This is a genomic window from Mycobacterium sp. ST-F2, assembly GCF_001905655.1.
In the GTDB taxonomy this organism is placed as follows: Bacteria; Actinomycetota; Actinomycetes; order Mycobacteriales; family Mycobacteriaceae; genus Mycobacterium.
Genome location: NZ_JMHT01000003.1, coordinates 55,526 through 149,467, shown reverse-complemented (window position 1 = coordinate 149,467; position 93,942 = coordinate 55,526). Strand labels below are relative to the sequence as shown.

The 93,942-nt window shown below is 68.7% G+C and carries 84 protein-coding genes and 2 pseudogenes (1 of these 86 running past the window's edge); 22 read left to right on the top strand and 64 right to left on the bottom strand.

Going from position 1 to position 93,942, the window contains the following annotated elements; genetic code table 11:
• The 10 genes and pseudogenes from EB75_RS29665 to EB75_RS01580 all read right to left on the bottom strand — a co-directional run.
• Nucleotides 1-187, bottom strand: a pseudogene (locus EB75_RS29665) (hypothetical protein); the annotation flags it as partial.
• A gap of 14 nt (nucleotides 188-201) precedes the next feature.
• Entirely contained in the window at nucleotides 202-1,032 is an 831-nt protein-coding gene (locus tag EB75_RS01615) for a phage major capsid protein (RefSeq protein ID WP_073693728.1), read from the bottom strand.
• 145 nt (nucleotides 1,033-1,177) lie between these two features.
• Nucleotides 1,178-1,687: a hypothetical protein gene (locus tag EB75_RS01610; protein ID WP_073693727.1), complete on the bottom strand. Its 510-nt coding sequence runs from the start codon at nucleotides 1,685-1,687 to the stop codon at nucleotides 1,178-1,180.
• 6 nt (nucleotides 1,688-1,693) lie between these two features.
• Nucleotides 1,694-2,038 (bottom strand): hypothetical protein, encoded by a 345-nt coding sequence (locus tag EB75_RS01605; protein WP_073693726.1) that lies wholly within the window; start codon nucleotides 2,036-2,038, stop codon nucleotides 1,694-1,696.
• Nucleotides 2,039-2,241: 203 nt separating this feature from the next.
• A complete protein-coding gene (locus tag EB75_RS01600) occupies nucleotides 2,242-2,517 on the bottom strand; it encodes a hypothetical protein (RefSeq protein ID WP_073693725.1) in 276 nt (91 codons plus the stop codon).
• Between the two features lie 281 nt (nucleotides 2,518-2,798).
• Nucleotides 2,799-4,313 (bottom strand): AAA family ATPase, encoded by a 1,515-nt coding sequence (locus EB75_RS01595; protein WP_142239360.1) that lies wholly within the window; start codon nucleotides 4,311-4,313, stop codon nucleotides 2,799-2,801.
• A 57-nt stretch (nucleotides 4,314-4,370) separates the two neighbouring features.
• Complete coding sequence (locus EB75_RS29800) at nucleotides 4,371-4,496, bottom strand: hypothetical protein (RefSeq protein ID WP_286150041.1); 126 nt, start codon at nucleotides 4,494-4,496, stop codon at nucleotides 4,371-4,373.
• On the bottom strand, nucleotides 4,496-4,810 hold the full coding sequence (locus tag EB75_RS01590) for a hypothetical protein (RefSeq protein ID WP_073693723.1): 315 nt from the start codon (nucleotides 4,808-4,810) through the stop codon (nucleotides 4,496-4,498). Before EB75_RS01590 ends, EB75_RS29800 begins: the two co-directional genes overlap by 1 nt.
• A 237-nt stretch (nucleotides 4,811-5,047) precedes the next feature.
• Nucleotides 5,048-5,956, bottom strand: coding sequence for a tyrosine-type recombinase/integrase (locus EB75_RS01585; RefSeq protein ID WP_073693722.1), 909 nt, complete (start codon nucleotides 5,954-5,956; stop codon nucleotides 5,048-5,050).
• Between the two features lie 60 nt (nucleotides 5,957-6,016).
• Complete coding sequence (locus EB75_RS01580) at nucleotides 6,017-6,637, bottom strand: riboflavin synthase (RefSeq protein WP_073693721.1); 621 nt, start codon at nucleotides 6,635-6,637, stop codon at nucleotides 6,017-6,019.
• 80 nt (nucleotides 6,638-6,717) lie between these two features.
• Between EB75_RS01580 and EB75_RS01575 the strand changes: the two genes are divergently transcribed.
• Nucleotides 6,718-7,434 carry an LppX_LprAFG lipoprotein gene (locus EB75_RS01575; RefSeq protein ID WP_073693752.1) on the top strand — a complete coding sequence of 239 codons (717 nt, stop codon included), beginning with the start codon at nucleotides 6,718-6,720 and terminating at the stop codon, nucleotides 7,432-7,434.
• Nucleotides 7,434-9,011 carry an MFS transporter gene (locus EB75_RS01570; protein ID WP_073693720.1) on the top strand — a complete coding sequence of 526 codons (1,578 nt, stop codon included), beginning with the start codon at nucleotides 7,434-7,436 and terminating at the stop codon, nucleotides 9,009-9,011. The genes EB75_RS01575 and EB75_RS01570 overlap by 1 nt, the downstream gene beginning before the upstream one ends.
• A gap of 75 nt (nucleotides 9,012-9,086) precedes the next feature.
• On the opposite strand, the gene EB75_RS01565 is transcribed toward EB75_RS01570, so the two are convergent.
• The 7 genes from EB75_RS01565 to EB75_RS01535 form a co-directional block, all read right to left on the bottom strand.
• Nucleotides 9,087-9,332 carry a hypothetical protein gene (locus tag EB75_RS01565; RefSeq protein WP_073693719.1) on the bottom strand — a complete coding sequence of 82 codons (246 nt, stop codon included), beginning with the start codon at nucleotides 9,330-9,332 and terminating at the stop codon, nucleotides 9,087-9,089.
• A 328-nt stretch (nucleotides 9,333-9,660) separates the two neighbouring features.
• Nucleotides 9,661-10,671, bottom strand: coding sequence for a bifunctional diaminohydroxyphosphoribosylaminopyrimidine deaminase/5-amino-6-(5-phosphoribosylamino)uracil reductase RibD (gene ribD / locus EB75_RS01560; protein WP_353651639.1), 1,011 nt, complete (start codon nucleotides 10,669-10,671; stop codon nucleotides 9,661-9,663).
• The gene (rpe, locus tag EB75_RS01555; protein WP_073693718.1) at nucleotides 10,668-11,345 is read right to left on the bottom strand and encodes a ribulose-phosphate 3-epimerase; all 678 of its coding nucleotides are present in this window, start codon (nucleotides 11,343-11,345) and stop codon (nucleotides 10,668-10,670) included. Before rpe ends, ribD begins: the two co-directional genes overlap by 4 nt.
• Nucleotides 11,346-11,350: 5 nt before the next feature.
• Entirely contained in the window at nucleotides 11,351-12,685 is a 1,335-nt protein-coding gene (locus EB75_RS01550; protein WP_073693750.1) for an RsmB/NOP family class I SAM-dependent RNA methyltransferase, read from the bottom strand.
• A gap of 122 nt (nucleotides 12,686-12,807) precedes the next feature.
• A complete protein-coding gene (gene fmt / locus EB75_RS01545) occupies nucleotides 12,808-13,734 on the bottom strand; it encodes a methionyl-tRNA formyltransferase (RefSeq protein WP_073693717.1) in 927 nt (308 codons plus the stop codon).
• A gap of 36 nt (nucleotides 13,735-13,770) precedes the next feature.
• Nucleotides 13,771-15,717, bottom strand: a complete 1,947-nt coding sequence (locus EB75_RS01540) for a primosomal protein N' (protein ID WP_502689326.1) — start codon at nucleotides 15,715-15,717, stop codon at nucleotides 13,771-13,773.
• Nucleotides 15,718-15,767: 50 nt separating this feature from the next.
• A complete protein-coding gene (locus EB75_RS01535) occupies nucleotides 15,768-16,487 on the bottom strand; it encodes a lysoplasmalogenase (RefSeq protein WP_174557609.1) in 720 nt (239 codons plus the stop codon).
• On the opposite strand from EB75_RS01535, the gene EB75_RS01530 reads away from it, so the two are divergent.
• The 6 genes and pseudogenes from EB75_RS01530 to EB75_RS01505 all read left to right on the top strand — a co-directional run bounded on the left by EB75_RS01530 (nucleotide 16,486) and on the right by EB75_RS01505 (nucleotide 22,825).
• On the top strand, nucleotides 16,486-17,409 hold the full coding sequence (locus EB75_RS01530; RefSeq protein WP_073693714.1) for an alpha/beta hydrolase: 924 nt from the start codon (nucleotides 16,486-16,488) through the stop codon (nucleotides 17,407-17,409). The genes EB75_RS01535 and EB75_RS01530 overlap by 2 nt on opposite strands.
• 15 nt (nucleotides 17,410-17,424) lie before the next feature.
• On the top strand, nucleotides 17,425-18,387 hold the full coding sequence (locus EB75_RS01525; RefSeq protein WP_502689325.1) for an alpha/beta hydrolase: 963 nt from the start codon (nucleotides 17,425-17,427) through the stop codon (nucleotides 18,385-18,387).
• A 20-nt stretch (nucleotides 18,388-18,407) separates the two neighbouring features.
• The gene (locus EB75_RS01520) at nucleotides 18,408-19,886 is read left to right on the top strand and encodes a flavin-containing monooxygenase (protein WP_073693712.1); all 1,479 of its coding nucleotides are present in this window, start codon (nucleotides 18,408-18,410) and stop codon (nucleotides 19,884-19,886) included.
• A gap of 97 nt (nucleotides 19,887-19,983) precedes the next feature.
• Complete coding sequence (lpqS, locus tag EB75_RS01515) at nucleotides 19,984-20,385, top strand: putative copper homeostasis (lipo)protein LpqS (protein WP_142239358.1); 402 nt, start codon at nucleotides 19,984-19,986, stop codon at nucleotides 20,383-20,385.
• Between the two features lie 154 nt (nucleotides 20,386-20,539).
• A pseudogene (locus tag EB75_RS01510) lies at nucleotides 20,540-21,593 on the top strand (PLP-dependent cysteine synthase family protein).
• On the top strand, nucleotides 21,593-22,825 hold the full coding sequence (locus EB75_RS01505; protein ID WP_073693749.1) for an MFS transporter: 1,233 nt from the start codon (nucleotides 21,593-21,595) through the stop codon (nucleotides 22,823-22,825). The pseudogene EB75_RS01510 and the gene EB75_RS01505 overlap by 1 nt, the downstream one beginning before the upstream one ends.
• 7 nt (nucleotides 22,826-22,832) lie before the next feature.
• Here EB75_RS01505 and metK read toward each other — a convergent pair whose 3' ends face one another.
• The 5 genes from metK to mihF form a co-directional block, all read right to left on the bottom strand.
• Nucleotides 22,833-24,041, bottom strand: coding sequence for a methionine adenosyltransferase (gene metK, locus EB75_RS01500; RefSeq protein WP_073693710.1), 1,209 nt, complete (start codon nucleotides 24,039-24,041; stop codon nucleotides 22,833-22,835).
• Nucleotides 24,042-24,152: 111 nt separating this feature from the next.
• Nucleotides 24,153-25,412 (bottom strand): bifunctional phosphopantothenoylcysteine decarboxylase/phosphopantothenate--cysteine ligase CoaBC, encoded by a 1,260-nt coding sequence (coaBC, locus tag EB75_RS01495; protein ID WP_073693709.1) that lies wholly within the window; start codon nucleotides 25,410-25,412, stop codon nucleotides 24,153-24,155.
• Between the two features lie 19 nt (nucleotides 25,413-25,431).
• The gene (rpoZ, locus tag EB75_RS01490; RefSeq protein WP_020101623.1) at nucleotides 25,432-25,725 is read right to left on the bottom strand and encodes a DNA-directed RNA polymerase subunit omega; all 294 of its coding nucleotides are present in this window, start codon (nucleotides 25,723-25,725) and stop codon (nucleotides 25,432-25,434) included.
• Nucleotides 25,726-25,801: 76 nt separating this feature from the next.
• Entirely contained in the window at nucleotides 25,802-26,356 is a 555-nt protein-coding gene (gmk, locus tag EB75_RS01485; protein WP_142239357.1) for a guanylate kinase, read from the bottom strand.
• 39 nt (nucleotides 26,357-26,395) lie between these two features.
• Entirely contained in the window at nucleotides 26,396-26,713 is a 318-nt protein-coding gene (gene mihF, locus EB75_RS01480; protein ID WP_011894593.1) for an integration host factor, actinobacterial type, read from the bottom strand.
• A 704-nt stretch (nucleotides 26,714-27,417) separates the two neighbouring features.
• Here mihF and EB75_RS01475 point away from each other — a divergent pair.
• The 3 genes from EB75_RS01475 (at nucleotide 27,418) to EB75_RS01465 (ending at nucleotide 29,367) form a co-directional block, all read left to right on the top strand.
• Entirely contained in the window at nucleotides 27,418-27,774 is a 357-nt protein-coding gene (locus EB75_RS01475; RefSeq protein WP_073693707.1) for a hypothetical protein, read from the top strand.
• 177 nt (nucleotides 27,775-27,951) lie between these two features.
• The gene (locus EB75_RS01470; protein WP_073693706.1) at nucleotides 27,952-28,299 is read left to right on the top strand and encodes a hypothetical protein; all 348 of its coding nucleotides are present in this window, start codon (nucleotides 27,952-27,954) and stop codon (nucleotides 28,297-28,299) included.
• A 30-nt stretch (nucleotides 28,300-28,329) separates the two neighbouring features.
• On the top strand, nucleotides 28,330-29,367 hold the full coding sequence (locus EB75_RS01465; protein WP_073693705.1) for a DUF2330 domain-containing protein: 1,038 nt from the start codon (nucleotides 28,330-28,332) through the stop codon (nucleotides 29,365-29,367).
• Here EB75_RS01465 and pyrF read toward each other — a convergent pair.
• The 8 genes from pyrF to EB75_RS01425 all read right to left on the bottom strand — a co-directional run bounded on the left by pyrF (nucleotide 29,355) and on the right by EB75_RS01425 (nucleotide 39,351).
• Nucleotides 29,355-30,161, bottom strand: a complete 807-nt coding sequence (gene pyrF, locus EB75_RS01460) for an orotidine-5'-phosphate decarboxylase (protein WP_073693704.1) — start codon at nucleotides 30,159-30,161, stop codon at nucleotides 29,355-29,357. The two genes, EB75_RS01465 and pyrF, sit on opposite strands and share 13 nt — an antisense overlap.
• On the bottom strand, nucleotides 30,158-33,499 hold the full coding sequence (gene carB / locus EB75_RS01455; RefSeq protein WP_073693703.1) for a carbamoyl-phosphate synthase large subunit: 3,342 nt from the start codon (nucleotides 33,497-33,499) through the stop codon (nucleotides 30,158-30,160). The genes pyrF and carB overlap by 4 nt, the downstream gene beginning before the upstream one ends.
• Nucleotides 33,499-34,653, bottom strand: coding sequence for a glutamine-hydrolyzing carbamoyl-phosphate synthase small subunit (carA, locus tag EB75_RS01450; protein WP_073693702.1), 1,155 nt, complete (start codon nucleotides 34,651-34,653; stop codon nucleotides 33,499-33,501). Before carA ends, carB begins: the two co-directional genes overlap by 1 nt.
• On the bottom strand, nucleotides 34,650-35,153 hold the full coding sequence (locus EB75_RS01445; RefSeq protein WP_073693701.1) for a PH-like domain-containing protein: 504 nt from the start codon (nucleotides 35,151-35,153) through the stop codon (nucleotides 34,650-34,652). Before EB75_RS01445 ends, carA begins: the two co-directional genes overlap by 4 nt.
• On the bottom strand, nucleotides 35,150-36,433 hold the full coding sequence (locus EB75_RS01440; protein ID WP_073693700.1) for a dihydroorotase: 1,284 nt from the start codon (nucleotides 36,431-36,433) through the stop codon (nucleotides 35,150-35,152). The genes EB75_RS01445 and EB75_RS01440 overlap by 4 nt, the downstream gene beginning before the upstream one ends.
• On the bottom strand, nucleotides 36,430-37,374 hold the full coding sequence (locus EB75_RS01435) for an aspartate carbamoyltransferase catalytic subunit (protein ID WP_073693699.1): 945 nt from the start codon (nucleotides 37,372-37,374) through the stop codon (nucleotides 36,430-36,432). Before EB75_RS01435 ends, EB75_RS01440 begins: the two co-directional genes overlap by 4 nt.
• Before the next feature lie 31 nt (nucleotides 37,375-37,405).
• Nucleotides 37,406-37,978, bottom strand: coding sequence for a bifunctional pyr operon transcriptional regulator/uracil phosphoribosyltransferase PyrR (pyrR, locus tag EB75_RS01430; RefSeq protein ID WP_073693698.1), 573 nt, complete (start codon nucleotides 37,976-37,978; stop codon nucleotides 37,406-37,408).
• Between the two features lie 68 nt (nucleotides 37,979-38,046).
• Complete coding sequence (locus EB75_RS01425; protein ID WP_073693697.1) at nucleotides 38,047-39,351, bottom strand: MFS transporter; 1,305 nt, start codon at nucleotides 39,349-39,351, stop codon at nucleotides 38,047-38,049.
• Nucleotides 39,352-39,510: 159 nt separating this feature from the next.
• On the opposite strand from EB75_RS01425, the gene EB75_RS28330 reads away from it, so the two are divergent.
• On the top strand, nucleotides 39,511-41,784 hold the full coding sequence (locus EB75_RS28330) for a beta-propeller fold lactonase family protein (protein WP_083611862.1): 2,274 nt from the start codon (nucleotides 39,511-39,513) through the stop codon (nucleotides 41,782-41,784).
• A gap of 10 nt (nucleotides 41,785-41,794) precedes the next feature.
• Nucleotides 41,795-43,009, top strand: coding sequence for a serine hydrolase domain-containing protein (locus EB75_RS01405; protein WP_073693747.1), 1,215 nt, complete (start codon nucleotides 41,795-41,797; stop codon nucleotides 43,007-43,009).
• Here EB75_RS01405 and EB75_RS01400 read toward each other — a convergent pair whose 3' ends face one another.
• Nucleotides 43,010-44,680, bottom strand: a complete 1,671-nt coding sequence (locus EB75_RS01400; RefSeq protein WP_073693696.1) for a sulfatase-like hydrolase/transferase — start codon at nucleotides 44,678-44,680, stop codon at nucleotides 43,010-43,012.
• 9 nt (nucleotides 44,681-44,689) lie between these two features.
• The gene (locus EB75_RS01395; RefSeq protein WP_286150040.1) at nucleotides 44,690-45,709 is read right to left on the bottom strand and encodes an AraC family transcriptional regulator; all 1,020 of its coding nucleotides are present in this window, start codon (nucleotides 45,707-45,709) and stop codon (nucleotides 44,690-44,692) included.
• Nucleotides 45,710-45,811: 102 nt separating this feature from the next.
• Between EB75_RS01395 and EB75_RS01390 the strand changes: the two genes are divergently transcribed.
• The 3 genes from EB75_RS01390 to EB75_RS01380 are packed head-to-tail and all read left to right on the top strand — an operon-like array spanning nucleotide 45,812 to nucleotide 49,784.
• Nucleotides 45,812-47,068, top strand: coding sequence for an amino acid deaminase/aldolase (locus EB75_RS01390; RefSeq protein WP_073693695.1), 1,257 nt, complete (start codon nucleotides 45,812-45,814; stop codon nucleotides 47,066-47,068).
• The gene (locus tag EB75_RS01385) at nucleotides 47,065-48,363 is read left to right on the top strand and encodes a D-arabinono-1,4-lactone oxidase (RefSeq protein WP_073693694.1); all 1,299 of its coding nucleotides are present in this window, start codon (nucleotides 47,065-47,067) and stop codon (nucleotides 48,361-48,363) included. Before EB75_RS01390 ends, EB75_RS01385 begins: the two co-directional genes overlap by 4 nt.
• 8 nt (nucleotides 48,364-48,371) lie before the next feature.
• Nucleotides 48,372-49,784 carry an amidase gene (locus EB75_RS01380; protein ID WP_073693693.1) on the top strand — a complete coding sequence of 471 codons (1,413 nt, stop codon included), beginning with the start codon at nucleotides 48,372-48,374 and terminating at the stop codon, nucleotides 49,782-49,784.
• Here the strand turns inward: EB75_RS01380 and EB75_RS01375 are convergent.
• The 11 genes from EB75_RS01375 to EB75_RS01325 all read right to left on the bottom strand — a co-directional run bounded on the left by EB75_RS01375 (nucleotide 49,754) and on the right by EB75_RS01325 (nucleotide 61,689).
• Nucleotides 49,754-52,441: a fumarate reductase/succinate dehydrogenase flavoprotein subunit gene (locus tag EB75_RS01375; protein WP_174557608.1), complete on the bottom strand. Its 2,688-nt coding sequence runs from the start codon at nucleotides 52,439-52,441 to the stop codon at nucleotides 49,754-49,756. The two genes, EB75_RS01380 and EB75_RS01375, sit on opposite strands and share 31 nt — an antisense overlap.
• On the bottom strand, nucleotides 52,438-53,166 hold the full coding sequence (locus EB75_RS01370; protein WP_073693692.1) for an ABC transporter ATP-binding protein: 729 nt from the start codon (nucleotides 53,164-53,166) through the stop codon (nucleotides 52,438-52,440). The genes EB75_RS01375 and EB75_RS01370 overlap by 4 nt, the downstream gene beginning before the upstream one ends.
• A complete protein-coding gene (locus tag EB75_RS01365) occupies nucleotides 53,163-54,017 on the bottom strand; it encodes an ABC transporter permease (RefSeq protein WP_073693691.1) in 855 nt (284 codons plus the stop codon). The genes EB75_RS01370 and EB75_RS01365 overlap by 4 nt, the downstream gene beginning before the upstream one ends.
• The gene (locus tag EB75_RS01360; protein ID WP_073693690.1) at nucleotides 54,014-55,429 is read right to left on the bottom strand and encodes an ABC transporter substrate-binding protein; all 1,416 of its coding nucleotides are present in this window, start codon (nucleotides 55,427-55,429) and stop codon (nucleotides 54,014-54,016) included. The genes EB75_RS01365 and EB75_RS01360 overlap by 4 nt, the downstream gene beginning before the upstream one ends.
• 8 nt (nucleotides 55,430-55,437) lie before the next feature.
• Nucleotides 55,438-55,668 carry a 4Fe-4S dicluster domain-containing protein gene (locus tag EB75_RS01355; RefSeq protein ID WP_073693689.1) on the bottom strand — a complete coding sequence of 77 codons (231 nt, stop codon included), beginning with the start codon at nucleotides 55,666-55,668 and terminating at the stop codon, nucleotides 55,438-55,440.
• On the bottom strand, nucleotides 55,665-56,405 hold the full coding sequence (locus tag EB75_RS01350) for a GntR family transcriptional regulator (protein WP_073693688.1): 741 nt from the start codon (nucleotides 56,403-56,405) through the stop codon (nucleotides 55,665-55,667). Before EB75_RS01350 ends, EB75_RS01355 begins: the two co-directional genes overlap by 4 nt.
• 254 nt (nucleotides 56,406-56,659) lie before the next feature.
• Nucleotides 56,660-58,909, bottom strand: a complete 2,250-nt coding sequence (locus EB75_RS01345; protein WP_073693687.1) for a molybdopterin-dependent oxidoreductase — start codon at nucleotides 58,907-58,909, stop codon at nucleotides 56,660-56,662.
• A 64-nt stretch (nucleotides 58,910-58,973) separates the two neighbouring features.
• Entirely contained in the window at nucleotides 58,974-59,513 is a 540-nt protein-coding gene (locus EB75_RS01340; protein WP_073693686.1) for a hypothetical protein, read from the bottom strand.
• 2 nt (nucleotides 59,514-59,515) lie between these two features.
• Nucleotides 59,516-59,983, bottom strand: coding sequence for a transcription antitermination factor NusB (nusB, locus tag EB75_RS01335; RefSeq protein ID WP_073693685.1), 468 nt, complete (start codon nucleotides 59,981-59,983; stop codon nucleotides 59,516-59,518).
• Nucleotides 59,976-60,539, bottom strand: a complete 564-nt coding sequence (gene efp / locus EB75_RS01330; protein ID WP_073693684.1) for an elongation factor P — start codon at nucleotides 60,537-60,539, stop codon at nucleotides 59,976-59,978. Before efp ends, nusB begins: the two co-directional genes overlap by 8 nt.
• Before the next feature lie 28 nt (nucleotides 60,540-60,567).
• The gene (locus EB75_RS01325) at nucleotides 60,568-61,689 is read right to left on the bottom strand and encodes a M24 family metallopeptidase (RefSeq protein WP_073693683.1); all 1,122 of its coding nucleotides are present in this window, start codon (nucleotides 61,687-61,689) and stop codon (nucleotides 60,568-60,570) included.
• A gap of 33 nt (nucleotides 61,690-61,722) precedes the next feature.
• Between EB75_RS01325 and EB75_RS01320 the strand changes: the two genes are divergently transcribed.
• Nucleotides 61,723-62,292: a B-4DMT family transporter gene (locus tag EB75_RS01320; RefSeq protein ID WP_073693682.1), complete on the top strand. Its 570-nt coding sequence runs from the start codon at nucleotides 61,723-61,725 to the stop codon at nucleotides 62,290-62,292.
• A 143-nt stretch (nucleotides 62,293-62,435) separates the two neighbouring features.
• Complete coding sequence (locus EB75_RS01315; RefSeq protein ID WP_073693681.1) at nucleotides 62,436-62,783, top strand: hypothetical protein; 348 nt, start codon at nucleotides 62,436-62,438, stop codon at nucleotides 62,781-62,783.
• A gap of 7 nt (nucleotides 62,784-62,790) precedes the next feature.
• Here EB75_RS01315 and aroB read toward each other — a convergent pair whose 3' ends face one another.
• The 9 genes from aroB to alaS all read right to left on the bottom strand — a co-directional run bounded on the left by aroB (nucleotide 62,791) and on the right by alaS (nucleotide 72,150).
• Complete coding sequence (gene aroB / locus EB75_RS01310) at nucleotides 62,791-63,882, bottom strand: 3-dehydroquinate synthase (protein ID WP_073693680.1); 1,092 nt, start codon at nucleotides 63,880-63,882, stop codon at nucleotides 62,791-62,793.
• The gene (locus tag EB75_RS01305; protein ID WP_073693679.1) at nucleotides 63,875-64,516 is read right to left on the bottom strand and encodes a shikimate kinase; all 642 of its coding nucleotides are present in this window, start codon (nucleotides 64,514-64,516) and stop codon (nucleotides 63,875-63,877) included. The genes aroB and EB75_RS01305 overlap by 8 nt, the downstream gene beginning before the upstream one ends.
• A gap of 4 nt (nucleotides 64,517-64,520) precedes the next feature.
• Complete coding sequence (gene aroC, locus EB75_RS01300; RefSeq protein WP_073693743.1) at nucleotides 64,521-65,714, bottom strand: chorismate synthase; 1,194 nt, start codon at nucleotides 65,712-65,714, stop codon at nucleotides 64,521-64,523.
• Between the two features lie 43 nt (nucleotides 65,715-65,757).
• Entirely contained in the window at nucleotides 65,758-66,252 is a 495-nt protein-coding gene (locus EB75_RS01295; protein ID WP_073693678.1) for a GNAT family N-acetyltransferase, read from the bottom strand.
• Entirely contained in the window at nucleotides 66,249-66,692 is a 444-nt protein-coding gene (locus EB75_RS01290; protein WP_073693677.1) for a prepilin peptidase, read from the bottom strand. Before EB75_RS01290 ends, EB75_RS01295 begins: the two co-directional genes overlap by 4 nt.
• 196 nt (nucleotides 66,693-66,888) lie before the next feature.
• Nucleotides 66,889-67,665 carry a shikimate dehydrogenase gene (locus tag EB75_RS01285; RefSeq protein ID WP_073693676.1) on the bottom strand — a complete coding sequence of 259 codons (777 nt, stop codon included), beginning with the start codon at nucleotides 67,663-67,665 and terminating at the stop codon, nucleotides 66,889-66,891.
• Nucleotides 67,662-68,933: an endolytic transglycosylase MltG gene (locus tag EB75_RS01280; RefSeq protein WP_073693742.1), complete on the bottom strand. Its 1,272-nt coding sequence runs from the start codon at nucleotides 68,931-68,933 to the stop codon at nucleotides 67,662-67,664. Before EB75_RS01280 ends, EB75_RS01285 begins: the two co-directional genes overlap by 4 nt.
• Before the next feature lie 14 nt (nucleotides 68,934-68,947).
• The gene (ruvX, locus tag EB75_RS01275) at nucleotides 68,948-69,439 is read right to left on the bottom strand and encodes a Holliday junction resolvase RuvX (RefSeq protein WP_142239355.1); all 492 of its coding nucleotides are present in this window, start codon (nucleotides 69,437-69,439) and stop codon (nucleotides 68,948-68,950) included.
• A 23-nt stretch (nucleotides 69,440-69,462) separates the two neighbouring features.
• A complete protein-coding gene (gene alaS, locus EB75_RS01270; RefSeq protein ID WP_073693674.1) occupies nucleotides 69,463-72,150 on the bottom strand; it encodes an alanine--tRNA ligase in 2,688 nt (895 codons plus the stop codon).
• 152 nt (nucleotides 72,151-72,302) lie between these two features.
• On the opposite strand from alaS, the gene EB75_RS01265 reads away from it, so the two are divergent.
• The gene (locus tag EB75_RS01265) at nucleotides 72,303-72,920 is read left to right on the top strand and encodes a hypothetical protein (RefSeq protein WP_073693673.1); all 618 of its coding nucleotides are present in this window, start codon (nucleotides 72,303-72,305) and stop codon (nucleotides 72,918-72,920) included.
• On the opposite strand, the gene EB75_RS01260 is transcribed toward EB75_RS01265, so the two are convergent.
• The 9 genes from EB75_RS01260 to EB75_RS01220 are packed head-to-tail and all read right to left on the bottom strand — an operon-like array spanning nucleotide 72,917 to nucleotide 84,813.
• Complete coding sequence (locus EB75_RS01260) at nucleotides 72,917-74,245, bottom strand: replication-associated recombination protein A (RefSeq protein WP_073693672.1); 1,329 nt, start codon at nucleotides 74,243-74,245, stop codon at nucleotides 72,917-72,919. The genes EB75_RS01265 and EB75_RS01260 overlap by 4 nt on opposite strands.
• A 34-nt stretch (nucleotides 74,246-74,279) precedes the next feature.
• Nucleotides 74,280-75,116, bottom strand: coding sequence for a DUF3097 domain-containing protein (locus EB75_RS01255; protein ID WP_073693671.1), 837 nt, complete (start codon nucleotides 75,114-75,116; stop codon nucleotides 74,280-74,282).
• A 59-nt stretch (nucleotides 75,117-75,175) separates the two neighbouring features.
• Nucleotides 75,176-75,484, bottom strand: a complete 309-nt coding sequence (locus tag EB75_RS01250) for a DUF4333 domain-containing protein (RefSeq protein ID WP_286150039.1) — start codon at nucleotides 75,482-75,484, stop codon at nucleotides 75,176-75,178.
• Between the two features lie 33 nt (nucleotides 75,485-75,517).
• A complete protein-coding gene (locus tag EB75_RS01245) occupies nucleotides 75,518-76,534 on the bottom strand; it encodes a zinc-binding metallopeptidase family protein (RefSeq protein WP_073693740.1) in 1,017 nt (338 codons plus the stop codon).
• Complete coding sequence (locus EB75_RS01240) at nucleotides 76,527-77,423, bottom strand: transglutaminase family protein (protein WP_073693670.1); 897 nt, start codon at nucleotides 77,421-77,423, stop codon at nucleotides 76,527-76,529. The genes EB75_RS01245 and EB75_RS01240 overlap by 8 nt, the downstream gene beginning before the upstream one ends.
• On the bottom strand, nucleotides 77,420-80,101 hold the full coding sequence (locus tag EB75_RS01235; protein WP_073693669.1) for a circularly permuted type 2 ATP-grasp protein: 2,682 nt from the start codon (nucleotides 80,099-80,101) through the stop codon (nucleotides 77,420-77,422). The genes EB75_RS01240 and EB75_RS01235 overlap by 4 nt, the downstream gene beginning before the upstream one ends.
• Nucleotides 80,101-83,367 carry a transglutaminase family protein gene (locus EB75_RS01230; protein ID WP_073693668.1) on the bottom strand — a complete coding sequence of 1,089 codons (3,267 nt, stop codon included), beginning with the start codon at nucleotides 83,365-83,367 and terminating at the stop codon, nucleotides 80,101-80,103. The genes EB75_RS01235 and EB75_RS01230 overlap by 1 nt, the downstream gene beginning before the upstream one ends.
• A gap of 48 nt (nucleotides 83,368-83,415) precedes the next feature.
• Nucleotides 83,416-84,327 (bottom strand): DUF389 domain-containing protein, encoded by a 912-nt coding sequence (locus tag EB75_RS01225; protein ID WP_073693667.1) that lies wholly within the window; start codon nucleotides 84,325-84,327, stop codon nucleotides 83,416-83,418.
• A 9-nt stretch (nucleotides 84,328-84,336) separates the two neighbouring features.
• Entirely contained in the window at nucleotides 84,337-84,813 is a 477-nt protein-coding gene (locus EB75_RS01220) for a winged helix-turn-helix transcriptional regulator (protein ID WP_073693666.1), read from the bottom strand.
• Between the two features lie 82 nt (nucleotides 84,814-84,895).
• Here EB75_RS01220 and EB75_RS01215 point away from each other — a divergent pair, with 82 nt between their 5' ends.
• Nucleotides 84,896-86,080, top strand: a complete 1,185-nt coding sequence (locus tag EB75_RS01215) for a thiolase family protein (protein ID WP_073693665.1) — start codon at nucleotides 84,896-84,898, stop codon at nucleotides 86,078-86,080.
• A 65-nt stretch (nucleotides 86,081-86,145) separates the two neighbouring features.
• Here EB75_RS01215 and EB75_RS01210 read toward each other — a convergent pair whose 3' ends face one another.
• Nucleotides 86,146-86,577, bottom strand: a complete 432-nt coding sequence (locus EB75_RS01210) for a nitroreductase family deazaflavin-dependent oxidoreductase (RefSeq protein WP_073693664.1) — start codon at nucleotides 86,575-86,577, stop codon at nucleotides 86,146-86,148.
• A 77-nt stretch (nucleotides 86,578-86,654) separates the two neighbouring features.
• On the opposite strand from EB75_RS01210, the gene EB75_RS01205 reads away from it, so the two are divergent.
• Nucleotides 86,655-89,192, top strand: coding sequence for a flavin-containing monooxygenase (locus tag EB75_RS01205; RefSeq protein ID WP_286150038.1), 2,538 nt, complete (start codon nucleotides 86,655-86,657; stop codon nucleotides 89,190-89,192).
• Here the strand turns inward: EB75_RS01205 and aspS are convergent.
• On the bottom strand, nucleotides 89,173-90,945 hold the full coding sequence (gene aspS / locus EB75_RS01200; RefSeq protein WP_168175960.1) for an aspartate--tRNA ligase: 1,773 nt from the start codon (nucleotides 90,943-90,945) through the stop codon (nucleotides 89,173-89,175). The two genes, EB75_RS01205 and aspS, sit on opposite strands and share 20 nt — an antisense overlap.
• Nucleotides 90,946-91,009: 64 nt before the next feature.
• Between aspS and EB75_RS01195 the strand changes: the two genes are divergently transcribed.
• Entirely contained in the window at nucleotides 91,010-91,891 is an 882-nt protein-coding gene (locus EB75_RS01195) for an oxidoreductase (protein WP_073693661.1), read from the top strand.
• On the opposite strand, the gene EB75_RS01190 is transcribed toward EB75_RS01195, so the two are convergent.
• On the bottom strand, nucleotides 91,888-93,942 hold the 3' portion of the coding sequence (locus tag EB75_RS01190) for a LuxR C-terminal-related transcriptional regulator (protein WP_073693660.1). The gene runs 570 nt beyond the window's last position; 2,055 of the gene's 2,625 nt are visible here — the last part of the coding sequence; its start codon lies off the right edge, out of view; it ends in the stop codon at nucleotides 91,888-91,890. The two genes, EB75_RS01195 and EB75_RS01190, sit on opposite strands and share 4 nt — an antisense overlap.

Genomic DNA, 93,942 nt, shown 5'->3' with positions numbered 1-93,942 from the left:
CTGGGGAATTACGTGACAGCAACCCCTGGGGAATTACGTGACCGACGACACTGAACTCTGATTCAGCGATGCAGGGTGCCACTACTGCAGCCATGGCCAGCGCATCGGCAATCATGGCCTGTGCCTTGGCTTCTGCGATCTCAGCGAATGGAGCCAGGTCTACCGGTGCGATGGCTACGGCGGTCATGAGGGTGCCTCTACTCAGCTACCGGATACAGGCATGCTCAAGCGCGCCAACCGGTTTGGATGCATCACGTCCCAGCCCAGACGGAAGATCACGCGGACCGCGATGCTGTCGGAGCTGAAGAAGGCCTGATCAGAGCGGTCCACGCGGACCTTGCTGACAGCGGCCACGATGTCGTTGCGGTCGATCACCAGCAGCTTGCCTGCGGTCATGTCGGGCGTGACCGTCACCGGCACGGACAACAGGCTGCGCGTGGCCGACTCGGTACCCGCACCGATCAGGCTGCGGTTACTGGTGTCCTCGTCCTTGAGCTTGGACAGGCTGGCCCAGGCGTCGGGTGCGGCGATGATGTTGGTCGCGGTGCCGCCTGCGGTCTCGATGTCCGCGATAGCGTCGATCAGAGTGTCCAGGCTGTCGCCGATCACTCCGCCGTCGGTGATGCCCGCGTAGTTGAGCAGACCCGTGGGGCCGCTGGCGTTGCCCAGGAAGGCCGCATTGGCCTTGCGGGTAACCGAGCGGGTCAGGCTGTCGATGATCAGGCGCGCCGCTTCGGGCTGGGCCAGCGTCTCGTAAGAGTGCTTGGTGAGCTTGGCGACCTTGACCGTCTGCACGATGGCCTCGTCGTAGCCCTGATCAGACTCGGCGATGTTGGCACCTTCGGCCACGATGGCGGCCGCACCGTCATCAGCGACGAACGGGACGCGGACGGCGGGCTCGTCACCCTCGATGGCCCCCGCCACGATGGCGTGGGTCAGGATCAGCGCTTCGGGGATGGCATCGCCGGGCAAGTACTCGGTGATGTCGGGCCGCCAGGCGGCGGGACTGGTTGGCGTGGTTTGTGTTGCCACGATTGAAATACCTCTCAGGAGGGAACGATTGATGACCAGGTGTGCGCCGCTGGCGCTACCTCGGGGTGCCCTCCTGGGGCGATCTGCGGCGGTGTTGTGGCCACGGGCCTACGAAACACGCACTGCGCCAACCAGTCTAGCCGATCTATTCGTGAAAGCCCATGACCGCGTTGATCATTTGGTCACGAGCGCTTCCCCTGCCAGCTTGAGGGTTCCCACCTTCCCTCGGGACATAGTTCTGCTTCCGGTTCGGCGGGTACAGGCCAAATTCATCGCGAACCTGGCTCGCACGGTGGGCGACCTTGTCGGGGTCGACGTTGCCGTCACCGTTGAGCAGGTCGGCCAGCGCGGTGTCTCCCAGCCACAGGGCCACACCCTTTGCAAGGTGTTCGCCCGCAAGGCGTTCGGCCTCGGCCCGCTGCATGGACTCCAGCCGCTGAACCAAGGTGTCACGCTCGGCCTCGGTCTCTCGGAGCTTGCGCCGGTACTTGGCGGCCTCACGGTTGCCGGTGCCGTCGTCGGGACCTTCGATGCCCGAATCGGTCTCCGGCGGCTCTGCGGCCACGCTAGGGGCCTCTACGGGCGTGCCGGGATCAGTTGTGGCGGACGGCGTCTCGGTGTCGGGCACGGCGTCGGCGCTGATATCGGTGCTCATGATTGGTTAATGCTCCTTGCTGTCGATGATGTGGATGCCCGGCAGCTCGCCGGGCGTGATGCCGAACTGGTCGGCCTGGGCGGCGGTGATGAAGGTGCCGCCGAAGGACGTGGTGACGGTGCGCGATGGACCCACGCCCAGCGGGTTGCCGTCGGGGTCGGTGATCAGCTCACCCGGAATGGTGCCTGTGCACGGCTGGCCCTGCTCGGACCTCAAGTAGGCCGCCGACTGCCGTTCGAGGTCCTCACGGGTCAGGCCAGGGCTGGCCACGATGTCGCGCGGGGCCTGGTCGGTATTGGCGAACAGCTCGCGCAGAAAGGCGCGCATCTCGTCGTCGCTCTCGGTGATCATGCGGTGTGAATCCTCCTGTTTCTCAAGTGCTTTTTGTTGCTATAGCTGTTCTGTAGGCGGACTACAGGGTCAGCCTGGCGTTCCAGTCGCTGGAGGTTGTCCCCACATCGGAGTGAAGGACCGGGACCGGGGTGCGCGGAAGGCTGCAGTCAGGCCAGCACCTGCCATCCAGCAGGCCGCAAATTCAGGCCAGGGCATGGTGATCACTCCCCCGTGGTCTCGGAGCCATCAGCCACAGGTCCTGCAGCGCTTCGCCTCTCGGCCACGGCCTCCGTGAGAGCGGCACCCAAGGCCTCGGCCAGAGCCTCGGTGTCGGGGTCGATGCGCACAGCCTGAATCGCCGAGGTGGGGCCAATCAGCCAGCGGCCAGATGGAGTGATGGCGGCATAGCCAGGCTGGCCATGGAACTGGGGCCAGTGCAGCTGTTCCAGGTCATGCCAGCCATCGGCCAGGAGCAGGGCGGTGATGGTGGTGTCCATATCGGCTGGGGTCTCTTTCTGGTGGGGGACGTTCCCAGGAACGCCAGGGAACGGGGAACAGGTGACGCCAGGGATGCGCTCCCTTGCCCCAGGAAGCCAGGGCAAGGGAGCAAGGGAGCGGTCAAAGGTCTGCATCTCTCTCCATTCGCTCTCTTGCTCTCTTTACTGGTAGAGAGCTTTTTAGAGTGCTCCCTTGGGGAGCAAGGGAGCGCCCCACTGGAGCAAGGGAGCAAGGGAGCAAGGGAGCAAGGGAGCAAGGGAGCAAGGGAGCAAGGGAGCGGTCATACGGAGACACCCCCGCTCCCTTGGGCGTCCGCAGGAGTGCCTTCCTGGCCGCGAAGCCTCCAGAACCACGCGCCGCTCTGGCCGTCCTTAACCGACTCGGCACCAGCTCGGAGCTTGTACCGCTTCAGTTGATGGCTGCTATACCCAGCAGCTGAAGCTGCCTCCACGAGGTCGGTGTGCCAACGAGGCCTGTTGGCCAGCTCACCGATCAGCCACTCCACCACCTCGTCGCGCGCGCCAGACCCATGGCCAGCGGCATGCGCCTGGGCGACCAATTGCGGTGCGGTCTGGTCGGTTTCGCCGACGTACTCCAGCAGGGGCACGGTGCCGTCGTGGTCTTCAGTCGCAGCGAAGCGCGCAACGCCGCGCACCGTGAACTTCGAGGCCATGACAGAGGCGGCGGTGTTGGCCTTGTCCGGGCCGATCACCAGATTGCCGTCGTCGTCGCGCTGAGCGAACAGCGCCATACGCGCCTTCTTGCGCAATTCTCCTGTGGCCCCGTACTTGTCGCGCGTGTTGGCGCTGGCAACGCGGTTGGTGTGCGTCAGCAGCAGGACTGCCGCATCGGTGGTCGTGGCCACGTCCTTCCACGGGTGCAGGGCCTGACGGGCCTGCTGAGGGTCCTTCACCTGAAGCTTCGATGACACGGTGTCGAGCCAGGCGTCCACGACGACCAGCGCGGGGGCCGGATCAGCGTTGGCAATCAGTCCCAGGTCGCGCGGGAACTCCGGTGCACCGCTGCCGTCTTCGTCGGCACAGATCACGCGCACCATGGAGAGGTCAGCACCGGCCACTTCGAGCCGTGGCCGCACGGTCGTAGACCAGTCGTCCTCGGTGACGGCGACGAATACCTGGGCTGGATCACGCCTCGGCACACCGAACTCGAACAGTGGTTTGCCTGTCGTGACGGCGGCAGCGAGGTACACCCAGAACAACGACTTGCCGATGCCCTCATCGCCGACAAGGAGACTCACGGCACCACGCGGCAACCGGTTCTTGGCCAGCCAGCGCGGCTGCGCGGCGGGCCTCAGATCGTCGGCAGCCCAGAGTCTCGATGCGCCATCAGCGGCGGTCCTGCCCGCCTGCTCGATGATCGCGCCCGTCGCCGCATGCAACGCGGCCACGGTGCCCTCGGGGTCTGCGTCCAGGGTCCCCGAAGCCTTAATGACGGCGTCCTGGACTCGATTGACCACCAGCCGCTGCTGCAGCGCCGAGGTCATCCATTCGGTGGACTCCTCGACCTTCTCGAACAACTTGAGCGTGGGGAACTCCAGCTCCATGATCACAGCGGTCGGCGGCACGCCTTCGGCCTGCCAGTACTCGCTCATCCACGAATACGCAGCACGGCACGTCACATCTTCAAAGACGTTGGCGGACATACCTTTTGCGGCGATCACCGCCATGTCGGCAGCGTCCATCATGCGCGAGAGGACTTTACGTTCAATTTCAGACATCGGATCGGGCTCCGTTCGCCCGCCTCGACGGGATATACCCCACAGGGGTACCATCATGAGTAGCAATCAGGGCCGCTCCGGTGACATCAGCACCGGGGCGGTTCTTCGTTTCGGTCACGAGGCCACGGCCTCCTCGACATGGAGCGCGTGCGGCCCTTGGCCGGTGCAGTCGTCTGCGGCGGTCAGGTCGTGGTCGTCCAGGTGGTCACGGTCGACCTGAGCCAGCGGGTGTGCACACATCACGCGGCACCTCCGTCGACGCGCAGCTCCTCGACGTCAGCGAGTACTGCCGGGTCCTCGCGGGCCAGCCGATCCTCGATGTCGGCCTGCTGCGCACGTAGACGCCGGGCCTTGGCGCTGGCCATCGCCAGCTTGAGCATGTGGGCCTGCCGGGCATGAGTGGCACGCCTGGCGCGTTCGGCGGGGTCCAGAACACCGTCAGGGTCGACCTGGTTCTCGAACCGCTTGTTGAACGCGGCGCGGGCCGAAGCCGTGCGGGTTGTTCGGTCATCACATCGCGCCCATTGGGCGTGCGCGCCGAGCTGGCTGCGCATGCGCCGCTCTGCTGGGGTCAATCTGCTTTCTGACATGGCTCTGCCTGAGTCCTTCGACGGGTACGACAAACCGCACGTGACCGGTTGGACACGCGCTTCCAGTGGGTGGTTTGTCGGACCATTGATCGGTGCAGGATCGGCCCAACGTCATGAACGCTACGGCAATAGGTAGCTACAGCGCAACAGTTAAATCCATTGCACCACAGTAGAATTGACAGTTCCTAGAACGTTTTACACTCAAACGCCGAGGTTACCCAGGTCGAGCCTGCGGGCCTCAGCGGCGGCCCGGTCCGAGGCGCTGGCCTTTGTGTACCTGTCGAGCATCTCCCGTGACGACCACCCGGCGACGGCCATCAGACCGTTCTCCGATCCGCCAGCGGCCAGCCAGCGCGTGGCGGCGGTGTTCCGCAGCAGGTGCAGATGGAATCCAGAGATACCGGCGGCAGTCGCCCGGCGCTTCATGGAGACGTCCAGACCGTGGTACCGGAACTGCTGTCCGCCGCCGCCGAGCCACAGGGCCGGTGTGTGTGCCAGGCGATGCGATCGGCGCATCCTGAGGTAGCGGTCGATGCTGCGGGCCACCTGCGGCGAGAACGGCACCACACGGCCCTTGCCGCCCTTGCCACGGGTCACCACGGCCAGGCCGCGCTGGACGTCGATGTCATCGACGGTCAAGCCCAGGACCTCACCGGCGCGCATGCCGGTCTCGATCAGGAGGCGCGCGATGGCCTCGTCCCGGCGGTCGATGAACTCCTTGCCCTGGCAGGCCTTGATCAGTGCCGCGCACTGCTCGTCGGTGAGACCCTCGACAACCTTGACGTCCATCTTCGGCGGCTTGAGATCGCGAATATGGTCAACGTCGATCTCGCCCTCTTCGAGCAACCAGGCACCGTACCGCTTGAGGGCCATCTGACGCGTGCGTGCAGTAGCCGGGGCCGCTCCCCCGTCAAGCAGGCCCTTGATCCACGACCGCACCGTCGGACGGTCCAGAACCGCAGCGTGGTCATGCGCGGCGCACCACTCCAGGAACAGGCGTACGCCCGTCGTGTAGGCATCGACGGTTTGCTTGCTCTTGCGGTCGGCCTGCAGGGCGAGCTTCCAGGAAGGCAGGAGGGCAGCAAGGTCCACGGCGGCAGCGATCGGCATAGCAGATATGTTAGACCTGCAGCGCTACACCTAGTCAGAATCGGGCATATACGCCCTGTTTTAGCTGGTAGAGCTGCCTTTCTTCTCAATCAGCCGTTCGACGTATTTCGCGATGACGTCGACTTCCAGGTTCACCGTGGTCCCCACCGGGGCACGGCCCAGCGTCGTCAACTGCAACGTCGTTGGGATGAGAGAGATCTCGAACCAGTCGCCCTGCTCGTCGCGGCCCAGCCCGGACACCGTCAGCGACACCCCGTCGACGGTGATCGACCCCTTCTCGACGACATAGCGGGCCAACTGCGGCGGGAGCGCGATCCGCACGACCTCCCAGTGCTCGGACGGTGTGCGCGACAACACAGTGCCGGTGCCGTCCACATGACCCTGCACGATGTGTCCGCCCAGCCGGCTGCCCAGCGCCGCAGCGCGCTCGAGATTGACCCGTCCACCAACCTCGACACCGGCCAGACTGGACCGGTTGAGGGTCTCTGCCATCACGTCGGCCGAGAAGGCGCCGTCGGGCAACACGTCGACGACCGTCAGGCAGACGCCGTTCACCGCGATCGAATCACCGTGCCCGGCATCGGTGGTGACCAACGGGCCGCGGATGACGAACCGCGCCGCGTCGGCCAGTTGGTCCTTGCTGACGATCTCGCCGAGCTCTTCGACAATGCCGGTGAACATGGACCTCAGCCTAGCTATTGGCGTTCTACGGGCCGATCGAGGCAACTGGTTGGTCGGGTGCACCTATTACGATGCAGGGCATGCAGACGCGCAAACGCTCCGCCATGCTTGTTTCCCTACTCTCCACCGTGATGGCCGGGGTGCTCCTGGTCTCCGGTTGCTCGAAGTCCGAGGCCCCGTCGGCCCCGCTGCCCGACGCCGCCGCGCTGCTCAAGCAGTCCGCCGACACCACTCGCGGCCAGCAGAGTGTGCACCTGGTGCTTCTCGTCAACGGCAAGATCGCCAAGATGACGGTCACCAAGCTGACCGGTGACATGACGCTGACCCCGGCCGTCGCCGGTCAGGGCAAGGCCAACCTGTCCGTGGGCGGCATGGGTGTCCAGGACGCGCCGTTCGTGGTCTACGACAACCACCTGTACGCCTCGCTGTCGTCCGGTGGTCCGCTGTCCGACTTCGGCCCCGCCGACGCCATCTACGACATCTCGGCCATCCTGCGCCCCGAAACCGGCCTGGCCAACATCCTGGACAACTTCACCGACGCCAAGGCCGTGGGCCGCGAGGACATCGGTGGCGTGAAGACCGTCAAGGTCACCGGCACCGTCAGCGCCGAGGCGGTCAACAAGATCGCCCCGCAGCTCAAGGTCACCACCGCGTTGCCGGGCACCGCCTGGATCGAGGAGGGTGGCAACCACCAACTGGCACAGGCGCAGCTGGAGACCAGCCCGGGCAACAACCTGCAGATGACGCTGACGGACTGGGGCAAGCCGGTCACCGTCAACAAGCCTGACGTTCAGTAATGGCCCGGGGTAACAACCGGCATGTCGCCATAGCGGCAGGCAGCCTCGCGGTCCTGCTCGGCGCGCTCGACACCTATGTCGTCGTGACGATCATGACCGACATGATGAAGGCCCCGCCGGACGGGATCGGCATCCCGATCAACAAGATTCAGCAGGTCACGCCGGTTGTCACCTGGTATCTGCTTGGCTACATCGCGGCGATGCCGCTGCTGGGCCGGGCCTCGGACCGGTTCGGCCGCAAGCTGGTGCTGCAGGCCAGCCTGGCGCTGTTCGCGGTGGGCTCGATCGTGACGGCCATGGCCGGCATGTTCGCCCCGGCCAACGAAGTCGTCGAGCCCCTGATCCAGCTGATCGTCGGCCGGACCATTCAGGGCGTCGCCAGTGGCGCGCTGTTGCCCGTGACGCTGGCGCTGGCCGCCGATCTGTGGGCCGCGCGCAACCGCGCCGGCGTCCTGGGCGGTATCGGTGCCGCCCAGGAGCTGGGCAGCGTGCTCGGCCCGCTGTACGGCGTCGGCGTGGTGTGGCTGCTGCACGACTGGCGGGACGTCTTCTGGATCAATGTGCCGCTGACCATCGCGGCCATGGTGATGATCCACTTCAGCCTGCCGTCACGCGCCGAGACCGAGGAGCCCGAGAAGATCGACGTCCTCGGCGGCGTGCTGTTGGCCGTCGCGCTCGGGTTGGCGACCTGGGGTCTGTACAACCCCAACCCGGACGGCAAGCAGGTGCTCCCGGAAAACGGCCCGCCGTTGCTGATCGCCGCCGCCGTGGTCGCCGTGGCGTTCTTCGTCTGGGAGAAGATCGCCCGCACCAAGCTGATCGACCCGGTGGGCGTGCACTTCCGGCCGTTCCTGGCGGGCCTGGCGGCGTCACTGTGCGCGGGTGCGGCCCTGATGGTCACGCTGGTGAACGTCGAGCTGTTCAGCCGCGGTGTGCTCGGTATCGACCAGGCGCACGCGATCTTCAAGCTGGCATGGTTCCTGGGCGCGCTGCCGGTCGGCGCGCTCGTCGGTGGGTGGATCGCCACCCGGGTGGGCGACCGGATCGTCGCGTTCGCCGGCCTGCTCATCGCGGGGGCCGCGTACCTGCTGGTGTCGCACTGGGACATGAACGTGCTGGAAGCCACGCACGACCTCGCGATCGTCACCCTGCCCAAGCTGCCGACCGATCTGATCATCGCCGGCTTGGGACTTGGTCTGGTCATCGGACCGCTGACCTCGGCGACGCTGCGCGTGGTGCCGACGGCTCAGCACGGCATCGCATCGGCCGCGGTCGTGGTCTCCCGCATGATCGGCATGCTGATCGGCATGGCGGCGCTGTCCGCGTGGGGTCTGTACAAGGTCCAGCAGGCGCTGGCCTCGATGCCCCCGATCAAGGGCGTCAACCTCGCGGACGCGGCGGCGCAGGTCGCGCGGAACACGAAGACCGCCTACACCATGCAGTACAGCTCGATCTTCCTGATCACCGCCATCGTCTGCGTGGTGGGCGCGCTGGCCGGGCTGCTGATCGCCGGCCGCCACGAGCAGGCCGACGAGCCCGAGACGGCCCCGGAGGTCGACCCGGCGCCGGTCGCCTAGCCCAACGACAACGGAGCCGCAGAGTTCATCGACTCTGCGGCTCCGTTGTGTTCGGGCCTGTTCAGCGGCGGCGCTTTAGCACCGCTCGATACCCGGGCGCATCAGCACCACGTTGTCCGGGATGTACGCCGGGGTCGGCGCGGGCGCCGGAGCCGGGTGGGACCCGTTCGCGTGTGCTGCGAGGCGTTCCAGCGCCACGTCCACAGCCTCGTCGAAATCCTCGACGACACTCAGCACCGCCCGCAGGGGCCGGCGGAACACCATGTCTTTGATGCCATCTTCGACCGGACGGAAGCTGAGCCAGTCCTGCAGTGCAGTCATGCTCGTAATCCTTTGCTCGTGATCACCTTCGCTCGAACGACGTCGGTGAGCGCGATATTTCGGCCGGATCCAGGCGACCCGGTCTCTGCACTCAATTTTACGGACGCGAAATCGTGGCCTCCTGCACGAATGCGGCGGCGTTGATCTCGAACTGATAACGATTAGCAAAACTAAAGATGGGTTGCGGTGAGCCCGATCACATTGCGCTCTGCGATGAATCGCACATCTCAGGGCTTTGCGGGAACGAATTCGGGCGAAGCCAAAAGTGGAATCGCCGGCCAACCCCGCGAGGGCCGGCACAAAAAGTTCGCTGAAACCGCCCGAGCAATCAGTTCGGCACCAGGCTGAGCCGCACGTCGGCTCCGACGGTCGCGACTCCGTCGAACCGCCAGCGGCCGGCCTGCGAGATGGTCGACACCCCGACATCGTCGATCGCGGTGATCGGTCCGCCCAGCAGCGTCGGCGCCAGATAGGCCAGAATCCGGTCCACCAAACCGGCCCGGACGAATGCCCCGGCCAGCGTCGGACCGCCCTCGAGGATCACATCGGTGCGGTCCGACAGCGCCCTGAGCACTTCGTGCGGGTCGTGGGTCCGGATCACCATCGTCCGGGAGTCGTCGTTCAGGATGTTGGACTCCGACGAAATCTCGCGCTCGCCGACCACCACGCGCAGGGGCTGACGAGCCGCGAGGGTTCCGTCGGTCAGTCGGGCGGTGAGCGTCGGGTCGTCGGCCAGCACGGTTCCGGTGCCGACGACGATGGCGTCGGCCACCGCGCGGTGCCGGTGCACGTCGGCCCGGGCCGCCGCTCCGGTGATCCACTGGCTGGTGCCGTCGGCGGCGGCACTGCGGCCATCGATACTGGCCCCGAATTTCCACGTGACGTGTGGCCGGCCGGTGCGCTGGCGGTGCAGCCACTCCCGCAACGGCCCGCCGGAGACCTCGTCGGCCAACACTCCGGATGTCACGGTGACCCCGGCGTCCGTCAAGCGTTGCGCGCCACCGGCAGCCACCGGGTTCGGGTCGGCCACGGCGAACACCACGGCCGCGACCCCGGCATCCAGCAGGGCATCGACGCACGGTCCGGTGCGGCCCTGGTGGTTACACGGCTCCAGCGTCACGACGGCGGTGCCACCCGCGGCCCGGGTCCCGGCCCGGCGCAGCGCCATCACCTCGGCGTGCGCCTCCCCCGGCGGTTGGGTCCCGCCGACGCCGGTCACTTCGCCGTCGCGGTCCAGGATGACCGCGCCGACGGGCGGGTTCGGGTAGGTCGTGCCTTTGACCGCGTCGGCCTGGCCGACGGCCATCCGCATGGCGGCCTCGATGGCCTCCGGCGTCACAGCACCAGATGCGGTGACGCGGCGGCGGCCTGACGACGGAGGGATTCCACCGCGGCACCCGGATCGGCCGCGTTGTACACCGCGGAGCCCGCGACGAAGCAGTCGACACCGGCCGCGGCGGCGGCTTCGATGGTGTCGTCGTTGATGCCGCCGTCGATCTCGACGACCAGGGTCAGCTCACCGGAATCGACGAGGTTACGCACCAGGGCCACTTTCGGCAGCACCTCGGCGATGAACTTCTGGCCGCCGAAGCCCGGCTCGACCGACATCACCAACAGGGTGTCGAAGTCGCGCAGGATCTCCAGGTAGGGCTCGATCGGCGTGCCGGGCTTGACGGAGAGCCCCGCCTTGGCACCGGCCGCGCGGATGTCGCGGGCCACGGAGATCGGGTCGTCGGTGGCCTCGGCGTGGAACGTCACGTTGTAGGCGCCGGCCTCGGCGTAGGCCGGGGCCCACCGCTTCGGGTCCTCGATCATCAGGTGGCAGTCCATCGGGATGTCGGTGACCTTGAGCAGGCTCTCGACGACCGGCAGACCCAGCGTCAGGTTGGGAACGAAATGGTTGTCCATGACGTCGACGTGCAGCCAGTCGGCGCCTTCGACGGCCGCCGTTTCTTCGGCGAGCCGGGCGAAGTCGGCGGAGAGGATGGAGGGGGCGATCAGTGGTCCTGCCATGGCGGTCAGACTACTTTGAGGGCGGCCGCGAACATCGCATCGGTGCCATGCCGATGTGGCCATAACTGCACGTGTGGTCCGGCGCCCAGCCGATCAGCCGGGGCGAACAGAGGACGGGTGTCGATCTGTTCGACCGGTTGACGGCGCACCGCATCAGCAATGACGCCGACCGTCTCGGCCAGGTGCGGCGAACAGGTCGCGTACAGCACCACACCGCCGGGACGGGTGAGTTTGATTGCCGCAGCGAGCAATTCGCGCTGCAGCCGGGCCAGGCCGGGCACGTCGGACGGCTGCCGGCGCCACCGCGCCTCGGGCCGGCGACGCAGTGCGCCCAGGCCCGTGCAGGGGGCGTCGACGAGGACTCGGTCGAAGGAGCCGGGCTCCAGACCGGACTCGCGGCCGTCGACGCGGAGTACCTCGACGCCCATCCCGGCGGTGTTGCGCTCGACCAGATCAGCGCGGTGCTCTGTCGGTTCGACGGCGGTCACCTCGGCGCCGCACTGCGCGGCGATGGCCGCCAGCATCGCGGTCTTGCCGCCGGGACCCGAACACAGATCCAGCCACCGGGTGTCGTTGCCCTCCAGCGGCACCTCGGTCAGGGCGCGGGCCACCAGCTGGCTGCCCTCGTCTTGCACCTGGGCCAGACCGTCCCGGATCGGGTCGAGCTGACCGGGGTCACCGCCGGGCAGGTACACCGCGTACGGCGAGTACCGGCCGACCTCGCCGCCGATCGCCGCGGCCAACTCCTCGGCGCTGATCTCCCCGGGGCGGGCCGCGAGGTGCACGACGGGGCGTTCGTCGTCGCTGGTGAGCATCGCATCGAGCTCCCCCGCGTCGGCACCCAGTGCATCGGCGAAGGACTGCGCCACCCAGCGCGGGTGCGCGTGGGTGAACGCGGTGTGGCCGATGGGATCGGCGGCGGCCGACGGCGCGAGCTCGGCAACCCACGCTGCCTCGTCCTTGCTCGCGATGGTGCGCAGCACGCCGTTGACGAAACCCGCACGCACCGAATCGAATTCGATGCCGGCCTGCTCGACCGTGGTGTCCACGGCGGCGTGGGCATCGACTCGAGTGCGGAGCAACTGGTAGGCGCCGAGGCGCAGCAGATCCAGCAGGACGGCGTCGATCCGGTCGGTGGGCCGGCCGGCGGCGCTCTCGATCACCGCGTCGAGGAGCCCGACGCAGCGGCAGGTGCCGTAGGTCAGCTCGGTGGCGAAGGCCGCGTCACGGCCGGTGATGTCGCGCTCACGCAGGATGGCCGGCAGCGCGAGGTTGGCGTACGCATCGCGCTGCGAGACGGCGCGCAGCACGTCGAACGCGGCCTGGCGGGCCGGATCCAGGGGCTTGCGGCGCGGGCCCCGTGGCGCCTGCGACCGGCCGGGCTGACGGTCCTGCCGGTCCCAGCCACCCGTGCGACCCTGGTTGCCCGGACGACCCTGCCGTCCACGCCCGTTCCGTTCGGTCACCGAGCCACCACACCTTCGTCCAGCCGGGCGCCGCGCGCCCAGTCTGCCGCATTCATCGACTTCTTCCCCGGCGGCTGCACCGTGCCCAACCGCACCGGGGCGCTCCCGGTGCCGATCAGCACCTCCGCCTTATCAACGCGAATTGCGCCGGGCGCCAACGGTTCTCCCTCGACCGGCACCACGGGGCCGAGCTTGACCCGCAGGTCGCCGATCTCGGTCCAGGCACCCGGATTCGGGGACACCGCCCGGATTCGCCGGTCGACGACGTGCGCCGGCAGATCCCAGCGCACGCGAGCGTCTTCGACGGTGACCTTGGGAGCGATGGTCACGCCGTCGGTGGGCTGTGGCACCGCGGTCAGCGCACCGTCCTCGATGCCGTCGAGCGTCGTCTCCAGCAGGCCGGCGCCGGCGTCGGCCAACCGGGCCAGCAGATCGCCCGCGGTGTCGATGGGTCGCACGGTCTCGGTCAGTACGCCGTACACCGGGCCGGAGTCCAGGGGACGTTCGATCAGAAAGGTGGTGGCGCCGGTCACCTCGTCGCCGGCGGCGATGGCGGCCTGCACCGGGGCGGCGCCACGCCAGGCCGGCAGCACGGAGAAATGCAGGTTGATCCAGCCCAGCCGCGGCACGGCCAGCAGCTCGTCGCGCAGCAGCGCGCCGTAGGCGACGACGGCGCAGCAGTCGGGTGCCAGCGCGGCCAGTTCGGCGACGAACTCGGGGTCATTGGGTTTGGCTGGGCGCAGCACCGGAATGCCTTCGGCCAGAGCAAGTTCCGCCACCGGAGACGGCGCCGGCTTGCCGCGCCGGCCGGACGCGGCGTCGGGACGGGTCAGCACCGCGACCACCTCGTGGCGGGGCGACGCGATGAGCCTGCGCAAGGAAGGCAGCGCGGGTTCCGGTGTTCCGGCGAAGACGATACGCACGGTCCACCAGGCTACTTGTGATCGGACGGAACCCCGTCATCCGATGTGCAGCGGATCGATCTGCACGCGCACCGGCTCCTGATCGTGACGGGCGCTGAGCACGCCTGTCGCCCGGCGCAGCGCCGCCGCCAGCACCAGGCCACGGTCGCGCGAGACCCGCACCAGCATCCGGTGCACCGGCGCGTCCGGGTCCAGGCCGGGCGGCCGCCGGGCCCCGAACGGCAGGTCGACCGGGCCCAGTACCTCGGCGTCGGGCGGCAGCGCGGCAGCTTCCAGCAGGGCGTCGACCGCCTCGGGGACGCCGTCGACCGCCGCGAGGTGCACCGCGGGCGGCAACCCGACCTCGGCGCGGCCGTCGAGTTCGGCCTCGGCGTGCCCGACGGGGTCCCAGCGCACCAGCGCCTGCACCGTCGGGATCGTCGATTCGGCCACCACCGCGACCGTGCCGCCGGCCGCGCGATCGAGCACCAGGGCCGATGCCGACATCCACCGGCGCAGGGTGTCCTCGGCGGCCCGCAGGTCCTGGCGGCCCAGCAGAGCCCAGCCGTCGAGCAGTAGGGCCGCGCCGTAGCCGCCCTCGGCGCGCGGCTCGGCGCCCGGTGTGGCCACCACCACTGCGGCGCGTCCCGGAACCTCGGTCACCACGGCGTCACCGCCGGAGGTGACAACCGGAACACCGGGGAAGGCCCGGCCCAGTTCCTCGGCGGTGCGGCGGGCACCGACCACCACGGCCCGCACGGCGTCCGACCCGCAGCGGCCGCAGCGCAGCGCCATGTCCTGACGTCCGCACCAGCGGCAGACCGCGCCGACGGTGTCGCGGTCCGGCAGCGACAGCGGGCCGGTGCAGTGCCGGCACCGGGCGATGGTCCGGCATTTGCCGCAGGCCAGCGCCGGGACGTATCCGCGGCGCGGCACCTGCACCAGGACCGGTCGGTCGGCGCTCAGCGCGGCGCGGGCGGCGCCCAGCGCCATCGACGGCAGCCGGGCGGTACGGGCCGCGGCGTCGCGTTCGTGGGTGTGCGCGTCGTCGTCGAGGGCGACGACGCGCGGCGCCTTGGCGCGCACCACGCTGCGGCCGGCCACCAGATCGTGCGCCCACTTGCTGCGCACCAGTGCCTGTGCCTCGGCAGTGCGCGCGAAGCCGCCGATGACTGCGCCACAACGCAATTGATGTGCCCGCAACATCGCGACCTCGCGGGCGTGCGGATACGGCGCACGCGGCTCGGCGAGGGAGTCGTCGCCGTCGTCCCACACCACGATCAACCCGAGGTCGGCGACCGGCGCGAACACCGCGCTGCGGGTACCGATCACCAGCCGGGCCTGGCCGCGCAGCACCGACAGCCACCGCCGGTAGCGCTGCGACGGGCCGAGGCCCGCGGACAGCGCCACCACGCGGGACTCTTCGACCAGCGTCAGGGCCGCGGCGTGCACGGCGTCGACGTCGCGCTGGTCGGGCACGATCAGCAGCGCCCCGCGGCCGGCCTTGACGACGACGGCCGCGGCCTCGCACAACCGCCGGGCCCAGTCCTCCCCCGGCAACGCCTGCCACACCGCGCGCGCGGCCCGGCCCTCACCGAGTGCCTCGAGGAACTGTTCGCCGCGCCCGTACTGCGCCCAGCCGCCGGTGTCGACGTCCTGCGGGGTCAGTGGCCGCAGCTCGGGTGGCGGTTGCTTCTCCACGGTGGCGTGCCGCGGCGGAATGGCCAGCCGCAGCACGTCCGGCCGGCTGCCCGCGTACCGGGCGGCCACCGCCTCGGCGAGACGCTGCACATCAGGGGTCAGCACCCGCTCGGCCGACACCACCCGATCCAGCCAGCCGAGCTTGCCGGAATGGTCGGTGTCCGAACGTCTTTCGAGAATGAAGGCATCGACCAGCCGGCCGTTGAACCGCACCTTTGCCCGCACGCCCGGCTGGGCGTCGTCGGACAGGTCGGCGGGCACCAGGTAGTCGAACTCGCGGTCCAGGTGCGGCACCGACAGCATCGGCAGCACCCGGGCCACGGGCTCGTGTTCGGCCTGCGTCCTGGTGAGGGTCACGCAGTCGGTGTAGCAGACGTGACCGACACCGTCCTGCCCGCGAAGAACCCGGCGGTGATCAGCAGCAGCGACGCGGCGTAGGCCCACCAGATCGGGACCGCCAGCGCCTCATTCCCCAGGACGAACTTGCTGATGCCGATCATGCCGTCGCTCACCGCGAAACACAGTGCGCCGAGCGCGGTCCAGCGGGTCGGCAGGTCGGCGAAGAGGGCCGTGCACACCATGGCCACCAGGACCGCCATGTAGACGGTGACGGGAATGGTCATCTGCTGCGCGACCAGGCTGGGCCAGAACCAGACGATGAGCCCGATGCAGATGACGACCAGGACCGCGGCGCCCGCGGTGGCCGCCGGTGTCCGCCGGGCCAGCGGCAGCAGCGCGGCCAGGAAGCACAGGTGCGCGACGAGGAACGAGCCGAGCCCGAACACGAACCCCAGCGGCCAATTCGGGACCGCGAGCAGGAAGTCACCGCCTGCCGAGAACACCAGGGCGGCCACCAGCCAGCGGCGTTCGCGCACGATGGGGTGGCCGGCCGCGGCCGCCGCCAGCAGCAGCGCGGGCAGTGCCTTGATCTCGGGCTGCAGGGCGAACTGCCCGGTCAGGTCGGCGCCCGACGGCAACCGCAGCGCGGTCACGATGAGGAAGATGCCGTAGCCGGCGGCCACCACCGCGGCCGCCACCCACAGCCGCCGGCGCGGTGCGTACGGTGAACTCATGTCGGACACTGTGCGTCCCCCGCTCGATCCCATTCTGGAAAAGGTACTGGAAGCGGTTCCGTTCCAATTGACCATGGACGGCGGCGTCGAAGCCGCGCGAGCCCGGTTCCGTGAGCTGCCCCGCAAGGCCGTGTTCCCGGAGGTCCGCGCCGAGGACCGCGTCATCGACGGCGTGCCGGTTCGTGTCTATTGGCCCGCGGACGTCGAACCCTCGGCACCGGTCGTGCTCTTCTTCCACGGCGGCGGCTGGGTGGTCGGTGATCTGGACACCTACGACGGCACCGCCCGGCTGCATGCCGCCGGGACCGGCGCCGTGGTGGTGTCGGTGGATTACCGCCTGGCGCCCGAGCACCCCTTCCCCGCGGCCGTCGACGACGTCTGGGCCGTCACGCAGTGGGTGGCCGCCCACGCCGAGGAGATCGGCGGCGACCCGAATCGTCTTGCCGTGGCCGGTGATTCGGCCGGCGGCAACCTCGCCGCCGTGGTCGCCCAGCTGGCCCGCGACGCCGGCATCACGCTGCGCGCCCAACTGCTGTGGTACCCGGCGACGACGTGGGACACGTCGCTGCCCTCGTTCACCGAGAACGCCGACGCGCCGGTCCTGGGCCGCGACGCGGTGGGCGGCTTCTCGTTGCTGTACGCCACCGGCGTGGACCTGCGGAATCCGCCGGCTTTGCTGGTGCCGGCACGCGCCGCGTCGCTGGCCGGGCTGGCGCCGGCGTACATCGCCGTCGCCGGGCACGACCCGTTGCGCGACGACGGCATCCGGTACGGCGAAATGCTCACCGCAGCAGGGGTTTCCACCGAGGTGCACAATGCCGAAACCCTGGTGCACGGCTACCTCGGCTATCACGGCGTGGTGCCGGCGACGACCGAAGCGGCCGACCGGGGAATCGCCGCGCTGAAGGCAGCGTTAGCCTGAGGCATGACTTCAGATGTGACGCCGGACACCCGCCCTGGTATCGATCCGATCCTCAAAGCCCTCCTGGACGCCGTGCCGTTGGAGTTCACCATCGACGACGGTGTCGAGGTGGCGCGGGCCAAGATCGCCGCCATGCGGCCGCCCGCCACGATGCTGCCGGATATGCGGATCGAGAACCGCGTGCTCGATTGCGGTGAGGCAGGCCAGATTCCGGCCCGCATCTACTGGCCGCCCATCGACGGCGAGACGCGTCCGCTGCCCGTCGTGGTCTTCTACCACGGCGGTGGCTGGGCCATCGGCGACCTGGATACCCACGACCATGTGGCCCGCGCCCACGCCATCGGCGCCCGCGCCATCGTGGTGTCGATCGAATACCGGCTCGCGCCCGAGCATCCGTTCCCGGCCGCCATCGAGGATTCCTGGGCCGCGTTGCAGTGGGTCGCCGCGCACGCCACCGAGCTGGGCGGCGACCCGGCACGCCTCGCGGTGGCCGGAGATTCGGCCGGCGGCAACATCTCCGCGGTGATGGCGCTGCGGGCGCGTGACGCCGGCGGTCCGAAGCTGGCGTTCCAGCTGCTCTGGTACCCCGTCGCGACGGGCGACGTCACGCTGCCGTCGTTCACCGAGAACGCCGACGCGCCCATGCTCAACAGCAATGTCACGGCGGCGTTCCTCACCTGGTATCTGCCCGGCATGGACCTCAGCGACGCCTCGGCGCTGCCGACCGACCTGGCCCCGGCCAACGCCGAGTCGCTGGAAGGGGTGGCTCCCGCCTACATCGGCACCGCCGAGCACGACCCGCTGCGCGACGACGGTGCCGCGTACGCCAAACTGCTTGCCGCAGCGGGGGTTCCGGTCGAGTTGAGCAACGAACCCACCATGGTGCACGGCTTCGTCAGCCTGGCCCTGGCGTCGCCGGTGGCGACCGAGGCCACCGACCGCGGACTCGCAGCCCTGAAAGCCGCCCTCTACGCCTGAGTTTCCGCGAGTATGGAGTCATGACAACGCCTGATGTCCAAACGGTGATCGTCGGCGCCGGCTTCTCCGGGATCGGGGCCGGCATCCTGCTGGACCGGGCCGGGCTCGGTGACTACGTGATCCTCGAAGCCGGCTCCGGGCCCGGCGGCACCTGGTTCTGGAACACCTATCCCGGTGTCGCCGTGGATATTCCGTCGTTCTCCTACCAGTTCTCCTTCGAGCAGAGCGCGGACTGGACCCGCACCTACGCCAAGGGCCACGAGCTCAAGGCGTACGCCGAGCACTGCGTCGACAAGTACGGACTGCGGGACCGGATCCGGTTCGGCACCGAGGTCACCGGCGCCGAATACGACGACGCGGCCGATCTCTGGCGGGTGCACACCAGCGCCGGCACCGTCACCGCACGGTTCCTGATCAACGGCAGCGGCGTGCTGACGGTGCCCAAGCCGCCGGACATCGAGGGCGTCGCCGAGTTCGCCGGCACCACGCTGCACACCGCACGCTGGGACAGCAGCGTCGACCTGCGCGGCAAGCGGGTTGCGGTCATCGGCACGGGCGCCTCGGCAGTGCAGGTGATCCCGGAGATTGCCCCAATTGTGGAGCAGCTCACGGTGTTTCAGCGGACGCCGATCTGGTGCTTCCCCAAGCTGGACCTGCCGCTGCCGGCGGTGGCCCGGTGGGCCATGCGTATCCCGGGTGGCAAGACACTGCAGCGGCTGGCCAGCCAAGCCTACGTCGAGCTCACCTTCCCGCTGTCGGCGCAGTATTACAGCGTGTTCCCGTTGGCCGACGGTGCCGCCCGCATGGGACGGCAGTTTTTGCGCCGCGAGGTGCACGACCCGGTGGTCCGCGACAAGCTCACCCCGCGTTACGCGGTCGGCTGCAAGCGACCGGGCTTCCACAACACCTACCTCTCGACCTACAACCGCGAAAACGTCAGCCTGGTAACCGAATCCATCGAACGCATCACGCCGACCGGGGTGCGCACCGCCGACGGACAAGAGCACGAAGTCGACGTGCTGATCCTCGCCACCGGGTTCAAGGTGATGGACGTCGACAGCGTGCCGACCTTCCCCGTCACGGGAGCCGGCGGGCACACCCTCGGCGAGTTCTGGGAGACGCAGCGACTGCAGGCGTACGAGGGCGTCAGCATCCCCGGCTTCCCGAACTTCTTCACGGTCATGGGGCCGTACGGGTACGTGGGCTCGTCATACTTCGCGCTCATCGAAGCCCAGGTACACCACATCGTGCGGTGCCTGCAGCGGGCCGAGAAGGTCGGCGCCCACCGGGTGGAGGTCTCACAGGAGGCCAATGACCGCTACTTCGCGGAGATGCTGAGCAAGCGCCACCGGCAGGTGTTCTGGCAGGACAGCTGCCAGTCTGCCAACAGCTACTACTTCGACAAGAACGGCGACGTGCCACTGCGGCCGGCAACCACCGTCGAGGCCTACGTCCGCAGCCGACGGTTCGACCTCGACGACTATGAGTTCAGCGCTTGAGCGCGCTCATATGAAAGTTCTTTGAACCCGATAACTTTTCGCGCACAAAGCACCTCGGCAGGTTTAACGGGATCAATTCGTCGGTACAGTCGCGGAGGTGACTCCCCGACCGGTGCGATGGCGGGCAGCGGCCGTGCTGCTCGTCACCCTGTTCGGGCTCGGGATCGGTATTCAGTTGGGCGCCAAGCCCGTTGCCACGGTGCATGAACATGCTGCCCCCATGCTCGTCGCCGCCGGTCACACGCTGCCGTCGGTGACCGCCATCCACCCGCACGTCCGCGACGGCTCGATCCCGGCAGCCCCGGAACTGGTGACCACCGCGGGTCTCCCCCGCTCAGCCTCCACCCTCCTGGCCCTGGGCCTGGTGGTGGCACTTGGCATCCTCATGGTGTGCTGGCGGGCGTTGTCGCCGACGACCGGCCGCAGCCCGCCCCGTCGCGCCCTTCAGATTCACAGCGGGCGGGCGGTCCTGACCCGCCTCTGCATCTCCCGACGCTGACAGGTCAGCGCAGATCGGCCACCGTTCGTGGCTGGTCGGTGTCCGCTGTCCGAATCCGCCGCCGCCCCGCGGCATCAGCGAAAAGTGATGCACCCATGAACAATTCGAGCAATCTCACCCTGCCCAGAAAGCCCTCCCGCCCGGCTTCCGGGCCGTGCCGGCTGGCCCGCTACGACCGGCCCGGCACCATGGTCGGCGGCACCCCCGTGCTGCGGATCGCCGCTCCCTTCACCACCGACGACCGAGGCTTCTGGGCCAAACTCGAAGGCGTCAACCCCGGCGGCATGAAAGACCGGCCGGCCATGTACATGGTCGAACGCGGCCGGGCCCGCGGTGACCTGCTGCCCGGCGCCCGGATCGTCGAATCCACCAGCGGCACCCTCGGACTCGGCCTCGCCCTGGCCGGCACGGTGTACGGGCATCCGGTCACGCTGGTCACCGACCCCGGCATGGAACCCATGATGCTGCGGATGCTCGCCGCATACGGCGCCGACATCGACCTCGTCACCGAGCCGCATCCAACCGGCGGCTGGCAGCAGGCCCGCCGCGACCGGGTGGCGCAGATTCTGGCCCAGGACCCCACCGCCTGGTATCCCGACCAGTACAACAACCCCGACAATGTCGACGCGTACCGCGAGCTCGCCCTGGAACTGCAGTCGCAGCTCGGCACCGTCGACGTCCTGGTGTGCTCGGTAGGTACCGGCGGGCACTCGGCCGGAGTGGCAAAAGTGTTGCGCGAGTTCAACCCTGACCTGAAGTTGATCGGCGTCGACACCATCGGGTCGACCATCTTCGGGCAGCCGGCACAGAGCCGGTTGATGCGTGGGCTCGGCTCGAGCATCTACCCCGACAACGTCGACTACGGCGCCTTCTCGGAGGTGCATTGGGTGGCGCCCGCCGAGGCGGTGTGGGCGTGCCGGGCGCTGGCCGCGACCAGCTACGCCAGCAGCGGCTGGAGCGGCGGCGCCGTGGCGCTCGTCGCCGGCTGGGCAGCCCGTCATCACGATCCGGAGACCACGGTCGCCGCGATCTTTCCCGATGGGCCGCAACGCTATTTCGACACCGTCTACAACGACGACTACTGCCGCCAGCACAACCTGCTGGGAATCGAACCGCCGGCCGAGCCCGCGGTGATCGCCGATCCCGCTGAGCGCGTGGTGGATTCATGGACCCGCTGCACGACGGTGCGCAAGCCCGAGTCCCTCTGATGCAGGTACTCGCCCAGTTCCGCAGCTTCGGCTGGCCCAGCCGGGTGCTGATGCTCAACCAGTTCGGCATCAACCTCGGCTTCTACATGCTGATGCCGTATCTGGCCGGGTACCTGGCCGGTCCGCTCGGCCTGGCCGGCTGGGCTGTCGGGTTGGCACTCGGGGTGCGAAACTTCTCGCAGCAGGGCATGTTCATCGTCGGTGGCACGCTGGCCGACCGGCTCGGCTACAAGCCCCTGATCGTGGCGGGCTGTCTGCTGCGCACAGCCGGCTTCGGCCTGCTGGCCGTCGCGCAGTCCCTGCCGGCGGTGTTGATCGCCTCGGCGGCAACGGGTTTCGCGGGAGCGCTGTTCAATCCCGCGGTGCGCGCCTATCTCGCCGCGGACTCCGGCGAGCGGCGGGTGGCGGCATTCACGGTGTTCAACGTCTTCTATCAGGCGGGAATCCTGGCCGGGCCGCTGGTCGGCCTGGCACTGATCGCGCTGGACTTCCGGGTGACCGCAGGGATGGCGGCCACGGTGTTCGCGGTGCTGACCATCGCCCAGCTGTTCGCGCTACCGCAGGACCACGCCGATCATGGTGCGGCCGAACGCGTCTCGGTGCTGCACGACTGGCGCACCGTGCTGGCCAACCGGCCGTTCCTGTTGTTCGCGGTCTCGATGGTCGGTACCTACGTGGTGACGTTCCAGGTGTACCTGGCACTGCCGCTGCACGCCGGGGTCCTCGCGCCACATCACGAATCAGCCATCGTGGCAGCGGTTTTCGCGGTGTCGGGGCTGGTCGCCATCGGCGGCCAGCTGCGCATCACGGCCTGGTTCACCGCGCGCTACGGCCGGGCGCAGTCGTTGACCATCGGGGTGCTGGTGCTGGCCGCGGCGTTCGTCCCCCTGATCGTGGTGCCCGACGACCGCTGGGGCCCGCCGGCGGCAGTGGCGGCACTGCTGCTGACGGCGGCGCTGCTGGCGGTCGGGTCGGCCGCGGTGTACCCGTTCGAGATGGACACCGTGGTGTCGCTCGCGGGCGACCGGCTGGTCGCGACGTACTACGGCTTCTACAACACGATCGTCGGCGTCGGCATCCTCGTCGGAAACCTGGCGACCGGCGCGCTGATGGAGACGGCGCGCGCCGCCGGCCGGCCGGAGCTCATCTGGGTGGCGCTCACGGCGATCAGCCTGCTGGTTGCCCTGGCGCTGTACCGAAGCCGTCGACTGGAGCCGCAGCCCGTCGGCTGATCAGGTACTAAACCGAAGCCTTCAGGTCGTCGACCTTGTCGAGCTGCTCCCACGGCAGTTCGATGTCGGTGCGGCCGAAGTGGCCGTACGCGGCGGTCGGCGCGTAGATGGGGCGCAGCAGGTCCAGGTCGCGGATGATGGCGCCGGGACGCAGGTCGAAGACCGACGTGATGGCCTTCTCGATACGGGCCGGGTCGAAGTGCTCGGTGCCGAAGGTCTCCACGAACAGGCCCACCGGGGCGGCCTTGCCGATGGCGTAGGCGACCTGGACCTCGACGCGGTCGGCCAGGCCGGCAGCGACGACGTTCTTGGCCACCCAGCGCATGGCGTACGCCGCGCTACGGTCGACCTTTGACGGGTCCTTGCCCGAGAAGGCGCCGCCGCCGTGGCGGGCCCAGCCGCCGTACGTGTCGACGATGATCTTGCGGCCGGTCAGGCCGGCGTCACCCATCGGGCCACCGACGACGAAGTTGCCGGTCGGGTTGACCAGCAGCCGGAAGTCGGAGGTGTCCATGGTGTCGTGCGCCAGGTCGGCCAGCACGGTGTCGACGACGTGGCGGCGGATGTCCGGGGCCAGCGTGCCGTCCAGGTCGACGCCCTCGGCGTGCTGGGTGGACAGCACCACGGTGTCCAGGCGGACCGGGACGTTGTCGCGGTACTCGATGGTGACCTGGGTCTTGCCGTCGGGCCGCAGGTAGTCGACGGTCTCGTTCTTGCGGACCTCGGTGAGGCGCCGCGACAGCCGGTGTGCCAGCGCGATGGGCAGCGGCATCAGCTCGGGCGTGTCGTTGATGGCGTAGCCGAACATCAGGCCCTGGTCGCCGGCGCCCTGGGCGTCCAGCGGGTCACCCGCGCCCTCGACGCGCGCCTCGTGCGCGGTGTCGACACCGGCGGCGATGTCCGGGGACTGCGCACCGATGCCGATGTTCACGCCACAGGTGGCGTAGTCGAAGCCCTTGTCGGAGTGGTCGTAGCCGATCTGGCGGATCCGGTCACGCACGATCAACGGGATGTCGGCGAACGCCTCCTTGGCCGTGGTGGTCACCTCGCCCACGACATGCACCTGGCCGGTGGTCACCAGCGTCTCCACCGCGACCCGCGACTTCGGATCCTGCGCGAGCAGCGCATCCAGCACGGAGTCGCTGATGGCGTCGCAGATCTTGTCCGGATGTCCCTCGGTCACCGACTCGCTGGTAAACAGCCGACCTTCACTCACGTCGCAAATCCCTTCCAAAACTTTAGTCCGGCGCATAATATCCGCGCCCGGCTATTCCCTGTCGGATACCCCTGCGCAGCAACCCGTTCCGCGGCGCGGTTCAGGCGACGATCATTCGTCGCTGCCACGCAGGAAAGCCGCGATCGCATCGGCGATGCGACTGGCCATCAAGGTCTTGGACCCGTGCTCCAGTGCCGACTCGGCGCCGTCGGCGGCCAGCAGCCAACCGTCGTTGACGTCGACCTCGAAGGCCTTGCCGTCCCCGACCGCGTTGACGACCAGCAGGTCACAGCCTTTGCGCTGCAGCTTCGCCCGGGCGTGGAACAGCACGTCACCGTTGGCGTCGCCGGTCTCGGCCGCGAACCCGACGATGGCACGCAGGTTCGGCAGTTGACCGTCAGTCCGGGCGCGCACCGCGCCGGCGAGGATGTCGTCGGTCCGGGTCAGTTCGATGACGGGTGCCCCGTCCGATTCACCGGGGCCGTGCGTCTTTTTGATCTTGCTGGTCGCTACCTCGGTAGGACGGAAGTCAGCGACGGCGGCGGACATCACGAGCACGTGCGCATCGGGCACGTACTTGAACACCGAATCCCGCAGTTGTGCCGCCGAGCTGATGTGCACGACGTCGACGCCGGCCGGGTCGGCCAGGCCCGCGGTGTTTCCGGCGATCAGAGTGACCTCTGCGCCGCGCTGGGCCATGACGCGGGCCACGGCGTAGCCCTGCTTGCCGGAGCTGCGGTTGCCGATGAACCGAACCGGGTCGATGGCCTCGCGGGTGCCACCGGCGGTGACGACGGCCTTGACCCCGGTCAGATCGTGGGGCAACGCGTCACCACGCTCCAGAAGGAGCTGGGCGAAGGTGGTGATCTCTTCGGCCTCGGGCAGACGTCCCGGGCCGCTGTCGGCGCCGGTGAGGCGCCCGGAGGCGGGGTCCAGCACGACGACGCCGCGACGCCGCAGGGTCGCGACGTTCTCGACGGTGGCCGGGTGCAACCACATCTCGGTGTGCATCGCCGGAGCGAACAACACCGGACAGCGCGCGGTGAGCAGCGTGGCGGTCAGTAGATCGTCGCCGCGGCCCGCCACCGCACGTGCCATCAGGTCGGCGGTGGCCGGTGCGACCACGACCAGGTCGGCCTGCTGGCCGAACCGGACGTGGGGTACCTCGGAGACGTCCTCGAACACTCCCGTGTGCACGGGATTACCGGACAGTGCTTCAAAGGTGGCGGCGCCGACGAACTTCAGCGCCGACTCCGTCGGCACGACGCGAACCGAGTGGCCGGCCTCGCTCAGCTGACGAACCAGGGTGCACGCCTTGTAGGCGGCGATACCTCCGGCGACTCCGACGACGATGCGCTTGCGGTCGGCCATATCGGACGCCTACTCGGCGTTACTCGCCCTCGGTGTGCTCGAGCAGGTCGCCGTGGATCTCGCGCATCGCGATCGACAGCGGCTTCTCCTGCAGGCCCGGCTCGACCAGGGGGCCGACGTACTCGAGGATGCCGTCGCCGAGCTGGTTGTAGTAGTCGTTGATCTGGCGCGCACGCTTCGCGGCGTAGATGACCAGCGCGTACTTGCTCGACACACGATCCAGCAGCTCGTCGATGGGCGGGTTGGTGATACCCAGCGGCGTGTCGTAGGCGATGGCGGCGTCGGAGTCGATGCTCTCGACAGTGGTGCTCACGAAGGATTCTCCCGGCGTTCGGTGTAAAGAATGGCGTCGCTATCAGCGATATCTGTGCGGGTGCTGCGCAGACCGCTCAGCGGCCCACCAGCAAGGATACCAATTCTGCACAGGCGGATTCCAACTGACTGTTGACAACCGTCACATCGAAACTGTCCTGAGCGGCCATTTCGGCCCGCGCGGTCTCCAGGCGGCGGGCCTGGATCTCGGCACTCTCGGTGCCGCGACCGACGAGGCGGCTCTCCAGCGCTTCCCAACTGGGCGGCGCGAGGAAGACGGTCAGCACCTCCGGCATGGCCTGTTTGACGGCCCGGGCACCGGCCAGATCGACCTCGATGAGGACGGGATGACCAGCGGCGATGGCTTCCCGGACGGGCCGGGCGGGGGTGCCTGAGCGCTGCAGGCCACCGTGGATTTCGGCCCATTCCAGGAGCTCGCCGTCATCGATCAGGCGCTGGAACTCGTCGGCCGAGACGAATGTGTAGTCGACACCGTCGACCTCGCCAGGACGCGGCGCACGCGTCGTGGCGGAAACACTGAAATGCAGGTCGGGCACCCGCTCGCGCAGGCAGCGCACGACCGTGGATTTACCCACGGCAGAGGGGCCGGACAGCACAACAACACGGTTCATCGCCGTCCGGCCCCTACTGCTCGTCAGTCTTGCGTCAGATCAGGAAAAGTCGAACTTTTCCAGCAGGGCCTTGCGCTGACGGTCGCCCAGGCCGCGCAGACGGCGGGTCGGAGCGATCTCCAGCTCGGTCATGATCTCCTGCGCCTTGACCTTGCCGACCTTGGGCAGGGCTTCCAGCAGAGCGGAAACCTTCATCTTGCCGAGGACCTCGTCGGTCTCGGCGTCCGTCAGGACCTGCTTGAGGTTGGTGCCGCCGCGCTTGAGCCGGTCTTTCAACTCGGCACGTGCTCGACGTGCGGCAGCAGCCTTCTCCAACGCTGCCGCGCGCTGTTCGTCGGTCAACTGGGGAAGGGCCACGGGGTTCCTCCGTATCTCCGTCAAATAATTTCTGTCACGGCTGGGTGAACCAGCCAGCGACGACGACCGTACCCACGCTTGCCGACAAGCGCTAACCCCACCCCCCGGGTAACGAAGCTAAAAGCCCAGCGTGTAGTGCGAACGACGGCTCCGAATGGTCACTGAGTGCAAGCTCTGCGAGCTCGGGTTTAGCGCCGTTCGGTCACAAATCCGCCTGCGTATCAAGGGTTTTGAGCACTCAGTGGGACGACGGCCGAGCGCTCCGCGTCGACCCCGGCGCATTTTCGGGTCGTCGCCCGGGTCGATTGAGGAAAATTTTCGCAGGTCACGGCGTGTCGGGCGTGTCGATGCCGAGTCCGAGCAGGCCGGTACGCCGCCCGTGCCGCGCCGACCGCTCCGAGACGCTATTTGGCCAGTTCGGCCGCCCAAATTCACAGGTTTCCGGCCGCCCGCAGTGCGGATCCACGCCGTCGCGCAGAACCCGCAAACTCGGCCACTGCGCGATACACCGAGAGCGGCCGGCGCATCCTTGGCGAATGGACGGGATCGCTGTGATGAAACTGTCTCCCGCCCAACGTTTCCCATGTGATCACGCCTTCCACAGGCAACGGCCAGCAGCTCGTAGCCAAACCGTGGCCGGACACACAGCACACACCTAATGCCACCACAGTGCGGCCACATTAGGCAGCCCTAACTTCAGTGTCATGAACCTCAAGCACGCATTGACCGCATCCACCCTGGCCGCAGGTATCGGCGTCGCCGGATTGTTCGGCGTCGGCCTGGCCGGCGCCAATGCCGACCCGGGCCAGTGCCCGCCGAACGCGCCGTGCGGTCAGCGCGACGACCATCGCGGCGGCGACAACCGTGGCCCGGCCGCCCCCGTCGGCCGGGACGACAACTGGCACGACAACCAGGGCCGGGACTGGCAGCACCGCGGCATCGACGACGCCCGCTTCGATCACCAGCCGTTCGCATACAACGGCCAGTGGGTGAACCCAGTGTGGGACGACGGGCGTGGCGCGTGGGGCTTCTGGCTCGGCCCCATCTGGATTCCGCTGTGATCGACGCCCGCTGACCGATCCCCCAACGAGACGGCCCGCCACGCAAAGTGGTGGGCCGTCTGTGTGCGAATGAAACATACTGCCGCACAACATGTTCTCAGGTTCTTGACCGCACACACAGCACACACCTAAGCGCAGCTAAGTGCACGCCCATCGGACCGCCATAGCGTCAGCGGCATGAAGATCAAGCAGGCATTGACCGCATCGACCCTGGCCGTAGGCATCGGCGCCGCCGGAATCCTCGGCATCGGACTGGCGACCGCGAGCGCCGACTGGTGCCCGCCGGGAGCCCCGTGCGCGGGGCACGACGACCACCGCGGCGGCTGGCAGCGCGGTGTCGACTGGCATCAGGACCGGGATGGTTGGCGCGATGACCGCGGCCGCGACTGGCGTGGCCGCGGCATCGACGACGCCCGCTGGGATCACCAGCCGTTCTCCTACAACGGCCAGTGGGTGAACCCGGTATGGGACGCCGGCTTCAACGCGTGGGGCTTCTGGCTCGGCCCGATCTGGATTCAGCTGTGACATAGCCGCGCGGCCGGTACGTTCGTGCCGATGGCTGCCGCGTACCGGTCACTGTGCGTCCTGTTACTGATGTTCGCCACCCTGACGGCGAACATCGCGGCTCCCGCATGGGCCTGCGGTTGCGGCGCCTACATCCCGGACCGCGCCGGCGCCGCCGTCGTCGACGAGCGGGCCCTGATCGCCTGGGACGGCCGCACCGAGGACATCCTGATGTCGTTCGGGGTGCGCGGCACCTCGGATCGGGCCGCGTGGGTGATGCCGGTGCCGTCGGCCGCGCACGTGACGTTGGGCGATGCCGCGGTGTTCGACGAGTTGGCGCGCATCACCGCGCCCCGGGTCGAATACCGGGACAGCTGGTGGCCCACCTTCGACTGGCTCACCGAGGGTTCGCGGGGTGCGCTCGAGAGCGCGGGAGCGCGACCCGGCGGCGTCAAGGTGCTGAGCAATCAGCGGATCGGGCCGTTCGACGTCACCCGCCTGGCCGGCGATGACCCCGCGGCCCTGGCGGGTTGGCTGACGGCCAAGGGCTTCCTCCACCCCGACGGGCTGGATGCCAACCTGGCGCCCTACGTCGCGGCGGGCTGGGAGATCGTCGCGATCCAGCTCACCCCCGATGCCGCAGGTGCCACGCTGTCGGGCACGTTGCAGCCACTGCGGCTGTCATTCGCGTCCGACAAGGCCGTGTACCCGATGCGTCTGTCCCGGTCGGCGACGGCGCCGCAGAGCGTCGACCTGTACGTGCTGGCCGACCATCGGATGGATCCCAGCGCGCTACCGGTGCCCGGCAACGCGCCGACGCTGCAGTACGCCGGACCGGTCGATGCACCGGCCCTGGCCGACTACCGGGGCCGCTACCTCACCCGCTGGACCAACTACCTCGGCGAGCCGCATCGCATCGACGGCGACTATGTATTCGCCCGTGCCGCAACCGATTCCGATTACGCGCAGGTCATCTACCGGACCCGCAACCGTGGCGATGTCACCGGTCTGGCCCTGATCGCCGCCGCCCTCGGCGGCGTGGTCCTGGTCGCGGCGCTCTGGTGGCGCCGCCGGCGTCAGGCCAGATAGGCGACGGCGTCGCGGAGCTTCTCCCCCGCGGCCCGCACGGCGGCGACGTCGGGCCCGGCCCGCAGCACCTCACGCGACACCGCGGGCAGCAAGGTGCCCGGCTGCGCACCGCCGAGCCCGGCCAGCGCGTCCGGGCGTCCACCCTGAGCGCCGACGCCCGGCAGCAGCACCGGTCCACCGAGCTGCGACAGGTCGGGGACCTCGGAGAGCGTCGCGCCGACGACGACACCGACCGAGCCGTCGCCCGCGGCGTTGACCGCCGCGACGTCGTCGACGACCGACTGCGCCACGGTCCGTTCACCGGCGAGCGCGCGCTGCACCGACGCGCCCTCCGGGTTGGACGTGGCGGCCAGCACGAACACGCCCCGGCCGTGGGCGGCCGCGACATCGAGCAGCGGCTGCAGCGAGCCGAAACCGAGGTACGGCGACGCCGTCACGGCGTCGGCGGCCAGCGGCGAATCGCCCGCCCACGCCTGCGCGTAGGCGGCCATGGTGGAGCCGATGTCACCGCGCTTGGCGTCGGCCAGCACCAGCACGCCGGCCTCCTGCAGCCGGGCGATTGTCCGTTCCAGCACGGCGAAGCCCGCCGACCCGTAGGCCTCGAAGAACGCAACCTGCGGCTTGACGATCGCGAAGCCCGCGAACGCCTCGACGCAGATGTCGCTGAACGCCGCCACGCCATCTGCCGACACCGGCAGACCCCAGGCGCTCAAGAGCTCGGGGTGCGGGTCGATGCCCAGGCACAGCGGACCCCGCTGTGCCATGGCGGCCCGCAGTTTGAGCCCGAAACTCACTTCTCGGCCAACTGGCTGTGCAGCTCCTGCAGCGACCGCACGCCGATGTCTCCGCGGATACCGGCCTCGATGCCCTGCACCGCGGCCGACGCGCCCTGCACCGTCGTCACGCACGGGATGCTGGCCGACACCGCGGCCGACCGAATCTCGTAGCCGTCGATACGCGGACCGGAGTTGCCGTACGGCGTGTTGATCACCATGTCGACCTCGCCGGCCTTGATGGCGTCGACCGCCGACATCGCGGGCCGCTCCGGGCTGGGCTCTTCGAAGTTCTTCCGCACGACCTCGCACGGAATGCCGTTGCGGCGCAGCATCTCCGCGGTGCCCTCGGTGGCCAGCACCCGGAAGCCGAGATCGGCCAGGCGCTTGACCGGGAACACCAGCGAGCGCTTGTCGCGGTTGGCGACCGAGACGAACACCGTGCCGCCCGAGGGCAGGGAGCCGTATGCCGCGGTCTGGCTCTTGGCGAAGGCGGTACCGAAATCGCTGTCGATACCCATGACCTCGCCGGTCGACTTCATCTCCGGCCCGAGCAGCGAATCGACCTGCGAGCCATCGGCTTTGCGGAACCGGTGGAACGGCAGGACGGCTTCCTTCACCGCGATGGGCGCGTTGGGCGCGACGCTGGCACCGTCACCCTCGGCGGCCAGGATGCCCTCGGCCCGCAGCTCGGCGATGGTGGCGCCCAACATGATCCGGGCGCAGGCCTTGGCCAGCGGCACAGCGGTCGCCTTCGAGACGAACGGCACCGTCCGGCTGGCGCGCGGGTTGGCCTCCAGCACGTACAGCACGTCGTCCTTGAGCGCGTACTGCACGTTGAGCAGGCCGACCACGCCGATGCCGTGGGCGATGGCCTCGGTGGCCCTGCGCACGGCGGCAATGTCGGTGCGGCCCAACGTGACCGGCGGCAGCGCACAGGCCGAGTCGCCGGAGTGGATGCCGGCTTCCTCGATGTGCTCCATGACGCCGCCGATGTAGACCTCGGTGCCGTCGCACAGGGCGTCGACGTCGATCTCGATGGCGTCTTCGAGGAACCGGTCGACCAGCACGGGGTGCTCGGGCGACAGCTCGGTGGCGCGCTCGATGTAGCCCTGCAGGGTCTGTTCGTCGTAGACGATCTCCATGCCGCGGCCGCCCAGCACGTACGACGGACGCACCAGCACCGGGTAGCCGATGTCGGAGGCGATCCGGCGGGCCTGCTCGAAACTCGTTGCGGTGCCGAAGCGCGGAGCGGGCAGCCCGGCGGCGCGCAGCACCTCACCGAACTCACCACGGTCCTCGGCCAGGTCGATGGCCTTGGGGCTGGTGCCGACGACGGGCACCCCGGCCTTCTCCAGCCGCTCGGCCAGGCCCAGCGGGGTCTGGCCACCGAGCTGCACGATGACACCGACCACGCCCGGACCGCCGGCCCCTGACGCCTGCTCGGCGTGGTACACCTCGAGCACGTCCTCGAAGGTGAGCGGCTCGAAGTACAGCCGGTCGGCGGTGTCGTAGTCCGTCGAGACGGTCTCGGGGTTGCAGTTGACCATGACGGTCTCGAAACCGGCCTGGCTCAACGTGGTTGCCGCGTGCACGCAGCTGTAGTCGAACTCGATGCCCTGCCCGATGCGGTTCGGGCCGGAGCCCAGGATCAGCACCTTGGGCTTCTCGGTCTGCGGGGCCACCTCGGTCTCGGCCGCGGGGTCCAGCTCGTAGCTGCTGTAGTGGTACGGCGTCTTGGCGTCGAACTCGGCCGCGCAGGTGTCGACGGTCTTGTACACCGGCCGGATGCCGAGCCGCTCACGCAGCGCGCGCACACCGGCCTCGCCCGCCAATTCCGGTCGCAGCGCGGCGATCTGGCGGTCGGACAGGCCGCTGTGCTTGGCCCGGCGCAGCAGGCGCTCGTTGAGCACGGGAGCGTCGACGAGTTCGCCGCGCAGTGCGACGAGGGTGGCGATCTGGTCGACGAACCAGGGGTCCACACCCGAGGCCTCGGCGACGACCTCGACCGAACCACCGAGGCGCAGTGCCTGTTCGATGTCGTAGAGCCGGCCGTCGGTCGCGGTGCGCAGCCCGGTCAGCAGCTCGTCGAGGGTCTTGTCGGGATCGTCCCCCGTCCAGAAGCCGGCCCGCTTGGTCTCCAGCGACCGCATCACCTTGCCGAGGGCCTCGATGAAGTTGCGGCCCAACGACATCGCCTCGCCGACCGACTTCATGGTGGTGGTCAAGGTCTGGTCGGCGCCGGGGAACTTCTCGAAGGCGAACCGCGGCGCCTTGACGACGACGTAGTCCAGCGTCGGCTCGAAACAGGCCGGGGTTTCCTTGGTGATGTCGTTGACGATCTCGTCCAGCGTGTAGCCGATGGCCAGCTTCGCGGCGATCTTGGCGATCGGGAAACCCGTTGCCTTGGAAGCCAATGCGCTCGAGCGCGACACGCGCGGGTTCATCTCGATGACGATCAGGCGGCCGTCGGCCGGGTTGATGGCGAACTGGATGTTGCAGCCACCGGTATCGACGCCGACCTCGCGCAGGATCGCGATGCCGAGGTCACGCATCTTCTGGTACTCACGGTCGGTCAGGGTCATGGCCGGCGCGACGGTCACCGAATCGCCGGTGTGCACGCCCATCGGATCGAAGTTCTCGATCGAGCAGACGATCACGACGTTGTCGTGGTGATCGCGCATGAGCTCGAGCTCGTATTCCTTCCAGCCGTAGATCGACTCCTCGATCAGCACGTTGGCAGAAGGCGATGCGGCCAGGCCGTCGCCGGCCATGCGCTCGACGTCCTCGTTGGTGTAGGCCATGCCTGAGCCCAGGCCGCCCATGGTGAACGACGGCCGGACCACGACCGGGAGGCCGAGGTCGGCGACGGTCTCGCGGACCTCGTCCATGGTGAAACACACCCGGCTGCGGGCGGATTCGCCACCGACCTTGGCGACGATGTCCTTGAACTTCTGCCGGTCCTCACCGCGCTGGATGGCGTCGAAGTCCGCGCCGATCATCTCGACGCCGTACTTCTCCAGCACACCGTTCTCGTGCAGCGCGACCGCGGTGTTGAGCGCCGTCTGGCCGCCGAGGGTGGCCAGCACCGCGTCGATCTTGTTGCCGCGCTCGGCCTGCTGCGCAAAAATCTTCTCGACGAACGCCGGGGTGATGGGCTCGACATAGGTGTTGTCGGCGTACTCCGGGTCGGTCATGATCGTCGCCGGGTTGGAGTTGATCAGGCTGACCTGCAGCCCCTCGGCGCGCAGCACGCGGCAGGCCTGGGTGCCCGAGTAGTCGAACTCGCAGGCCTGGCCGATGACGATCGGGCCGGACCCGATCACCAGGATGTGGTTGAGGTCTGAGCGGCGCGGCATTACTTCTCCCCTGCCATGAGATCGGCGAACTTGTCGAACAGGTACTCGGCGTCGTGTGGGCCTGCTGCCGCCTCCGGGTGGTACTGCACCGAGAAGGCGCGCCCGTCGAGCAGCGAGACGCCTTCCACCACACCGTCGTTGGCGCACGTGTGGCTGACCACCGCTCGGCCGAACGGGGTGTCGAACTCTTCCCCGGCCTCACCTTCGAGCGCAAACCCGTGATTCTGCGCGGTGATCGCGATGCGGCCGGTGGCCTGCTCAACGACGGGGATATTGATGCCGCGGTGGCCGAACGTCATCTTGTAGGTGTCACGGCCGAAGGCGCGGCCCAGAATCTGGTTGCCGAAGCAGATGCCGAACAACGGGATTCCGGCCGACAGCACCTGCTTGGTGAACTCGACCATGTGATCGGCGGTGGCCGGGTCGCCCGGGCCGTTGGACAGGAAGACGCCGTCCACCTTGAGGTCGGCGAGCTCGTCGAACGTCACCGACGACGGCAGCACGTGGCTGCGGATACCGCGGGCCGCGAAGTTGCGCGGGGTGTTGGTCTTGATCCCGAGGTCGATGGCCGCGATGGAAAAGCGGCGCTCGCCAACGGGTTCGACGATGTACCGGTCGTCGGTGCTGACCTCACCGGCCAGGTCCGCGCCGAGCATCGACGGCTGGTTGCGCACACGGGTGACCAGCTCATCGACGGACGCCGGGCCCGTGCCTGATGTCGCCGCCAAAGCGGCTCCGCTGAACACGCCCGCCTTCATCGAGCCGAAGTTGCGCAGGTGCCGCACGATGGCACGGGTGTCGACACCCGCGACGCCGACGATGCCCTGACGCACCAGTTCGTCGTCGAGGGTGCCGGTGGCACGCCAGTTGGAGGCGCGCGGCGACGGGTCGCGGACGACATAGCCGGCGACCCAGATTTTGTCGTCGCGGCTCTCGTTGTCCTCGCCGTTCCAGCCGGTGTTGCCGATCTGCGGGGCGGTGGCCACCACGATCTGCCGGTGGTAGCTCGGGTCGGTCAGGGTCTCCTGGTAGCCGGACATGCCGGTGGAGAACACCGCCTCGCCCAACGTCTGGCCCACGGCACCGAACGGTGTTCCGGTGAACACCCGGCCGTCCTCCAGCACGAGTACGGCGGTCTGATCGGTCTGGGTCACTTGCTGTCCTCCTCAACCCATTTGGCCAGTTCGCGACGGTCGTCGCTACGGAATCCGGTATCGATCTCGGTGCCCGACGGCAGCTGCCACCGGATGGCGAGAATCCCGTCGTAGGTGAGCACCTTGCCGGCGATGGCGCGCTCGGTGCGGATGGCGGTGATGGATTCGTCGGGAATCCAGATCGGGCTGCCGCCGGTGAGCTGCAGCATGATGCCCTCGGGGTAGCGCGTCAGCACGGCTTTGCTGCGAAAACCGAGGGAGCCCACCGCAATTCGGTCCTGCCAGCTCGGCGCGAAGGTGCTGCCGATGTACATGCCCTTGGTGGCGGGCACGATCGCCGGTCCGACAGTGTCGGGCAGCGCCGGCAGCAGTCCGACGGCACCCGCCTGCCGCTGCACCCGGTGCATCCAGCCCTTGAGCATCTGCCGGATCGCGAACCCGAGCAGTACGACCACAACAGCGGCCAGCACCAGGTAGGTGATCAGAGTCCCCGTGTTCATGCAGGCGACTGCCCATCCCGCGCGGTCACCTTGCCGCGCAACATCGTCAGCGTGACGGTGGCGGGCAGCGCCATCGACTCGTACGGCGTGTTGTCCGACCGGCTGGCCAGGCCGGTGCCGTGCACCGTCCAGGTCGCCTCGGGGTTCACCACGGTCAGGTTGGCGGGTTCGCCGACCGCCAGCGGACGGCCCTGGTCGGGCAGGCCGACGATGGCGGCCGGGGCCTCGCTCATCACGCGGGCGACGTCACGCCAGCTGAGCAGGCCCGGCGTCACCATGGTCTCCACGACGACCGACAGCGCGGTCTGCAGGCCGAGCATGCCGGGGCGCGCGTGCGCGAACTCGCACATCTTCTCGTGTTCGGCGTGCGGGGCGTGATCGGTTGCGACGCAGTCGATCACCCCGTCGGCCAGGGCCTGGCGCAGCGCCTCGGCGTCACTGGCCTCGCGCAGCGGCGGGTTGACCCGGTTGCGGCCGTCGTAGTCCGCGAGCCGGCTGTCGTCGAGCAGCAGGTGGTGCGGGGTGACCTCGGCGGTGATCGAAATGCCCTGGGCCTTGGCCCATTTGATCAGCTCGACGGTGCCCGCCGTCGAGGCGTGGCAGATGTGCACGCGGGCGCCGGCGTCGCGGGCCAGGATCGCGTCGCGGGCCACGATGGACTCCTCCGCCGAGCGCGGCCAGCCGGCCAGTCCCAGCCGGGCGGCATTCGGGCCCTCATGGGCGACGGCACCCACCGTCAGGCGCGGTTCCTCGGCGTGCTGGGCGATCAGGACACCAAGTCCCGCAGCGTATTCCAGCGCCCGGCGCATCACCAGCGGGTCATCGACACAGATGCCGTCGTCGGAGAACATCCGGACCTGTCCGGCACCGGCCGCCATGAGGCCCATCTCGGTGAGCTGCTTGCCGTCGAGCCCGACGGTGACGGCGCCAACCGGGTGCACGTCGACCAGGCCGACCTGCTGCCCGCGGTGCCAGACGTGGTCCGTGACCACGACGGTGTCGGCGACCGGATCGGTGTTGGCCATGGCGAACACCGCGGTGTAACCGCCGAGTGCGGCTGCCGCCGAACCGGTTTCGATGTCCTCGGCGTATTCGCGGCCGGGCTCGCGCAGGTGGGTGTGCAGGTCGACGAAGCCGGGCAGCATGACTTGGCCGACGGCGTCGATGACCTCGTCACCCGTCAGGCCGCTACCGATCTCGGCGATCTGCCCATCGGCGATCAGCACATCGACCGGATCACCCTCGCCGTAGAGCCGGACCCCGCGAATCACCGTGCTCACGCGATCACCTCCCGGCCCGCACCGACCAGAAGCTGGAACAGCACTGCCATACGAACATGCACCCCATTCGAAACCTGTTGCAGTACAGCTGATTGCGACGAATCGGCGACCGACGAGGCGATCTCCATGCCGCGCAGCATCGGACCGGGGTGCAGCACCACCGTGTCCTCGCTCAACCCGGCCAGTCGCTTCTCCGACAGCCCGTAGCGCACCGAGTACTCACGCGCCGACGGGAAGAACGCGCCGTTCATCCGCTCGGCCTGCACCCGCAGCATCAGGACCGCGTCGGCGGCCGGCAGTTCGGCGTCCAGGTCATGCGAGACCGTCACCGGCCAGTCGGCGACCCCGACGGGCAGCAGCGTCGGCGGCGCCACCAGCACCACCTCGGCCCCCAGCGTCGACAACAGCGAGACATTGGAGCGCGCCACCCGGCTGTGCAGGATGTCGCCAACGATCACCACGCGCCGGCCCTCGAGGCCGCCGAGGCGCTGCCGGATGGTCAGCGCGTCGAGCAGCGCCTGCGTCGGGTGTTCGTGCGTGCCGTCGCCCGCGTTGATCACTGACGGCCCGCCGTGTTCGTCGCGCGTCCAGGCCGCAAGCTGTTGTGCCGCACCGGAAGCCGGGTGCCGGATGATCAGCGCGTCGGCACCGGCGGCACGCAGGGTCAGCGCCGTGTCGCGCAGCGACTCCCCTTTGGCGACCGACGAACCGGAGGCGCTGACGTTGATCACGTCGGCGCTCATCCACTTACCGGCCACCTCGAACGACACCCGGGTGCGGGTGGAGTTCTCGTAGAACATGGTGATGACGGTGCGGCCGCGCAACGTCGGCAGCTTCTTGACGTCGCGGCCCAGCAGCGCTTCCCGGAATTTGTCGGCGTCATCGAGGATGGCCGTCGCCTGATCGCGGCTCAGGTCCGAGGCGGCTAAAAGATGCTTCATCCTTGTCGTCTCTTCTTCGCGCAAGCGCTCATCAGCGGGTGGGTCCTCCGTAGGGGGCGATGGAGACGTGATCGTCTCCGCCATCGGTCTCTGACAGGCGCACCTTGACGTTCTCGCTGCGCGACGTCGGGACGTTCTTACCGACGTAGTCGGCGCGGATCGGAAGTTCACGGTGGCCGCGGTCGACCAGCACGGCCAGCTGAACCATCCGCGGGCGGCCGATATCGCGCAGCGCGTCCAGCGCCGAACGCACCGAGCGGCCGGAGTACAGGACGTCGTCGACGAGGATGACCGTCGCGTTGTCGATGCCACCCTCCGGAATCGAGGTCGAGGCCAGTGCCCGCGGCGGTTTGAAGTTCAGGTCGTCGCGGTACAGCGTGATGTCCAGCGCGCCGTACGGCAGCTCCACGCCGGCGAACTCCTTGACCTTCTCGGCGATCCGGGCGGCCAGGGTGACGCCGCGGGTCGGGATACCGAGCAGCACCACGCGCGGAGCGTCGGGCGCGTCGAGCGCAGTCTTCTCGATGACCTGGTGCGCGATGCGCGAGATGGTCCGGCCGACATCGGCAGCGGACAACAATTCCCGGTCGGTGGAGTCACCCACGAGACACCGGACCTCCTTCTCCGCCTCTCTGGACGGATCGTTAAAGGACGTCTAACTAGCCGGGTAGCTTAGCAGGCCGCCAGGGCGTCACCGTCACGCATGCCGTCCTGCGCATCGTCCAAGGCGGACCCCCGGGTTTCCGGCAGCACGAGCGTGCAGACGATGCTGACCAGCACGAAGGCGGCGATCATCAGCCCAACGGCCCAGCTCCCGAGGGCGGCGACCAGCGGCCCGGCGACCAGTGGCGGCAGCGCGCCGCCGACGATGCCGGCGAGGTTGAAGGCCATGCCGGCGCCGGTGTAGCGGTAGCGCGTGGCGAACGTCTCAGGCAGGAACGCCCCGATGGGCCCGTAGGCCAGCCCGAAGATGCAGAAGATGCCGGCGATCGCCACGGCGAAGCCCACCGGTGATCCGGAGTCGATCAGCGGCATCACGAGGAACGCCCACGGCAGCGCCAACCCGAACCCGACCAGGATGATGCGGCGCCGGCCGTAACGGTCGCACAGCACCGCCGAGATGGCCGAGAACACCATGAGGGACACCCCGGCCAGCACACCGACGGCGAGGATCAGGGTCCGCGGATGGTGGATGCGGGTGCTGGCGTAACTCATCAGGTAGGTGCCGCCGAGGAAGCTCATGGTGAAGATGCCGACCATGCAGCCCGCCCCGAGCAGCACCTGCTTGCCCTGGTTGCGCACCAGTTCCCCCAGCGGCGCGCGGGGCACCATCCCCCGCTTCTGCTCCGCGACGAACACCGGAGTCTCGTCGATGCTCAACCGCACGTACAGCGCCACCGCCAGCAGCACCGCGCTGAACAGGAACGGCAGCCGCCAGCCCCAGTCCAGGAACACCGGGCTCTTCTCCCCGATGGTCACGTTGGCGATCAGCACCACGAGGTTGCTGACGGCGAGCCCGGCACCGGCGCCCAACTGGGTGAACATGCCGTACATCCCGCGTTTTCCGGCCGGCGCGTATTCGGCGGACAGCAGCGCCGAGCCGGCCCATTCCCCGCCCACCGCGAAGCCCTGGAACACCCGCAGCGTGAGCAGGATGATCGGCGCCGCGATGCCGATCGACGCCGAACTGGGCACCAGACCGACCCCGACGGTGGACAGGCCCATGATGAGCAGCGTCGCGACCAGAGTCTTCTTGCGGCCCAGGCGATCTCCGTAATGCCCGAAGACCGCCGCGCCGATCGGGCGGGCCAGGAACGCGACCGCGAAGGTGGCCAGCGACGAGATGGTCGCCATGGCCGGCGGCAGGTTCGGGAAGAACACCTGCGGGAAGATCAGCGCCGCCGCGGTGCCGTAGATGTAGAAGTCGTAGAACTCGATGGCGGTGCCGATGAAACTGGCGAACGCCACCTTGTTCATCGGGGTGTGCGGGGTCGACGGGTCTGCTGCCACGTGACGCAGTATGCCTACTGCAACCGCCGTCCGACTACAACATCCCACACGACGGTTTGCCCAAACTGAAGCAAGCGTCAATTTCGTCTGACAGACTCCCGCCTGAGGGCTGACGAGGGGATTGCAATGGCCGGTGGGAGCAAGAAATGGCTGCGGGCCGGCGCGGTGGCCGTCGGCCTGGGTGCGGCTGTGGCCGGCGGTGCCGGAGCCGCGCATGCCGATGCCGTCGCAGCACCCAACGAGACGACAACGAAGGCGCCAGCAACAGCGCCGGCCAAGCAGGTCAAGAACCACAAGGCCAAACCCCCGGCCGCACCGAAGCGAACCCCTGCCGCCGCCACCGCCGTTCCCGCCACCACGCACAAACCAACCGCGACAACAGCAACCGCCAAGCAGCCGACTCCGGTGGCGGCAACGCCGACCGCCGCACTGACCTCGACAGCCCCCGTGGTCACGAAATCCGTACCCGTACCCAAGAACCCTGCGCTGAAATTCGTCGCGGGTGTGCTGTCGGTGTTCGGGCTCAATTCACCTGTGCCAGGGGCGAATCGGATGAGCGCGATGGCGTGGACGGCGGTTCGCCGGATCGAGACGTTCGCCGGCCTCGTGCCCAATGCGGGGGTCGCGACGGTGACATCGTCGGATCCGAACACCGGAGCGGTGACGGGCGCACTGGGCTTCCGCGTACCGGCCAAGCTGCCCATGGCCTACCAGCTCGACGGTGATCCCACCCGCGGCACCGTGACGCTCGGCCCGTCGGGCACATACACCTACACCCCCACCGAGACGGCCCGGCTCGACGCCGGCTTCGGCGGCCCCACCACCGACACGTTCACCGTCCTGGCCGGCAACGGCATCGCCACCACGAGGAAAACCGTCACGGTGCAGATCGCGGTACTGGCCGACAAACCCACGGCGCCCACGTCGGCGACTCAGGACAAGGACTTCCTGACCGGACTGGTCACCGGCACCCTGACCGCCACCGATCCGGCCGGAAAACTGTTGACCTACAACCTCGTATCGCACGCCACCGGGACCAGCGTCAGTGTCTCGTCGAGCGGCGCATACACCTATCAGCCGACCCTGCAGTCGCAGTATCTGGTCAGCGTCGGCGGGCCCACCACCGATACGTTCACCGTGACGGCCACCAACGGCGTCTACACCAGCAATATCGGCACCATCACGGTGCCCATCGTCGGACTCGCCGACATTCCCCAGGCACCCACCTCCGCGAGCCAACTGGCCGACACCAAGACGGGTGTGGTCACCGGCACCATCACCGCAGTCGACCCGGGCGGACACGCGCTGAGCTACCAATACGAAACCAACCCGGCACACGGCACCGTCCAAGTTCTGTCAGACGGCTCGTTCACGTATACACCCACCATCGAGGCGCGCCAGCAGGCCGCGTCCGGCGGGCCCACCACCGACACGTTCAAGGCCAGGGCCAGCAACGGCACCTATCTGGGCACCATCGGCACCATCACCGTGCCCATCACCCCGGCGGCCCCGGCGGTCGTCGACACCTTCGCGGTCAACGCATATCCGCTCGAGGCGGCACTCAACCCAAGCGGCACAACGCTTTACGTCACAAATGTCTTGAGCAGCACCGTGACGGTGGTCAATCCCGCCAGCGGCACCATCCTCGGCACCATCGGCGTCGGGACCCGGCCAGGGGGACTTGTGTCCAGCCCGGACGGCACCAGGTTGTACGTCGTGAACGGCAACAGCAATTCGGTGTCCGTGGTCGACACGACCACGACCCCGCCCACCACCCCGACGACCATCGGTGTAGGCGTCTTCCCGCTGCGCGCGGCCGTCAGCCCCGACGGGAAGACGGTCTATGTCACCAACAACCAGGACGGCACTGTGTCGGTGATCAACACCGCCACGAGCACGGTCACCACCACGATCCCTGTCGGAGCCAACCCGACCGGTGTGGCATTCACCCCGGATGGTGCGCATGCGTACGTCGCCAATGACTACAGCAATTCGGTGTCAGTGATCGACACCGCCACGTCCACGGTCACGGGCACCATCGCGGTGGGCACCCGCCCGGCGTCAGTCGCCATCAGTCCCGACGGCTCCCTCGCTTACGTCACCAACTACGCGTCCGACACCGTGTCGGTGATCGACACCGCCACGAACACCGTCACCACCACCATCCCGACCGGAGGCACCCGCGCCAACGGGGCCGCGTTCAGCCCGGACGGCAAAACGTTGTACGTGACCAACTACGGCGGGACCGTGTCGGTGATCGATACCGCCACCAACAAGGTGTTCGCGACAGTCGCGGTCGGCCCCAACGCCGCGTTCCCGGCAGTCGACCAGACCACGGGGCTGGTCTACGTTCCCAACCTGGGGGACGGCACGATATCGGTCATTTCACGTACCGGCTAACGTGACGCGGGTGAATCTCGACGCGAATACCGAATCGGTCAGCGCGGCGATCGACACCGGCCTGCTGGCCGGAGCGGTCACGCTGGTGTGGCAGGACGGCGCGGTGCGGCAGGTCAACACGCTCGGCCACCGCGACGTGGACGCGAAGCTGCCGATGGAGCGCGACACCGTGTTCCGCATCGCGTCGATGTCCAAGCCTGTCACGGTCGCGGCGGCCATGACGCTTGTCGACGAGGGCCGGCTGGCCCTGACCGACCCCATCGCGAATTGGCTTCCCGAGCTTGCCAACCCGCGCGTGATGACGAGCCTCGACGGGCCGCTGGACCGGTCCGTGCCCGCGCGGCGGCCCATCACCGTCGAGGATCTGATGACCCACCGCGGCGGCCTGGCCTACGGGTTCACGGTGCCGCCGCCACTGGGCCGGGCCTACAACAAGCTGCAGTCGCTGCAGGATCCGGACCGCTGGCTGGCCGAGCTGGGACAGCTGCCGCTGGCGCACCAGCCCGGTGACGCGCTGACGTACAGCCAGTCGACCGACGTGCTGGGCTTTCTGCTGTCCCGCATCGAGGGCAAGCCGCTGCCAGATGTGTTGGCGGAACGCATCTTCAAACCACTGAACATGGTCGACACCGGTTTCGCGGTGACGCACTCGGGTCGGCGCCGCGCGGCGACCATGTACCAGCTGACCGCCGACGGGGACACCCTGAGCCTGCGGCCCGGCAAAATGGGGCCACCGCAGGTGATGCCGCCGACGTTCTGCGCCGGTGGCGGCGGACTCTGGTCGACCGTCGACGACTACCTGACGTTCGCGCGAATGCTCCTGGCCGGCGGCGAGGTCGACGGGGTGCGGGTGCTGTCGGAGGAGTCGGTGCAGTCGATGCGCACCGACCGGCTGACCGCCGAGCAGAAGTCGCAGAATTTCCTCGGCGCACCGTTCTGGATCGGGCGCGGCTTCGGGCTGAACCTGTCGCTGGTGACCGACGAGGCAAAGGCCACACCGTTCTTCGGTCCGGGCGGCCCGGGCACGTTCAGTTGGCCGGGTGCGTTCGGCACGTGGTGGCAGGCCGATCCGAACGCGAACCTGATCCTGATCTACCTGATCCAGAACCAGCCCGAACTCAGCGTGGACGCCGCGGCGGCCGTCGCCGGCAACGCCTCACAGGCCAAACTCCGTTCGGCGCGGCCGAAATTCGTGAAGCGGACGTACCAGGCGCTGGGTCTGTAGCTACCCGGCGCGGGCCACGGTGAGCCGCTGCATGTCTGCCATGCCCTGCTCCTGAGCATCATGCATCCAGGCCGGCAGCGGTGCCCGCAGTTCGGGCAGCACCTCGCCCTCGAGCAGCCCCTGCAGCTTGGCCTGCTTGGCGCTGCGGCCCGCGAGGTTGTCGAGTTCGTGTGCGCCCGAAGGTGATTCGTAGTCGTAGAGCTCGTATTCGATCTTGCGGGTGCGGTCGGTCTCCATGCTGCCGCGCTGCCAGTACGAGTACCGGCCCAACTTCGCGTCGGACGTCCGCACCGCAACGATATGGCTGGGCGCAGAGGTCGGAATCTCTGTGGGGAGCGCCCCGCCACCCATCATCTTCTGTACCGCAGGCGATTTCATCAGCGTCGCCATCTCTTCCACCGACATGTCATCGGTGGCGTGCGCGACCCACGCGCGGCCTGCCACGCCGGGGTCAGCAGCGACGGCGGCGATGTCGCCCCGCGCCTGCAGGTAGCTGAACCGGCCGTCCGAACGCCAGCCGTTGCCGCCGGCCGCGATGGTCAGCAGCAGCGGTGCGATGTCCACGCTGGAGGTCAACTGTCCGCGGCGTTCGCCTGGCTTTGGCGTCAGGTGGCCCGTCGGATCGTGGATGTACAGCGGTACCCGGATGGACTCCTCGTAGATGGCCGCACCCTTGCCCCGTAGGCCGTGCGAGCCGGCGTACTCCCCGTGGTCCGAGGTGAACACCACGACGGTGTCGCGCTCGACGTCCGGACGTGACGCCAGGGTGTCCAGCACCCGGCCGATCTGGACATCGACCTGCTGATGCAGCCACAGGTAGTTGTCGAGGCACCGCGCCCACTGCGCCGCCATCTCCGGGCCCGAGTACGGCACCGGTCCGGTCATCAGCGGCGACATGAAGTTCATGTAGTCGATCTGCAGCTGCGGCTTACCGCGCCGGCGCATGTCCTCGGGTCCCTCGAAATTCACCGGCATCCCGGAGAACACGTGCGGAACATCGTCGGGCAGTGGGTTTCTCGGCCACCAGCAGATGTCATGCGGGTTCACCAGGGACACCGTGGTGCACCACGGGCCGCTGCCGGCGTGGTCGGTGAACCAGCCGTCGAACTGGTCGACGATGGTGTGGTCGATCTTCAGCCCCTGGTTCGGGCCCCCGTTGGGCGACGGGTACGTCCCACCGGAAAAGCCGTGGACGTCGAGACCGTCCGGGGTGGTGTCGGCTACGGCACCCAGGTGCCACTTGCCCCACCACCAGGTGCGGTAGCCCTGCTCGCGCAGCATGGTGCCCCACGTCGGAAAGCGCGGCGCCAGAGTGGATTCGGTGGCGCCCTCGCCGGTGTACAGACATCCCGTCTGGTGCGAGTAGAGGCCGGTGGTCAGCACCCCGCGCGACGGTGTGCACATGTTGGACGCCGAGTAGTGCGACTCGAAGGACACACTCCGCTGCCGGAGCCGGTCCAGGTTGGGTAGCAGTTCGCCGAGCTGACCGGTATCGGGAAACCATTGGGGCGCGCGCATCTGGTCGACGATGATCACCAGGATGTTGGGCCGGCCGGCCGCATGCTCGCGGCCCGTCCGGGACAACAGCTGATAGCCACCGGCCCCCGCTGCGGCCACCCCCGCCACCGCCGCTGTGCCTTTGAGAACTGTGCGCCGGTCGATCTCCGCCATGGGCTCAGCCTAGGAGCCGGCGCGGTCATGCGTGGGCGGATGACCGGTCCACTTGATGTATGCCCGGCGGAATTCCCGCGGGTCGGTGAACCCGACCTCCGTGGCGATGGCATGAATGGGCATGGTCGTCTCGCGCACCAGGTACCGCGCCCGCTCGCTGCGCACCTTGTCGCGCAACGTCGTGAACTGCTGTCCGCCGGCGCGCAGGCGCCGCCGCAGCGTGCGTTCGGTCATGTTGAGCCGCTTGGCGATCTGAGCCATGGACAGCGGATCCCGAACGCTGTCGCGCAGCATCGTCTCGACGGTCCGCACCACATCGGTGGACTGATCGTCCTGCGCCAGCATGTCGCGGCAGGCCGCGACCGCGACGGCGTGCGTGGCGGGATCGGCGCGGGGTAGCCGCTGCGACCACAGCGGGTCCGGGAACGCCAGCCGGTTGCCATCGGCATTGAACAGCACCGGGCAGCCGAAGAATTCGCGGTACCGCTGCGCATAGGCGGGTGCCGGATAACTGACCTGGACGAACTCGGGTGTCTGTTGTGGCATCTCGAGCACGGTCCGGACGGTGACCAGGACGCTGCAGAACAGCTCCTCACAGAGGAACGGCAGCAACTCGGGTTCGGGGTGGCGCTCGTAGGCCCGCAGCGCGAACGTGTCACCGATCAGCTCGGCGCCGACATCCATCAGGCTACCGGCGCTCTGATGCAGTTCGAGGCCGACTTGCATTGCCGCGCCGAGGTTTTCCGCGGAGCGGATGGCCAGGCCCAGCACGCCGAACGAGACGAACATGTCCCGCGCCCCCACGTCGATGCCGAGGCCCCGGGGCATGGCCCGTACCGCATGACGCAGGACGTGTGCGGCCTGCCGGAACGAGACCCGTGTATCGGGGGAATTGAGCGTCTCGGCGGACAGCCCGGCTCCCGCCAGCCACCGGTCGGTGGGCAGGCCCGCGCGGTCGGCGACCTCGACCACGTTGACGAGCACCGACGTCGGGATCAACGCCGTGCTTGCCCGGTCGGGACTCTGCACCCTGCCTCCTCATCAGTGTCCGGTTTTCCCCCCATTGTGGTCACCGATGCCCTCGTGCGCACCCAGCGACATGCGGTTAGCTCCCCGTCCATGGTGTCGTCAATGCCGGTCGATCTGTCGGAGGCACTCGCCGTCGAGGGGTCGTGGGCGCGTCCGGACATGTATTGGCCGGCATTGACCGACGCGACCGCCCATCTGGAAACTCCGCTGGCCGCGATCGACGTCGACGCGCTGCACCACAACATTCACGACCTGCGCCGCCGCGCCGCCGGAACGCCGATCCGGGTGGCGTCCAAATCCGTTCGGTCGCGCGCCCTACTGGACGCCGTCACCGCTCTCGAGGGCTATGCGGGCGTGCTGGCCTTCACGTTGCCCGAAGCGCTGTGGCTGGCGGAGGGCGACGACGGGCACCCACCGCATACCGACGTCGTCGTCGGCTACCCCACCGCCGACCGTGCCGCCATCGCCCGCCTGGCGTCGTCGCCGGAGCTGGCAGCGCGCGTCACGCTCATGGTGGACGACGTCGCCCAACTCGACCTGGTCGACGACGTCGCCGCGCCGACGACACGGCCGACGCTGCGGGTCTGTCTGGACCTCGACGCGTCATGGCAGGCACCCGTGCTCGGGCATCTCGGGGTGCGCCGCTCCCCCGTGCACACCGCGATGCAGGCCCGCGTCCTGGCCGGGGCCGTCATCGCCCGCCGTGGTTTCGCGCTGGTGGGCCTGATGTCCTACGAGGCGCAGATCGCCGGCGTCGGGGACGATGTCCGGGGCCAGGCCGCGCGGTCGCAGCTGATCCGCTGGATGCAGCGCCGGTCCAAGGACGAATTGCTCGAACGGCGCGGTCTCGCGGTGGCCGCGGTCCGGCAGGTCGCGGACCTCGAATTCGTCAACGGCGGCGGGACCGGTTCCATCGAGTACACCGCATCGGATCCGTCGGTCACCGAAATCGCGGCCGGCAGTGGCCTTTTCGGCCCGCACCTGTTCGACACCTACCGCGGTTTCACGCCCGCGCCGGCGGCCGCGTTCGCGCTGTCGGTGGTGCGCAAGCCCACCCCGCACATCGCGACGGTACTCGGCGGCGGCTGGATCGCCTCCGGACCGCCGGCCAGAGATCGGGTGCCGCTGCCGGTCTGGCCGCACGGGCTGAGCCTGCTGCCGGCGGAGATGGCCGGGGAGGTACAAACTCCGCTCGCCGGAAAGGCCGCTGCCGCACTGAATATCGGCGACCGCGTGTGGTTCCGGCACTGCAAGGCCGGCGAGCTCAGCGAGCACGTCGACCGGTTCGTGTTGGTCCGAGACGGAAAAGCCGTGGGTGCCGCACCCACCTACCGAGGCGAAGGAAAGACGTTCCTATGACCAACCACTGGACCAACTGGGGTCGCTGCGCGTCCGCGCAACCGGCAGAGGTGTTGCGGCCCAGCACCGTTGCGGACGTGTGTGCGGTGATCGCCCGCGCGGCCGCGTCCGGCCGCCGCGTGAAGGTGGTCGGTTCCGGGCACAGCTTCACCGGCATCGCCGTCGCACCCGACATCCAGATGGACCTGGGTGCCCTGGCCGGCCTGATCGACGTCGACCGGGACCGCAAGCGCGTCACCGTCGCCGGCGGCACCCCGCTGTGGCAGCTGACCCGACTGCTCGCGGGGCACGGCCTCGCGCTCGAGAACATGGGCGACATCGACCGGCAGACCATCGCCGGCGCGATCTCGACCGGCACCCACGGCACCGGTGTGACGTTCGGCGGCCTGGCCACCCAGGTCGTCGGCCTGACGCTGGTCTCCGACGCCGGTGAGCTGGTCCACATCGACGAGTTTTCCGATCTGCTCCCGGCGGCGCGCGTCGGCCTGGGCGCACTGGGGATCATCGTCGAGGCGACACTGCAGTGCGTCCCCAGCTTCGCGATCCATGCCGAGGAACGCGTCGAGCCTGTCGACGAGGTGGTCGCCAACTTCGACGAACGCTGTACGCAGACAGACCATTTCGAATTCTTCTGGTTCCCGCACACCGACGTCGCGTTCACCAAGGCCAACATCCGGCTGCCTGCCTACACCGCGCCGCAATCCGCCGGCCGGGTCTCGCAGTGGATCGAAGAGGAGTTGGTGGAGAACGGTGTGCTCGGCGCGATCTGCGCGGTGGGCAGCGCGTTGCCTGCCACCGTTCCGGTCCTCAATCGCGCCGTCACCGGACTCCTCTCCGACCGGGCACACACCCAGCGCTCCGACCGGGTGTTCACCTCGCCGCGGCGGGTGCGGTTCCGGGAGATGGAATATGCCGTCCCCTACGAGTCGGTCGGCGCCGCGTTCGATGAGGTGCGCGCCATGATCGACGAACGCGGTTGGCGCATCGGGTTTCCCATCGAGGTCCGCGCGGCCGCCGCTGACGAGAACTGGTTGTCGACCGCATACGGCCGCGATACCGCGTACATCGCGGTGCACCGGTACGTACGCGACGATCCGACGGAGTACTTCGCCGCGGTCGAGCAGATCATGCGCCGCTACGACGGACGTCCACACTGGGGCAAGATGCACGGCCGCACCGCCGCAGACCTGCGCGGCAGCTACCCGCGCTTCGACGACTTCCTCGCGGTCCGCGAAAAGCTCGATCCTTCAAGGACTTTCGCCAACGACTACCTGCAACAAGTGCTCGGAGAGTGAGACCACCCATGACAACGATCCATGCTTTCGGCGATGACGCGCTCGGCGACCACGACGCCGTCGCCCTCGCCCAGCTGGTCCGCGACATGCAGGTCAGCCCCGACGAACTGGCCGCGGCGGCGACGGCCCGCGCCCGCCTGGTCGACCCCGGACTGCGTGCGGTGGCCTGCGAAACAGCGCCGCGCCACAGTGCCGATCCGAACGCCGAATTCTTCGGCGTCCCGACATTCATCAAGGACAACACCGACGTCTCCGGCCTGCCGACCACGCACGGCTCGGAGGCGTTCACGGCCCGGCCCGCGAAGAAGGACGGTGCCTACACGACACAGCTCCTCAGCACCGGTCTGACGCTGATGGGCAAGACGCGGATGCCCGAATTCGGTTTCAACGCCACCACCGAATACATGACCGGGGAACCGGTCCGAAACCCGTGGCACCCCGGATACTCGGTCGGCGCGTCGTCGGGTGGATCCGCGGCCCTGGTTGCCGCGGGCGTCGTACCCATCGCGCACGCCAATGACGGCGGCGGCTCCATCCGGATCCCCGCCGCCTGCGCGGGCCTCGTCGGGCTCAAGCCGAGCCGGGGCCGGCACCGTGATGGCGAGCAGGTCAGCCACCTGCCGATCAACATGATCTCCGAAGGTGTCCTGACCCGCAGTGTCCGCGACACCGCAGCGTACGTCGCCGCCTGCGAGAACCATTGGCGCAACCCGAAACTCGCGCCCATCGGCCGGGTGAGCGGTCCGGCGCAGCGGACCCTGCGGGTCGGCGTGCTGTTCGACAGCGTCACAGGCGAGTCGGTCGACGACGCCACCCGGGCCGCCGTCGAAGACACCGCGGCAGTGTTGGAGGCCGCCGGCCACGTCGTCGAACCGATCACGCTGCCGGTCACCGCCCAGTTCGCCGACGACTTCGTCCAATACTGGGCGCTGCTGGCCGATCTCGCCGTCGGTACCGGACGGTTGATCCTGGACCGGTCCTTCGACGCCGCCAAGGCCGACGGCCTGAGCCTGGGGCTGCGCGCGCATCACCGCCGGAACCTGCACCGCACGCCGGGAGCACTGCTGCGCCTACGCGGCATCGCCGGCCAGTACGCGCGGATGTTCGCCCGGCACGAAGTCGTGCTGTCGCCGGTGCTGTCGCACACCACGCCCCGCCTCGGTTACATCGCGCCGACGGTCGACTTCCCCGAGCTCATCGACCGCCTCCGCCGGTATGTCGCGTACACCCCGCTCAACAACATCGCGGGTACGCCGGCGATCTCCCTCCCGCTGCACCAGTCCCCCGACGGCCTACCGGTCGGCGTCCAACTGTCGGCCGCCTACGGCGACGAGCGCACGCTCCTGGAACTGGCTTTCCTGCTGGAGGCCGAGCGGCCGTTCGCCCGGATTCAGGAGCTCGCCAGCGCGTGCCGCGCATAGGCCCGCACGTCGGCGTCGCCGTCCTCCAGCGCGATACCGAGGGCAGCCCGGGCGGCCTCCTCGGAATCGGCCCAGCGGGTCAGGCTCAGCACCGCGGCCTTGCGGACGTCCAGGTGCGGGTCGTGCAGTGCCTGCGACAGCGGTTCGACGGCGACCGCCGCCGCCGCGCCGGACAGCGCGCGCACCGCACCCTGCCGCAGCTGCCACGCCGATTCCCGAAGGGCGCGTTGCACTTCCGGCACATCCTGCTCACCGCAGCCGACGGCGGCCAGCGCCGCCAGGGCCGCCGCCCGCACCAACGGGTCACGATCGGCCAGCAGCTGCCGCACGGTGTCCGCACCCGACCGCAACGTGGCCAACCCGTTGGCCGCAGCGATCCGCACCTCGCGGTTGTCGTCGGTCGCGGCCGCGGCGACCCCGTCCACATCGTCGACGGAGACCAGGGCCCGCACCGCCTCGATGCGCACGCGGTGATCTGAATCCGGCACCGCCGCACGGTAATCCGCGGCCGCGCCGACCCGGCGCGAACTCAGCACGTACAACGTCACGGCCCGCGCCACCGGGTCGGCGGAGGTCAGATACGCGGCAACGGCCGTCGGGTCGGGCAGCACTTCGACCAGTTCCCGCAGCGCGTCGGCGGCCGTCGCCCGTACCGCGCCGTCCTCGTCGCCGAGGGCTGCGACCAGGTCCGGCTGGTAGCCGTCCGGCAGGTTCTCCACCAGCACCGCGACGGCAGCGCGGCGGACTCCCGCGTCAGCGTCCTGAAGGTACTCGGTCAGATCGGACAGCACCGGCTCCTCCAGTGCCACCACAGCTGCGATCCGCGGGGACGGCGGCGTCGCCGGTTCGGCCGGGCGCAGCCGCGATCCCGCGGTCGCCGGCGCCCTGCCGCCGACCAGGTCCGGCTGGTGCACATGCTGCACAGCGTGGTCGGACGGCAGGTGGTCCAAGTCGGGCACCGGCACGAAATACGGTGCCACCGGCCGCTTCAGGAACTCCATCTCACCGTCGTCACCCTTGCGCAGGTTCAGGTGGTAACGCCACTCTTCATCGTCGCGCTCGGGGATATCGGCACGATCGTGGTACAGGCCCCACCGTGATTCGGTCCGCGTGAGCGACGAGCGGGCCGCCATCTCTGCGCAGTCCCGGATGAACGACACCTCGACCGTTCGCATCAGCTCATGCGGCGTACGGGCGCCCATCTGCTCGATCTCCTCGGCCATGCGCTCGAACGTGCGGACCGCGATGGAGAGCTTGGTGGCCGTCTTCGGCGGCGCCACATAATCATTGACGAAGCGACGCAGCTTGTACTCGACCTGCGGCTGCGGCGGCCCGTCCGGATGCCGCAGCGGGCGGTAGATCAGTTCGTGTGCCTCGGCCAGCTGATCCTGCGGAAGGTCCACGGGCGCTTCGACATCGGGGAGAGTCGACGCGGCGTGCTCGCCGGCGAGGTCGCCGTAGACGAATGCCCCGATCATGTAGTTGTGCGGGACGCACGCCATGTCACCGGCCGCGTACAGCCCGGGCACGGTGGTGCGGGCGTGCTCGTCCACCCACACCCCGGAGGCGGAATGCCCACTGCACAAACCGATCTCGGAGATGTGCATCTCGATGTCGTGCGTCCGGTAGTCGTGGCCGCGGTTGGCGTGGAACGTCCCCCGCGTCGGCCGCTCGGTGGTGTGCAGGATGTTCTCCATCGCGGTGATGGTCTCGTCCGGCAGATGGGTGACCTTGAGGTAGATGGGGCCGCGAGCGGATTCGATCTCGCTCTTGACCTCGGCCATCATCTGGCCCGACCAGTAATCGGAGTCGACGAACCGCTCCCCCAGCGCGTTCACCTGGTATCCACCAAAGGGATTGGCGACGTAGGCGCAGGCCGGTCCGTTGTAGTCCTTGATCAGCGGGTTCACCTGGAAGCACTCGATGCCCGAGAGTTCCGCTCCCGCGTGGTACGCCATGGAGTAGCCGTCGCCGGCGTTGCACGGGTTCTCGTACGTGCCGTAGAGGTACCCCGAGGCGGGCAGACCCAGCCGGCCGCTGGCTCCGGTCGCCAGGATGACGGCCTTGGCCCCGACGGTGACGAATTCGCCTGTGCGCGTGTTGAACGCGGCCGCTCCCACGGCCCGCCCGTTATCGGTCAGGACACGCACCGGCATCAGCCGGTTCTCGATCTGGATCTTCTCGCGCATGGACCGCTGCCGCAGCACGCGGTACAGCGCCTTCTTGACGTCCTTGCCCTCGGGCATCGGCAGCACGTAGGAACCGGATCGGTGCACGCGGCGCACCGCGTACTCGCCGTGCTCGTCCTTCTCGAACTTCACGCCGTAGCGCTCCAGCCGCTGCACCATGGCGAAGCCGCGCGTCGCGGTCTGATAGATGGTGCGCTGGTTGACGATTCCGTCGTTGGCGCGGGTGATCTCGGCGACGTAGTCCTCCGGAGTCGCCTTGCCCGGGACGACGGCGTTGTTGACGCCGTCCATGCCCATGGCCAGGGCGCCGGAGTGCCGCACGTGGGCCTTCTCGAGCAGCAGCACCTGCGCGCCGTTCTCGGCCGCGGTGAGGGCCGCCATGGTGCCGGCGGTACCGCCACCGATGACCAGAACATCACAGTCCAGGCGGACGGGAGTGGCGAGGTCTGGAATCTCCAGCGTGCTCATTGGTGTAGTGCTCCAAGGATTTCGGCCCGCAGCTCGGTGCGGGAGGCGTCGGTGTCACGGGGGCTGGGAATGTCCAGCAGGGCGCGCAGCGGCTCGCCGGCGCGGCCGAGAACCGCGACCCGGTCGCCGAGGGCGAGGGCTTCGTCGACGTCGTGCGTGACGAACACGATGGTGGTCGGATGGGCCTGCCAGGTGTCGATCAACAACCCCTGCATGGCATGTCGGGTTTTTGCATCCAGGGCGCCGAACGGCTCGTCCATCAGGACGGCCCGCGGTGCCCCGGCAAGTCCGCGCGCCAACTGAACCCGCTGGCGCATACCGCCGGACAGGCTCTTGGGCAGGAAGTCGGCGAAGCCGGTGAGCCCCACCTCGTCGATCCAGCGCTCGGCGCGTTGGCGGCGCCCGGCGCGCGGCACGCCGCGCAACTGCAGCGCCAACTCGATGTTGGATCGCACTGTGCGCCAGGGCAACAGCGCGCTGTCCTGGAACACCATGCCGCGGTCCCGCGACGTGGTGGTCACCAGCTCGCCGTCCGCGAGCACCCTCCCGGCGTCGGGCTTGAGCAGCCCGGCCAGCGCCCGCAGCACCGTCGACTTGCCACAGCCCGACGGCCCGGTCAGCACCAGAATCTCCCCGGGCTGCACCGTCAGGCTCAGGCCGTCCACGACCGGTTCGCCGGTGTAGGACAGCCGAATCCGGGACACCTCCAGCTGCAAGCCGCTCATCGCCCGTTCTCCTCACCGCGCGGCAGCCAGCGCGTCAGCCGCCGGCCGATCAATTCCACCGCCGCCGCCGTGCCGAAACCCAGTGCGCCGATGGTGATGATGCCGACGAAGACGCTCGGGTAGTCCAGCACCGTGTACGCCTGCCACGTGCGGTAGCCGACGCCGAGCCGGCCGGAGATCATCTCCGCGGACACCACACAGATCCAGGCCACGCCCATGCCGACCGACAAGCCGCCGAAGAGCCCGGGCAGCACTCCCGGAAACACCACCTGCCGCAACACATCCCAGCGTGTGCCGCCCAGGGTGCGCACCGAGTCCTCCCACAGCGTCGGCAACGCTCGCACCGCGTGCCGGGTGCTGACCATGATCGGGAAGAACGCCGCCGCGAACGTGATGAACACGATGCCGGCCTCGTCGGTCGGGAACAGCAGGATGGCGACGGGCACCAGGGCGATGGCCGGGATCGGGCGGGCCAGTTCGGTCAGCGGGCCGACGATGTCGGCGAACAGCCGCGACCGGCCCAGCGCGATACCGACTGCGGCGCCGATCGCCGCCGCCAGCCCGAATCCGGTGACGATCCGGATCACCGACTGTGTCAGGTCCAGCCAGTACTGCGTGGCGCCGAGGCGCTCGACGAACTTCGCGGCGATCTGGGTCACCGTCGGCAGGTTGTCGAACCGCAGCCAGAACCGGACGTGGTTGGCTGTCAGCAGCTGCCAGATGCCCACGGCCGCAATGACCGACAGCGCCTTGACGAGATAACTGCGCCACTTCGCGGATCCGCGCTGCCGCGGCAGGTCAGCCTCGACCGGCAGCGCCGGTACCGCCGACACCGCGGCTATCGCTGTCATGCCACACCCACCAGAGCCTGCTGGTAGGTCACCACCGACGAACCGGGATGGGCGGCCTGGTAGCGCTGAGCGCCTGCCGCGGTGTCGAAGGGTACGAACTCCGTGCCCTGCTGCACCCACACGGATTTGTCCGCCAGCCAACGGGTTCCGAACTCCGCGTCCGGCACGTAGGCCGCCCGGACCTTGGTGCCCTTGGCCTCCGCGGCCCGGATCGCCTTGAGCAAGCACGTCGGGTTCGCCGCCGGCTGCGTGGTGTCCGAGCCGTCGAACCACAGCTCACCGGCCAGTGCCGGGTTGTCGGCAGGGAGGTTGCAGACCGGGTCGGTGCCGTGCAACAGCGACGGGTTCGCGGTCCGGGCGACCTCGGTGTTGTAGTCGCGGCCACGCTCCGACAGCGCCTTGCGCAGCGGTCCGTCCTCGACGAACTTGGCGACGTCCAGGTCGGCGAAGTCACCGATCGACTTCAGGTACGGCACATCGCCTTTCAGCGCCTCCACGAGCGACGGCTTCAGCGTGGCATCGAACCGGGTGCCGCCGGGACCGTTGTACAGGTACACGACCTCCTGCGGCAGGCCGCTGCCCTGCGCGACGATCTTCGCCGCCTCGAGTGGCTTGGTGTTCAGGAAATCGGTGGCATCGAGCTGTGCCTGCAGGAACGCGTCGAGCACCTCGGGATGTGCTGCGGCGTAAGCCCGTCGCACGACGACGCCATGCCACGTCGGGTAGTTCAGCTCGGCTCCGTCGTACAGCAGCCGGGCCTTGTTCTGGAACACCAGCGCCCCCGGCCAGGCGACGAACTGCGAAAGCGCCTTGACCTGACCCGATTCCAGCGCCGACGAGCCGATCTGCGGCTGCTGATTGAGCACCTCGACACCGGTCTTCGGGTCGATGCCGATCTTCGACAGCGCCCGCACCAGGGTGCCGTGACCGGCCGAACCCACACTGGCCGACACCTTCTGCCCCGCCAGCTCGTTCAGCGACTGAACCGGCGAATCCGGGGACACCACAACCATGTTCAGCGATCCGGTCGGGCTGGACCCGGTGACCGACACCAGTTCGGTCTTGGCGCGTTCGTTGCTCTGGGTCTTGGACCCGTTGATCAGCAGCGGGTAGTCGCCCATCGAACCGATGTCGATCTTCTCGGCGACCATCTGTGCGGTGATGGGTGCACCGGTGTCGTAGTCCTGCCATTCGACGTGGTACTTCTTGCCCGTCTTCGCACCGATGTCATTGAGGCGATGCTCCAGGTATCCCTGGGCACGCAACAACGTTCCGGCGGTGACGGTGTTGATGGTCTTGGACTGGTAGCCGACGACCACGTTGACGGCGTTGTCGTCTTTGCCGGCCGAGTCGACCGAGCAGCCGGTGGCAGCGAGGACGACCGTGGCGACCAGGGCGGTGAAGTGTTTCATGAGGGTCCTTAGCGAATGAGATAGGGCATGTTGACGGAGACGGCGCCGGTCGGGCAGCGGACGGCACACGGGCCGCAGTACCAACACTCGTCAACGTGCATGTAGGCCTTGCCGTTGTCAGGATTGATTGCCAGGGAGTCCAGCGGGCACACGTCGACGCACAGGGTGCAGCCCTCGATACACAGCGACTCGTCGATGGTGACCGGCACGTCGGCGCGTTGGTTGTTGACCAGCGTCATGATTCACTCCGTAACAGGTTGCCGCGCATGGTGATTCGGTCACCACGCAAACGGATGTATTCGAGGTCGACGGGACGCCCGTCGTCGAGGGTGGTGAGCCGTTCGAGCATGAGGATCGCTCCACCGGCCGGGATGTCCAGGGTGGCTGCGGTGTGCGGGTCGGCCGAAACCGCTTCCAGCGCAATGTCGGCCGAGCCCAAACGCCGTGCGGTGACCTGCTCGATCAGCGCGAACACGTCGTTGGTCTCCAGCGAGTGCTCGAGCACCGCGGCACCGATGTCGGGCACCAGGTAGGTCAGGTCCAGGCTCAGCGGCAGGTCGCCCAGATAGCGCAGCCGCTCGATGAAGACCACCGGTTCGCCCGGATTCAGCCGCAGTCGGCGGGCCACTGCCGCGGGGGCGGGCAGTTGTGTCGCGGCGCGGACCTCGTTGCGGACCTCGCCGAAGTCCTTGAAGGTTTCCTTCAGCCCGACCAGTGCATGCAGACCGTGGTCGTACTTGCGCTGCGCCACGTGCGTGCCGACGCGCGGCCCGCGGTCGATCACCCCGTCGGCCTTGAGGATCGCCAGGGCCTCGCGCACGGTGTTGCGCGACACCGAGAACTCGGCGACCAGGTCGGCCTCACCGGGCAGGCCGTCGGAGTAGACGCCGTCGCGCACCTGGTGGCGCAGCACGTCGGCCACCTGGCGGGCGCGGTCGGCGCGCCGGCGCAGCGGCGTCGGGGAGGACTCGGGCATGCGGTTGAACCTAGGGACCGCCGCGGGTCAGGTCTGCACCCGCAAAACGGGTGACTCGACGGTACCTGCATTGCGCCGCCTTGCCACAGGCTTGACCTGGGCAAATACCCATTTCAACCACCATTGCGCCACCTCGGAAACGCCAGGTAGTTCGAATCTCGATGAATCGAACCGCGTTCAGTTGAGATTGCGATGACGCAGGGAAAGTTCGAGTAGCGGTCTGCGTAGACGCACAGTCAACGCGCAGCCGGCGTCTAACTCCCCGCCGCGCTCACCGTCACCGGAATCCCGTTGAGCGCGCCGTTGCCCGACGGCTCGTCGATGAAGTCCGGCAGCGACAGGATGTTGGTGTTCACCCCGGGCGACGCGTTGGCGATGCCCAGCCGGGTGCCCGGCCGACCGTGACCCCAACCGTGCGGCATGGACACCACGCCCGGCTTGATGGCGTCGGTCACCTCGACGGGGACGACGATCTTCCCTGCACCGGAAGCGACTTCGGCATTGTCGCCGTCCGCTATGCCTCGCAAAGCAGCATCCCGACTGTGCATCAGCAGCGTGCAGCGGTCGCGGCCCTTCATGAGCGCGCCGACGTTGTGCAGCCACGAGTTGTTGGACCGCAGATGCCGCCGGCTCACCAGCACCAGCTCATCGTCGGAGCGGTCCAGCCGTGCAGCCAGCCGGGGCAGGTCGTCGAGCAGGTACTGCGGCGCCAGCCGGACCTTCTTGTCGGCGGTACCCAGAATCTCGGGCACCCGAGGCACCATGGGGCCGTAGTTGATGCCGTCGGGATGGGCCTTGAGCTTCTCGAGCGTCAGGCCGTCGGGGTTCTCGCCGTACCGGTCCCCGAACGCCGCGGTACGCAGTGTCAGGTCGAGCATGCGCTCGGGGCCGCCATGGTCGTACTTCGCGCGGATTTCGGCGCCGTCGAGGCCCTGGGTGAAGCACAGGTAGTCGAACCAGCCGTCGTCGAGCGCGGCGACGTCGACGTCCTCGGCCGGGGTACCGGTGCACAACCCGGTCAGCCGGATCAGGATCTCCCACTCCTCCGGCGCGTCCGGGTCCTCACGATGGAACACCGGCGGCGAGTAGCGGGCGAAGCTGTTGATCGCCGCGCCCAGCAGCAGGTCGGCGGAGTGCGCCTGCTCCAGACACGACGCGCCGGGCAGGATGACGTCGGCGTGCCGGGTGGTCTCGTTGAGCCACAGGTCCACCGAGATCATCGCGTCCAGGCCCGGCAGCGCCTCGTCGAGCTTGTCGCCGCCCGGTGTCGAGAGCACCGGGTTGCCGGCCACCGTGATCAGGGCCTTCAGCTGGCCCTCACCCGGCGTGACGATCTCCTCGAGCATGCACGAGACCGGCACCTGGCCCATGACCTCCTTGGCCCCGCGGACCCGGGTCTGGTAGCGGCCGAAGTTGGCCGCCCCGTCCTCCAGCCCCGGGATGGTCTGGCTGGTGACGGTCCACGCGGTCGGTGTCGCGAACATCGCGCCCCCGGGGACGTCGAAGTGGCCGGTGACGATGTTGACGACGTCGATCAGCCAGCTCGCGAGGCTGCCGAACTCCTGATTGCAGGTGCCGATGCGGCCGTAGACGACGGCCCGCGGCGTGCCAGCCAGCTCACGGGCGAGTTCCCGAATCCGGACCGCGTCGATTCCTGTTGCGGCGCTGACTCTTTCGGGCGACCAGTCGGCCACTGCCTTCTGCAGGGCGTCCACCCCGTCAAGGTGTTGCGCGACCGCGCCGAGATGGACCAGCCCTTCGTCGAACACCGTATGGATGACGCCCAGCAGCAGCGCCGCGTCAGTGCCCGGCGTGATGGGCAGCCACTCGTCGGCCTTGGCGGCGGTCTGGGTCCGCACCGGGTCGATCACGATGACCTTGCCGCGCTTACGGATTCCGCTGATGATGCCCATGATGTCGGGTGCGGCCAACAGCGAGCCCTGCGACGCCGCGGGGTTGGCGCCCATCACCACGAGCAGGTCGGTGCGCTGCAGGTCCGGGGTCGGGAAGGCCCACCAGCTGCCGTACATCAGGTGTGACGACAGGTTCTTCGGCCACTGGTCGATGGTGCCCGGCGAATAGGTGATCGGCATGCCGGACAGGCCGAGCAGGATCGCCGCGTACCGCGACAGCGAAAACGAGTGCGCCAGAGGGTTTCCGGTGTACGCCGCGACGGCGCCGATACCGTGCTTCGCGATGACCGGCGCCAGCAGCTCGGTGCAACGACGGAACGCGGTGTCCCAGTCGACCTCGTGCCACTGCCCGTCGACCTTGATCATCGGCCGGCGGATGCGGTCGGGATCCTCGTGCAGGGCGCCCAGCGAGGCGCCCTTCGGGCAGATGTGGCCCGCGCTCCACTCATCGGCCTTGTTGGGCCGGATACTCGCGACCTTGCCGCCCGACACCTGAATCTCCAAGCCGCACATGGCTTCACAGAGGCAACAGGCGTGCAGATGCAGTCCGTCTTCGCCGACCTCGGCGATCACTCTCGGCTCGGTTCCCATCGTCCGACTGTAACGGCGTTACTGAGACGTGGGTCACGAATTCTCCCGATGTCCGGGAGACGGGCTACAAGGCGTGCGAAAGCTCGCGGCCGAACTGCAGCAGCCGCTGCATCTGGGCCAGCCCGCCGTCGTCGACCGACTTGGTGTACCGGAACGACTCACAGAAGAAGTCGCTGTCGATGGCCGACTTCTGCCGGCTGCGGGTGATCAGCTGGGTGTACATCCGCAGCCGGACCTCGGCCAGGCGCCGCGTGCCGTCGGCCAGGACCTCGAACTGCGTGGTCAGGATGTGGTCGGTGATGGTCGAGAGCAGGATGGTCCGCACCGAGGTGTCCAGTGTCCGGCGCAGGTGTTCGTCGTCGCCGTTCTCGTCGTCGTCGGCGCGCCACATGATCAGCCGCTCGCCATCGGTGAGCACGACCTCCTGCCACACGGCGTCGCCCCAGGATTCCTCGGACGCGCCGCGCGACATGATGAACGACTTGATGGACCGGAAGTCGACCACCGACCGCAACTGTTCGAGCGCCAGTTCCGGATCACGCAGGTAGACCTTCGCCGCGTCCTCGACACTCGAGTACGGCGCCCAGTCCTGCGGCTCGTCCATGGCTACTCGCCCCGGACCGCCGCTGCCGCTGCGCGGATCTGCGGCGTCACCAGCATGACCTGGCCGAGAACCCCGTTGACGAAACCGGGTGATTCGTCGGTGGACAGCGTCTTGGCCAGTTCGACAGCCTCGTCGACAGCGACCGGCTCCGGCACGTCGGTCGCGTGCAGCAGCTCCCACACCGCGACGCGCAGAATCGCACGGTCCACGGCGGGCAGGCGCTCGAGCGTCCACCCCTGCAGGTGGGCAGAGATCAGGTCGTCGATGTGCGCCGCATGCTCGGTGACGCCGTTGGCGACGGTCACGGTGTACGGGTTCAGGACCGAGACCTCGGGGTCGCTGTCGGCGATGGCGTTGCGCAGCTTGGCGCCCTCGGCCGCGGTGATCCCGCGGGCCTCGGCCTCGAACAGCAGGTCGACGGCGCGCTTGCGCGCCTGGTGCCGACCTTTATCGGAGCGACGGTCAGGCATTGACCCGACTGATGTAGCTGCTGTCGCGGGTGTCCACCTTGAGCTTGTCGCCGATGTTGATGAACAGCGGGACCTGGATCTCGGCGCCGGTCTCCAGGGTGGCCGGCTTGGTGCCGGCGTTCGAGCGGTCGCCCTGCAGGCCCGGCTCGGTGTGCGCGACGACGATGTCGATGCTGACGGGCAGTTCCAGGTACAGCGGTGCGCCGTTGTGGAACGCGATCTGCACCTGCAGGTTCTCCAGCAGGAAGCCGGCGGCATCACCCACGAGGGCCTCCGGCAGCGGGTGCTGCTCGAAGTCCTCGGCGTCCATGAAGACGAAGTCGCTGCCGTCGCGGTACAGGTAAGTGGCGTCCCGACGGTCGACGGTCGCGGTCTCCACCTTCACGCCGGCGTTGAAGGTCTTGTCGACGACCTTGCCCGACAGCACGTTCTTGAGCTTGGTACGCACGAAGGCCGGCCCCTTGCCGGGCTTGACGTGCTGGAACTCGGTGATCTGCCACAGCTGGCCCTCGATGTTGAGGACAAGACCATTCTTGAAGTCGGCGGTAGATGCCACGGTCGGTACTGCTCCTAGCTCTCTGTCATCAGAGGATGGCCAGTTCCTTGGGGAACCGGGTAAGTAACTCGGGTGTGGGTGTCTTGTCGCTGCCCAGGGCCGCTGGTCGAGCGAAGCGAGGGGACACAACCAATGTGTCCTCGATTCGGACGCCGCCCCGGCCGGGCAGGTAGACACCGGGCTCCACGGTGACCACAGAGCCAGCAAGCAGTGTACCGGCGGCGGCGGAGTTGATTCCCGGCGCTTCGTGAATCTGCAACCCGACCCCGTGCCCCAGCCCGTGGGAGAACTGCTCGGCGTAGCCGGCATCGGCGATGACCTGCCGCGACGCCCGGTCCACGGCCGACAGCGTCGTACCCGGCACCAGCGCCTCGCGGCCCGCCCGCTGCGATGTCGCGACCAGGTCATAGATGTCGCGTTGCCACTGCGCCACGGGCGACAGCACGAAAGTCCGCGTCATGTCCGAGTGGTAGCCCTCGACCAGGGCGCCGAAGTCGATCTTGACGAAGTCACCGGCCGCGAGCACCGCGTCCGTCGGGCGGTGGTGCGGAATCGCGGAGTTGGCGCCGGTCGCGACGATCGTCTCGAACGACGGACCGTCGGCGCCGTGGTCCCGCATCCGTGATTCCAGTTCGCGGCCGACCTCCTTCTCGGTCCGGCCGGCCCGCAGCCCGCCCGAGGAGATCAGGTCGTGCAGCGCGGCGTCGGCAGCCTCGCAGGCCAGGCGCAGGATCGCGATCTCGCCGGCGTCCTTGACCTCACGGAGCGTCTCGATGATCCCGGGCGCGCGGACCAGTTCGAGGTCCCCGCTCACGCGCTGCAGCGCCGCGTGGGCGTCGACGGTCATCACATGGCTTTCGAAACCGAGCCGCCGCACCCCGGCGGCTTCCGCGGCGCGCACCAACGCCGGCGCACAGGCCCGCTCGATGACGATCTGCGCGTCCGGAGACTGCTGCGCAGCCTGAGTTCTGTACCTCCCATCGGTGGCCAGCACCAGAGTCTCCCCATGAGTGGGAATCAGCAGCGCGGCATTGGAACCGGTGAACCCGGACAGATAACGCACGTTGACCAGGTCGGTTACCAGAATCGCGTCCAGCTCGGCGGCTGCCAGATGCCGACGCAGAATGTGGCGCCGGTGGGAAATTGTCACGATATGTGACGCTACTCGCTACGCTGTCTGCTCATGAGTAAGTGGTTGCTGCGCGGAATCGTCTTTGCGGCGTTGATGGTGATCGTCCGATTGCTGCAAGGCGCGATGATCGGGGCCTGGGAGAAACAGTCCCTGTTGATCAGCGTGACGCTGGTCGTGCTGTACATCATCGCCGCGTTCGCCTGGGGCGTGCTCGACGGCCAGAACGACGCGAAGGCGCAGCCCGACCCCGACCGCCGCGAGGACCTCGCCATGGCGTGGCTGGTCGGCGGCCTGTTCGCCGGCGTCGTCAGCGGCTTCGTGGCCTGGCTCATCGGGCAGCTCTACGACAACATCTACGTGGACGCGCTGGTCTCCGAGGTCACGACATTTGCCGCGTTCACCGCGCTGATCGTCTTCGTGGGTGGCGTCTGCGGCGTGTCGCTCGGCCGCTACCTGGTCGACCGCAACGCCCCGCCGCCTCCGAAGCACGACCACGCAGGCGAGAACGAGCGCACCGACACCGACGTCTTCGCCGCCGTCGCTGTCGCGGTCCCCGTCGAAGGTGAAGAAGGCAACACCGAGATCATCGAGACGACTCCCAAGACAAACCCGCAGTCCTGACACTCGCAGACAAGAATCGCGGCCAGTCATCAGACTGGCCGCGATTTTTTTTCGCGAAAAAGTTGTAAGACTCGCGCGGCGTCACTGCTCCTACCTGTGAGAGCGGCTCAACCGGAGCCGCAAACCTGAAGTAGGAGCACCTCATGAACCGCAATCGCACGAAGTCCGTCATCGCCGCAGCTGCCCTGGCGATGATCTGCCTGGGCACAGGAACCGCGCAGGCCGCGTCGTCACTCGACACGACGAGTGACGCGGCGGGCGTCACGGTCCACATCAACTCGACCGGGAGCGAAGGCCTGTGCTTCTACTCCGCCGAGCCGTGGTTCGGCTGGAAGTCGGTCAAGCCCTTGCCGGTGTACAAGGTGCCGTTCCAGCTGCAGGCAGGCCAGAGCCACAACCTCTGGTTCCCGGGCATTCAGACCGGTACGACGTGGAAAGCCAAGGTCGAGTGCCCTGTCGGCGGCACCGACTATTTCAATCCCGTCTACTGAGCGCGGCTCAGTCTTTCGCCACCACCGAGTAGGCCGCGGCCAAGAGCGAGGGGTCCGGGCCTTCCAGACGGCCCGGCTTGGCCAGCCCGTCGAGCACCACGAAGCGCAGCACGCCGGAGCGGGTTTTCTTGTCCCCCGCCATCGACTCCAGCAGTTGCGGGAAGGCGTCGGCGTCGTAGCTGACCGGCAGGCCCAGTGCGGTGAGCACGCGGCGGTGCCGGTCAGCGGTGTCGTCGTCGAGGCGTCCGGCGAGCCGGCCGAGCTCGGCGGCGAACACCAGGCCCACCGACACCGCGGCACCGTGGCGCCACTGGTAGCGCTCACGCCGCTCGATGGCGTGCGCGAGAGTGTGGCCGTAGTTGAGGATTTCGCGCAGTGCCGATTCCTTCTCGTCGGCGGCGACCACATCGGCCTTGACGGCGACGGCGCGACGGATCAGCTCGGGCAGCACGGTTCCGGCCGGGTCCAGCGCGGCCTCGGGATCGGCCTCGATCAGGTCCAGGATCACCGGGTCGGCGATGAAGCCGGCCTTCACGATCTCGGCCATGCCGGCGATGATCTCGTTGCGCGGCAACGACTCCAGCGTCGCGAGATCGACCAGCACCGCCAGCGGCTGGTGGAAAGCACCGACCAGGTTCTTGCCGGCGTCGGTGTTGATGCCGGTCTTGCCGCCGACCGCGGCGTCGACCATGCCGAGCAGGGTGGTCGGCACGTGCACGATGTCCACGCCGCGCAGCCACGTGGCCGCGGCGAACCCGGCGACGTCGGTGGCCGCGCCACCGCCGAGGCTGACGATGGCGTCCTTGCGGTCGATCCCGATGCGCCCCAACACTTCCCAGATGAAGCCGACGACGGGCAGTTCCTTGCCCGCCTCGGCGTCCGGGATCTCGATGCGGTGCGCGTCGATCCCCTGGTCCGCCAGGTAGCTCCGGATCGCCTCGGCGGTCTGGGTCAGCACGGGTTGATGCAGGATGGCGACGCGGTGCCGTCCCTGCAGCACCCGACCGAGGTCACCGAGCAGCCCCGTCCCGATGATCACCGGATACGGCCGGTCAACGTTCACGTTCACAACTACAGGGTCGACGACAGCGTCAGTCACACTGCGAGCCTTTCAATCGTTTCGCCAGTGCCGCAGGGCTCGGCGGGGCCTCGTTGGTCGGTCCGGGGTTCAGGACGGTGGGCAGCCGGCGCCATGCCGAACGGCGGCGGCGACGGGAGTTCTCGTCGCTGCGCGGCTGTTCGAGCCGGTGCACGATGTGGCGTACCACCGCACCGGGATTGCGCCGGTTGGTGTTGACCCGGAGCGTGGCGACCTCCCGGTAGAGGGGCACGCGCTTGTCCATCAGTTCCCGGTATCTGGCCGCCGGATCATCGCCGGCGAGCAGCGGGCGGCCACTGCCCGCGGTACGCCGAACACCTTCTGCCACACTGATTTCCAGGTAGATGACGGTGTGTCCGGCAAGCAGTTTCCGCACCTCCGGGGTGGTCACCGCGCCGCCGCCGAGCGAGACGATGCCGTCGTGTTCGGCGAGGGCGGCGCGGATGACGTCGGCTTCGATCTTGCGGAACGCCGGTTCACCTTCGCGGAAGATCTCGGGGATGCTGCGGCCGGTGGTCTCGACGATCTTGATGTCGGTGTCGAGCAGCGGCACCTGCAGCGCCTTGGCCAACCGCCGACCGATCGTCGACTTGCCGGAACCGGGCATGCCGACCAGAACAGCCTTGGGCGCCATCCTGCTATCCGGACATCTGCGGTTCGCGCTCATGCACCGCACGCAGGTAGTTCTCGACGTTGGCGCGGGTCTCGGCCAACGAGTCGCCGCCGAACTTGTCCAGCGCGGCGCGGGCCAGCACCAGGGCCACCATGGCCTCGACGACCACGCCGGCGGCCGGCACCGCGCACACATCGGAACGCTGGTGGATGGCGACGGCCTCTTCGCCGGTGGCCATGTCGACGGTCGCCAGCGCACGCGGGACCGTCGAGATCGGCTTCATCGCGGCGCGGACGCGCAGCGGCTGGCCGTTGGTCATACCGCCTTCCAGGCCGCCGGCGCGGTTGGTGGAACGCATCACGCCGTCGGGTCCGGGGTACATCTCGTCGTGGGCGACGGTGCCGCGGCGCCGCGCGGTCTCGAAGCCGTCACCGATCTCGACACCCTTGATGGCCTGGATGCCCATCACCGCGGCGGCCAGCTGACTGTCCAGCCGGTTGTCGCCGCTGATGAACGAGCCGAGGCCGATGGGCAGTCCGCTGACCACCACCTCGACCACACCACCGAGGGTGTCGCCGTCCTTCTTGGCGGCTTCGATCTCGGCGATCATGGATTCCTCGGCGGCCTTGTCGAAGGCCCGCACGGGGCTGTCGTCGATGGCCTCGAGATCCGCGGCCCGCGGCACCGGGCCGTTGTACGGCTCGGAGGCACCGATGGAGATGACGTGCGAGACGACGTCCACGCCGAGGGCCTGCTTCAGGAACGCACGAGCGACGGTGCCGGCCGCGACGCGAGCTGCGGTCTCCCGCGCGCTGGCCCGCTCCAGGACCGGACGGGCGTCGTCGAACCCGTATTTGAGCATGCCGGCGTAGTCGGCGTGACCGGGCCGGGGCCGGGTCAGCGGGGCGTTGCGCGCCACATCGAGCTCAGCCGGGTCGACAGGGTCGGAGGCCATGACGGTCTCCCACTTGGGCCATTCGGTGTTGCCGATCTGGATGGCGATGGGGCCACCGAGCGTCTGACCGTGGCGAACGCCGCCGAGCAGCGTGACTTCGTCCTTTTCGAACTTCATCCGGGCACCGCGGCCGTAGCCGAGGCGGCGCCGCTGCAACTGCGTGGCGATGTCGTCGGACGTCACCGAAAGCCCGGCCACCATGCCTTCGAGCATGGCCACGAGGGCGCGGCCGTGAGATTCACCTGCTGTGGTCCATCGCAACACGTGTCCCATCCTCCCATGAGGGGGTTTACCGGCTGAAATCTCCTCAGCGCAGGCTGCATTGCAGCAGCACGGTGTCGATGTCGCGGCCGTGCTTGTGGCCGACCTGTCGCAGCCTCCCGGCGTCCTCGAAACCCAGCTTCTGGTGCAGCGCGATCGACGACGGGTCGCCGCTGTCGGCGATCACCGCGATGACCTCACGGACGTCCGCGGCGCGCGAGGCCTCCAGCAGCGCGCCCAGCAGTTCGCTGCCGGCACCCTGGCCGGTGGCCCATGGCGCCAGGTAGATCGAGTCCTCCACCGTGCCCTGATAGGCGGGCCGGTCTTTCCAGGGCAGGCAGTACGCGTACCCCGCGACCTTGCCCTCGCGCTCGACCACCAGGAAGGGGAAACCGGCAGCGGCGACCTTGGCGAACCGCTGCTGCCACTCGTCGTCAGTCGGCGCCTCCAGCTCGAACGACGCCACGCTGTTCACGACGTAGTGCGCGTAGATCTCGGCGATGGCAGGCAGGTCGGCGGTCGTGGCGGGGCGGGTGCTCATGGTGCGGGTAACGCTAGCGCGACGGCCGCCGCGCTGGCGACGCACATCGACGGGCCGTGCGGCACGGTCCGGCTGTCGTGCCTCAGCAGCACGACCACCGCATACGCCGCGCTCAGCAGCGGCGCTCCGATGGCCGCCAGCACCCACACGTCAGCGCCGAACATGCCGGTCAGCGCGCCCAACCCGAGCGCGAGCTTGACGTCACCGCCGCCCATCGCGCGTGGGCTGAGCACATGGATCACCAAGTACATGCCGAACAGGGCTGCGGCCCCGGCCAGCGCGGCGGAGCCCCGGCCGCTCACCACGCCCGCTGCCAGGAGCGCCCCGGCGCCGGGGAGCGTGAGCCAGTTCGGCAGCCGTCGTTCCCGTAGGTCGTAGAAACTCAGTGCGGTCATCCAAATGCCAATAACTCCGGCCCCAACGACGTTGCCAGCCCCCATCTTTCGAGGCTAAAGGCGCCGCGTGGGGCGTACCGACACGAAATTGCGCCATAGCTGCAGGCTCAACCACCTCCACAGCCAAACACGCGTTGACCCTCACATGAGGGCACGGTCTACTCGAACTTTTACGCCATAGCCGCAGGCTCAACGCTCACGAGCCAATTGCTTGTCGAGTGCGCAGCATGCACCCCAACTCTCAAGACGCCGCCAGCGCTGCTGCCATCGCCTCGCGCGGCGCGGGCATCCCGGTGAACTGTTCCACCTGCGCGAAGGCCTGGTTCAGCAGCATCTGCAGGCCACTGATCACCCGGCCACCGGCCGCGGCAACAGCAGCAGCCAGCGGCGTCGGCCACGGGTCGTAGATGGCGTCGAGCAGCACCGCGGTATCGGCCACCGTGTCAGAGAATTCCGCCGCGACACCGGCGGGCAGCGTATTGACCACCACGCCAAGGGAATTCAGCGGTTCACCCAAGGCGACCCACTGGGTCTTGACGCCCAGCTGCTCCCCCAGCGTCACCAACGACGCAGCCTTCTCCGCGCTGCGGGCCACCACCGCAATGTCCGAAATCCCCAGCTCCACCAGGGCCACCAGCGCCGCGGGCGCGGTACCACCGGACCCCAGCACGGCTGCCGCGCCCGACACCTCACCGAGCGCGCCAACCACACCGTCGACGTCGGTGTTGTCGGCCCGCCACCCGCTGTCAACGCGCACCAGGGTGTTGGCCGAGCCGACCAACTCAGCACGCGCGGTGCGTTCCGTGGCGAAGCGCAGCGCCGCGAACTTGCCGGGCATGGTCACTGAGACGCCGACCCACTCCGGGCCGAAACCGCTTACCAGGTCCGGCAATTGGGCCCCCGTGCACTCGATGCGATCGTAGGTCCAGTCGGTGAGGCCGAGCTCGCGGTAGGCCGCCAGGTGCAGCTGCGGCGACCGCGAATGTGCGATGGGCGAACCCAGGACTGCGGCTCTCATCGGGCGCTGTCGAGCACGCCGTTGCGTTTGGCGAGCTCGATGCTGGCCAAGTGCTGCTGGTAGTCGCGGGTGAACACCGTGGTGCCCTGCAGATCGATGGTCACGAAGTACAGCCAGTCCCCCGGCGCCGGGTCCTGCGCCGCGACCACCGCGGGCTGACCGGGCGAGCAGATCGGCGTCACCGGAAGTCCTTCGCGCACATAGGTGTTCCACGGCGTCGGCTGCTCGCGGTCGGCGTCGGTGGTGGCGACTTCCTGCCGGTCCAGCGGGTAGTTCACCGTCGAGTCGAACTGCAGCCTGCGGTGATCAACGGTGGCCAGCCGGTTGTAGATGACCCGCGCCACCTTGGCGAAGTCCGCCGGGTTGGACTCGCGCTGCACGAGCGAGGCCACGATGAGGATCTGGTACGGCGTCATGCTGGCGGCCGCGCCGGCGTCGAGCAGGCCGCCCTGTTCGTACTGGCGGCCACTCGAGCTGATCAGCCCGGCCAGAATCGACTCCGGGGTGCCGGCCGGGTCGACGTTCCAGGTGCCCGGCGCGATGAGACCCTCGATACGACGGTGATCGGCGCCCAGCGCCTTCACCGGCCCGGCCGCCCAGCTGGGCACCATCAGCGCCGAGACATCGGCAGCACCGGCGGCCTTCTTGAGGTCCGCGGCGGATACACACTTTTTCTTGCCGTCCAGGTCGACGCACGACGCCGCCGAGATCAGGCTGAAGATGCCCTGGTTGATCTTGTTGGTCTTGACGTCGCTGGTGTCGTCGAGCTGGCGGCCCTCCGGAATCACCAGCCGGCCGACCCGATTGTTCTTCTCGGTCAGCCGCGACACCGCACTGGCCGCCGAGATCTCGGTCCGCATCTTGTAGAAGCCCGGCTGGATCTCGGTCATCGCCTTGTTGCCCTCGGCGGCCTGGACGAACGTCTTCACATTCGCCACCACGCCGTGGTCGAGCAGCGTCTGCCCGATCGCGGTGGTCGAGTCGCCGCCCCGCACCTCGATGACCAGGTCGTTGCCGCCGTCGCCGGAGTAGTCGTTACCCGACCCGAAAATGCCGTGCCACAGCCGCGAACCGAGGAACACCGCGCTGACCACGACGACGATGAACACCGTCAGCGCCGCGATGCTGCGACGACGGCGGCGCTTGCGGTTCCGCTCGGCACGGGCGCGCTCGGCGCGGCTCATACCGCGGCGGGGGCGGCCCACCGATTCCGGCTTGATCCGGGTGCTGCCCCACTCGTCGTCGTCATCGGGGGCGTCCGGGCTCATGTCCTCGGCGGGGCTCACAGGTCGCCCGCCTCGGCCCGCTCGCGCGCGGCCAGCACCGTCCGACGCATGTCCAGCCAGTTCTGCAGGATGCCGACGGCTGCCACCTGATCGATCATCTGCCGCTGGCCTTTCGCACGCACTCCGGCCTCGCGCAGCGATCGCTGCGCGGTGACCGTCGTCAACCGTTCGTCGGCCATCCGCACCGGCGTCGGGGCGACCCGGACCGCCAGGGCATCGGCCACCTCGATCGCATCCCGCGCCGAGGTGCTCGACTTGTCCTTCAGTGTGCGCGGCAGGCCGACGACGATCTCGACCACGTCCTGCTCACCGGCCAACCTCACCAGCCGGGCCAGATGCTTGTCGGTCTTGTCGCGGCGCACCGTCTCCAGCGGCGTCGCCAGGATGCCGTCCGGGTCGCAGGTGGCGACACCGATCCGCACGGTGCCCACATCGATGCCGAGCCGCCGACCACGGCCGGGGTCGGCGGCACCGGGGCGGTCGGGCATGCGATCGGCGGTATCGGCCAAAGCTAGCTCCGGCCCAGCTCAGCGCGTAGCGCGGCCAGACCCGCGTCGATACCCGCTGCCTCCTTGCCGGAACCCTGTGCCAGATCGGCCTTTCCACCACCACGACCACCGACGGCGGCGCCCAGCTGCTGCACCAGTTCGTTGGCCTTCAAACCGAGGTCCTGCGCGGCGGCGTTGACGGCCACCACGTACGGCACCGATTCACCGGAGTCGGCGATCAGCGCGATCACCGCCGGCTCCGAGCCGAGCTTGCCCTTGATGTCACCGGCCAGGGTCCGCAGGTCACCGCCGGAGAACCCACCGGCCATCCGCTGCGCGACGACGCGGACCTTGCCGATCACCTCGGCACCGGCCGCGGCGTTGGCGGCGGCAGCCTTGGCACCGGCCAGCCGGACCTTGTCGAGTTCCTTCTCGGCGGCCTTGAGCTTCTCGACCAGGGTGGCCACGCGCGCGGGCACCTCTTCCGAGGGCACCTTCAGCGACGATGCCAGGCCGGCCATCAGGGCACGTTCCTTGGCCAGATGCCGGAACGAGTCGAGCCCGACATACGCCTCGACGCGACGCACACCCGAACCCACCGACGACTCGCCGAGGATGGTGACCGGGCCGATCTGCGCCGAGCGCTGGACGTGGGTACCACCGCAGAGCTCCATGGAGAACGGTCCACCGATCTCGACGACGCGGACCTCATCCGGGTAGGACTCGCCGAACATGGCCATGGCGCCCATCGCCTTGGCCTTCTCCAACTTCTCGTTGAAGGTGTGCACCTCGAAGTCGGCCTGCACCGCCTCGTTGGTGACCTCCTCGACCGCAGTGCGCTGCTCGTCGCTCAGCGCGCCCTGGTAGTTGAAGTCGAAGCGCAGGTAGCCTGGACGGTTCAGTGAGCCGGCCTGAACGGCATTGGGGCCCAACACCTGTCGCAGCGCGGCGTGCACCATGTGGGTGCCCGAGTGGCCCTGGGTGGCGCCGTGGCGCCACGTGGGATCGACCGCGGCCGTCACGGTGTCGCCTTCGACGAACTCGCCGGACTCGACGTTGATGGTGTGCACCCACAGCGACTTGGCGATCTTCTGCACATCGGTGACCGCGGCCTTGGCGGTGGCCGAGGAGCCGGTGCCCGTGATGGTTCCGGTGTCGGCGATCTGGCCGCCCGACTCGGCGTACAGCGGCGTCCGGTCCAGAACGAGCTCGACGCGGTCGGAACCTTCGGTGCCGTGCGTCACCACCGGAACCCGCTTGCCGTCGACGAAGATGCCGAGAATCCTTGCCTCGGAAGTCAATTCATCGAAGCCGGTGAACTCGGTAGGGCCGGCGTCGACCAGGTCGCGGAAGGCGGACAGATCGGCGTGCGCGTGCTTGCGGGCCGCGGCGTCGGCCTTGGCACGTGCGCGCTGCTCGGCCATCAGGCCACGGAAGCCCTCTTCGTCGACGGACAGGCCGGCTTCGGCCGCCATCTCGAGCGTCAGCTCGACCGGGAACCCGTAGGTGTCGTGCAGCGTGAAGGCGTCACTGCCGGAGACGACGGTCTTGCCGGCGGCCTTGGTGGCCGCCGCGGCATCCTCGAACAGCCGCGAACCCGCCGCGAGCGTGCGGTTGAAGGCGGCCTCCTCGGCGACCGCGATGCGGTTGATCCGCTCGAAGTCGGTGACCAGCTCCGGGTACGACGGACCCATGGTGTCGCGCACAGTGGCCATCAGGTCGCTCATGATCGGCTGCTCGACACCGAGCAGCTTGGCGGCCCGGATGATGCGGCGCAGCAGGCGGCGCAGCACATAGCCACGGCCTTCGTTACCCGGGGTGACGCCGTCGCCGATGATGATCGCGGCAGTGCGGCTGTGGTCGGCGATGACGCGGTAGCGCACGTCGTCAGCGTGGTTGCCGGCACCGTAGCCGCGGGGCGCGATACTTGCAACCAGGTCGATCACCGGACGGACCAGGTCGGTCTCGTAGACGTTGTCGACGCCCTGCAGCAGGCACGCGATGCGCTCGACACCCATGCCGGTGTCGATGTTCTGGCGTGGCAGCGGGCCGAGGATTTCGAAGTCGGTCTTGCTGGTGCCCTCGCCGCGCTCGTTCTCCATGAACACGAGGTTCCAGATCTCGATGTAGCGGTCCTCGTTGGCCTCGGGGCCACCGTCGATGCCGTACTCGGGACCGCGGTCGTAGTAGATCTCCGAACACGGGCCGCAGGGTCCCGGAATGCCCATGGACCAGTAGTTGTCGGCCTTGCCGCGGCGCTGGATGCGCTCGGGCGGCAGGCCGGCGATCTCCTCCCAGAGCCCGATGGCCTCGTCGTCATCGAGATAGACGGTGGCCCAGAGCTTTTCGGGATCGAAGCCGTAGCCGCCCTCGGACACCGGGTTGGTCAGCAGATCCCAGGCGAGCGCGATGGCGCCGCGCTTGAAGTAGTCGCCGAACGAGAAGTTGCCGGCCATCTGGAAGAAGGTGTTGTGCCGGGTGGTGATACCGACCTCGTCGATGTCCGGTGTGCGGATGCACTTCTGGACGCTGGTCGCCTTGTCGTACGGCGGGGTGCGGTCGCCCAGGAAGTAGGGCACGAACTGCACCATTCCGGCGTTGACGAACAACAGGTTCGGATCGTCCAGGATCACCGATGCGCTCGGCACCTCGGTGTGGCCCGCTTTCACGAAATGATCGAGGAATCGTTTCCTGATCTCGTGTGTCTGCACGTGCTGTTGTCCTTCTGTTGTCCGTCTGGGGACCGGATAGTTGCCCGCATAACAGTACCGGTCGGCCTTGTGCCCAGCGCCGCCGCGGCGGACAGTTGTCTCTATCCGGTGGCGCCACCGGAGCGCCGCCCTGAACAAAGAGGGGGTGGACCGTGTTCGCACGTTCTACCACGATGATGGCGAGCCCTGATCAGATCGATGCCGGCGTCGCCTATATCCGCGACGAGGTCATGCCGGTGCTGCAGGAACTTCCCGGTTCCGTCGGCCTGTCCCTGATGGTCGACCGGGGCACCGGCCGGTGCATCGCCACCAGCGCGTGGGAGTCCGAGGACGCCCTGCATTACAGCGCCGGAGAGGGCCGCCGGCTCCGCAATCTCGCCGCCGAACGCTTCGGCGGCGGCGCCCCGCTGGTCGAGGAGTGGGAGATCGCCGTCCTGCACCGTGAGCACGGTAACGGCGCGTGCGTGCGGGCCACCTGGCTCACGGTGCCGCCGGATCTCATGGAGGCCGGCATCGACTACTACCGCGACACCGTGCTGCGGCAGATCGAGCACCTGCCCGGGTTCTGCAGCGCCAGCCTGCTCGTCGACCGCGGCTCGGGCCATGCGGTGTCGTCGGCGTCCTTCCGCACCCGCGAGTTGATGGAGGACTACTGGGAGCAGGCCACGGCGCTGAAGGTCGAATCGGTGCAGGCCGCCGGGGCGTCGGAGATCGCCGATTGCGCATTCGATCTGGCGATCGCCCACCTGCGGGTGCCCGAACTGGTCTAACGCTTGCGCCGGATGATGGCGCGCAGCTTCTCCAGGCGGCCGCCGATCTCGCGTTCCGCCCCGTACGGGGTGGGCCGGTAGTAGTCGACGCCGACCAGCTCATCGGGTGGATACTGTTGCGCCGCAACACCACCCGGGTGGTCGTGCGCGTACTTGTAGCCCTGGGCGTGGCCGAGTGCGGCGGCGCCGGCGTAGTGCCCGTCCCGCAAATGTGCGGGCACCATGCCGGCCTTGCCGGCCTTGATGTCGGCCATCGCCGCCCCGAGGGCGACGGTGACGGCGTTGGATTTCGGCGCCGTCGCCAGGTGCACCGTCGCGTGGGCCAGGGTGAGCTGGGCCTCCGGGAGCCCGATGAGCTGCACGGTCTGCGCGGCGGCCACCGCTGTCGGCAGCGCGGTCGGGTCGGCGATGCCGATGTCCTCGCTGGCCAGGATCATCAGGCGGCGCGCGATGAACCGCGGGTCCTCCCCCGCGGTCAGCATCCGGGCCAGGTAGTGCAGTGCCGCGTCGACGTCCGAGCCGCGCACCGATTTGATGAACGCGCTGACGACGTCGTAGTGCTGGTCACCGTCGCGGTCGTAGCGCACGGCAGCCTTGTCGAGCGACTGCTCGATGACTTCAATGGACACCGGCCCGTCTCCGGCCGTCTCTGCGGCGACCTCCAGCGCCGTCAGCGCCCGTCGGGCATCACCTGCCGACAGCGTCACCAGCAGCGCGACGGCGTCGTCGTCGACCTCGACGGCACCGCCCAGGCCGCGCGGATCGGTGATCGCCCGCTGCACGACGGTCCGCACGGCGTCGGCCGTCAGCGGTTGCAGCTGCAGGATCAGCGACCGCGACAGCAGTGGCGCCACCACCGAGAACGATGGATTCTCCGTGGTCGCCGCCACCAGCAGCACGACGCGGTTCTCCACGGCGGCCAGCAGGGCGTCCTGCTGGGTCTTGGAGAAGCGGTGCACCTCGTCGATGAACAGCACGGTCTGACGGCCATGGACGGCGCTGCGCCGGGCCTCGTCTATCACGGCACGGACGTCCTTGACGCCGGCCGACAACGCCGACAGCGCCTCGAACCGGCGCCCGGTGGCCCCGGAGATCAGCGACGCCAGCGTGGTCTTGCCGGTGCCGGGCGGCCCGTAGAGGATGACGCTGGCCGCGCCCGAGCCCTCGACGAGGCGGCGCAGCGGCGACCCCGGCTTGAGCAGGTGGTCCTGGCCGACGACCTCGTCGAGGCCGGCCGGCCGCATCCGCACCGCCAGGGGTGCCTGGGTGGGGACGCCGGCCGACACGTCGGGGTCGCCCCCTACATCGAACAGCCCGTCAGACACGGTTCAGGCTTACCACGCCGCACCGACCGGTGGTTCAGTCGGCAGGTGCGGTCACGAAGTCGATGAGCTCCTCGACCCGTCCGATCAGCGCCGGCTCCAGGTCGTTCCAGTCCCGCACGCGGCCGCGGATGCGCTGCCAGGCCTGCGCGATGTCGGCCTGCTCGGCGTGCGGCCAGCCCAGTGCGTCGCACACGCCGTGCTTCCACTCGATGCCGCGCGGAATGACCGGCCACTTCTCACGACCGATCCGGGCCGGTTTGACGGCCTCCCAGATGTCGATGAACGGGTGGCCCACCACCAGGGTGTGCTCGCCGCCTGGGCCGCGCCGCACCTGCTCGGCGATGCGCGCCTCCTTCGACCCCGACACCAGGTGGTCGACCAGCACACCGAGCCGACGGCCCGGCCCCGGCTGGAACTCGCGCACGATGGCGGCCAGATCGTCGACACCGCCGAGGTATTCGACGACGACGCCCTCGACCCGCAGGTCGTGGCCCCACACCTGTTCGACGAGCTCGGCGTCGTGACGGCCTTCCACGTAGATGCGGCTGGCCAGTGCGGTGCGGGTCCGATGTCCTTGCACCGCAACCGAACCCGACGCGGTGCGGGTGGGGGCGGCAGGCGCGGTGCGCTTCGGCGCGGTGAGGATGACGGGATTGCCGTCGATCAGGTAACCCGGGCCGATGGGAAACGGCTTGCGGTAACCGTCGAAGTCTTCGAGGACCATCCGGCCGTACTCGACCGAGATGACGGCGCCAACGAAGCCCGTCGTGGCGCACTCGACCACAAGCCCCTTCTCGGCGGGCTGCTCGGTCGAACGCTTCCTGGCGTTCGGGTTGCGGGCCAGCACATCGGATCCGTATCGGTCGCTCACGGCACCGATCCTAGAAACCCAGATCCGGTTGCGCCAACGCCGTTTTCATCACAGACCGGTTACGGAGCCTTCTCGACCTTGATGTCGCACGTGATGCGCTCGCCGTCGACTTTGACGATCTTCATGTGTGCGACGTACGGCACGTTGCGCGGGCCGGTGAAGTGGCAGTCGAACTGGCCGCCCTTGGTGGCCTCCACGTCGGACGGGCACTTCACGTCGGTGGGGGTGAACTTGTTCTGGTCCGAGACCAGCTTGACCACCTGCTTGGCGGCGTCGTCACCCTTGACCGTGGTCTTCGAGCTACACGCAGCCGGCGACAGAGCCGCCAGACCCACCAGCACCGCTGCCCCCACCCGTACACGCATCATGGGCGCGATCGTGTCCTATCGCCGTGGGCCGCGTCAACGCGCCGCGCGGGTGGCGCGGGCCTCGTCCACCGCCGTATGGATGAATCGCATCTTCTCGAGCACCGCGGCCGGCAACACGAACGGGTACAGATCGTCCTTGCCCATGGACCGGTTGACCATGTTCAGCGCCCAGGCCAGCGGCAGCCAGAGCTCGATGAGGGTGTCAAATCCGCTGGGGCCCAGCACCCCCCGCTCGAATGTGGCGCCGGCGGGTGCGAAACCGAAGGCCGCCGCGGTGTCGAGGGCATCCCGGATGTGCAGGTAGTGCGCAAACGTCTCGGCCCAGTCCTCGGCAGGATGCATCGTGGCGTAGGACGACACGTACTGCCGCTCCCAACCGGCGGGCGCACCGTCGCGGTAGTGCCGGTCCAGCGCCGCCTGATAGTCGGCGTCGGGGTCCCCGAACAGCTCTGTGAAGCGCGCGACGGCCGCGGAGGACGGTTGCACCAGCCGGTAGAAGTAGTAGTGCCCGATCTCATGACGGAAGTGGCCCAACAACGTTCGGTACGGCTCGGCCATGGCGATGCGCAGTTGTTCGCGGTGCACGTCGTCACCCTCGGCGAGGTCCAGGGTGATGACGCCGTTCTGATGACCCGTGAGCACCTGCTGCCGTTCGCTGGACAACAGGTCGAAGGCCAGGCCCTCTGTCGACAGGCCCAGTTCCGACAGTTCGACGATGAGCCGGCGCTTGGCCTGCTCGGCGGTGGCGAAGGCCGCCATGGCTTTGGTGTCGTCGTCGGCGGGACGGGTCCGGGTCAAGGTGCACGATGCGCACAGCTGCGCCACCGGACTCACGCGCACCAGCCAATTGCACTCGGCCAGATGCAGATTCGCGCACAGCTGGTAGTCCGTCGAAGCCACCGCACCGGCGTGGTCGCTGCTGTCCGGCGGCGCGATCACCAGCAGCGCCATGTCCTCCAGCGAGAAGCCGAGCGCGCTGCGGCAGCCCAGGCACACGGAGTTTTCGAACGACAGGCGCTGACCGCAGTTGGGGCAGTTGAAATCACGCACGTAGCGGGCCTCCGGCAAGCGGTGCCACGTCCACCGAGACATCGATGATGCTGCTGTCCGAGTCGGTGTAGATGATGCCGCGCAGTGGCGGGACGTCGGCATAGTCACGGCCGAACCCGACCACGATGTAGCGTTCGTCGACCATCTGGTCGTTGGTCGGGTCCAAGCCCAGCCACCGGTCCTCCGGCGTCCACACCGAGGCCCACGCGTGCGTGGCGTCGATGCCCACCATGCGTTCCTTGCCCGGCGGCGGGTCGGTGGCCAGATAGCCCGAAACATAGCTGGCGGCAAGGCCATTGGCGCGCAGGCAGGCGATGGCCAGGCGCGCGAAATCCTGACACACCCCCTCGCGGGCCGCCAGCACCTCCGCGACCCGGGTGGACACCGTCGTCGACCCGGACCGGTACGTGAAGTCGGCGAAGATGCGGGAGTTCAGGTCGCGCACGACCTCGATCAGCGGCCGCCCCGGAGCGAAACTCGGTGCGGCGTAAGCCCTTACCGCGTCGGTGATCTCCGCGGACTTCAGGTCCAGCACGAATTCTGCGGCCAGCGCACCGTCCGGCCCGGCAGGCCGGGAGTCCTCCCACGGCGCCGCGGCAGCTCCCGCCGTGTACCACTCGGCGGGCGGCGCGTCGACCTCCACGATGCTGCGCCCCGTCACGACGAGTTCGCGATGTGGTTCTGTCACATGGAAATACGAGCTGATGTTGCCGTAGGCGTCCCGGCTCGTGGAGCGGTCGGCGGGCTCGGGATCGATGTTCAACCGATACGACTGGCAGCGCTGCTGACCGCTGTCGCGTGGGGTGAGGAACCCGCGGCCGTATGAGCTGGTGACCACATCGGAGTACCGGTACCGCGTGCGATGGGTGACCTGGTATTCACGCGTCATGGCATCTGCCGCCGTTCGTCGGGGCCCCACAGGGGCTGCATGCCGCTCGGCAGTGCCAGGTGCGCGGCGTGGATCAGCTCGGACAACTCCCGCAGATCGCTGTGCATGCTGTCGAGCAGCTCGGCGAGTTCGTCGCGCCGCCCCTCGTCGGTGACGTGCTCCAGGTCGGCCGGGTCCTGACGCCGCAGGCGCGCGGCGATCTCGTCGATCATCCGTTCCGGGCGCGTCGACCCGGTCGACGACGGCAGTGCCCTCAGGTCGGCACGCAGCCGCTCGAACTGGAAGGCCAGCGACCGCGGGTTCTCCTCGTCGAACAACACCAGGTCGGCGATGGCTGCCACGCTCACCTGTCCCAGCATGCGCCTGCGGTACATCACCGCCGATTCACACACCACGAGCACCGACTCGCTGACGGTCCGTTCAGTCTCGGCGCCGTGGGCGGTGGTGAGGGTCGCCCGCAGCAGCGCGGTGAGGCCGAGACCGCGCTCGATGCGCTTGCCGATGTCCATCATCGTCCAGCCCACATCGCGGACCATGGATTCGGCCGCCACGCCAGACAGGGCCAGCATCCCCGCCAGGGTCTGGCTGGGCGCCGTGGACAGGTACGCCTCGCCCTTGGTCTTCGAGTTCGGCGGCGCCAGCGGCGTGCCCTGGCGCTGCCGGGCCCGGTCGGATGGCTGCAGCACGGCACGTTCGACGGCGGCCAGCACCATCCAGGTGTCGTTCGACATCTGGTCGCGGACCGCGCGCGCAGCCAGGCCCAGCCGTTCGACGGACTGCGCCAGCGAACCCGGGCGGTGCCGGTCCGCGGTGAGCGCCCACAACGTCGTCGGCGTGATGGCCAGCTGTTCGGCGTAGTCGCCGTCGGCACCGGTGTCGGTGCCGGTGATGCGGCCCAGCGCGGTCAGCAGCACCGGCACGCAGTCACTGCCGCCGAGATCCCGCCGGTAACGGAATTCGTGGTAGCGCTCGCGGGTGACCGTGAGCAGTCGCGCGGTGAACTCGGCACGTTCGGCGTACCGGCCCAGCCAGAACAGGTCGGACAGCACGCGGGGCGAGCTCACGGCGCGGGTCGGGCTCGCCGTCATGGCGGGCAGTTCGACCGGCTGCGCCTGCACCACCGCGGCCCGGTCAGATCGGACCCAGACATCCTTGGCGGCAACGGTTTCCATGCCGTATGCGGCGTGCCCCCGCGCCAGCACGTAACCGAGCCCGCCGATCATCGGCGCGTATCCCCCACGCTGGGCGACGGTGAACAGCCGCATCCCGACGCTGCCGGCGGACAGTCCGCTGGGCGGTAGGTCGATCGGGGCCGTGGAAAACTCGGGCAGTTCCTGGCCCATCCATTGCCACGGGGCGGCGGTGATCCGGGCCGCCAGCTCGGCCCGTTTGGCGGTGGACAGGGCGGGGCCGACAATCGCCGGGCCGCCGGTCACCGGCCTGATCAGCAGAGTGGACAGTTTGCTCAACAGATGCGAACGTTCGGCGTCGATGCCGCCCCAGAAACATCGGGCGCTCGGCAGTTCCGGGGTCTCCCCCGTGAGCAGCTCGGCCAACTCCGGCAGGAAGCGGGTGATGCCGGGGCTTTCGAGGATGCCGCTGCCCAGCGTGTTCACCACCGTCACCGCGCCGCGACGCAGCACCTCGACCAGGCCGACCACACCGAGGCGGGAGTCCGGACGCAGATCCAGGGGATCGGCGTACTCGGCATCCACCCGGCGCAGTACGACGTCAACGCGCTTGAGGGTGCCGAGCGAGCGCATCCAGAGCTGGCCGTCGCGCACCACCAGGTCGGCGCTCTCCACCAACGGGAAGCCCAACACGCTGGCCAGGTAGGCCTGATCGAACGCGGTCTCGGAATGACTGCCCGGGCTGAGCACGACGACCACCGGTTCCCGAGCGGCTTCCGGCGCCGCATCGATCAGCGCCAGCCGCAGGGCCTGCGCCCAGGGCGACGCCGGACGCGGAGCCACCTTCTCGTACAGCTCGGGCACCGCGTGTGCGACGACCCGCCGGTCGGCGAGCGCGTACCCGGCCCCCGAGGGCGCTTGGGTCCAGTCCGCGTTCACCGAGAAGCCACCGTCGCGTTGGCGGCTGACGTCGCAGCCGTGCAGGAACAGCTGGTGGCGGCCCGGCACCGCGATGCCGCGCGCGGCCCGGAGGTAACCGGGATGGGCGTACAGCAACTCCGGTGGCAGCACTCCGGAGGTGATGGCGCGGCGCGCCCCGTACAGGTCCGTGAGCACCGCGTCGAGCAGCCGGGAACGCTGGACCAGTCCGGATTCGAGGGTGCGCCAGTCCGCCGAGGACATCACCAGTGGCAGGGCATCGAGCTGCCAGGTGTCCACCACCGGCGAGCCGTCGACATCGACGACGGCCTCGCCGTCACGGTCGACCTGCACATAGCTGATGCCGTCGTTGTCGACGAGTTCGCGGACGACGCCACGCAACTGGTCCAGGCCGGTCCGACCGCGGTCACGGACGCAGTCGGTCAGTTCCTGCCACGCCGGCCGGATGGCGCCCGACTCATCGATCAGTTCGTCGTAACCGGCACCGGCCACGTCACGGACGTCGAACAACGGCGCTTGGGCACGGTCGGCCCGATACCCGGCGAGTGGGTCGCCGACGGGCGCCGCATCCTCGGCCAGGTCTGGGGGGTTGTGTGTACGGAGAACCATTACCGCAGAACGGTACGCACCCGGCGCAAATCGAGGACGCCCGACGCACCGCCGTCGGTGGATTGGCGGGCCCGCTTCTCCCTGAGATCGGCCAGATCGACCGTGCCAGGGGTGAATCCGATGGCTTCGAAACGGCGACCGCGCCGAGACTCCGCCTCGACGGCATTGACCGGTGGGGTGTCGTATGCGCGCCCGCCCGGGTGCGAGACGTGGTACGTGCAGCCGCCTTTGGAGAACCCGGTGAACCCGTCGATCAGCTCGAACCGCAGCGGCCCGTCGACGGTGATGGTCGGGTGCAGCGCGCTCGGTGGCTGCCAGGCCCGGTATCGGACGCCGCCGACCTGGACGTCGGGGTTGTCGGTGGCCAGCAGCGGGATGGGATGGCCGTTCACCGTCACGAGGTACCGGTGCCGGTCGGCGCCGACCAGCCGGACCTGCAGCCGCTCCACCGAGGAGTCGACGTAGCGGGCGGTGCCGGTGCCGGTGGACTCCTCGCCCAGGGTGTTCCACGGTTCGATGGCGCCACGCAGTTCCATCTCGACGCCGTCCAGGATCACGCTGCCGATCCGGGGAAAGCGGAACTCGGTGAAGGGGTCCAGCCAGCTGGTGTCGAATTCGATGCCGTGCGCCCGCAGGTCGGTGGCTACCTCGGCGATGTCTTGAATGATGAAGTGCGGTAGCAGGTATCGGCCGTGCAGGTTCTCGCCGTGCCGGATGAGCGGGGCACGCAGCGGCTCGTCCCAGAACCAGGCGACCAGCGACCGCACCAGCAGCGACTGCACCATGGCCATCTGGAAATGCGGCGGCATCTCGAAGCCGCGCAGTTCCAGCAGGCCGAGCCGGCCGCGGGCACTGTCGGGGCTGTAGAGCTTGTCGATGCAGAACTCGGCACGGTGCGTGTTGCCGGTGATGTCGGTCAGGAGGTGCCGGAGGGCACGGTCGATGATCCAGGGTCCGTCCTGAGCGACGCGGTCGATCTCCGCGAACGCGATCTCCAGCTCGTACAGTGCCTCGATGCGCCCCTCGTCGGCGCGGGGGGCTTGCGACGTCGTCCCGATGAACCGGCCGGAGAACAGGTATGACAGCGCCGGGTGCCGTTGCCAGTACGTCAGCATCGACACCAGCAGGTCGGGCCGGCGCAGCAGCGGTGAGTCGGCGGGTGTGGTGCCGCCGAGGGTGATGTGGTTGCCGCCGCCCGTGCCGCCGTGGGTGCCGTCGACGTCGAAGGCCTCGGTGCCGAGACGCGCCTGCCGGGCCGCCTCGTACAGGGTCTCCAGTTGTGCGGCCTGCTCGGCGAACGAGGCTGTGGGCGCCACGTTGACCTCGATGACGCCCGGGTCGGGGGTGACGGTCATCTGCTGCAGCCGCGGGTCGGACGGTGGTCCGTAGCCCTCGATGACGACGGGCACGCCGAGGTTTGCGGCGGCCTTCTCGATCCATCCGATCAGATCGGCGAAATCATCGAATGTTGTTGTTGGCGGCAGGAATACGTACAACAGGCCGTCGCGCACCTCAGCCACCAGGGCGGTGGTCGGTGCGCCGTCGGCGCTGACGACCGCCGCGGGCCGCGGCGCGACCTGTGCCCGCCGCGGCGCCAGCGGATCGGCGTCGGGCACCGGCCGCGGCGACTGCCAGCTGATCGAGTTCAGCGGCAGCCGCAGCCCCGCGGGTGAATCGCCGGCAGTCAGGACAACTCGCCCACGGCGCAGCTGCCAGTCGGCCGAGACCCACCCGGTGTCATCGTCGCGCCGGTGTAACGGCAGGACGTGCGCGGCGGGTTCGGTCACGGCCGCATCCAGCTTGTCCACCAGGGCTTTCCGCTGTGCCGCGCCGTCGTCCGCCAGGTCGTCGGTGACCGGGTCCCCGTCCGGCCGGCGCACGGCGTCGGCCAACCTAGCGAGGGCGTCCTCATACGCCGGACGCACCTGGCTGTCCGGCAGCCCGAGCCCGGTGGCGATCTCGGTGAGCAGCAGGCGGTCCACGTCCGGTGCCACCGCGTGGGATTCGCCGGACCACGGATCGGCCAACAGCCCGGGATCGGTCCACAGCGGTGTCCCGTCGGTGCGCCACATCAGACCGATCTGCCAGCGCGGCAACGGCTCTCCCGGATACCACTTGCCCTGGCTCCGCTGTACCAGCCCACCGGGCGCCCAGGCGTCTTTCAGTTGCGCGGTGAGTGCCGAGGCGAGTGTGCGTTTGTGCGGCCCGTCGGCAGCGGTGTTCCATTCCGCGTCGGTCTGGTTGTCGATCGAGACGAAGGTGGGTTCACCGCCGACGGTCAGCCGTACATCGCGCTCGGCCATCCGCTCGTCGATGACGGCGCCGAGGGCCTGGATCGACTCCCACGCCTGTTCGGTGTACGGCAGGGTGACGCGCGGGTCTTCGTGCACCCGTGTCACCACGTTGACGAAATCGAGGGTGGATTCGCAGGGCTCGACGGCACCGGTGATCGGCGCGGCCGACTCGGGGTGCGGCGTGGCCGACAGCGGGATGTGGCCCTCCCCTGCCAGCAGGCCCGAGGTCGGGTCCAGACCGACCCAGCCGGCGCCCGGGATGTAGACCTCGGTCCAGGCGTGCAGGTCGGTGAAGTCGGCGACGGGGCCCGACGGCCCGTCGAGCGCCTCGATGTCGGCGCTCAGCTGCACCAGGTAGCCGGAGACGAAGCGGGCCGCGAAGCCCATCTTCCGCAGGATCGCGACCAGGAGCCAGGCGGAGTCTCGACAGGAGCCGATGCCGGTGCGCAGCGTGAAATCCGGCGTCTGGACACCGGCTTCGAGGCGGACGCTGTAACCGACGTCGGCGTTGACCGCCCGGTTCAGCGACACCAGGAAGTCGATGGTGCCCGTGCCCGGCACCACGTCGAAGTTCTGGACCCAGTGCGCCGTCAGATCGTCGGCATCGTCGACGGGGCGCAGGTAGGGCTTGAGGTCCTCGAGCAGATTGTCCGGGTAGGCGAACGGGACGGTCTCGGCCCACTCCTCGATGAAGAAGTCGAAGGGGTTGATGACCTTGAGGTCGGCGATCAGCCCGACCGTGATGCTGAGGCTGGTGGCGCGGTTCGGAAAGACCAAGCGTCCCACGAAGTTACCGAAGGCGTCCTGCTGCCAGTTGATGAAGTGGTCGGCCGGTTCGACAGTCAGCGAGTAGGCCTCGATCGGGGTGCGTGAGTGCGGCGCCGGGCGCAGCCGCACCACATGTGGATATACCTTGACCAGCCGGTCGAACGTGTAGCTGGTGCGGTGCTCCAGCGCCACCTTGATTGCCATAGCGATCGATCCCACCACAAGAACGGGCTGGTCGCAGGGTGGAGAAAGCTAGCGGCGGCGCGCCCGGTTGTAGCCGGCCAGGACCAGCACCCCCGCCGCCACGATGCCGACCATGTTGACCGCCAGTTGGCCGGCCGATGCCAGAGCCACGTCCCAGTCGCGCGTGGTCGCCGCGACGACTGCCATGCCGGCGGCGGGAATCGTCGTCACCGAGATGAAAACCCCAACCAGCGCAGCTGATTTCGACGTCACCAGGGACAGCATGCCCGCGGCACCGGCCAGCAGAGCCACCACGAACGAGAACGGCCCGACCTGGAAGATGAAGTCGACGTTCTGGAGTTCATGAGTGCTGCGCAACGTCACCCAGCCCAGCGCCTCGAACCCGAGCGTGGCCAATGCTGTGATGACCATCGCCACCGGAAATCCGATGAGCAGGGCCGCCGCCGCGCGCCGGGCCAGGTAACCCTTGCGCCGCACGACGGCCACCGCCAGCGCGGCGAGTGGTCCGAACTCGGGGCCCACCACCATGGCTCCGACGACGGTGATCGCCGAGTCGGTCAGCACGCCGACGGCAGCCAGCAGACACGCGATGCACAGGAACGCCAGGTACGAGATGCCGAGGCTGCTCTGCTCGCGCGTGCGCAGCACCAGCTCGTCCCAGACGACCGCGTCTTCCCCGTCACCGTCGATCTCGTCCTCGGCGCGATAGGCGGCGGTCGACAGCACGGTGTCGAGCACCTCCATGGTGATGGCGCCGTCCTGATCGATACCGAGCGCCCTGAGCCCGCCGATCAGCCCATCGGCGGCTTCGCGGGCGATGTCGGCGGTGATCACGTCACCCCGCGGATCGATCGCCGCGCCCGGGTGGGCCACCACGTTGGCAATGCCGCCGTGGTGCCGGTAGAGATCGAGCACCGACTCGGTGAGGTCCGGCGGGGTGATCACACGCAGATGCAGCACGGCCGAAGATTACCGACCGCGGCGCCGGGCCAGCTTCATCCCGAGCTCGTCGGGCGGGACCTCGTGTCCCTCGGCACAGCGGATCTCAACGGTGGCGTCGGCCCCGCAACCCAGGTGGGTCAGCCGCAGGCCGGTGTCACCCAGGTGCTGCCGGCCCCATTCGAACATCGCCCACACCACCGGCATGAAGTCCGTGCCCGCCTGGGTCAGCACGTATTCGTCACGGCTGCGCTGTCCCGGCTCGCGGTAGGGCTGTTTGGTCAGCAGGCCGGCCTCCACCAGCTCGGCCAGCCGGGCCGACGTGGCCGCCTTGGTGATCCCGACCCGCTTGGCGAAGTCATCGAAACGCGTTGTGCCGTAATAGGCCTCGCGCAGGAGCAGCATGGCGGATTTGGTGCCGACCAGCGACATCGTCTTCTCGATGGCGCACTGGCCGACGGCCGACCACTTGTCGCGGTCGGCGAGGACACCCTGCAGCACTGTCATGCGAATCACTCTACCGCTGGGTTGATCCGACTGTACTCAGCTGTTAGATCTGGGTATAGGAAGCAATACTCAGGAGGATTTGATGTCCGGATACACAGACCGCGACGCCGTGATCGTCGCGGCGGTACGCACGCCGGTCGGCAAGGGTAAGGCCAACGGCGCGCTGCACGACGTCCTGCCCGCCGATCTGCTGGCCCACAGCCTGCGGTCGGTCGTGGAACGCACGGGCGTCGACCCGGTTCTGGTCGACGACGTCATCGCGGGCGCCGTGACGCAGGCCGGCGATCAGGCCGCCAACATCGGCCGCAGCGCCTTGCTGGGTGCCGGTTTTCCCGAGAGCGTCCCCGGCACCACCGTCGACCGCCAGTGCGGCAGCTCGCAGCAGGCCATCTCGTTCGCCGCGCAGGGCGTCCTGGCCGGGTCGTACGACGCGGTGATCGCCGCAGGCGTCGAGTCGATGTCCCGCGTCCCGATGGGCACCGCCGTCCTGCCGGGCAGCAATCCGTTCGGCGTGGGCCTGGCCGAGCGCTACCCCGACGGCCTTGTCCCTCAGGGCATCAGCGCCGAGTTGATCGCGGCGCGCTGGAATCTGTCGCGCACTCAGTTGGACGAGTTCTCGGCAGCCAGCCACGAGAAGGCCGCGCGCGCCGCCAAGGACGGGCTGTTCGACAATGAACTCGTGCCGGTGGCCGGCCTGACCGCCGACGAGATCATCCGGCCCGGCACCTCGGTGGAGACCCTGTCCGGGCTGAAGCCGGCGTTCTACAGCGACGCCTATGCCGCGCGCTTCCCCCAAATCCGTTGGGAGATTACGCCCGGCAACTCGTCGCCGCTGTCCGACGGCAGCGCGGCGGTCATGATCACCAGCGGCGCGTTCGCCCGCAGCCACGGCCTCAAGCCGCTCGCTCGGATCCACACCATGACCGCCGTCGGCTCGGACCCGCTGTACATGCTGACCGGCGTCATCCCCGCGACCGAGAAGGTGCTGGCCCGGTCCGGCCTGTCGCTGTCCGACATCGACCTGTTCGAGGTGAACGAGGCATTCGCGTCGGTGGTGCTGGCATGGGCGGCCGATACCGGCGCTGACCTCGAGAAGACCAACGTCAACGGCGGCGCCATCGCCATCGGCCACCCGCTGGGCGCCAGCGGTGCCCGCATCATGAGCACCTTGGTCAACGCCCTCGATCAGCGCGGCGGACGCTACGGCCTGCAGGTGATGTGTGAAGGCGGCGGCATGGCCAACGCCACCATCATCGAGCGGCTGTAAAGACACCCTGAATGACGCAGCCCCGGCAGATCCGTCCCCCTGCTCTGCCGGGGCTGCGGCCACACTCAGGCGCGAACGAGCTCGAACAGCGGGATGACGCGTGACGTCTTCGCCTGGTAGTCGGCGAACTGCGGTGCCACGGCCGTGATGAGCGGGTAGGTGGCATCACGTTCGTCCGCGGGCAGTTCGCGCGCGGCGACGTCATATTGGTCTTCACCAATCTCGATGCGCGCGTGGGGATTTGCCCGCAGGTTGTGCACCCAGTCGGGATTGGTATCGGCACCGGCCTTCGAGCCGACGATGATGATCTTGCCGTCGACCGGCAGATAGGCCAGCGGCGACATCCGCGGCTGACCCGACTTGGCACCCGTGGTGTGCAACAGCAGCAGGTTGCCGCCCTCGAACTGGCCACCCACCTTGCCGCCGTTGGCGCGGAACTCGTCGACGATGGCGGCGTTGAAGGCATGGAAGGACGCGGCGTCCGTGAATTCGGTCATGACTGACCCAACCTCGCGAACCGGCCCAAATGTTCCCGTCCCGGCGCGATACTTGCGTGGAATTGACGGAGGTGCCAATGACGTCCGAAGTCGACGCCGTCGTAGTCGGAGCCGGGTTCGCCGGCCTGTACCTGATCCACAAACTGCGCGAGCACGGCTTTTCTGTGCGCGTCTTCGAGGCGGCCGACGACATCGGCGGCACCTGGTACTGGAACCGCTACCCCGGCGCGCGCGTCGACATCCCCAGCCTCGACTACATGTTCAGCTTCGACCCGGATTGGCGACGGGACTGGCAGTGGTCGGAGAAGTACGCGACCCAGCCGGAAATCCTGAGATACCTGAACCACGTCGCCGACAAGTTCGACCTTCGCCGCGACATCACGCTCGGCACCCGGGTCACCAGTGCCCATTGGGATGGTGACCGGTGGCGGGTGCGCGCCGACTCCGGCGACGACGTGACGTGCCGCCACCTCGTGATGGCCACGGGGTGCCTGTCGATCCCCAAAGTGCCCGACATCCCGGGCATCGAAACCTTCACGGGCGAAACGTATTACACCAACCGCTGGCCGCACGAGCCGGTCGACTTCACCGGCAAGCGGGTCGGGGTGATCGGCACCGGATCGTCGGGTATCCAGTCCATTCCGCTGATCGCCGCGCAGGCCGCGCAACTGACCGTCTTCCAGCGCACGCCGTGCTTCTCCATCCCGGCGCACAACGGACCGGTATCGCCGGACAAGCAGGAGGCGCTGGCCGATGAGCCCGCCTACCGCGCGGCAGCGCGCGCGTCGTTCGGTGGGGTGCCGCAGGAGCGCACGCTGATCCCGACGTTCTCGGTGCCCGAGGTCTACCGGTGGCAGCGCTACGAACGCGCCTGGCAGATCGGCGAACTCCTGGAAACCCTCAACATGTTCTCGGATCTGATGAGCAACCCCGCCGCCAACGACTCGTACGCCGACTTCATCCGCGACAAGATTCGCGCCACGGTCCACGATCCGAAGATCGCAGAAATGTTGTGCCCCACCGGTTACCCGGTGGGCGCGAAGCGCCTCTGCCTGGACACCAACTACTACGCGACGTTCAACGAGGCGCACGTGCGCCTGGTCGACCTACGGACCCAGCCACTGGTCGGTGTCACCGAACGCGGTGTCGAGACCGTCGGCGAATCGTTCGACATCGACGCGCTGGTGCTCGCCACCGGCTTCGACGCCATCACCGGCGCGGTGACGGCCATCGACATCGTCGGGTGCGACGGCATCACCCTGAAAGACAAATGGGCACAAGGGCCGTCGACCTACCTCGGCCTCACCACCACCGGGTTCCCGAACCTGTTCCTCATCACCGGACCGGGCAGCCCGTCGGTGCTGTCCAACATGGCGGTCTCGATCGAACAGCACGTCGAACTCGTCGCCGACACTCTGACGTATCTGCGCGAGCACGGCTTCGACACCATCGAACCGACCCCGACCGCCGAAGCCGGCTGGATGCAGCACGTCGCCGACGCGGGCGCCATCACCATGTTCCCGCAAGCGGATTCGTGGTACGTCGGTGCCAACATCCCCGGCAAGGCTCAGGTCTTCATGCCCTACGCCGCAGGTGTCGACTTCTACGGCGCGGCCTGCGCCGACGTCGTCGGCCAGGATTACCTCGGTTTCCAACTGACCGGACCGGCCGGTTCGCAGTGCCACGACGGCGTCGTCCGGCGGCTGCAACCGGACGTCCAGGCGATGCTGGACATGGTCGCTCTGATGAATCCGCCTCCGCTGGAATCACTTCCGGTCGAACTGGCGCGCGCCGCCATGATCGAGGCGAATGCCGCGCGCCCACCCGGTCCGGACGTCGGCGAGATCATCGACGGTGTATTCGCGGGCGAACTCGACTTCCGGCTGTACCGGCCGGCGACGCCGCGGCCGCACCCGGTGGTCGTCTACTTCCACGGCGGCGGCTGGGTACTGGGCGACGCCGCATCCGACGATCCCCTCTGCCGCGACCTGTGCGTGCGGGCCGATGCGCTCGTCCTGTCGATGAACTACCGGCATGCACCGGAACACCCGTTCCCCGCGGCCATCGAGGACGGCATCGCCGCGCTGCAGTGGGCCGCCGACAACGCCGCCGCGCTCGGCGGTATCCCCGACCGGCTGGCGGTCGCCGGGTGGAGCGCCGGCGGAAACATCGCGGCCGTCGTGTGCCAGTGGGCGCGCGATCACGGCGGCCCGCACATCCGTGGGCAGCTCCTGCTGACGCCGGTGACCGACGCGCAGCCGTACCCGTCGTATGTGGAGAACGCCGAGGGCTACGGGCTGACCACGCCACTCATGCAGTGGTTCGCCGAGCTGTACGACGGACCCGCCGATGATCCGCGCCGGGCTCCGCTGCGCGGCGACCTCTCCGGCCTGCCCCCGGCGATGGTGGTGACGTGCCAGTTCGACCCGCTGCGCGACGAGGGCAACGCCTACGCCGCCGCGCTGGCCGCGGCCGGCGTGCCCACCGAACACGTCCAGGCCCGCGGCCACACCCACCTGTCGACGACGATGGTCGACCTGGTCGTGTCCGGGGTACCCATCCGCGACCAGATGGCTGCGGCGTTGCGGAGCTTCTTTACTTCGCCTCGGGCTTGACGTCGATACCCGACTCCTTGCGCTGCTGCGCGGTGATCGGCGCCGGGGCGTCGGTCAGCGGGTCGACGCCGCCACCGGACTTCGGGAACGCGATGACGTCGCGGATCGAGTCCACACCGGCCAGCAGCGCGGTGATGCGGTCCCAGCCGAAGGCCAGACCGCCGTGCGGCGGGGCGCCGAAAGCGAAGGCGTCCAACAGGAATCCGAATTTAGCCTCGGCTTCATCCTTGTCAATACCCATCATCGCGAACACCCGCTCCTGCAGGTCCCGGCGGTGAATACGGATCGAGCCGCCGCCGATCTCGTTGCCGTTGCAGACGATGTCGTAGGCGTCGGACAGCGCGGCGCCCGGGTCGGTGTCGAAGGTGTCCTCCGACTCCGGCGTCGGCGCGGTGAAGGCGTGGTGCATGGCCGTCCACGCCCCGGAGCCGACGGCCACGTCACCCGACGCGGTGGCCGCGTCGGTGGACTCGAACATCGGCCAGTCGACCACCCAGGTGAACGCCCAGGCGTCGGGGTCGATCATGTCGAGGCGCTTGGCGATCTCGATGCGCGTCGCACCGAGCAGGGCACGGGCGCCCTTGGCCGGGCCGGCCGCGAAGAAGATGCAGTCGCCCACCTTGGCGCCGACGTGCTCGGCCAGGCCGGCCCGCTCGTCGTCGGTGAGGTTCTTGGCCACCGGGCCGCCCAGCTCGCCATCCTCGCCCACGAGCACGTAGGCCAGACCCTTGTGGCCGCGCTGCTTGGCGAACTCCTGCCAGCCGTCCAGCGTGCGTCGCGGCTGCGACGCACCGCCGGGCATGACGACCGCGCCCACGTAGGGCGCCTGGAACACCCGGAACGGGGTGTTCTTGAAGTAGTCGGTGCACTCGACGAGCTCGACGGCGAAGCGCAGGTCCGGCTTGTCCGAGCCGAAGCGGCGCATGGCCTCCTCGTAGCTGATGCGCGGCAGCGGCAGCGTCAGGTCGACGCCGATCAGCTTCCACAGCGCCGCCAGCACCTCTTCGGCGACACCCATGACGTCGTCGGCGTTCACGAAGCTCATCTCGAGGTCCAGCTGGGTGAACTCGGGCTGACGGTCGGCGCGGAAATCCTCGTCGCGGTAGCAGCGGGCAATCTGGTAGTACCGCTCCATGCCGGCCACCATGAGCAGCTGCTTGAACAGCTGCGGGCTCTGCGGCAGCGCATAGAACGAGCCTGGCTGCAGGCGCGCGGGCACCAGGAAGTCGCGGGCGCCCTCGGGGGTCGACCGGGTCATGGTCGGGGTCTCGATCTCGACGAAGTCGTGCTTGTCGAGCACCGCGCGGGCGGCGGCATTGACCTTGGAGCGCAACCGAATTGCGTTGCCCGGGCCTTCGCGGCGCAGATCCAGGTAGCGGTACTTCAGGCGAGCTTCCTCGCCGGGGGTCTCGTCGAGCTGGAACGGCAGCGGGGCGCTCTCCGACAACACTGTGAGCGCCACCGCATTCACCTCGATGTCACCGGTGGCGATGTCCTTGTTGGCGTTGCCCTCCGGCCGCACCTCGACCACGCCGGTCACCGCGACGCAGAACTCGGCGCGCAGCCGGTGCGCCTGCTCCAGCACCATGGCGTCGCGGAACACCACCTGGGAGACCCCGGAGGCGTCGCGCAGGTCGATGAAGATGACGCCGCCGTGGTCGCGCCGGCGCGCCACCCATCCGGCCAGGGTCACCGTCTGACCGGCGTCGGTGGACCGCAACGAACCGGCGGCGTGGCTGCGCAACACGAATATCTCCTCTGACGTCTGAATCGACCGCTAAGTCTAGAGGGGTGCCTCGACCGGTAATTTGGCGACAGTGACCTTTGCCCTCGTTGGACCAGGCGCTATCGGATCGACCATCGCAGCACTGCTGTACGCGGCGGGCCACGACATCGTCTTGTGCGGCCGAACTGCGCGTGCACAGATCGAGGTCCGGGTCGATGGCGAGCAGCCGATCGTCGTACCGGGCCCGGTCTGCACCGATCCGGACACCGTCACCGGCCCGGTCGACGTGGTGCTCCTGGCGGTCAAGGACACCCAGTACGCCGACGCCGCCCCGTGGCTGGCCCGGTTGTGTGGCCCGGACACCGTGGTCTGCGCGCTGCAGAACGGTGTCGAACAGGCTGACCGGCTGCGTCCCCACTGCCCCGAACCAGCAGTCGTACCCGCGGCTATCTGGATCGCCGCGGAGACCCAACCCGAAGGCTGGGTGCGGGTGATGAGCGCGCCGCGGCTGGTGTTGCCCGCCGATGCGGCCGCGACCCGCCTGGCCGCGGCACTGGACGACAGCGGCATCACCGTCGACCTGGACCCCGATTTCCTCAGCGCCGCCTGGCGCAAGCTGCTGGTCAACGCGGTGGTGGGTTTCATGGTGTTGTCGGGCCGGCGCTCAGGGATGTTCCGACGTGACGACGTCGCCGCGCTGGCCCGGCGGTACCTGACCGAATGCCTCGCAGTCGCGCGGGCCGAGGGCGCGACGCTCCCCGATGGCGTCGTCGACGAGATCACCGGCATGCTCGAGCAGGCGCCTGCCGACATGGCGACCTCCATGCTGATCGACCGGCAAGCCGACCGCACGCTGGAATGGGACATCCGCAACGGCGTCATCCAACGCAAGGGCGCCGCACACGGCATCGCCACCCCCATCAGCGACATCCTCGTGCCGCTGCTGGCGGCGGCCAGTGACGGACCGGGTTAGCGGCGGCCCAAGACGAGCTCGACCAGCTGGTCGCGGCTGTTGACGCCGACACGCTGACACGCCCGGAAGATGTGCCCCTCCACCGAACGGCGGGACATGCCGAGCCGCTCCGCGATCGCGGTATTGGTCAAGCCCTGCGCGGCCAGTGCGACGATCTCGCGTTGGCGGACTGTGATCGACAGCGGGGTGGCTGCGGCCCGGAGTGCGGGCGTGTCGGCGCCGCCGCATTCGGCCGCCAACCGCTCGGCCATGGTCGCCGCGCTGAGTCCCGAGCCGCGTAACCCCGCCTGCTGATAGATGGTCGCAGCCTGCGCGGCGGCATCGGCGGCGGCCAGCCGGTCGCCGAAATACTCGTACTGCTTGGACGCCGCGACCAGCCCATCGCCGTCGGCGGCGGCGAGAGCGACGGCATGTGCGGCGGCGGCCACCGCGCGCGGGCCCCGAACCACTCGCGCGAGTTCGGCGAGCCGTTCAGCCGTGGTGTGATCACCGAATTGTGTCGCGGTCTGCAACAGCATGACCTCCCAACCCACCCGACCGAGCTGAAACTCCCGCGCCGCGGCGGCCCGGATGATCGAAACCGCCTCGGACACAGCACCTTCGGCAGCGCACACCCAGGCGTGGGCCAGGGTGCGGTCAGGATCGCGGGCGCAGGCGTCCGAATCTGCCTGCCACCACGGGGTGGCGGTGAATTCGCGACGCGCGTCCTCGGCGCGGCCCGACATGGCGTCGGCACTGGCGAGCCACAGTCGAGCCAGCATCTTGCGCATGCTGCCACCGTCCCGGGCGCTGAAATCGGCGAGCGATTCCAGGCACAGCCGGTGTGCGTCGGCCAGCGCGCCCCGGCTGATTGCCGACAGGCCCGCGACAAAGGCGTGCCACGACTCGGCGACCTGCCACGATCCCTCGATCGGGACGTCGACGGTGTCGCGGCGGATGCGCGCGATGGTGACATCGACCTGATCGAGCGTTCCGGCCAGCCGATGCATGTGCAGATGCAGAAATGCCAACGGCAGGCGCAGGTGCGACACCTCGGGACTGGTATCGGCCAGCCGGTAGCCGGCCTCCGCGACGGCCTCGACCTCGTCGATGCGGCCCAGCTCCCCCAGACTGCTCACCAGCGCCCACGTCGAGAGCATCCGCGCGACGGGTTCGGCGGCCGGATCGCCGACAACTCTGCGCGCCTGCTCGATGGCCGCCGTGGACCGGCCACGCGCCACGTCGATCGACGCGCGCAACGCCAGTGCCGTTGCCGCGACGGTGGCGTCGCCGGCCGGTATCTCGCTGTCGAGTTCGGCTTCGGCGCGGGCCGTGTGGCCGAGGATCACCGCGAAGTTCAGGGCGCGCAGCAACGCAACCTGCACACGTAGCGGGCCTGAGGTGTCGGCGGCGAGTCGGGCGAAGATGACCTCGGCCTCCTCGCCGCGCTCCTGCCAGATCAACGCCAGCGACAGCGCGATATCGGCCTCCAGGCCGCCACCTGCCGCCACCGCCCGCTCGGCCAGCGACTCGGCGAGCCGCATGTCTGTCAGTTGGATCGCGGCCGACGTCGCCGCGTTCAGGATCGCCGGATCGGGGGCGAGGTCGGAGTTCAGTGTCAGCACCGCGCGGCGGACCAGATCACGCGGATCGGTGGCGGGACGCGCAATCAGGGCTGCGGCGATCTGCCCGTGCAGCCGACGCATCCGCAGAGAGTCGGTGCGGCGCACCTCACCGAGCATCGGATGGGCCAGCCGCACCGACGCGGGCGTCGCGCTGCTGTCGACGCGGATCAATCCGAGCGCTTCCGCCTCGGTGATGGCATCGGAATCCGTGACCGCTGCCAGGGTCTCGATGTCGAGCGGCTCCGTAACGGCAAGGGCGTCAAGCACATTGCGCGCTGCCACCGGAATCTGGCCGATCCTCGTGGTGAGCAGTTCAGCGAGCGTGGGGGTCAGTCGTGGCTGGCCCTGCCACATCCACACCCCGGATTGTTGGGTCAACCGGCCCGCGCTCACCTCGGTGTCCAACAGGTGGCGCAGATACAGAACGTTGCCCTGCGTGTACTGCCA

What these genes read in the sequence shown, in the direction of transcription:
- EB75_RS01610 (WP_073693727.1), bottom strand. Translation starts at nt 1,687, where the DNA reads ATGAGCACCGATATCAGCGCCGACGCCGTGCCCGACACCGAGACGCCG.
- EB75_RS01605 (WP_073693726.1), bottom strand. Translation starts at nt 2,038, where the DNA reads ATGATCACCGAGAGCGACGACGAGATGCGCGCCTTTCTGCGCGAGCTG.
- EB75_RS01600 (WP_073693725.1), bottom strand. Translation starts at nt 2,517, where the DNA reads ATGGACACCACCATCACCGCCCTGCTCCTGGCCGATGGCTGGCATGAC.
- EB75_RS01595 (WP_142239360.1), bottom strand. Translation starts at nt 4,313, where the DNA reads ATGATGGTACCCCTGTGGGGTATATCCCGTCGAGGCGGGCGAACGGAG.
- EB75_RS29800 (WP_286150041.1), bottom strand. Translation starts at nt 4,496, where the DNA reads ATGTGTGCACACCCGCTGGCTCAGGTCGACCGTGACCACCTGGACGAC.
- EB75_RS01590 (WP_073693723.1), bottom strand. Translation starts at nt 4,810, where the DNA reads ATGCGCAGCCAGCTCGGCGCGCACGCCCAATGGGCGCGATGTGATGAC.
- EB75_RS01585 (WP_073693722.1), bottom strand. Translation starts at nt 5,956, where the DNA reads ATGCCGATCGCTGCCGCCGTGGACCTTGCTGCCCTCCTGCCTTCCTGG.
- EB75_RS01580 (WP_073693721.1), bottom strand. Translation starts at nt 6,637, where the DNA reads ATGTTCACCGGCATTGTCGAAGAGCTCGGCGAGATCGTCAGCAAGGAC.
- EB75_RS01575 (WP_073693752.1), top strand. Translation starts at nt 6,718, where the DNA reads ATGCAGACGCGCAAACGCTCCGCCATGCTTGTTTCCCTACTCTCCACC.
- EB75_RS01570 (WP_073693720.1), top strand. Translation starts at nt 7,434, where the DNA reads ATGGCCCGGGGTAACAACCGGCATGTCGCCATAGCGGCAGGCAGCCTC.
- EB75_RS01565 (WP_073693719.1), bottom strand. Translation starts at nt 9,332, where the DNA reads ATGACTGCACTGCAGGACTGGCTCAGCTTCCGTCCGGTCGAAGATGGC.
- rpe (WP_073693718.1), bottom strand. Translation starts at nt 11,345, where the DNA reads ATGGCAGGACCACTGATCGCCCCCTCCATCCTCTCCGCCGACTTCGCC.
- EB75_RS01540 (WP_502689326.1), bottom strand. Translation starts at nt 15,717, where the DNA reads ATGCTGTCGGTGCCGCACCTGGACCGCGAGTTCGACTACCTGGTGCCC.
- EB75_RS01530 (WP_073693714.1), top strand. Translation starts at nt 16,486, where the DNA reads ATGTCGGACACTGTGCGTCCCCCGCTCGATCCCATTCTGGAAAAGGTA.
- EB75_RS01535 (WP_174557609.1), bottom strand. Translation starts at nt 16,487, where the DNA reads ATGAGTTCACCGTACGCACCGCGCCGGCGGCTGTGGGTGGCGGCCGCG.
- EB75_RS01520 (WP_073693712.1), top strand. Translation starts at nt 18,408, where the DNA reads ATGACAACGCCTGATGTCCAAACGGTGATCGTCGGCGCCGGCTTCTCC.
- EB75_RS01505 (WP_073693749.1), top strand. Translation starts at nt 21,593, where the DNA reads ATGCAGGTACTCGCCCAGTTCCGCAGCTTCGGCTGGCCCAGCCGGGTG.
- coaBC (WP_073693709.1), bottom strand. Translation starts at nt 25,412, where the DNA reads ATGGCCGACCGCAAGCGCATCGTCGTCGGAGTCGCCGGAGGTATCGCC.
- gmk (WP_142239357.1), bottom strand. Translation starts at nt 26,356, where the DNA reads ATGAACCGTGTTGTTGTGCTGTCCGGCCCCTCTGCCGTGGGTAAATCC.
- EB75_RS01475 (WP_073693707.1), top strand. Translation starts at nt 27,418, where the DNA reads ATGAACCTCAAGCACGCATTGACCGCATCCACCCTGGCCGCAGGTATC.
- EB75_RS01470 (WP_073693706.1), top strand. Translation starts at nt 27,952, where the DNA reads ATGAAGATCAAGCAGGCATTGACCGCATCGACCCTGGCCGTAGGCATC.
- EB75_RS01465 (WP_073693705.1), top strand. Translation starts at nt 28,330, where the DNA reads ATGGCTGCCGCGTACCGGTCACTGTGCGTCCTGTTACTGATGTTCGCC.
- carB (WP_073693703.1), bottom strand. Translation starts at nt 33,499, where the DNA reads ATGCCGCGCCGCTCAGACCTCAACCACATCCTGGTGATCGGGTCCGGC.
- EB75_RS01445 (WP_073693701.1), bottom strand. Translation starts at nt 35,153, where the DNA reads ATGAACACGGGGACTCTGATCACCTACCTGGTGCTGGCCGCTGTTGTG.
- EB75_RS01435 (WP_073693699.1), bottom strand. Translation starts at nt 37,374, where the DNA reads ATGAAGCATCTTTTAGCCGCCTCGGACCTGAGCCGCGATCAGGCGACG.
- EB75_RS01425 (WP_073693697.1), bottom strand. Translation starts at nt 39,351, where the DNA reads ATGAACAAGGTGGCGTTCGCCAGTTTCATCGGCACCGCCATCGAGTTC.
- EB75_RS28330 (WP_083611862.1), top strand. Translation starts at nt 39,511, where the DNA reads ATGGCCGGTGGGAGCAAGAAATGGCTGCGGGCCGGCGCGGTGGCCGTC.
- EB75_RS01400 (WP_073693696.1), bottom strand. Translation starts at nt 44,680, where the DNA reads ATGGCGGAGATCGACCGGCGCACAGTTCTCAAAGGCACAGCGGCGGTG.
- EB75_RS01390 (WP_073693695.1), top strand. Translation starts at nt 45,812, where the DNA reads ATGCCGGTCGATCTGTCGGAGGCACTCGCCGTCGAGGGGTCGTGGGCG.
- EB75_RS01385 (WP_073693694.1), top strand. Translation starts at nt 47,065, where the DNA reads ATGACCAACCACTGGACCAACTGGGGTCGCTGCGCGTCCGCGCAACCG.
- EB75_RS01380 (WP_073693693.1), top strand. Translation starts at nt 48,372, where the DNA reads ATGACAACGATCCATGCTTTCGGCGATGACGCGCTCGGCGACCACGAC.
- EB75_RS01375 (WP_174557608.1), bottom strand. Translation starts at nt 52,441, where the DNA reads ATGAGCACGCTGGAGATTCCAGACCTCGCCACTCCCGTCCGCCTGGAC.
- EB75_RS01370 (WP_073693692.1), bottom strand. Translation starts at nt 53,166, where the DNA reads ATGAGCGGCTTGCAGCTGGAGGTGTCCCGGATTCGGCTGTCCTACACC.
- EB75_RS01365 (WP_073693691.1), bottom strand. Translation starts at nt 54,017, where the DNA reads ATGACAGCGATAGCCGCGGTGTCGGCGGTACCGGCGCTGCCGGTCGAG.
- EB75_RS01360 (WP_073693690.1), bottom strand. Translation starts at nt 55,429, where the DNA reads ATGAAACACTTCACCGCCCTGGTCGCCACGGTCGTCCTCGCTGCCACC.
- EB75_RS01355 (WP_073693689.1), bottom strand. Translation starts at nt 55,668, where the DNA reads ATGACGCTGGTCAACAACCAACGCGCCGACGTGCCGGTCACCATCGAC.
- EB75_RS01350 (WP_073693688.1), bottom strand. Translation starts at nt 56,405, where the DNA reads ATGCCCGAGTCCTCCCCGACGCCGCTGCGCCGGCGCGCCGACCGCGCC.
- EB75_RS01345 (WP_073693687.1), bottom strand. Translation starts at nt 58,909, where the DNA reads ATGGGAACCGAGCCGAGAGTGATCGCCGAGGTCGGCGAAGACGGACTG.
- EB75_RS01340 (WP_073693686.1), bottom strand. Translation starts at nt 59,513, where the DNA reads ATGGACGAGCCGCAGGACTGGGCGCCGTACTCGAGTGTCGAGGACGCG.
- nusB (WP_073693685.1), bottom strand. Translation starts at nt 59,983, where the DNA reads ATGCCTGACCGTCGCTCCGATAAAGGTCGGCACCAGGCGCGCAAGCGC.
- EB75_RS01320 (WP_073693682.1), top strand. Translation starts at nt 61,723, where the DNA reads ATGAGTAAGTGGTTGCTGCGCGGAATCGTCTTTGCGGCGTTGATGGTG.
- EB75_RS01315 (WP_073693681.1), top strand. Translation starts at nt 62,436, where the DNA reads ATGAACCGCAATCGCACGAAGTCCGTCATCGCCGCAGCTGCCCTGGCG.
- EB75_RS01305 (WP_073693679.1), bottom strand. Translation starts at nt 64,516, where the DNA reads ATGGCGCCCAAGGCTGTTCTGGTCGGCATGCCCGGTTCCGGCAAGTCG.
- EB75_RS01295 (WP_073693678.1), bottom strand. Translation starts at nt 66,252, where the DNA reads ATGAGCACCCGCCCCGCCACGACCGCCGACCTGCCTGCCATCGCCGAG.
- EB75_RS01290 (WP_073693677.1), bottom strand. Translation starts at nt 66,692, where the DNA reads ATGGGGGCTGGCAACGTCGTTGGGGCCGGAGTTATTGGCATTTGGATG.
- EB75_RS01285 (WP_073693676.1), bottom strand. Translation starts at nt 67,665, where the DNA reads ATGAGAGCCGCAGTCCTGGGTTCGCCCATCGCACATTCGCGGTCGCCG.
- EB75_RS01280 (WP_073693742.1), bottom strand. Translation starts at nt 68,933, where the DNA reads ATGAGCCCGGACGCCCCCGATGACGACGACGAGTGGGGCAGCACCCGG.
- ruvX (WP_142239355.1), bottom strand. Translation starts at nt 69,439, where the DNA reads ATGCCCGACCGCCCCGGTGCCGCCGACCCCGGCCGTGGTCGGCGGCTC.
- EB75_RS01250 (WP_286150039.1), bottom strand. Translation starts at nt 75,484, where the DNA reads ATGATGCGTGTACGGGTGGGGGCAGCGGTGCTGGTGGGTCTGGCGGCT.
- EB75_RS01240 (WP_073693670.1), bottom strand. Translation starts at nt 77,423, where the DNA reads ATGACGCGTGAATACCAGGTCACCCATCGCACGCGGTACCGGTACTCC.
- EB75_RS01235 (WP_073693669.1), bottom strand. Translation starts at nt 80,101, where the DNA reads ATGGTTCTCCGTACACACAACCCCCCAGACCTGGCCGAGGATGCGGCG.
- EB75_RS01230 (WP_073693668.1), bottom strand. Translation starts at nt 83,367, where the DNA reads ATGGCAATCAAGGTGGCGCTGGAGCACCGCACCAGCTACACGTTCGAC.
- EB75_RS01220 (WP_073693666.1), bottom strand. Translation starts at nt 84,813, where the DNA reads ATGACAGTGCTGCAGGGTGTCCTCGCCGACCGCGACAAGTGGTCGGCC.
- EB75_RS01215 (WP_073693665.1), top strand. Translation starts at nt 84,896, where the DNA reads ATGTCCGGATACACAGACCGCGACGCCGTGATCGTCGCGGCGGTACGC.
- EB75_RS01210 (WP_073693664.1), bottom strand. Translation starts at nt 86,577, where the DNA reads ATGACCGAATTCACGGACGCCGCGTCCTTCCATGCCTTCAACGCCGCC.
- EB75_RS01205 (WP_286150038.1), top strand. Translation starts at nt 86,655, where the DNA reads ATGACGTCCGAAGTCGACGCCGTCGTAGTCGGAGCCGGGTTCGCCGGC.